At 52.7% G+C, this 87,630-nt stretch carries 99 protein-coding genes; 89 read left to right on the forward strand and 10 right to left on the reverse strand.

The window, feature by feature from the left end:
- Positions 1–209: 209 nt before the first annotated feature.
- The 17 genes from M3G15_RS08315 (at position 210) to M3G15_RS08395 (ending at position 20,807) form a co-directional block, all read left to right on the forward strand.
- Positions 210–2,402: a stalk domain-containing protein gene (locus M3G15_RS08315; RefSeq protein WP_260070606.1), complete on the forward strand. Its 2,193-nt coding sequence runs from the start codon at positions 210–212 to the stop codon at positions 2,400–2,402.
- 153 nt (positions 2,403–2,555) lie between these two features.
- Complete coding sequence (locus tag M3G15_RS08320; RefSeq protein WP_260070607.1) at positions 2,556–4,148, forward strand: response regulator transcription factor; 1,593 nt, start codon at positions 2,556–2,558, stop codon at positions 4,146–4,148.
- Positions 4,141–5,904: a sensor histidine kinase gene (locus M3G15_RS08325; RefSeq protein ID WP_260070608.1), complete on the forward strand. Its 1,764-nt coding sequence runs from the start codon at positions 4,141–4,143 to the stop codon at positions 5,902–5,904. Before M3G15_RS08320 ends, M3G15_RS08325 begins: the two co-directional genes overlap by 8 nt.
- A gap of 75 nt (positions 5,905–5,979) precedes the next feature.
- On the forward strand, positions 5,980–7,374 hold the full coding sequence (locus tag M3G15_RS08330; RefSeq protein ID WP_009225320.1) for an ABC transporter substrate-binding protein: 1,395 nt from the start codon (positions 5,980–5,982) through the stop codon (positions 7,372–7,374).
- Between the two features lie 69 nt (positions 7,375–7,443).
- On the forward strand, positions 7,444–8,382 hold the full coding sequence (locus M3G15_RS08335) for a carbohydrate ABC transporter permease (protein ID WP_260070609.1): 939 nt from the start codon (positions 7,444–7,446) through the stop codon (positions 8,380–8,382).
- Positions 8,379–9,182: a carbohydrate ABC transporter permease gene (locus M3G15_RS08340; protein ID WP_009225322.1), complete on the forward strand. Its 804-nt coding sequence runs from the start codon at positions 8,379–8,381 to the stop codon at positions 9,180–9,182. The genes M3G15_RS08335 and M3G15_RS08340 overlap by 4 nt, the downstream gene beginning before the upstream one ends.
- Positions 9,183–9,234: 52 nt before the next feature.
- Positions 9,235–10,518: a cellulase-like family protein gene (locus M3G15_RS08345; protein WP_036645275.1), complete on the forward strand. Its 1,284-nt coding sequence runs from the start codon at positions 9,235–9,237 to the stop codon at positions 10,516–10,518.
- Positions 10,519–10,669: 151 nt separating this feature from the next.
- Complete coding sequence (locus M3G15_RS08350; protein WP_016311681.1) at positions 10,670–11,131, forward strand: Fur family transcriptional regulator; 462 nt, start codon at positions 10,670–10,672, stop codon at positions 11,129–11,131.
- A 1-nt stretch (position 11,132) separates the two neighbouring features.
- Positions 11,133–11,414 (forward strand): membrane protein insertion efficiency factor YidD, encoded by a 282-nt coding sequence (gene yidD, locus M3G15_RS08355; protein WP_028538267.1) that lies wholly within the window; start codon positions 11,133–11,135, stop codon positions 11,412–11,414.
- A 413-nt stretch (positions 11,415–11,827) separates the two neighbouring features.
- Positions 11,828–13,849 (forward strand): methionine--tRNA ligase, encoded by a 2,022-nt coding sequence (gene metG / locus M3G15_RS08360; RefSeq protein ID WP_260070610.1) that lies wholly within the window; start codon positions 11,828–11,830, stop codon positions 13,847–13,849.
- 183 nt (positions 13,850–14,032) lie between these two features.
- Positions 14,033–15,031: a metal ABC transporter substrate-binding protein gene (locus tag M3G15_RS08365; protein WP_260070611.1), complete on the forward strand. Its 999-nt coding sequence runs from the start codon at positions 14,033–14,035 to the stop codon at positions 15,029–15,031.
- 35 nt (positions 15,032–15,066) lie between these two features.
- A complete protein-coding gene (locus M3G15_RS08370) occupies positions 15,067–15,828 on the forward strand; it encodes a metal ABC transporter ATP-binding protein (protein ID WP_260070612.1) in 762 nt (253 codons plus the stop codon).
- A gap of 12 nt (positions 15,829–15,840) precedes the next feature.
- On the forward strand, positions 15,841–16,644 hold the full coding sequence (locus tag M3G15_RS08375; protein WP_260070613.1) for a metal ABC transporter permease: 804 nt from the start codon (positions 15,841–15,843) through the stop codon (positions 16,642–16,644).
- Between the two features lie 26 nt (positions 16,645–16,670).
- Positions 16,671–17,384, forward strand: a complete 714-nt coding sequence (locus M3G15_RS08380) for a cytochrome c biogenesis CcdA family protein (protein ID WP_009225760.1) — start codon at positions 16,671–16,673, stop codon at positions 17,382–17,384.
- Between the two features lie 130 nt (positions 17,385–17,514).
- On the forward strand, positions 17,515–17,940 hold the full coding sequence (mntR, locus tag M3G15_RS08385) for a transcriptional regulator MntR (protein WP_009225761.1): 426 nt from the start codon (positions 17,515–17,517) through the stop codon (positions 17,938–17,940).
- A 133-nt stretch (positions 17,941–18,073) separates the two neighbouring features.
- Complete coding sequence (locus M3G15_RS08390) at positions 18,074–19,711, forward strand: family 10 glycosylhydrolase (RefSeq protein WP_260070614.1); 1,638 nt, start codon at positions 18,074–18,076, stop codon at positions 19,709–19,711.
- Between the two features lie 124 nt (positions 19,712–19,835).
- Positions 19,836–20,807, forward strand: coding sequence for a patatin-like phospholipase family protein (locus tag M3G15_RS08395; RefSeq protein ID WP_260070615.1), 972 nt, complete (start codon positions 19,836–19,838; stop codon positions 20,805–20,807).
- 44 nt (positions 20,808–20,851) lie between these two features.
- On the opposite strand, the gene M3G15_RS08400 is transcribed toward M3G15_RS08395, so the two are convergent.
- On the reverse strand, positions 20,852–21,178 hold the full coding sequence (locus M3G15_RS08400) for a hypothetical protein (protein ID WP_036645769.1): 327 nt from the start codon (positions 21,176–21,178) through the stop codon (positions 20,852–20,854).
- A 5-nt stretch (positions 21,179–21,183) separates the two neighbouring features.
- Positions 21,184–22,182 carry a DUF1385 domain-containing protein gene (locus M3G15_RS08405; protein ID WP_009225766.1) on the reverse strand — a complete coding sequence of 333 codons (999 nt, stop codon included), beginning with the start codon at positions 22,180–22,182 and terminating at the stop codon, positions 21,184–21,186.
- Between the two features lie 184 nt (positions 22,183–22,366).
- On the opposite strand from M3G15_RS08405, the gene M3G15_RS08410 reads away from it, so the two are divergent.
- From M3G15_RS08410 to M3G15_RS08605, 40 genes are all read left to right on the forward strand, one after another.
- Positions 22,367–22,927 (forward strand): YqhR family membrane protein, encoded by a 561-nt coding sequence (locus tag M3G15_RS08410; RefSeq protein ID WP_009225767.1) that lies wholly within the window; start codon positions 22,367–22,369, stop codon positions 22,925–22,927.
- Between the two features lie 68 nt (positions 22,928–22,995).
- The gene (gene aroQ, locus M3G15_RS08415) at positions 22,996–23,439 is read left to right on the forward strand and encodes a type II 3-dehydroquinate dehydratase (RefSeq protein ID WP_036645771.1); all 444 of its coding nucleotides are present in this window, start codon (positions 22,996–22,998) and stop codon (positions 23,437–23,439) included.
- 52 nt (positions 23,440–23,491) lie between these two features.
- Entirely contained in the window at positions 23,492–24,565 is a 1,074-nt protein-coding gene (locus M3G15_RS08420) for a M24 family metallopeptidase (RefSeq protein WP_036645773.1), read from the forward strand.
- A 164-nt stretch (positions 24,566–24,729) separates the two neighbouring features.
- Complete coding sequence (gene efp / locus M3G15_RS08425) at positions 24,730–25,287, forward strand: elongation factor P (RefSeq protein ID WP_260070616.1); 558 nt, start codon at positions 24,730–24,732, stop codon at positions 25,285–25,287.
- Between the two features lie 200 nt (positions 25,288–25,487).
- Complete coding sequence (locus M3G15_RS08430) at positions 25,488–26,741, forward strand: aspartate kinase (protein ID WP_260070617.1); 1,254 nt, start codon at positions 25,488–25,490, stop codon at positions 26,739–26,741.
- Between the two features lie 135 nt (positions 26,742–26,876).
- The gene (locus M3G15_RS08435; RefSeq protein ID WP_260070618.1) at positions 26,877–27,143 is read left to right on the forward strand and encodes a YqhV family protein; all 267 of its coding nucleotides are present in this window, start codon (positions 26,877–26,879) and stop codon (positions 27,141–27,143) included.
- Positions 27,144–27,271: 128 nt separating this feature from the next.
- Positions 27,272–28,270: a stage III sporulation protein AA gene (gene spoIIIAA, locus M3G15_RS08440; RefSeq protein WP_036645775.1), complete on the forward strand. Its 999-nt coding sequence runs from the start codon at positions 27,272–27,274 to the stop codon at positions 28,268–28,270.
- A complete protein-coding gene (spoIIIAB, locus tag M3G15_RS08445; protein WP_009225774.1) occupies positions 28,263–28,781 on the forward strand; it encodes a stage III sporulation protein SpoIIIAB in 519 nt (172 codons plus the stop codon). Before spoIIIAA ends, spoIIIAB begins: the two co-directional genes overlap by 8 nt.
- Before the next feature lie 60 nt (positions 28,782–28,841).
- Positions 28,842–29,045 (forward strand): stage III sporulation protein AC, encoded by a 204-nt coding sequence (gene spoIIIAC, locus M3G15_RS08450; protein ID WP_009225775.1) that lies wholly within the window; start codon positions 28,842–28,844, stop codon positions 29,043–29,045.
- Between the two features lie 11 nt (positions 29,046–29,056).
- Positions 29,057–29,446, forward strand: coding sequence for a stage III sporulation protein AD (gene spoIIIAD / locus M3G15_RS08455; protein ID WP_009225776.1), 390 nt, complete (start codon positions 29,057–29,059; stop codon positions 29,444–29,446).
- 34 nt (positions 29,447–29,480) lie between these two features.
- A complete protein-coding gene (spoIIIAE, locus tag M3G15_RS08460) occupies positions 29,481–30,677 on the forward strand; it encodes a stage III sporulation protein AE (RefSeq protein WP_009225777.1) in 1,197 nt (398 codons plus the stop codon).
- 47 nt (positions 30,678–30,724) lie between these two features.
- A complete protein-coding gene (gene spoIIIAF / locus M3G15_RS08465) occupies positions 30,725–31,564 on the forward strand; it encodes a stage III sporulation protein AF (protein WP_009225778.1) in 840 nt (279 codons plus the stop codon).
- 20 nt (positions 31,565–31,584) lie between these two features.
- Entirely contained in the window at positions 31,585–32,232 is a 648-nt protein-coding gene (gene spoIIIAG / locus M3G15_RS08470; protein WP_009225779.1) for a stage III sporulation protein AG, read from the forward strand.
- Positions 32,233–32,294: 62 nt separating this feature from the next.
- Positions 32,295–33,086 (forward strand): SpoIIIAH-like family protein, encoded by a 792-nt coding sequence (locus M3G15_RS08475; RefSeq protein ID WP_009225780.1) that lies wholly within the window; start codon positions 32,295–32,297, stop codon positions 33,084–33,086.
- 164 nt (positions 33,087–33,250) lie between these two features.
- Entirely contained in the window at positions 33,251–33,748 is a 498-nt protein-coding gene (gene accB / locus M3G15_RS08480) for an acetyl-CoA carboxylase biotin carboxyl carrier protein (RefSeq protein WP_016311706.1), read from the forward strand.
- A gap of 87 nt (positions 33,749–33,835) precedes the next feature.
- Entirely contained in the window at positions 33,836–35,179 is a 1,344-nt protein-coding gene (gene accC, locus M3G15_RS08485) for an acetyl-CoA carboxylase biotin carboxylase subunit (protein ID WP_009225782.1), read from the forward strand.
- Positions 35,180–35,291: 112 nt separating this feature from the next.
- Positions 35,292–35,699: an Asp23/Gls24 family envelope stress response protein gene (locus M3G15_RS08490; RefSeq protein WP_009225783.1), complete on the forward strand. Its 408-nt coding sequence runs from the start codon at positions 35,292–35,294 to the stop codon at positions 35,697–35,699.
- A 105-nt stretch (positions 35,700–35,804) separates the two neighbouring features.
- Positions 35,805–36,344, forward strand: a complete 540-nt coding sequence (gene amaP / locus M3G15_RS08495; protein WP_009225784.1) for an alkaline shock response membrane anchor protein AmaP — start codon at positions 35,805–35,807, stop codon at positions 36,342–36,344.
- Positions 36,345–36,358: 14 nt separating this feature from the next.
- Positions 36,359–36,592, forward strand: a complete 234-nt coding sequence (locus M3G15_RS08500) for a DUF2273 domain-containing protein (protein WP_009225785.1) — start codon at positions 36,359–36,361, stop codon at positions 36,590–36,592.
- Between the two features lie 269 nt (positions 36,593–36,861).
- A complete protein-coding gene (gene nusB / locus M3G15_RS08505) occupies positions 36,862–37,311 on the forward strand; it encodes a transcription antitermination factor NusB (RefSeq protein ID WP_260070619.1) in 450 nt (149 codons plus the stop codon).
- A 42-nt stretch (positions 37,312–37,353) separates the two neighbouring features.
- The gene (gene folD, locus M3G15_RS08510; protein ID WP_009225787.1) at positions 37,354–38,211 is read left to right on the forward strand and encodes a bifunctional methylenetetrahydrofolate dehydrogenase/methenyltetrahydrofolate cyclohydrolase FolD; all 858 of its coding nucleotides are present in this window, start codon (positions 37,354–37,356) and stop codon (positions 38,209–38,211) included.
- 247 nt (positions 38,212–38,458) lie between these two features.
- Entirely contained in the window at positions 38,459–39,841 is a 1,383-nt protein-coding gene (gene xseA, locus M3G15_RS08515) for an exodeoxyribonuclease VII large subunit (protein ID WP_260070657.1), read from the forward strand.
- Complete coding sequence (xseB, locus tag M3G15_RS08520) at positions 39,816–40,097, forward strand: exodeoxyribonuclease VII small subunit (RefSeq protein ID WP_009225790.1); 282 nt, start codon at positions 39,816–39,818, stop codon at positions 40,095–40,097. The genes xseA and xseB overlap by 26 nt, the downstream gene beginning before the upstream one ends.
- Before the next feature lie 47 nt (positions 40,098–40,144).
- Positions 40,145–41,020 (forward strand): polyprenyl synthetase family protein, encoded by an 876-nt coding sequence (locus tag M3G15_RS08525; RefSeq protein ID WP_036645822.1) that lies wholly within the window; start codon positions 40,145–40,147, stop codon positions 41,018–41,020.
- 176 nt (positions 41,021–41,196) lie between these two features.
- Positions 41,197–43,107, forward strand: coding sequence for a 1-deoxy-D-xylulose-5-phosphate synthase (dxs, locus tag M3G15_RS08530; protein ID WP_397376600.1), 1,911 nt, complete (start codon positions 41,197–41,199; stop codon positions 43,105–43,107).
- Positions 43,108–43,119: 12 nt separating this feature from the next.
- Positions 43,120–43,983: a TlyA family RNA methyltransferase gene (locus tag M3G15_RS08535; RefSeq protein ID WP_028538373.1), complete on the forward strand. Its 864-nt coding sequence runs from the start codon at positions 43,120–43,122 to the stop codon at positions 43,981–43,983.
- A 156-nt stretch (positions 43,984–44,139) separates the two neighbouring features.
- Complete coding sequence (locus M3G15_RS08540; RefSeq protein ID WP_009225794.1) at positions 44,140–44,619, forward strand: hypothetical protein; 480 nt, start codon at positions 44,140–44,142, stop codon at positions 44,617–44,619.
- 59 nt (positions 44,620–44,678) lie between these two features.
- Positions 44,679–45,128 (forward strand): transcriptional regulator AhrC/ArgR, encoded by a 450-nt coding sequence (ahrC, locus tag M3G15_RS08545; RefSeq protein WP_009225795.1) that lies wholly within the window; start codon positions 44,679–44,681, stop codon positions 45,126–45,128.
- A 30-nt stretch (positions 45,129–45,158) separates the two neighbouring features.
- Positions 45,159–46,898 (forward strand): DNA repair protein RecN, encoded by a 1,740-nt coding sequence (gene recN, locus M3G15_RS08550; protein ID WP_260070620.1) that lies wholly within the window; start codon positions 45,159–45,161, stop codon positions 46,896–46,898.
- A gap of 99 nt (positions 46,899–46,997) precedes the next feature.
- Complete coding sequence (gene spoIVB, locus M3G15_RS08555; RefSeq protein WP_009225797.1) at positions 46,998–48,329, forward strand: SpoIVB peptidase; 1,332 nt, start codon at positions 46,998–47,000, stop codon at positions 48,327–48,329.
- A gap of 380 nt (positions 48,330–48,709) precedes the next feature.
- A complete protein-coding gene (gene spo0A, locus M3G15_RS08560) occupies positions 48,710–49,513 on the forward strand; it encodes a sporulation transcription factor Spo0A (protein ID WP_009225798.1) in 804 nt (267 codons plus the stop codon).
- A gap of 313 nt (positions 49,514–49,826) precedes the next feature.
- Positions 49,827–50,252 carry a helix-turn-helix domain-containing protein gene (locus tag M3G15_RS08565; protein WP_260070621.1) on the forward strand — a complete coding sequence of 142 codons (426 nt, stop codon included), beginning with the start codon at positions 49,827–49,829 and terminating at the stop codon, positions 50,250–50,252.
- A 305-nt stretch (positions 50,253–50,557) separates the two neighbouring features.
- On the forward strand, positions 50,558–50,923 hold the full coding sequence (locus tag M3G15_RS08570; RefSeq protein ID WP_260070622.1) for a hypothetical protein: 366 nt from the start codon (positions 50,558–50,560) through the stop codon (positions 50,921–50,923).
- Positions 50,924–51,404: 481 nt separating this feature from the next.
- On the forward strand, positions 51,405–51,788 hold the full coding sequence (locus M3G15_RS08575; RefSeq protein WP_260070623.1) for a BC1872 family protein: 384 nt from the start codon (positions 51,405–51,407) through the stop codon (positions 51,786–51,788).
- A gap of 463 nt (positions 51,789–52,251) precedes the next feature.
- Positions 52,252–52,626, forward strand: coding sequence for a hypothetical protein (locus M3G15_RS08580; protein ID WP_260070624.1), 375 nt, complete (start codon positions 52,252–52,254; stop codon positions 52,624–52,626).
- Positions 52,627–52,906: 280 nt separating this feature from the next.
- Positions 52,907–53,299: a hypothetical protein gene (locus M3G15_RS08585; RefSeq protein WP_260070625.1), complete on the forward strand. Its 393-nt coding sequence runs from the start codon at positions 52,907–52,909 to the stop codon at positions 53,297–53,299.
- Positions 53,277–53,687, forward strand: a complete 411-nt coding sequence (locus M3G15_RS08590) for a hypothetical protein (protein WP_260070627.1) — start codon at positions 53,277–53,279, stop codon at positions 53,685–53,687. The genes M3G15_RS08585 and M3G15_RS08590 overlap by 23 nt, the downstream gene beginning before the upstream one ends.
- A 56-nt stretch (positions 53,688–53,743) precedes the next feature.
- The gene (locus tag M3G15_RS08595) at positions 53,744–53,959 is read left to right on the forward strand and encodes a hypothetical protein (protein WP_260070628.1); all 216 of its coding nucleotides are present in this window, start codon (positions 53,744–53,746) and stop codon (positions 53,957–53,959) included.
- A 231-nt stretch (positions 53,960–54,190) separates the two neighbouring features.
- Complete coding sequence (locus M3G15_RS08600; RefSeq protein WP_260070629.1) at positions 54,191–54,949, forward strand: P-loop NTPase family protein; 759 nt, start codon at positions 54,191–54,193, stop codon at positions 54,947–54,949.
- A 15-nt stretch (positions 54,950–54,964) separates the two neighbouring features.
- Positions 54,965–55,624 carry a hypothetical protein gene (locus M3G15_RS08605; RefSeq protein WP_260070630.1) on the forward strand — a complete coding sequence of 220 codons (660 nt, stop codon included), beginning with the start codon at positions 54,965–54,967 and terminating at the stop codon, positions 55,622–55,624.
- A 380-nt stretch (positions 55,625–56,004) separates the two neighbouring features.
- Here M3G15_RS08605 and M3G15_RS08610 read toward each other — a convergent pair whose 3' ends face one another.
- Together M3G15_RS08610 and M3G15_RS08615 are read right to left on the reverse strand one after the other, a co-directional pair.
- Positions 56,005–56,502 carry a helix-turn-helix domain-containing protein gene (locus tag M3G15_RS08610; RefSeq protein ID WP_260070631.1) on the reverse strand — a complete coding sequence of 166 codons (498 nt, stop codon included), beginning with the start codon at positions 56,500–56,502 and terminating at the stop codon, positions 56,005–56,007.
- A 128-nt stretch (positions 56,503–56,630) separates the two neighbouring features.
- A complete protein-coding gene (locus tag M3G15_RS08615) occupies positions 56,631–57,368 on the reverse strand; it encodes an AAA family ATPase (protein WP_260070632.1) in 738 nt (245 codons plus the stop codon).
- A gap of 51 nt (positions 57,369–57,419) precedes the next feature.
- Here M3G15_RS08615 and M3G15_RS21650 point away from each other — a divergent pair, with 51 nt between their 5' ends.
- From M3G15_RS21650 to M3G15_RS08650, 8 genes are all read left to right on the forward strand, one after another.
- Entirely contained in the window at positions 57,420–57,839 is a 420-nt protein-coding gene (locus tag M3G15_RS21650) for a right-handed parallel beta-helix repeat-containing protein (protein WP_397376602.1), read from the forward strand.
- Between the two features lie 60 nt (positions 57,840–57,899).
- Positions 57,900–58,946, forward strand: coding sequence for an acyltransferase family protein (locus tag M3G15_RS08620; RefSeq protein ID WP_260070633.1), 1,047 nt, complete (start codon positions 57,900–57,902; stop codon positions 58,944–58,946).
- A 77-nt stretch (positions 58,947–59,023) separates the two neighbouring features.
- Positions 59,024–61,063, forward strand: coding sequence for a phage tail protein (locus M3G15_RS08625; protein WP_260070659.1), 2,040 nt, complete (start codon positions 59,024–59,026; stop codon positions 61,061–61,063).
- A 72-nt stretch (positions 61,064–61,135) separates the two neighbouring features.
- On the forward strand, positions 61,136–61,714 hold the full coding sequence (locus M3G15_RS08630) for a DUF4315 family protein (protein WP_260070634.1): 579 nt from the start codon (positions 61,136–61,138) through the stop codon (positions 61,712–61,714).
- A gap of 70 nt (positions 61,715–61,784) precedes the next feature.
- Positions 61,785–61,979, forward strand: coding sequence for a hypothetical protein (locus M3G15_RS08635; protein ID WP_260070635.1), 195 nt, complete (start codon positions 61,785–61,787; stop codon positions 61,977–61,979).
- Positions 61,979–62,293: a hypothetical protein gene (locus tag M3G15_RS08640; protein WP_260070636.1), complete on the forward strand. Its 315-nt coding sequence runs from the start codon at positions 61,979–61,981 to the stop codon at positions 62,291–62,293. Before M3G15_RS08635 ends, M3G15_RS08640 begins: the two co-directional genes overlap by 1 nt.
- Positions 62,294–62,295: 2 nt before the next feature.
- Positions 62,296–63,054: a M15 family metallopeptidase gene (locus M3G15_RS08645; RefSeq protein ID WP_260070637.1), complete on the forward strand. Its 759-nt coding sequence runs from the start codon at positions 62,296–62,298 to the stop codon at positions 63,052–63,054.
- Positions 63,055–63,056: 2 nt separating this feature from the next.
- On the forward strand, positions 63,057–63,269 hold the full coding sequence (locus M3G15_RS08650; protein ID WP_260070638.1) for a phage holin family protein: 213 nt from the start codon (positions 63,057–63,059) through the stop codon (positions 63,267–63,269).
- 63 nt (positions 63,270–63,332) lie between these two features.
- Here M3G15_RS08650 and M3G15_RS21655 read toward each other — a convergent pair whose 3' ends face one another.
- A complete protein-coding gene (locus M3G15_RS21655) occupies positions 63,333–63,530 on the reverse strand; it encodes a DUF2614 family zinc ribbon-containing protein (RefSeq protein ID WP_397376601.1) in 198 nt (65 codons plus the stop codon).
- 532 nt (positions 63,531–64,062) lie between these two features.
- Here M3G15_RS21655 and M3G15_RS08655 point away from each other — a divergent pair.
- The 5 genes from M3G15_RS08655 (at position 64,063) to M3G15_RS08675 (ending at position 67,763) form a co-directional block, all read left to right on the forward strand.
- The gene (locus M3G15_RS08655) at positions 64,063–64,359 is read left to right on the forward strand and encodes a hypothetical protein (RefSeq protein ID WP_260070639.1); all 297 of its coding nucleotides are present in this window, start codon (positions 64,063–64,065) and stop codon (positions 64,357–64,359) included.
- Complete coding sequence (locus M3G15_RS08660) at positions 64,343–64,540, forward strand: hypothetical protein (RefSeq protein ID WP_260070640.1); 198 nt, start codon at positions 64,343–64,345, stop codon at positions 64,538–64,540. Before M3G15_RS08655 ends, M3G15_RS08660 begins: the two co-directional genes overlap by 17 nt.
- 82 nt (positions 64,541–64,622) lie before the next feature.
- Positions 64,623–64,982, forward strand: a complete 360-nt coding sequence (locus M3G15_RS08665) for a hypothetical protein (protein WP_260070641.1) — start codon at positions 64,623–64,625, stop codon at positions 64,980–64,982.
- 13 nt (positions 64,983–64,995) lie between these two features.
- The gene (locus M3G15_RS08670) at positions 64,996–65,274 is read left to right on the forward strand and encodes a hypothetical protein (RefSeq protein WP_260070642.1); all 279 of its coding nucleotides are present in this window, start codon (positions 64,996–64,998) and stop codon (positions 65,272–65,274) included.
- Positions 65,275–65,387: 113 nt separating this feature from the next.
- Positions 65,388–67,763: a hypothetical protein gene (locus M3G15_RS08675; RefSeq protein WP_260070643.1), complete on the forward strand. Its 2,376-nt coding sequence runs from the start codon at positions 65,388–65,390 to the stop codon at positions 67,761–67,763.
- A gap of 12 nt (positions 67,764–67,775) precedes the next feature.
- Here the strand turns inward: M3G15_RS08675 and M3G15_RS08680 are convergent, their stop codons facing one another.
- Positions 67,776–68,804, reverse strand: a complete 1,029-nt coding sequence (locus M3G15_RS08680; RefSeq protein ID WP_260070644.1) for a tyrosine-type recombinase/integrase — start codon at positions 68,802–68,804, stop codon at positions 67,776–67,778.
- A gap of 213 nt (positions 68,805–69,017) precedes the next feature.
- Here M3G15_RS08680 and M3G15_RS08685 point away from each other — a divergent pair, with 213 nt between their 5' ends.
- From M3G15_RS08685 to M3G15_RS08700, 4 genes are all read left to right on the forward strand, one after another.
- Positions 69,018–69,167, forward strand: coding sequence for a hypothetical protein (locus M3G15_RS08685; RefSeq protein WP_157273473.1), 150 nt, complete (start codon positions 69,018–69,020; stop codon positions 69,165–69,167).
- A gap of 75 nt (positions 69,168–69,242) precedes the next feature.
- A complete protein-coding gene (locus M3G15_RS08690) occupies positions 69,243–69,551 on the forward strand; it encodes an ArsR/SmtB family transcription factor (RefSeq protein ID WP_009225799.1) in 309 nt (102 codons plus the stop codon).
- An 11-nt stretch (positions 69,552–69,562) separates the two neighbouring features.
- Entirely contained in the window at positions 69,563–70,510 is a 948-nt protein-coding gene (locus M3G15_RS08695; RefSeq protein ID WP_260070646.1) for a cation diffusion facilitator family transporter, read from the forward strand.
- 28 nt (positions 70,511–70,538) lie between these two features.
- Entirely contained in the window at positions 70,539–70,748 is a 210-nt protein-coding gene (locus tag M3G15_RS08700; protein WP_009225801.1) for a hypothetical protein, read from the forward strand.
- A gap of 61 nt (positions 70,749–70,809) precedes the next feature.
- Here the strand turns inward: M3G15_RS08700 and M3G15_RS08705 are convergent, their stop codons facing one another.
- Complete coding sequence (locus M3G15_RS08705) at positions 70,810–71,136, reverse strand: DUF2627 domain-containing protein (protein WP_009225802.1); 327 nt, start codon at positions 71,134–71,136, stop codon at positions 70,810–70,812.
- A gap of 162 nt (positions 71,137–71,298) precedes the next feature.
- On the opposite strand from M3G15_RS08705, the gene lpdA reads away from it, so the two are divergent.
- The 5 genes from lpdA to lipB all read left to right on the forward strand — a co-directional run bounded on the left by lpdA (position 71,299) and on the right by lipB (position 76,995).
- A complete protein-coding gene (lpdA, locus tag M3G15_RS08710) occupies positions 71,299–72,720 on the forward strand; it encodes a dihydrolipoyl dehydrogenase (RefSeq protein ID WP_260070647.1) in 1,422 nt (473 codons plus the stop codon).
- Positions 72,721–72,847: 127 nt separating this feature from the next.
- Positions 72,848–73,873, forward strand: coding sequence for a thiamine pyrophosphate-dependent dehydrogenase E1 component subunit alpha (locus M3G15_RS08715; protein ID WP_036645781.1), 1,026 nt, complete (start codon positions 72,848–72,850; stop codon positions 73,871–73,873).
- 2 nt (positions 73,874–73,875) lie between these two features.
- On the forward strand, positions 73,876–74,862 hold the full coding sequence (locus M3G15_RS08720) for an alpha-ketoacid dehydrogenase subunit beta (RefSeq protein ID WP_260070648.1): 987 nt from the start codon (positions 73,876–73,878) through the stop codon (positions 74,860–74,862).
- An 18-nt stretch (positions 74,863–74,880) separates the two neighbouring features.
- Complete coding sequence (locus M3G15_RS08725) at positions 74,881–76,278, forward strand: dihydrolipoamide acetyltransferase family protein (protein ID WP_009225806.1); 1,398 nt, start codon at positions 74,881–74,883, stop codon at positions 76,276–76,278.
- A gap of 30 nt (positions 76,279–76,308) precedes the next feature.
- Entirely contained in the window at positions 76,309–76,995 is a 687-nt protein-coding gene (lipB, locus tag M3G15_RS08730) for a lipoyl(octanoyl) transferase LipB (RefSeq protein ID WP_260070649.1), read from the forward strand.
- 21 nt (positions 76,996–77,016) lie between these two features.
- On the opposite strand, the gene prli42 is transcribed toward lipB, so the two are convergent.
- The gene (prli42, locus tag M3G15_RS08735) at positions 77,017–77,115 is read right to left on the reverse strand and encodes a stressosome-associated protein Prli42 (protein ID WP_085982549.1); all 99 of its coding nucleotides are present in this window, start codon (positions 77,113–77,115) and stop codon (positions 77,017–77,019) included.
- A 75-nt stretch (positions 77,116–77,190) separates the two neighbouring features.
- On the opposite strand from prli42, the gene M3G15_RS08740 reads away from it, so the two are divergent.
- Positions 77,191–78,321 carry a M20/M25/M40 family metallo-hydrolase gene (locus M3G15_RS08740; RefSeq protein ID WP_260070650.1) on the forward strand — a complete coding sequence of 377 codons (1,131 nt, stop codon included), beginning with the start codon at positions 77,191–77,193 and terminating at the stop codon, positions 78,319–78,321.
- Positions 78,322–78,409: 88 nt separating this feature from the next.
- Here M3G15_RS08740 and M3G15_RS08745 read toward each other — a convergent pair whose 3' ends face one another.
- Positions 78,410–78,973, reverse strand: coding sequence for a tetratricopeptide repeat protein (locus M3G15_RS08745; protein WP_260070652.1), 564 nt, complete (start codon positions 78,971–78,973; stop codon positions 78,410–78,412).
- Positions 78,974–78,976: 3 nt separating this feature from the next.
- Complete coding sequence (mciZ, locus tag M3G15_RS08750; protein WP_009225810.1) at positions 78,977–79,156, reverse strand: Z-ring formation inhibitor MciZ; 180 nt, start codon at positions 79,154–79,156, stop codon at positions 78,977–78,979.
- Between the two features lie 108 nt (positions 79,157–79,264).
- On the opposite strand from mciZ, the gene M3G15_RS08755 reads away from it, so the two are divergent.
- From M3G15_RS08755 to M3G15_RS08795, 9 genes are all read left to right on the forward strand, one after another.
- A complete protein-coding gene (locus tag M3G15_RS08755) occupies positions 79,265–79,831 on the forward strand; it encodes an NUDIX hydrolase (RefSeq protein WP_260070653.1) in 567 nt (188 codons plus the stop codon).
- Complete coding sequence (locus M3G15_RS08760; RefSeq protein WP_009225812.1) at positions 79,828–81,036, forward strand: endonuclease Q family protein; 1,209 nt, start codon at positions 79,828–79,830, stop codon at positions 81,034–81,036. The genes M3G15_RS08755 and M3G15_RS08760 overlap by 4 nt, the downstream gene beginning before the upstream one ends.
- Before the next feature lie 99 nt (positions 81,037–81,135).
- Positions 81,136–81,762 carry a stage II sporulation protein M gene (spoIIM, locus tag M3G15_RS08765; RefSeq protein ID WP_260070654.1) on the forward strand — a complete coding sequence of 209 codons (627 nt, stop codon included), beginning with the start codon at positions 81,136–81,138 and terminating at the stop codon, positions 81,760–81,762.
- Between the two features lie 227 nt (positions 81,763–81,989).
- Positions 81,990–82,463, forward strand: coding sequence for a ferric iron uptake transcriptional regulator (gene fur / locus M3G15_RS08770; RefSeq protein ID WP_009225814.1), 474 nt, complete (start codon positions 81,990–81,992; stop codon positions 82,461–82,463).
- 198 nt (positions 82,464–82,661) lie between these two features.
- Positions 82,662–82,898 (forward strand): DUF4227 family protein, encoded by a 237-nt coding sequence (locus M3G15_RS08775; RefSeq protein WP_036645787.1) that lies wholly within the window; start codon positions 82,662–82,664, stop codon positions 82,896–82,898.
- 106 nt (positions 82,899–83,004) lie between these two features.
- Positions 83,005–83,976 carry a site-specific tyrosine recombinase XerD gene (gene xerD / locus M3G15_RS08780; protein ID WP_260070655.1) on the forward strand — a complete coding sequence of 324 codons (972 nt, stop codon included), beginning with the start codon at positions 83,005–83,007 and terminating at the stop codon, positions 83,974–83,976.
- A gap of 33 nt (positions 83,977–84,009) precedes the next feature.
- The gene (gene deoB, locus M3G15_RS08785) at positions 84,010–85,197 is read left to right on the forward strand and encodes a phosphopentomutase (RefSeq protein ID WP_260070656.1); all 1,188 of its coding nucleotides are present in this window, start codon (positions 84,010–84,012) and stop codon (positions 85,195–85,197) included.
- A gap of 51 nt (positions 85,198–85,248) precedes the next feature.
- The gene (locus M3G15_RS08790) at positions 85,249–86,085 is read left to right on the forward strand and encodes a purine-nucleoside phosphorylase (protein WP_009225818.1); all 837 of its coding nucleotides are present in this window, start codon (positions 85,249–85,251) and stop codon (positions 86,083–86,085) included.
- Positions 86,086–86,106: 21 nt separating this feature from the next.
- Complete coding sequence (locus M3G15_RS08795) at positions 86,107–87,438, forward strand: pyrimidine-nucleoside phosphorylase (RefSeq protein WP_009225819.1); 1,332 nt, start codon at positions 86,107–86,109, stop codon at positions 87,436–87,438.
- Positions 87,439–87,630 lie beyond the last annotated feature (192 nt).

An 87,630-nucleotide genomic window follows, 5' to 3' on the forward strand; every position in this document is an offset into this window, starting at 1 on the left:
CGCTAAACGCGGTCTGTCTACTTTGAATGTACGTCGACAGACGTTTTTCTTACGGAGATTTGTCAAAAAATAAGAAAAATCGGGCAACGAACGACGGAGTTTGCTAATATATTGTTTTGATTTGTCAGCAACTTTTCTTTTATCCATGCGTTTAATACAGTGTGAGTTAAAGGGAGTAACACAAAATGGGAGAGTAAGGGAGTTAAGGCATGAAATTTAAGAGATTGTTGATCACCACGATGTTGGTCGCATCGCAAGTGGCTATGGTGCTTCCAGCCAGCGCGGAGGAAATCGGGCAAGGAAACGGTCTGGAACCACAGACCGGAACACAACAGTTAGAAGTGAACGGGACAACAACCGATGTGGTGCAGCCTGGCGATCTGCCTGCAGATCAAGGAACAAACGATGGAACGACAGGAGAGACGGTTCCAGAAGAGGGTCAGGAAGGGACGGAAACCGGAGATGAAACGGTACCGCCAACAAGTCCGGTGACGACGCCTGCAGACCCAAGCATGCAGAGCCAAAGCAACTCCGGCCAACTGATTCTGATGGTGAACAGCAAGAAGATGTATCAGAACGGGAAGGAATACCTTGCCGGTTATCCGATGGAAGTGAAAGACGGCGTATCTTACATATCTATCCGGGCCATTGTGGAGCGTGCAGGATTCCAGCTGTCTTTTGACAATACAACGAAAGAAACGATCATTAAACGAGGCAACGACGAGCTGCGGTTTAAGCTGAATACGACTTATTATAAGGTTAACGGTGTGACGCAGACGATGCGGGGGAAATCCTATTCTGCGCAAAACAACTTCATGGTGCCGTTAACGGCGATCACGAAGGCGTTAAACATCTCGTATTCCTATGATGCGGTTGGCAAACGGGTGATCGTGAATTTGAACACGCTGCCGGTCGCTTCGTTTAGCATCGGCAACAAAGAAGTCATCGCCGGGGAAACACAGGTTCAATATATCACCAATGCGACTTCGCCAATCGGGCTACCGATCGTGAACGAGGAATGGATTGGACGCCAGGATGTCTTCATGACGCCGGGGGATTACACCGTAACTTACCGGGTGCAGGATTCCAGCGGCCAGTGGAGTAATCCGTTTACGCTGACGATTCATGTAGACAAGCCGCATACACCGCCGGTGGCGAATTTTACGACAGACAAAGACACCTACAAAATGGGTGAATTGATCACGTATACCGACCTCAGTACGGATGAAGTGGGCATCACCGAGCGCATTTGGGAAAATAAAGAGATGGCGTTCTTCACCCCGGGCCAGATGACGATCCGCCTGAAGGTTGTCAATAAATTTGGATTGTACTCGACCGTGGAGAAGACGATTACGATTACGAACGAGACGCTCTACACGCGGGACGAATTTAATAAGCTGTTTATTCCGGTCGGGGAAGAATATACGTTTGACGGGACCCAGGTGCCAAGCTGGGAGCGAATCCGATACGCCTTCACTTCCGATGCGGTCACGTTGATCCGCAGCAACAGCCCGGAAACGGTGTATTCCAAAGGGATTCTGTATAAGGAATCGGCGATTGGGAATACGCGCTTCATGATCCACCACGCCAATTCGACCGGGAAACCGGTGAAAATGTACGTCATCGCCACGAACAACAATAGCGAAACGACGCGTTTGACTCAAAGCAACCTTGGATTTGGCGGTCCAAGCAGTTATGCAACAGCTGCGGGGAAGGCTTCGGTCATGCGCTATTACGAATCGATGCAAACCGGTAGCAAATATAAGGATACTTGGTTTGCTCCTGGAGAAAGCAAGATTATCCTGAATGAGCTGAGCGCTACGGCGATGAAGCAAGGGGATGTCATCTCCCTGTTTGCGGATTTGTATAGCGATCATACCTTAAATTATACCGTCATGATGGTTGATCAGGATCAAGATCCATTTAAGACGTTGCCTTATCTCAGTGTCTTAAAGCCTGATATCCATAACCGCGGCACTTATATGGAAGCCACTCGCAATATTGAAGTGACCGAGCTGATCGGCAATACGCCGTCCCGGTTGCTCATCGGCGACAACTCCAGCGATCCATTCCTGATCGGATACGATGGTCCAACCGGAGAGTATCGCATGAATGCCGGAAACTTCGGCGTTCTCTACAAGGTGAAGCTGTATCGGGTTGCGCCTAACACGCTGATCACGTTTAACCCGCGCGGCGGCCATTATATGGGCGGAATTATGGTCAACGGAAATATTGTCAGCTTACCATCCTCCGGCTCACTTAGTGCGCCTAACGAGAACGCGGTATTGTTCCGCACCGGTGAGCGCGAGCAAACTGTAGATCTGGTCTTCACGGCAGCTCCGGGCAGCAACTTGTCCGTCAACCTGCTGTTCCAGCAATTGCCGGAGAAGAAGAGCGAATAAACAGAAATGTACTTTAAAGCACGGCGCGAGAGCGCCGTGCTTTTTTTGCGTCCAAAATCAGTAGATCCTCCATCAAGTTGCGCATGAAATCAATTGTGCGAATTCGCTTTCTCCTGTAAGTTGAAAGAAAGCAAGGAAAAGGAGGGGGTAATTATGAACCACCTGAAGGTGATGATTGTCGACGATGAGATTTTGGCCATCGAGCACTTGAAGCGTTTGGTCCATTGGGAAGACCTAGGGTTTACCGTAGCCGGAGAAACCGTTCATCCGCGGAAAGGGTTGGAATTGGCGGCCAAGCTGAAACCGGATCTGATTTTTGTGGATATTCGGATGCCTGGCATGGATGGCTTGATCCTGAGCGAGAGGCTGGCGGAAGCCGGGAGTCAAGCCAAGATCGTGATTCTTACCTCCTATAAGGAATTCGAATACGTAAAACGGTCACTGCGGATTGGCGTACATGATTACTGGGTCAAGCACGAATTAACGCCGGAGACCTTAACGCTGGAACTGGAGAAGCTCCGGGATACCATCGATAAGGATAAGGCAATCCAAAGAAAAATGAGCAAGACATTGCTTGAGCAGGCGAAGGCAGGAAAAGAACTTTCAAACGAAGAATTGAAAGCGCTTGCTAACTATATGGCCTCGTTTGGATCCCAGTATGTGTACATCGCTTTAGAGTTCGATACCCCTTATCCGGCTGTGGGTCGACCTATGGTCACACGAGATACGGGGATTCAGATGCCATGGGAGGCCGAGGACGGAACGAAATATCGTTGGATTGAGACGTTTACCATTGCGGCGGAGGGAACCCGGATCGGCGTTTTGCTTGGATTTGACGGCATGGTCAGCCGAAGGCAGCTGCATGAGGAACTTTTTCAGTGGAGCGCGCATTTGAAACAAGCGTATTCCGAGCATGTTTCTTCTATAGGGGGAACGGTATCCGTCGCGTGCTCGTCCGTGTTTCAGGAGGCAACGGGGCTGTTCGCTGCCGCGGCGTGGGCGGATAGGGCGCTGGATCTGCGTATTTTTACTGGGATGGACAGCGTGCTGATGTATTCCGAAGAAAAGGAAGGCACCATCTCAGCAGCGGATAGCCAAGAGACAGATTGGGAAGCGTGGATCCACCGACTACGTCATTATACGGAGGAGCATCGCCTTGCCGAAGTCGAAGAGGAGATCGACGCCATGTTTACCCTCGTCAAGAAAATGGCCCGACTTGAGGAATTGCGGATGCTCTGTAATGAATTGTCCAAGGAGCTGGATCGGCTTCGCATGAGCAAGGGAAGGTCTGCTTTTCGCGATGAACCGTATAGGGATATTGAGGGTTCTGATGATTGGACTTCGGTGTCCGGCATTGCGCGTTGGTTTAAAAAACAGTTCCGAGCCGCGATGGAGGACGAGCACAGGGACGTCTATTCAGCGAAGGTCAGGAAAGCGATCCAATACATTAACGGGCATTATGCCAAAGATTTAAGCACCGAACAAATTGCCGCGCATCTCGCAATCAGCGGCGATCATTTGCGGCATTGCTTCAAAAACGAAACCGGCCGTACGATCCTGGACTATTTAACGGAGGTTCGCATGGAGAAAGCCAAGCGTTACTTGGCGACAGGGCAATACAAGTTGTATGAGGTGGCGGAAAAAGTGGGTTACCGCAATAGCCATTATTTCAGTAAAGTGTTTCAACGTGTGACCGGACAGCATCCTCTGGAGTATTCGGAAAGGAAGCAATATCACGATGAGTAACTTATCCGGATTTAAAATGCGTGCTCGGATCCGCACCAAAATTATTGCCGTATGCGCTCTGATCCTATCCTCGTCACTATTGGCCAGCAGTTGGGTCACTTATTCGTATGTCAAGGATATTATGCGGGAACAAGCCGTCCGAGACAATACGACGAAACTGGAACAGACATCTTCTTTCATCAATCGTATGCAGGAGCAATTACGTGAAACCGCGGAATATATCATCAGCGATTCCGAGGTGAATGCGTTGATGGTCAAAGATCCAAACGATACGTACGAGCAGAGCTACTTCAAGAAAAATAAGGTTAGAGAGAAGCTGAAGCTGTTTCCCGTGATGAACTCTAGCTTGTTAAACGTGATGATTATCCGGCCGGACGGCGAGGTGTTTTCCAATTACCAAGGGTATGACAGCTACTACAAAGACTATCTGAATCAGGCTTGGTTTGTCGATTACCGGATGGGACGCAGCGAATCGCGTTTTTCGGATCCGCATGATTTTATTTTTCTCAACCGTCGGCAACAGGTGATCAGTTATGTCGTAAATTACAGGAACTTTAAGGACGATGGCGACGAGCGGTATTACCTCGTGCTGGATTTCAATCAAAAAGATCTGGCGAGCTTATTTGAACAGAGCAATAAGGATTTCGAACGTCTGCTTCTACTAAATCAGGACGGCGTTCCATTGTTCGACAGCAACCCCGGAGAGACTCGTTGGACCGATACCGATTCGGAAGGGGGAAAATATATCGAAATTGTTGATGATTCCGTGGAGGAGGACTGGAGACAAGTTGCGGTGATCTCCAAATCACGCTTGTACGAGCGGGTTAACAAGCTGTTGCTCTTTTACACGCTGATTGTGGCCGTAAGCCTCATCGTGGTGATGATGATCCTGCTTCCTCTGCTCGTGCAACTGACCCGGCCGATCTCGAAGCTGGTCCGAGCGATGAAACGGGTGTCCGCAGGCGATTTGAATATCGAATTGCAGATCCGAAGCGGAGACGAAATGGAGCTGCTGGGGCTTGGATTTAACCGGATGATGAAGGATTTGAAATCGCTGATCGAATCGCTCGTGCAAGAACAGAAGGAAAAACGCAACATGCAGATCCAGCTCTTGTTGTCGCAGATGAACCCTCATTTTATTTATAACACGTTAAATACCGTAATTTATTTAGCACATGCAGGGCGGACGAAGGAGGTGGCCGACATGACCGCCTCGTTGATCCATCTCTTGCAAAACACGATCAAAATCGGCGATGATGCCTGGTTTACGACCCTGGAGGATGAAATAGAACTGGTGAATAAATACGCTGCCATCCAGGACTGCCGTTATCCCGGACGTTTTCGAATCGAATGGGACATTCAGGAAGAGCTTTTGCCCTGCATGGTCCTAAGGATGATGCTGCAGCCGCTTATTGAAAACGCGCTTTATCATGGGATATTCCCATCCGAACGGCAAGGTTGGATTGGGATCTCTGCACGGAGATCGGATCGGTTTATCGAGGTGTCCGTCCGCGACAACGGCATCGGTATCAGCACATCCCAAACGGTACCGCCAATCCAGAATGCCTCCACGGGAATCGGACTTACAAATATTCGCGAACGCCTGAATTTTCACTATGGTGTGCAGGCAGGCCTCGAGATCAAGAGCTTTCCGGGCGAGGGAACGGAAGTAAGGATTCGCCTCCCTTTGACCATCGAGGACGGGGACTCCACCGCGGAAGACAGCCGATTTATGCGTAAAATAACCGGGTTGTGAGATTTTAACCCCATCGCTAGCGATGATAAGATCACGGTGTAAGCGGATACAAACGGACTGTGGGAGGGGTTAAATATGAAGAACAAGCGTCTGAAAAAGAGTTGGGTGACGCTCTTGGTGTTGGCGATGATGATCGCGGCGGTATTGGCTGGTTGCGCGAAGAATGATTCTGCCGCCAATCGGAACACAAGTGAGCCACCGTCGAATTCGGGTGGGACTTCGTCCAACGCCGAAGGGGAAGCTCCTTCACTCGGCGGGATTCCCACAAACATTGAAGGAGAAATCGTCGTATGGGATTGGGATGAAGCCTTCCTGACCACGATGGTGCCGGAATTCAACAAAGTCTTCCCGAATATCAAAGTGAAATACACCGTCGTCAACAATAACGATTATATGCAAAAGCTGCAAAGCGGGATTGCATCCGGCTCTGAGGTGCCTGATGTCATATTGGGCGAAATGAACTTCCGCGGGCAGTTGTTTGATCTCGATGTGCTCGACAATCTGGAGCAAGCTCCTTATCACTTCTCCAAGGACCAGCTGCTGGATTATTTGCCGCCGCTTCTCTCGAACACCAAAGGCGAGCTGGTTGGCGTCGATCAATCGATTACACCGGCTGGACTCGGGTACCGGAGAGACCTGGCCAAGGAATACCTGGGCACCGACGATCCAAACGAATTGTCCAAGCTGTTGCCGGATTGGAATGCCTTCATCCAAAAAGGGATCGAAGTCAAACAAAAAAGCGGCGGTGCGGTTACGATGATCGCCAGTTTCGACGACGCCTACCGCGTGTTGAAAGGGCAAACCGAACAGCCATACATTAATGGATCCACGATTGAGCTGACGGAGCGAATGAAGGCGCCGTTCGAGAAGCTGTTCGCCATGCGGGACGCCGGGATTCTTGGCAAATATGAGGGGTATACCCCGGGATGGAACGCGTCGTTTGCGAAAGGTGATAATATTTTCTACCCGATGGCGCCGTGGAGTCCCAAATGGAATGTGCAGGCTAATGATCCGGACGGCATCGGGCGTTGGGGCTTGATGGCCGCGCCTGAAGGCGGCTTCACGTACGGAGGAACCTCTGTCAGTGTCTATAAGAACAGCAAGAACAAGGAAGCGGCCTGGGCTTACATTTACTTCTGTTATTTGTCCACCGAAGGAATGGAAACGAACTACAAGAAGCTGGGGAATATGCCAGGGATCAAGAGCTTCTTCGAAGAGCATCGCGATTGGCTTGAGGCAGGAACCGAGCTGGATCAGTTCTTTAATCAAAACCTGAGCTTGACGTTCTACGACGACATCGTGCCAGAAGTGACGGGATCGACCCAAACGAAATACGATTCGATTGTGCAGACGGCGTTTAATTCGCTATTCCCGCTGTGGATGAAGGATACGAGCATCGGTGTGGACGGCGCTCTGGAGCAATTCAAGGAAGCTGTCAAAAATCAGGCCCCTGAGGCAACGATTAACTAATCGGGAGGATTGCCGGGGTGAGAGCGTCTCGTTTCTCACCCCAACTGATTCCTGAAAGGGGGACCAACCATGATGAATGCCCAAACGGTCGTCAACAGCAAGCCGAGGAAGCGGCTTGGACTTCGGCTGTGGCCATACTTGTTTTCGCTTCCGTTCGTGCTTCTGTATTTGGCGTTTCAGTTTTATCCGGTCGTATATTCGTTTTTCCTCAGTTTTCACGAGTGGAACGGTGTCAGCGAGAAACGGTTTGTCGGATTCAGCAATTATGTGACGCTGTTTACAAAAGATCCGTTGTTTTACAAATCGATTTACAACACGGTCGTCATCATGCTGATGTCGTTACCGGCCCTGATCTTATCCGGCATGCTTCTGGCTTATCTCATTTTTAACATGGTCAACGGGCGTATGTTTTTTCAAACGGCGAATTTTCTGCCTTATATTACTACGCCTGTCGCCATAGGCTTCATTTTCTCCTTTATGTTTGACTGGCAGACAGGGATCATCAACGCCTTATTCGTAAAGATGGGCTTGCTTAAGGACGGGATCTACTGGTTACAGGACCCCTGGCTGTCCCGGATCATCATCGCAATTATGATCGTGTGGCGGAATTTGGGTTACTTTATCGCAATCTATTTAGCGGGGATGACGGCCATTTCCCAAGATGTCTACGAGGCAGCGAAGGTGGATGGAGCAACAGCGCTTCATACCTTCACCCGCATCACGCTGCCGCTGCTTAGAAATATCTCCGTGTTCCTCATTGTTACTTCAATCATCGGAAGCCTGCAGTTGTTTGACGAGCCGAAGCTGTTGTACGGCGGCTGGACGGCTAGCCAGGTTGGCGGACCGGACAATGCGGCGCTGACGATCATCTGGAAGTTCGTCAACGATTCGTTTATGAATGTTCGTTTTGGGTATGGTGCGACGATCGCTTATGCCTTGTTCATGCTGATCGTTGTTTTCTCAATCGCCAGCTATAAGCTCTCCATGGGGAAGGGGGATCAGGAATGAAGATCGTAAAATGGGCGTTTCTCAGCCTAGTTACCCTCGCTTCGCTGTTCCCTTTTTATGTGATGTTGATGATGTCGACGTATTATTCTGAAGACATTTTCAAAGGCCTGCCGTTGATTCCTTCCGATTATTTGCTGGAAAACTTGAAAACCGTGTTTAAGACCAACTTCGTACAGGTTTACTTGAACAGTATGATCGTTTCGGTATCCGCAGTTTTTATCGGCGTTTTCACCGCTACGATGATCGGTTATGCGGTAGCTAAATACCAATTTAAGCTGAGGAGCTTTCTTCGCTATTTCATTATCATTACGATGATGGTCCCCAGCCAGGTTGGCTTGATTGGCTACGTCATCGAGATGAGAACGCTGGGGTTCGGCAATACGCTTCTCTCCGTCATTCTGGTTTGGAGCGCGTGGTCGTTTGGCGCTTTTTTCATGGTGCAGTTTATCAAGGACACGGTGCCAAATGAAGTCATCGAATGCGCGAGGATCGACGGGGCATCGGAGCCGCGAATCTTCTTTAACATCGTTATCCCGTTAATTAAGCCGGGGCTGGCCACGTTGGCGACGCTGGTGTTTCTCTGGTCATGGAACAACTACTTGCTGCCGTTAGTTACGATCAATAACAGCGATAACTATACGATCCCGCTGTTTGTTTCAACGCTGGGGTTTGTCCACCGGACCGATTATGGTGCCCGAATGGCGGCGCTGGGGTTGTCGACACTGCCTGTTCTGATCATCTTCCTGTTTGGCAGCCGCTCATTCATTAAAGGGATTACCTCAGGGGCCGTGAAGGGATAAGGGGCAAAGCGGAACCGTCGGAATCAAGCTTCTAATCTAAGAGGTGAATCGAATGTACAAGATCAGCACGCATCTTCCCCGCAAACTGACCATAACGATGTGGGATTTCTCCTGGTATACGATGACGATGCCGGGTGAGCCGTTTCACGATTTGGAGCAATGCTTCAAGGAGGCGGTGGAAAGGGGCTACAATACGATTCGCATCTGCGCGATGCCCTGCCTGTTGTTTAAGGCGGACGGCCCGCGCCATGGGCGATTGGCCTTCTCCAATCTTGGCTCAGTGGGAGTCAGGACACGCTGGTATAATTGCAAGGGTGGTGCGGAAATCGATGGTCACCAGCATTTATTAAATCTGTTCACGCTGGCAAAGCAATATGACATGTTCATCATCCTATCTTCTTGGGAGTATCAACAGAGCCCAAGCTTCCTGAAAACTCCGGAGCTATTCGAAGCGCTGCAGGCGATTCCGCCGCAGGAACGATTTATGGCTTTGGCCTTGTCGATGGATCAGTTGATCCGCTTCGTCAAAGCGGCTGGGCTTGGGGACCGCATCGCTTACGTGGAATTGCATAATGAGATCGAGTTTGGGCGGTTGAGTCAGATGGCGTTGGAGGCGGGTATCCCGTCCCGGCAGCTTGGCAAGCTGATCCGGTATACGAAGTCTTATGTGGAGGAGGCGCTTGCCTATTTACAAGAGCAGCATGCCGATCTTCGGATCACCGGCTGCTACACGCTGAACGAACCCTATTCCAAAGACAGTGTGCCGGGTAACGAGGAGGTCGCCCATTTTCATATGTATATTAACGGCGTATTGCAGCAGTTGATGGAGGAGACAGGGATCCGTAATCCGAATATTAAATTTCCTAATGCTTTGGTACGATCTCTACTAAGAGATGATGCTCCGCCGTTTGAGGACTACCGGCTGCCCGTCGGCGAGGAATGGCGAATGCATGAAAATCCGGTCGGACTAAAGCTGATGTACGTCCATGACTGGTGCGACCCGGTGAAATGGGATTTATACTTGTATGAGCATTACGGCGCACATAAGCAGGCGATGCTGCAGAAGGTGGACGAACGGTTTCAGGAAACCGCGGATTGGGCAGAGAAGCACGACATTCCGGTTGTTATAGGCGAAGGATATGTCGGCTATACGCCGCTGTTCGCCCAATTTGAGGAAGGTCCGATCGGCAAAGCTATTGCGGAATACGCCATACGAAAAGGGATGGAGCACGGCTTTTGGGGCATGGTGCTCTGCTCCAATTGCGCTCCTCATCATCCCTTTTGGTCCGACGTCGCTTGGCAGCAGAAGTGGAACCGGTTTATTTTGAACAGTTGAGATAGATGCTAACGCTCTTTTGCCTTCTTTAAGGCAAAGGGGCTTTTTTACGTTTCGCGGAGTTGGATCCCGTCGAATTGACGCTGCTGTGAATTTGGGGCATTATTAGAAGAGACGCATGGAACGAAGGTGCAGACGGGAGGAATGTCACATGCTGTCGACCGAGGAGATTATAAAAGTGATGTCCAGCCGGGGACTGCGGATTACCGACCAACGCAAAAGCTTGGCCAAACTGTTCGCTGAGCGGGACGGGTATTTGACCCCTAAGGACGTCTATGAATATATGGGTAAGGAATACAGCGGCCTTAGCTTTGATACCGTGTACCGGAACCTCCGGGTGATGGAGGAGCTGGGGGTGTTGGAGCAGGTCGTATTTGAGGACGGTTTGAAGTTCCGAGCCAGCTGCAGCAGTGAAGGGCATCATCACCATCATATGATCTGCTTGCAATGTGAGAAGACGTATCCGATTCATTTCTGCCCGATGCCGCTGACCGATGCGCCGGAGCAGTTCCAGGTTGTGAAGCATAAGTTTGAGGTATTTGGGTATTGCAAAAATTGCCGGCCGGACGGCAAGCCGCAGGATGCCGCGCCGGAGCAACACGAGGTGCACTGAGATGGGGCTCGTCCGCAAAACGTTTCAGGCGCCGATCCACGTGTACCGCAAGTTTATTTCGCCGCTCAAGCCGCCAACCTGCAGGTTTTATCCGACCTGCTCGGCATATGCTTTGGAGGCGATTGAGGTCCATGGCCCGCTGAAAGGGTCTTGGCTGGCGGCCAAACGGATCGTGAAATGCCAGCCGTTTCATCCGGGCGGTTATGATCCGGTTCCCCCTAAGGTAGAGAAGAAGCGCGGGGGAGAGCAAGGCACGCCTCCGCTGAGCGGCGGACAAGCCTAATCGCATTTGTGCGAGACCAACTCCAGCGCGGCTTGACACGGTTTGGAAATTTTTTTAATATAAAGTTTGAAATGAACAACCTCAACCTCAATACTTTCCAGTGAACGGATGAGTACAAGGATTGGATCCAGCCACAGAGAGCCGGGGGAGCTGCAAACCGGTCTGGAGCGTCTTTGGAATATGGTCCGGGAGGAACCGTCTTTGAGCCGAGCAGCGTGCGCTTTATGCGCAGCGCTTCGGTAAGGAGATGGCGTAGAGTCCGGCGTTAACGGACGGTCGAATTTCGACCAACGGAGCCCGCAGCCTGTGAAGGAGCGGGGAAATTGGGTGGTAACGCGTGAGAACTCTCCCGCCCCATATGGGGCGGGAGTTTTTTTGTTGTATTGTCATGAAATAAAAGGAGATGAATCGCGATGTCCAACAAACCAACATTTTACATTACGTCGCCGATCTATTATCCAAGCGATAAGCTGCATATCGGCCATGCCTATACGACGGTGGCGGGGGATGCCATGGCGCGGTACAAGCGGCTGCGCGGCTTTGATGTCCGCTATTTGACGGGGACGGATGAGCACGGACAGAAGATCGAGCAGAAAGCGAAGGAAAAAGGCCAAACCCCGCAGCAGTTCGTAGACGGGATCGTGGCGGGGATCAAGCAGCTGTGGGAGAAGCTGGACATTTCCTACGATGACTTTATCCGCACAACGGAGCCGCGGCATAAGCAGGTCGTGGAGGCGATTTTTGACCGTTTGCTGAAGCAAGGGGATATTTACAAAGGGGAATATGAAGGCTGGTACAGCATTCCTGACGAGACGTATTATACGGAATCGCAGCTGGTGGATGTCATCCGCAATGAAAAAGGCGAAGTGATCGGCGGGAAAAGCCCGGAGAGCGGCCATGCGGTAGAGCTGGTGAAGGAAGAGTGTTATTTCTTCCGGATGAGCAAGTATGTGGATCGTTTGCTGAAGTTCTATGAGGAAAACCCGGACTTCATTCAGCCGGAGTCCCGCAAGAATGAGATGATCAACAACTTCATCAAGCCGGGGCTGGAGGATTTGGCCGTCTCGCGCACAACGTTCGACTGGGGCGTGAAGGTCAAAGGCGATCCGAAGCATGTCGTGTACGTGTGGATCGATGCGTTGTCCAACTACATCACGGCCCTTGGTTACGGTACGGACAATCAAGAGCTGTTTGAGCGGTATTGGCCGGCAGACGTTCATCTCGTGGGGAAAGAAATCGTGCGCTTCCATACGATTTACTGGCCGATTATGCTGATGGCGCTGGGGCTGCCGCTGCCGAAGAAGGTGTTTGGCCATGGCTGGCTCTTGATGAAGGGCGGGAAAATGTCCAAATCCAAGGGCAACGTCGTGGATCCAAACGTGCTGATCGACCGTTACGGGCTTGATGCTACCCGGTATTATTTGCTGCGTGAGGTGCCGTTCGGTTCGGACGGTTCGTTTACGCCGGAAAGCTTCGTACAGCGGGTGAACTCCGATCTAGCCAACGACCTTGGCAACCTGCTGAACCGTACGGTGGCGATGATGGAGAAATATTTTGGCGGCGAGGTGCCGGCTTATGAGCCAAACGCCACGGCGTTTGATGCGGAGCTGGAGCAAGCGGCGCTGGATACGGTCCGCAAGGTAGAGGAGGTTATGGAGAACATGGGGTTCTCCGTGGCGCTCACCCATATTGGGGCGTTTATCAGCCGAACGAACAAATACATCGATGAGACGCAGCCGTGGGTGCTGGCCAAAGATGAAGCGAAGAAAGGCGAGCTCGCTTCGGTCATGGCGCATCTGGCCGAGTCGCTGCGCATCGCCTCGATCCTGTTGCAGCCGTTCCTGACACAGGCGCCGGCGAAGATCTGGGCGCAGCTCGGCATCGCTCCCGGGGAGCTGACGACCTGGGAGAGCGCCAAGACGTTTGGCCTGATCCCGGCCGGAACGAAGCTCGTCAAAGGCGAGCCGATCTTCCCGCGGCTCGACGCAGAGCAGGAAATCGAGTTTATTTCGAACTCGATGACCGGGGGTACGCCGGCGGCTGAGGCTGCCGCCCCGGCTGCCGCTTCGGCGTCGACGCCGGCACCGGCAGTGGAGAAGCCGGAGCCGAAGGACGAAATCGGCATCGACGATTTCGCCAAGGTAGAGCTGCGGGTCGCGCAGGTGCTCGCCTGCGAGCCGGTGCCGAAGGCCGACAAGCTGCTGAAGCTGCAGCTGGATCTAGGCTATGAGCAGCGCCAGGTCGTGTCGGGCATCGCCAAGTTCTACAAGCCGGAGGAGCTGGTTGGACGCAAAGTGATTTGCGTGACGAACCTGAAGCCGGTGAAGCTGCGCGGCGAGCTGTCGCAAGGCATGATCCTCGCCGCTTCGCAAGGCGATCAGCTGACGCTGGCGACGGTGCCGGATACGATGCCAAATGGCGCCATCGTGAAATAAGCAAAACGGATAAGCATGAATTGTGCAGCACGCGCAATCGATCTAGGCCGCCAGAGGAACCTTCCTCTGGCGGTTTTGTTTGTTGTGCACGACTTCAAGGAAGAATAATAGAGGTTGACATTCCAAGAGGAGGGTCCTATAATCCTTGTTGGTAATCATTACGATTAAGAGAGGGAGTTATTGATGTTTATACATAGATTTAAGCGAGGGTTCGTCTTAGCAGCCGCGGGGCTTACGTTACTGTTCGTTCTAGCAGGCTGCGGGAAGAACGCAAGCAGCGGAACGATCGTAGAAGGCAAAGTGAACGTGATCACCAGCTTTTATCCGATCTATGAATTTGCCAAGACGATTGGCGGCGAAGAAGCGAACGTCATCAATTTGCTGCCGACCGGCGTTGAGCCGCATGATTGGACACCGCGCAGCCAGGATATTTTAAATGCGTCCAAAGCTCAGCTGTTTTTGTATAACGGCGCTGGGCTGGAGGGATGGGTTCCGAACTTTCTGAAGGGCCTAGGTGCAGATGCCAAAGTCAAAACCGTGGAAGTCAGCCAAGGGATCGATTTGATCGAAGCGGAAGGCGATGACGGTCACGGGCATGGCGAAGAAGCCGGGCATGAAGCGGAAACAGACTTGGACCATGAGGAGGAAACGGCGGCCAATCAAGTGGACCCGCACACCTGGGTTAGCCCGAAATCCGCGATCATCATGGCGGAGAATATCAAGAACAGCTATATCGAGGTAGATCCGGAGCACAAGGAGGCTTATGAAGCCCGGTATCAGGAACTGCTGGGTCAACTGCAGGCATTGGATGCCAAGTTCACCGAGCGATTATCCTCGCTGCCTAAGAAGGAAATTGTGGTTTCCCACCAAGCATTTGGCTACTTGTGCCGGGATTACGGACTAACCCAACATGCGATTATGGGGCTGTCACCGGAGGCTGAGCCGCGGGCTCAGGACTTGGTGGCATTGTCGAAGCTGGTGAAGGAGAAGGGCATTCGTTATGTATTTTTCGAAGAGCTCGTTTCGGATAAACTAGCCAAGACGCTGGCTTCCGAAGCTGGTGTGGATACGCTGGTGCTCAATCCCGTGGAAGGACTGACGAAAGCCCAAGCCCAAGCTGGCGATAATTACTTTACGTTGATGGAGAAAAATTTGCAAAATCTGATCCAAGCTCTACAATAAGAAGAAACTATATGTACCGGAAGGACGCTAAGTAAATGAAATCCGACGCAACTACGGCACAGGATGCCGTTTGTCATGACAGTGTAATCGAGCTTGACCACGTTTCCTTCGCGTATCAGGAACAACAAGTGATCTCCGACTTCAGCTTTGTCGTCCGCGAGCGGGATTTTATAGGCGTGATCGGTTCCAATGGCGCGGGGAAAACCACGCTGCTGCGGATGATGGTCGGTCTGCTGCAGCCAACCGAAGGGGAAATTCGCTTGTTCGGCGAGCCGATCCGGCGCTTCCGCGATTGGGAGCGGATCGGCTACGTGCCGCAGAAGAACGCCTTTAATCCCCTGTTTCCGGCGACGGTCCGCGAAGTGGTGTTGTCCGGCCTATACAATAACAAGAAGCTGTTCCGCCGGATCGGCCGTGAGGAACAGCGCAAGTGTGATGATGCGCTGGAAGTGATGCGGATCGGTGATATCCAACATAAGCGCATCGGCCAGCTTTCCGGCGGCCAACAGCAGCGGGTATTTTTGGCGCGGGCGCTCGTGAACAAACCCGATTTGCTCGTTTTGGACGAACCCACCGTCGGCATTGATGCTCAGACGCAAGCCGATTTTTTTGAATTGATTTTTCATATGCACGCCCATCATCACATGACGTTTCTGATGGTCTCCCATGATATCGGTATGATCGAAGGGAAGCTGGGCCAGGAACCCCGCAAGCAGTGTGGGGCGATCAAATTTTACGTGCGCCACTCGCACGAGCAGGACTGCGCGATCCCGGATCTGCAGCATTCGTTGGTTTAGGAGTTGTTTATTTTGGAGATATTATCCGCTGATTTTTTTCAAAGAGCGCTGGCTGGCGGCCTGTTGATCGGATTGACCGCACCCTTGATCGGGATCTTTCTGGTGCTGCGTCGTCTCTCGATGATCGGTGATACGCTGGCCCATGTTACTATCGCCGGGGTGGCTTTAGGTTTCTTGCTTGGGGTCTATCCCGTTGGGGTTGGCCTCGCTTTTGCCGTCGTCGCCTCGTTTGCCATCGAGAAGCTGCGTAAAGCGTATCGAGGCTACGCCGAGCTGTCGATTGCCATTATCATGTCCGGGGGCGTTGCGCTGGCCTCCCTGTTCTTTACGCTGGGGATGGGTTACAATACGGATGTGGTCAGCTATCTGTTTGGCAGCATTTATACGCTGGATACAACAGATTTATATGTAGCTTTTGGCGTCACCCTGGTGGTGGTGATCGTTGTCGTTGCCTTCTTCAAGGAATTTTTCCTGCTAACCTTTGAGGAAGATGCCGCTTCGGTAAGCGGGATTCCGGTGAAGCTGCTGAACCTGCTGCTGACGGTTATGACGGCATTGGTGATCAGCACCGCCATCAAAATCGTTGGCGCCTTGCTCGTTTCGGCGTTGCTGACGATTCCTGCTGGCTGTAGCCTGCTCATCGCCCGAAGCTTTAAAATGTCCGTGGTATTCTCCGTGATCATTGCGGAAATCGCGGTCATAGCCGGATTGATTGTGGCGGGTGTCTGGAATTTGGCTCCGGGCGCGACGATTGTGCTGCTGCTGATCTGCATGCTGATACTTACTTTGCTGGGCAAACGGGGATTCTCTGCCTAGCCCGCAAGGGTACATAGGGGGTACTTATGGCTGACATCCATCTCGGGATTGCCTTCGGCGCGGGGGTCGCTTCCTTTATTTCGCCTTGCTGCCTGCCTTTATATCCGTCTTACCTGTCATATATTACCGGGATGTCCGTGCAGCAATTAAAGACGGAGCAAAGCAAACGGGACGTTCGCTTCCGGACGATGACGCATACGCTGGCGTTTATCCTCGGCTTCTCCGTTGTGTTCTATACGCTGGGTTTCGGCGCCGGTCTGTTTGGTGAATTTTTTAATCAATATCGCGGATTGATCCGGCAATTATCCGCCATTTTGATCATTTGTATGGGTTTGTTTCTCATGGGGATCTTCCAGCCGCAGTTTCTGCTAAAGGAACGGAAAATGAATTTGAAATTCAAGCCGGCCGGATACATCGGTTCGTTTATTTTTGGCATTGGCTTCTCCGCGGGCTGGTCGCCTTGCGTTGGCCCGATTCTGGCGGCGATTATCGCATTAGCCGTAACGGAGCCGGGAACCTGGATTGGACTGATCACCGCCTATACGCTTGGGTTTGCCTTGCCTTTTTTTGTCCTGGCTTTCTTTATCGGTTCGACAAAATGGATTCTCCGCTATTCCGCCATCATGATGAAAATCGGCGGCGCGCTGATGCTGCTGATGGGCGTGCTGCTGTTTACGAACCGTATGGCCCAAATCACGATTTGGCTGCAGCAAATTACGCCTGAATGGTTGAAGTTCTAGGGGAGACGAAGGAAAGTGTGCCGATGTGCACTTGCCAACGGACAATCAGAACATGTATCATTAACAGAGTAATGTTTAACATGCGTACAGGTTTGTCCGCGTCAACTCATGGAAAAGAGGGAATCGATAGATGCCAACGCCCAGTATGGAAGATTATTTGGAGCGTATTTACAAACTGATCGACGAGAAAGGATACGCACGCGTGTCCGATATCGCGGAAGGTTTGGAGGTTCATCCTTCCTCCGTTACGAAGATGATTCAGAAATTGGACAAGGATGAATACTTGATCTACGAGAAATATCGGGGCCTTGTTTTGACCAATAAAGGGAAAAAAATCGGCAAACGGCTCGTAGACCGGCATCAGTTGCTGGAGGAGTTTCTTGGGATGATCGGCGTCGATCACGAGAATATCTATAAAGACGTCGAAGGAATTGAACATCATTTGAGCTGGGATTCCATCACGCGAATTGCGACGCTTGTGGAATATTTCAAACGGGACAGCAACCGGATACGCGACCTGGAAAAGGTCCATCAGGAACTGATCAACGAATCGTAGAAGAAGCATCTGTCTTTCGGTGAAGGCAGATGCTTCTTCTTTTTGTCCTGAAGAGCGCAACTCTTGACCTCCGCGTGACGTTTAAGGAAGTAGCACGGTTCGTCCGTACATAACGATGATGTGGAGGATACTGATGAAATTTCGCAAATGGTTTATTCCTATTCTAGTGTTGCTCTTCCTATGGCCTTATACCGGGAATACGCCGGTGGCCGCAGCCGCAACCGATATTCGGATTATTTTCGACGGTGAGGTGTTGTCCACCGATGCTTCGCCGTACATTAAGCCCGGGGCGAATGTCACCATGGTCCCGCTTCGGGCCATCAGCGAGAACCTGGGAGCCCGGGTAGCCTGGTCCCAAGCCGATAAAACCGCAACGATTCAAAAAGATGGCAGTACCATCGTTCTGACGTTAGGTTCTTCTGCAGTTCAAGTCGGCGGAAGTACGATCAACCTGGAAGCTTCCGTGGAAATTAACTCCGGCCGGACGATGGTGCCGCTGCGCTTTGTCAGCGAGCAACTTGGTATTGCCGTCAATTGGAACGGGCAGACCCGTACGATCACCCTGTTGAGTGGCTCCGGAGCAACTCAGCCGGAACCAGGCGTAGGTGGGGAGGACCCGCAAAGCGATGTGCCTCAGCCGCCGGCAGTTGATACGTCGAACGGGCTGCGCGGTGTTTGGGTATCCACGGTTTCTAATCTCGACTGGCCGAGCAAGAGCTCGTACGGCAAGGTAGAGGCCCAGAAAGCCGAATACGTACAGCTGCTGGACGAAGTGCAGGCGATGGGAATGAACGCAGTGTTCGTTCAGGTGCGCCCGTCAGCGGACGCGATTTATCCGTCGTCCCAGGTGCCGTGGTCCTCTTATTTGACGGGAACCGCCGGCAAGGATCCGGGATACGACCCGCTGCAGTTCCTGATCGAAGAGACGCACCGCCGCGGCATGGAATTCCACGCCTGGTTTAATCCGTTCCGCGCCAGCACAGGCAGCGATGCGAGCAAGCTTCCGGCCAATCATGTCGCAAACCAACATCCGGAATGGATCGTGAAGTTCGACGGCAAGCTGTATATTAATCCGGGGATTCCGGAAGCGCGCGATCACGTCATCAGTGCGATTATGGAAGTCGTGAACGGGTACGATATTGACGGAGTTCATTTGGACGATTATTTCTATCCGACCGGAGAAACGACTTCAAAGAAATTCGCGGATGACGCTACGTTTAAGTCTTATAACTCCAAGAAGATTGCAACGAAAGGCGACTGGCGCCGGGATAATATCAATCAGTTCGTGCAAAAATTAGGCCAACGGATTGAAGCGTCTAAGCCTTATGTTTCTTTTGGCATCAGCCCGTATGGAGTTTGGCGGAACAAGTCAAACGATTTGACCGGCTCCGATACGAAAGCTAGTGTTACGGCGTACGATAGCACTTATGCCGACGTTCGGACGTGGATTAAGAACGAGTGGATTAATTACGTCGCTCCACAACTGTATTGGAGCATGACGCGCAAGGAAGTCCGTTATGACCTGCTGGCCGACTGGTGGGCCCAAGAGGTAAGAGGGACTAACGTGAAGCTGTACATCGGCCATGCGCCGTATAAGCTAGGGACGCCGGAGATCGGCTGGTCCAGCGCACAGGAAATCATCAATCAGCTCGAATACAACCGTCAGATTCCCGAGATCAGCGGCAGCATCTTCTTTAGCGCCAAGGACCTGCGCAAGAACCCGCTGGGACTGATCCCGCTGCTGCAGTCTTATTATGGAGTGCAGCCTTGACAGGATTAGGTGTACACGACACATTCGTCTCTTGACGGATGTGTCTTTTTGTTTAGTCATACGTACAGCCTCTCCCAACATACATAAGCAGTAAGCTGAATGTGGGTTGGGAGGAAGGCGCCGGATGCTGATTAACGGAGTGTTTGAGGGCGGCGGGGTCAAAGGAATTTCGTTGGCTGGTGCGGTCCGGGCAGCAGAAAAGCACGGAGCGCAGTTTCATCGGGTGGCCGGAACCTCATCCGGTTCGATCATCGCTTCGATGATTGCTGCAGGCTACACCGCAGACGAAATGAAAGAACTGATTATGACGACGTCCTTCACGAAATTTCTGAAGAGAGCGCCCCTTTTTAATTTGGCATTGATTGGTCCGGCCCTCCGGGTCCTGCTGAAAAAAGGCTTGTATGCCGGGGAAACGTTGGAGGAGTGGATCCGCCAAATTTTACTTGCGAAGGGCATCCGGACGTTTGGCGACTTGGCGCCGGGGAAGCTGACCATTATCGCCTCGGATATCACCAGCGGTAAAATCATGGTATTGCCGGACGACTTGGAAAAGATCGGCATCGACCCGGCGATGTTTGAGGTCGCCCGGGCGGTTCGCATGAGCTGCAGCATTCCGTATTTCTTTGATCCGGTGCTGCTGCGGTTGCCGCCGAAGCTGGCCAGAGGGAAGCCGTTCACCGAGCAATTTCTGCATATTGTGGATGGCGGCTTGCTCAGCAATTTTCCGCTATGGTTGTTTGATCGGGAAGAGCCGCGGCAAGGCGGGCGTCTCATTCCAACGGTCGGCTTTCAAATGGTCGGCAAAAATACGAATAAACCGCATCGAATCACCGGACCGTTTACGATGCTGCAGGCGATCGTGGAGACGATGTTGTCCGCCCATGATGAACGGTACATCGAGCAATCCAACCGCTATCGTACCGTGAAGATTCCGACGCTGGGCATCGGCACAACGCAATTTGATATCAGCGAGGAAGAAAGCCGGCTGCTGTTTGAATCCGGGTTTCTGGCGGGAGACCGGTTTTTCGCCAATTGGAATCTGCAGCTTTACGAGGAGCAGTTTAAGAAGTACCAACAAGCGAATAGTGCGTTCTAATAAAAGCAAAGGACGGAACCGCAGCGGTTCCGTCCTTTTGCAATTTAATGATATTTAGTCAAATCGTCGTCGTTTTTGCCTTTGTTGCCTTCGATAACTTGAAACGGATAAGTCTTGCGCTTCTCCGTTCGGGTTGGCTTCCGTTCTGCGGCCACTTTGGCCATCGTACGTGCGGAAGGCTTGATTTTGGGCTGCTGTGCCTTCCGGTATTTCCGCGGCGGGTATTTATAAAGCAGGAAGACGATGCCAAAGACAGCCACCGGAACAATGATACTGCTCCACTCGATTTGATGTCTGATAAACAAACCATCAATAATGTAGAACGCGACTAGAAGGACGATGATCCAAAACATGATGCCTTGTTTTCTCATGTTACTCATCCTTTCAAGGGATCCAAAGATGTACCCACCGGCGTCTCAATAACGCCGACCTGTTCCAATTGCGCATCCAGCTCGCGCATGCGGTTAAAGGAAGCGATCGATACTTCGACCATATCGTCGGTCGGTTCCTTTGTTGTCAACAACTGCAGCCAAAGCCCCGGATATCCAAGGAACCGCAGCACCGGAATGTCGCGAACCGCGTTAGTGAACCGCAGCATTTCGAAGGAAAGTCCGATCACAAGCGGGAGCAACAGGATCCGGATGTAGATCCGTTCCCAAACCGTGTCCCAACTGAATATCGGCAGGGAATAAATGATAACGCCAACGATCACCGTTAAGATGATAAAGCTGCTGCCGCACCGGTAATGCAGGCGAGAGTATTTTTGCACATTGGCCGGGGTTAATTCTTCTCCCGCTTCATACGCGGAGATCACTTTATGTTCAGCTCCGTGGTATTGGAACAACCGTTTGATGACAGGGGTCTGGGACATGAGCCACAGATACCCGAGCAGCAGAACGATCTTAATGACACCTTCAATAAGCGAGTGCAGCGTCTGGCTGGCAAAAGCGTGCTGGAACAAGTACTGCTCCAAGAGCGCAGGCACCAATGTAAAAATGAGCTTTCCTACGATAAAGGACAAAATCCCCACGACTGCAACCCCAAGCAGCATGGTGAGAGAAAAGCCGGATTCTTCTTTTTCCTTCTGTTTGGCGCGTTCTTCGGGGTCCATCTCGTCATCGGCCATCGCCTCTGCCGAATAGTTCAGGTGTTTGGAGCCTTTGGCGCTTGCGTCAACGATGCTGACGATGCCGCGGATCAGCGGGATTTTGCGCAGCTTCTTGACCCATTCCTTATCTTCCTTGGGGACTTCCAAGAAGCTGATTTCCCCGTTTTTTCGGCGTACGGCGGTGACATTGACATATTTCCCGCCAAACATAACGCCTTCTATAACGGCTTGGCCGCCGTAAATCGTCGGTGTTGATTGTTCAGGCAAAGCTTTCACCTTCCTAATATATATAAGTTTGGTTTGGCATTAGCGGCAAGACATCAAGATTTGTAATGATTCCATTGTAACGGACTTTGCGGGCAAATTCTAGTTGGATTAGTCGTTTTGGAAATGTGCATACTAATCTTCAAAAAAACGCATGAAAATATTCCTTTGGAAAGGAAGGATGCGAATGAAAGCGGACAAGGAGAAGATGCAAAGCCGGGTTCAACCGTGGCGTCAGCAACGCCGGGAACGCACCAACATCTGGCTGTACTCGCTGGAGATCGGTTTGTTTGCCGGATTAATTTGGGGCGGCGTGAAGGGGGTATTCTTTTATATGAGCTTTACCTCGGTGCTGCCCGGCTATCTGCTGGAGCCGTTCTTCAAAAACTCGTTCTTGCATAGTCAGGCCGGGTATTACTTGGGCTGGCTGTCGTTTATCGGATTATCCATTCTGGCGACGCTGATTTATGTGCTGGCGTTCCGCAAGCTAAAGGGGCCAAGTCCGGGGATTTTATACGGCATCGTATGGTGGGGCATTTTATTTGGGGTGCTGGGTCCGTTGCTCGACCTGATTCCCCCGCTGCGCGAATTGTCGCGGACGACGATCATTAGCGAGTTTTGTTTGTATTTGCTGTGGGGACTGTTCATCGGTTATACCACGGCCGAGGAATACACGGACGAGCGCGCACGTGAACCCCAAAAAGCCCGCGAGCAGGCACTTTCTATGGAGGGCGGATCAAAAAGTTAAAGCTTCTCAAGCGACTCCTTCCTATGTTAAAATTGTTTTTGGTTATTTTTCGGAAAGGGGGAGCCGCCATGTACCGCATCTTGGTGATGAACGGACCGAATTTAAACATGCTTGGCGTGCGCGAGCCCGGCGTCTATGGTTCCGAGAAACTGGTTGATATCGAAGACAATCTGAAGGAACTGGCTGCGCCAAACGGGCTGGAGTTATCCTTCTTTCAGTCCAACCACGAGGGCGAGCTGATCGACCGGATTCATGCCGCCTACGGAAATACGGATGGAATTCTGTTGAATCCAGGTGCACTCACGCATTATAGTTATGCGCTTCGGGATGCCTTGACTTCTGTGAATATCCCCGTGATTGAAGTCCATTTGTCCAATATCCACGCCCGTGAGGCGTTCCGACACCATTCGGTCATCGCGCCGATCGCTGTCGGTCAAATCTCTGGATTCGGATCCTACGGATATGAAATGGGACTACTGGCCTTAAAACGCCACTTGGAGCGGGCAAAATAAACGGAGAGATCATAAAGAAGGTTACTACCTCTATAATAAGGGAGAGTTGGTTATGGCGAGTACACGTGTAGCCCGGCTCCGCGAGGCGATGACATCGCAGCAAATCGAAGCCGTACTCATCACCGGAGAAGTGAACCGCTGCTATTTGACGGGATTTACGGGAAGTTCCGGCTATGTCCTGATTACCCATCAGAAGGCCTGGTTGCTCACAGACTTCCGCTATTTAACCCAAGCTGCGGAACAGGCGCCCGGGTTCGAAATTGTGGATCACGGGGCTTCGGTTACCGGAACCATTCAAAGCTTGCTAAAGCAAGAGGGTATTGAACGGCTTGGTTTTGAAGAAGATCAGTTGGTGTATGCCACCTACCGGACGTATGAAAGCGAGCTGAAGCCGGTGAAGCTGGTTCCGCTCAGCGGGTTGGTCGAAGAACTGCGGATCTTCAAGGATGCCGAAGAATTGGCTATCCTGAAGGAAGCGGCTGAGTTGGCGGACCGGACCTTCTTGCATATGCTCGACGTTCTGAAGCCGGGAATGAGTGAGTGGGATGCCGCTCTGGAACTGGAAACGTTCATGAAGAAGAACGGCGCCACCGGTCCTTCGTTTGATACGATTATGGCTTCGGGAGAACGCTCCGCATTACCGCACGGGAGAGCCAGCGAACGCATTATGCAGGCGAACGAACTGGTCACGATGGATTTCGGCGCTTTGTATAAGGGGTATTGCTCTGATATTACGCGGACGGTAGCCTTGGGAACGCCAAGCGCCAAGCTGCGTGAAATTTACGATATCGTCCTGGAAGCCCAGCTGCATACGCTGGAATTCCTTCGTCCAGGGATGACCGGACGGGAAGCTGATGCTTTGGCGCGCGACGTGATTACCCGTTACGGCTACGGCGAACAGTTCGGACACAGCACCGGACACGGCCTCGGAATGGAAGTGCATGAGGCACCGCGCGTCTCCAAAGCGAGCGACACGGTGCTAAAACCGGGGATGGTCGTTACCGTTGAACCGGGGATCTATTTGCCGGGAATCGGCGGCGTCCGCATCGAGGACGATGTCGTCATCACGGAAACCGGAATCCGCCGGTTGACGGAATCGACGAAGGATTTTATTTCTCTAGGCTAAAATAGGGTTGCCGCCGGTCTTTCAGAAAGGCCGGATGCCCGGCTGTAGTAAGTGGTTTCGCAAGGACTCCAATCGTGGGGGAACAGCAGCTTACGTGAACAGCTTGAATTTTGGGTATTTTTCAATTTTAATATAGGTGTTAACCCACTTGAGGAGGTACTTTTGTGATTTCAGTAAACGATTTTAAAACAGGCTTGACCGTCGAGGTGGACGGCGACATTTATACGGTGCTGGAGTTCCAACACGTAAAACCGGGTAAAGGCGCAGCGTTCGTCCGCTCCAAGCTGAAAAATCTGCGGAACGGCAACATTGTAGAGAAAACGTTCCGTGCCGGCGAAACGATCAGCCGGGCTATGATTGAAAACCGCGACGTGTCATATCTGTATGCCAGCGGCCAAGAGCATACGTTCATGGATAATGAAACCTACGATCAATTTACGTTGACGTCGGATCAACTGAAATGGGAACTGAATTTCCTGAAAGAAAATATGAACGTAAAAATCGTCAGCTACCAAGGCGAAATTATCGGGATCAACCTGCCGAACAGCGTCGAGCTGAAGGTAATTGAAACGGAACCCGGAATCAAAGGGAACACGGCTACCGGCGCAACCAAAAACGCCAAGGTCGAAACCGGCTTGAACGTTCAAGTACCGCTCTTCATTAATGAAGGCGACGTACTCTTGATCGATACACGCGATGGTAAATATATTTCGCGGGCTTAATCTCTCAGTAGTCAAGGCTCCGCTCCAGGCGGAGTCTTGTACCAACGGGCATCCTCCACCTACCTGGGTGGAGGAATTTTTGTTAATATCGGCAAAACCATTGACGAACTTCGGGTCTTTCGTATTATACTGGTTTAAAGCGTTACTGGATTCAATGGGTTGAACGCTCCGACTTGGAGCACCATTAGGGAGGGTCTGACTTGGCTTTATACGTGATGAAATTTGGAGGCAGTTCCGTAGGCGATACGGAGCGCATACAACGCGTCGCCCGGCGTGTTGTGAACAAACAGCAGGAAGGGCATCAGGTGATGGTGGTCGTCTCCGCGATGGGCGATACGACGGACGATTTGATCGATCAGGCGAAGCTGATCAATCCAGACCCACCTTTGCGGGAAATGGATATGCTGATGACGACCGGCGAGCAAATCTCGATCGCGTTGATGGCGATGGCTATCGATGCGCTGGGCGCCAAGGCCGTTTCTTATACCGGTTGGCAAGCGGGCTTCCGCACGGAGGCGGAGCATGGCAAAGCACGCATTACCGATATTAAGCCGGAGCGGGTGCTCAAGTCGTTGGAAGAGGGATATATCGTTATCGTTGCCGGCTTCCAGGGCTTGACTGAGGACGGGGAGATTACGACGTTCGGGCGCGGCGGTTCGGATACGACGGCCGTTGCCTTGGCTGCGGCGACAAAGGCGGATTATTGCGAGATTTATACCGATGTGGACGGCGTGTATTCTACCGACCCGCGGATCGTAAAGAATGCCCGCAAACTGAACGAAATCTCATACGACGAGATGCTTGAGCTCGCGAACTTAGGCGCGGCGGTCCTGCATCCCCGTGCGGTGGAATATGCGAAGCACAATAATGTACGGCTCGTCGTCCGCTCCAGCTTTAACAATCATGAAGGTACGGTCGTGAAGGAGGAAGTCAATATGGAACAAGGTGTGGTAGTCAGCGGGATCGCGTATGATAAGAACGTGGCCCGAATCAGCATATTGGGCGTATCGCACGTGCCCGGCGTACTGGCGAAGGTGTTTGGCTCTCTGGCTGAGGCCAAGATCGACGTGGACATCATCGTCCAAAGCGGCGTAACGGATGGTAAAGCGGATTTCTCCTTTACAGTAGCTCTGTCCGATTGCGACAAGGCGGTGAAGGTGTTGGAAGGGATCCGTAACGAGCTGCCTTACGAGAAGGTCACCTCTCAGGAAGGGCTTGTGAAGGTTTCGATCGTAGGCGCAGGGATGGTCAGCCATCCGGGCGTTGCGGCACAAATGTTTGAAGTGATCTCCAAGCAAGGCGTCAATATCGAGATGGTCAGCACCTCCGAAATTAAGGTGTCCTGCGTGATTGAAGGAAGCAAGCTGAACGATGTCGTGAAGGCCTTGCATACGGCATATGGTCTGGATGCGGAGACCACCGCATTTGTTGGCGGTCCGCAGGAGCGGCGTTAATCCGCATAACAAGCAACTTAAGAACGGGAAAAAAGGAATCCCTCGAAGCGAATTGCTTCGGGGGATTTTTTTTTAATAAATAGAGATTTTCAGGCATATCGTTAAGAGAACAGATGGGACAAGAAGGAGGTATATATGCTTGATAAATTCGTGACAAGCATGGCGGCCTTGCGAATTTTTTCGGGTACGATCGAAATTCTAGCAGCGCTGCTTATGCTGAAGCTGGGCAGGGTAGATAAGGCGCTGGCCGTAAATTCGGCGTTGGCGTTCGTCGGCCCGACCATTCTGCTTGTCACCACGTCCATTGGACTTGTCGGGATGGCCGACAAATTGTCGTGGGGAAAGATGGCATGGATCGGGTGCGGGGTGACTTGTCTCTTAATCGGCATTTTGAAGAAATGATAGAGTTCCCTAGCATATTGATCAAGTACAAGCATACACATGTGATATAGCAAAAAACAATCCAAATAAGAGAAAGCAAACCAGGCGGTATGGACATGCATGAAAGTAAGAGTTTTGGGGGTACGCCTATGAACCCGAGTTGGTTGACCGTATTTCCCGACAATCTCCGGGACTTGCTGCTGAAGCTTCCGCCTTCTATCTTTCCGGCTTTGGAAGAAATCCGCATACGCGAGGAACGACCGCTGGAGATTAATACGGGCGGCCGCTACTATTTTCTAACGCCGGACGGGGAGATGACGCGGAATCCGGACGCCGCTTACAAACCGGGCAAGCAGGACGGCAAACGGCTGCTTGACCTGATCACCAATCATTCGCTGTATACGATGGAGGAAGAGCTCCGCAAAGGGTTTATCACGATCGCCGGCGGCCATCGTATCGGACTAGCCGGGAGAACCTTGCTCAGCGGAGGAAGGGTGGAGCACTTGCGGGACATCAGCGGGTTTAACGTGCGGATTGCCCGAGAAATTAGAGGCATTGCCGATCCGATCCTGCCGAGGCTGCTCGATTTCAGGCACAAAACGGTGTATCACACCTTAATCCTGTCTCCTCCCCAGCAAGGAAAAACGACGCTGATTCGCGATTTAGCGCGCCAGATTAGCAGCGGAACCTGGGGGCATCCCGAGGCCTCCTGGCCGGGGCTAAAGGTTGCGGTCATCGACGAGCGCTCCGAAATCGCCGGCAGCAAGCGGGGAGTGCCCGGCTTTGACATGGGTCCGCGAACCGATGTGATGGACGGCTGCCCGAAGGCAGAAGGAATCATGATGATGATTCGCTCCATGTCGCCAGATGTCATCATCGTCGATGAAATCGGTCGACCGGAGGATGCCGAGGCTTTGGCTGAAGCGCTGCACGCCGGCGTCCGGGTCATCGCCACGGCGCATGGTTCAAGCGTGGACGATTTGGCTGCGCGCCCGGCATTGTCCCGGCTGGCGGAAAGCTCCTTCTTCCAAATGTATGCGGTGATCGCGCGGACGGATAAGGGACTTGCCTTTAAGCTGTGGGACGGCAAACGCCGCGGCATCCCGGCGGCCGCCCCCGGATGGAGAGGCAGGGAAGAGCATGCTTAAGATGTTTGGAGCTGCACTCGTCCTGCTGACTGCCACCATGGCAGGCTGGCTGCAAGCCAGGCAATTCGCGGCACGGCCAAGCCAAATCCGGAGGCTGATCCTCGCATTAAAGCGGCTCGAGACGGAGATCATGTACGGCTTTACACCGCTTCCGGACGCCCTCCGAAGAATCGGCGAGCAAAGCGGCGAGCCGATCCGAGCGATCTTCGTTCGTGCGGCGGACCATATGAGTTCCGCTCACCCGCTAACCGCCCAGGAGAGTCTGGAACAAGCCGTAACGAAGCTGTGGAGCTATACCGCGATGAAGGCGCCCGAGCAAGAGGTCATAAGGCAGCTTAGCTTAACGCTCGGGACAAGCGACCGGAAGGATCAACTCGGTCATATCGCCACAGCCGTACGGCAGCTGGAGAGCGAGGAATCCGCAGCACGGGAAGAACAGGCCCGCTATGAGAAAATGTATCGAAGCTTGGGGCTTTTGTGCGGAGCGTTCATCGTCATTTTGTTCTACTGAATACCATTTCCCTCCACGGCTGATTGACGCCTGTGAAATCGTTAGTGAGGTGCCAAATCAATGAACATAGAAGTGAACGCCATCTTTCAGATTGCAGGCATCGGTATCATCATTGCCATGATCCATACGGTATTGAAGCAGATGGGCAAAGAGGACATGGCGCATTGGGTGACGCTGATCGGGTTTGTGGTCGTCCTGTTCATGGTCATCCGGTTGCTTGACAGTCTGTTTCAGGAAATCAAATCAATCTTTTTATTCCAGTAGGTGAGCGCTCCGTGGAAATTATCCAAGTTGTAGGGCTCGGGCTCATCGCAACCGTGCTGGTTCTGGTCGTCAAGGAACAAAAGCCGATGTTTGCTTTCCTGATTGCCGCAAGCACGGGCGTTCTGATCTTCCTGTACCTGATCGGAAAAATCGGCGGGATCATCGAGGTGCTGGAGGATCTGGCCAACAAGTCCGGCGTCCAGATGATCTATCTGAAGACGATCCTGAAAATTATCGGGATCGCCTACATCGCCGAGTTTGGAGCACAGATTGTCCGGGATGCCGGTCAGGAGAGCATCGCCAGCAAAATCGAAATGGCGGGCAAAGTGCTCATCATGGTGCTTGCCATTCCGATTATCAGCATTATTATCGAAACGGTCATCAAGCTGCTGCCGGCTTAGCAGGCGCATTGCATCAGATTGGGGAGAAAGACTTATGCCAGCAACGATTGAACGATGGCGCGCTTCTACGCTGCTCTTGATCGTCTTAGGGGTCTTGCTGTTTGGGTACATGCCCGTCATCGCCTCCGCCGAAGGGGAAGGGGACAACTGGATCCAACGCCAAGCCAAGGAGCTTCCCACCGATCAGGTCGAAACGTATTGGCAGCAGCTGATGAAGGAGTACGGCGGGTTTTTCCCGGATCAGAAGCTTCCTTCCTTTATGGATATGCTTCTGCAGCAGGACCAGAGCTTTAGTCTGAAGGCGGGGCTAAGCGGCCTGATGCGATATATGTGGCACGAGGTGCTGTATAACGGACACATCTTAGTGACCATCGTGCTGCTCTCCATATTCAGTATGATTCTGGAAACCTTGCAGACCGCATTCGAGCGCAAGCAGGTCAGTAAAGTTGCCTACTCCATCTGCTATATGGTGATTTTGGTGCTTGCAATCAACAGCTTTCATGTGGCGATCACCTATGCGACGAATGCGATTAGCGGAATGATCGACTTTATGATGGCGATGGTGCCGCTGCTGTTCACGCTGCTGGCTTCCTTAGGCAATGCGGTAACGGTAACGGTGACCCACCCTTTGGTTGTATTTATGGTCCATGCGGTGGGGACGGCGGTGCATACGGTCATATTCCCGCTATTGTTCTTCTCGGCGGTGCTGCACATCGTTAGCTCGTTGTCCGACAAGTATAAGCTCACCCAGCTGGCCAATTTACTGCGTACCGTGAGCATGGCTTTGCTTGGGATCCTGCTCACCGTCTTTCTCGGCGTCATCTCGGTCAAAGGGATCGCCGGATCCGTGGCGGACGGGGTCACCCTGCGAGCGGCCAAATATCTGACCGGTAACTTCGTCCCGGTTGTCGGCAAAGTGTTCGCCGATGCAACGGACACGGTCATCTCCGCTTCCCTGCTCGTCAAGAATTCGATCGGTCTGGTCGGGGTGATCATTCTGCTGTTTCTGTGCGCCTTTCCGGCGATCAAGATCATTACGCTGGCACTAATCTTCAACTTGGCTGCGGCGGTGATGCAGCCGCTTGGCGATTCGCCGGTCATCGCATGCCTGGAGACGATCGGCAAGAGCATGTTGTATGTCTTCGCAGCGCTGGCCGCGGTGGGCATGATGTTCTTCCTGGCGATAACGATCATGCTGACCGCCGGGAACATCACCGTGATGATGAGGTGAGACGTCCTAAAGGGGCCCAAACGAATTACAAGGGGTGGTGATCATGCGTGGACTGGCTGGCGGAGTGGCTGAGAGAAATCATCTTCATCGTGTTAATCGCCGTGTTTATCGATTTGCTGCTGCCCAACCGCGCGATGGAGCGTTACGTCAGATTCGTGGTCAGCCTGCTGATCCTGCTAACGTTGATATCCCCAGTCATGCGTTTCTTCTCAGCCGATGCCAAAGACCAGCTGGAGGCAGCATTCTCGACGAGCTGGGACGGACTAGAGAGTCATTCCCAGGTTCAAAGCACGGAAGCGATCCTACAGCAGGGCGAGAAGCTGAGGGAAAAGCAGGAGTCCGAAGCGTTGGCCTGGGCAGGCGAGGAGGCGGCAAGGCAAATGAAGCAACAAATCGAGCGCTCGACAGGACGGCAAGTTGAACGGGTAACCGTCAAGCTGAAAACCAAACCCGCGGAAAAATCCGAAGCCGGCGGAATCCGTCCGCTGGCCGCAGAGCCGGTTATTTCCTCGGTAGAGGTCGTCATGGCGCAGGTGAAGTCGGAAGAGCAAACAGCAAAAGCCGATGCAGCCGGAAGAGGGCCGGAGGTATCGATCGCACCGGTAGAAAAAATAAAAATCAGCGTAAACACAAGCAATTCCGGCAAGACCGGGGACGCTGAGGAGGAATCCGAAGCGCAGAGCCAAGCGGCGATGGCCAGTTCCCCTGAAGAGTCGTTGGACGGGAACCCTTCAGGGGAAGATGGCAAAATCGGCGGCACGTCCGCAGGCGATGCCGAGCCGGCGGCAGACCGGCTGGTCTCGCAAATCGAAGAGCTGCTCCAGGAGAACTGGGGCGTTGATCGAGAGGCAATCACGGTCCTTAGGGCCGAGCATCTAAATGATTAACACGCCGGGAGGTGAAGAAAGTGCCGGGATGGCTGAAGAAACTGGAGCAATGGCTAGGCAAGGGTACGGATGGCAAAAAAACCGCAAGTACGTTTCGTTGGCTGTTGATCCTCGGGTTGGTTGGGATCGCCATCATGTTGTTTAACTCCTTCGTTAACGTGAAGCAGCTGGATAACAACGGCGAAGGGAGCCGCGAACCGCCGATGATGCAGGACCTTTCCGGATCGACCGGATCTGCGGGCGTCACGGGCGACGATGAATTCAGCAGCATCGAAACGGCGCTCGAAGGCAAAACCAAGGAGATTTTGGAGAAAATCGTGGGCGTCGGTGCGGTGGATGTGCTGGTCACCATCGATTCGACCGAGGAAATCGTGGTCCAACGAAACATCAAAGATTCGCAGGAGCTAACGGAAGAAAGCGATGCGGGTGGGGGAAAACGCCATATCACCCAATATACCCGTGACGGACAGATCGTCACCTACGAGGCTTCCGGCAGCGAGCAGCCGATCGTCACCAAGAAGATCAAGCCTAAGGTTCGTGGCGTGCTGGTCGTCGCCCGGGGAGCTGAGAACAAAACGGTGAAAAGCTTGATCGTCGATGCGGTTGAGAAGGGCTTAAACGTACCGGCTTACCGGATCTCCGTCGTCCCGCGCAAGCAATCTCAATAAGGAAGCAATCAAAATTTAAGGAAACGTTTCGTTCGAATACATTTTTGAGGAGGAAATCCAATATGAAATCCAAAAGACAAACGATTTGGCTGGTTTCCATGCTGAGCTTGATGGTGATTTTATCCGCTTACTACTTATTTACGGAAGAAGGACCGCAACCTGCGACAACCGCTGACGGACAACAGGTGACTGCGACAAATAACGGCATGAATGGAAGCACAGACGGCGATGATGTCATCCTTTCGGAAGTGACAACGGACGGCAGTGAAAACAGCAGCACAATCACGGACGATACAGCGATTGACGATCAAACCGAGCAATCCGCCGAAGAGGGCAAGAGCGAAAATACGGATGTGGCCAAAGACGGCGATACCGCAACCTCCACGGATACGCAAACGGCCGATGCTGGCAAGGCGTCGGAAGATACCGCAGCTGCGGACAACGGCCAGAAGGAAGCCACAACGGATGAAGATGTGCTGAGTCAGCTGGAAGCTCAAGGCGTCTCTTCTTCGGACACGCTGAACGCTTACCAATTCGCTCGTGCACAGGATAACGTGAAGAAGCAAGAAGAGCTGATGAAAACGATCAACGAAAACGAATCCCTTGAAGAAGCTGCAATGGCTCAACAAGAATTAAGCGCTTTGGAAGAGAAAGAAGCGAAAATCTATGACATCGAAGAAAGATTGAAACAGCAATATGCCAATGCCGTCGTACAAGAAGCGGACGACAAATATAAAGTCGTGGTGATCAGCGAGAAGATGGAAGCGAAAGAAGCCGTCAGCATCATGGACCTCGTGATCAAGGAACTGGGCGTATCCCAGGATAAAGTCAGCGTGCAATACGTAAAACAATAAGGTTATAGCACAGTCGAATAGCAACCGAGGAGGGAAGGGTCCGAGGCAACTTGGACTCTTTCCATTTTGATCGATTATGATATAATACATAAAGTTATGAGCCGAGAAGGCTTATGGTTGAAGGCCAAGGCTTTTCCTACAAAGCTGAAGGAGAGAGTGAAGATATGTTTAAGCTGAGTGAAATTAAAGAATTGATCGAGCTGCTGGACCAAACGTCCGTGCATGAACTAGAAATCGAAAATGAAGGCGCTCGCTTGTCCATTCGCAAGAACGGCGCGAGTGAAGTTGTTCACGTGCAGCCGCAGGTTGTTGCCGCTGTACCGCAAAATGTCCAAGCTGCCGCATCGGCTCCGGCTCCGCAAGAAACGGTATCGGCTCCTCAAGCGACAGACTCGGCCCCATCGGCTGCACCTGCTGCGAACTTACATACCATTGTTTCGCCGATGGTCGGGACGTTTTATCGTGCCTCGTCGCCGGAAGCTCAGCCTTACGTAAATATCGGCGACAAAGTCGGCGAGAAGACGACGGTCTGCATCATTGAAGCGATGAAGCTGATGAACGAGCTGGAGGCGGAAGTGAAAGGCGAAATCATCGACATCCTGGTGGAGAACGGGCAGATGGTCGAATACGGTCAGCCTCTCTTTTTGGTGAAGCCGGAGTAAACCAAGGAATACGCCCTTAACGCATCACGCATGTTGCAGCTTCAAGGGCCGTTACCCTAGCTTTCCAAAGGAGGATACGAGTATCTCATGAAATTTCATAAAATATTGATTGCTAACCGCGGCGAGATTGCTGTGCGGATCATTCGTGCTTGCCGTGAACTCGGGATTTCTACCGTAGCGGTCTATTCCGAAGCGGACAAGGATTCGCTGCACGTCCGTTTGGCCGACGAAGCTTATTGCATCGGACCTACGCCGTCCAAGGACAGCTATTTGAATCTGACCAATTTGATGAGTGTAGCGACGTTGACGGAGTGCGACGCGATTCATCCAGGGTATGGGTTCCTGGCCGAAAATGCCGACTTCGCGGAAATCTGCGGCTCCTGCAATATTACGTTTATCGGCCCTTCCCCGGAAGCGATTACCCGCATGGGGGACAAGGCGATGGCGAAGCAAACGATGAAAGAGGCCAACGTGCCCGTCATTCCGGGCTCGGACGGATTGATTGAGGACCTCGAAGAAGCCGTGATGGTTGCTCGGGACATCGGTTATCCGGTCATCATCAAAGCGACCGCCGGCGGCGGAGGCAAAGGGATTCGGATTGCCGAGGACGAGGAATCGCTGATTAAGCAAATTACAACGGCGCAGCAAGAAGCGCAAAAAGCGTTTGGGAACGCCGGTGTCTATCTCGAAAAATACTTGACCGGCATGAAGCATGTGGAGATCCAAATCATCGCCGACAAACACGGTAACGCTGTATACTTGGGTGAACGCGATTGCTCAGTTCAGCGCCGTCGGCAGAAGCTGCTCGAGGAAGCGCCATGCCCGGTGCTCTCGCCAGAGAAGCGGCAAGAGATGGGAGAAGCGGCGGTTCGGGCCGCGCTGGCGGTGAACTACTCCGGTGCGGGAACGCTGGAGTTCCTACTGGGTCCGGACGGACAGTTTTATTTCATGGAAATGAACACGCGGATTCAGGTTGAGCATCCGGTTACCGAGATGGTCACCGGCGTTGATTTGATTCAAGAGATGATCTCTGTGGCCGAAGGTAATCCGCTATCCTTCACCCAAGAGGACATTAAGCTGAACGGTTGGTCGATCGAATGCCGGATTAATGCGGAGGATCCTACCCGCAACTTTATGCCGTCTCCGGGGAAAATCGGTTTCTATCTGCCTCCGGGCGGACCGGGTGTTCGCGTCGACAGCGGAGCTTATCCAGGGTACATGATCTCGCCCCATTACGATTCGATGATCGCGAAACTGATCGTTTGGGGACCGACACGGGAGGAAGCGATCGCGAAGATGAAACGGGCATTGTCCGAATTCGTCATCGAAGGAATTCATACCACGATTCCTTTCCATCAGAAGCTGCTGGAGCATCCGACCTTTATTAAAGGTGACTTTGATATCAAATTTTTGGAAGAAAACGAGATATAGAAAGCCGCCTCGCGTTTGTCATAATGAACCCAAAATGATATAGTATGTATAATAAGTGCGCGGTATCTATCGTTAGAGCAGCGTCATACTTATTGAGAGGTGGATGAATAGAATGAGCACATTGCCAACGGAATTCGAACGTACGGATATTGGTGAAATTCAAATTGCCCCCGAAGTCATCGAAGTGATTGCTGGACTGGCTACCGTCGAGGTGAAGGGGGTTGCCGGAATGAGCGGTGGATTTGCCGGCGGGATCGCCGAACTATTGGGAAGAAAGAACCTTTCCAAGGGTGTGAAGGTGGAAGTCGGTCAACGTGAAGCTGCGGTGGACGTATCCGTTATCGTCGAATACGGCAACCGTCTCCCGGAAGTCGCCTCGGAAATCCAGCGTAATGTGAAACGCTCCATCGAAAACATGACGGGACTGAATGTCGTTGAAGTGAACGTACATATTCACGACGTCATTTTCAAAGCAGCCGAACGTGTGGAAGAAGTGGAAGCGACCCATCGCGTGAAATAACGATTTGTCATGAACCCCTTGACCGCTTCCTTGGTCAGGGGTTTACTGTAATTTTCAGCTGAGACAAGCTGAAGCAACCCTCTTTTTAAGGAGGCAATACCTGTCGTGGCCAAAATTTTAGATCGAATTTTGATGTTTATTTACAGCTTAAGCATTGCCATCCTATCCGTATTCGTTATTCTCGTGCTCACGGACGCCGTTCCTCTGGAATTGAAGGTCCTGGAGCAGCAACCGATCTATATCGGCACTTGGGTAGCGGCAATCCTGCTGCTCTTGATCAGCATTCGTGTGTTTTACATATCCGTCAGCAGAGACCGCAGCTCGGCGACCTCGATTGACCAACGCAATGAATACGGCGATATCCAGATCTCGGTGGACACCATCGAGAACTTGGCTTACAAAGCCGCTTCCCGCGTGCGTGGCATCAAGGAAGTGAAGACGCGGATTCGGATTACGGAATCCGGACTTGAAATCGTTGTGCGTGCGCTTGTGGACGGGGAGACGTCGATCCCTGCGTTGACGGAAGAAGTTCAGAAACAAGTCCATGACCGCGTCGAGGAAATTACCGGGATTCCTGTTTCCTACGTATCGGTGTACATTGCCAATCTGGTCCATTCCCCGGTTCTCAAAGGCCGGGTTGAATAGGGGTGAGCAGCGGGGTGTTCTGGAAACAATTGTGGGAGAGTCACAAAGGACGCCTGCTCGGGATAGCGGCGGCCGTGTTTTTATGCCCGATCTATCTGTTTTTCGGATTCTGGAATATGTTGTTCTGCGCCTTGCTGCTATTTATCGGGTATACGATTGGTAAGCAGAAGGACTTGGAGGGAGGCCCGCTCTTACCTTGGGGCACGATTTGGGAATGGCTGTCCACGCGTTGGCGTCCCTTTAAATGAGATTTTGAATTCCTCATTACCGCTTCCTGTGATATGCTTACTCCGGAAAAGAGCTAGGAACGTGTTCTTGCCCCTTTTGTGGAGTAAGCCTATTACGGGTCTTTTTTTGTGTTAAAGAGAGTCGTGAATTGTTAAATGTCCGGTGATGTTTGAGCCGGTTTTGGTCTATGCTTATGGGTAAGAACTGAAAGATAGGATTTGAAGCATAGCAACTTAAAGGTAAGCCATGATGGAAGAGTAAAGCGTAGAAATTGGTTAGGAGGAAGCAGATGAAACGGCGTTTGGCGAGAGAGATTGCGGTGCAGAGCATGTACCAGATGGAAATGAACGAGGTGGACGCGAACGAAGCGGTAACGATGCTGCTGACGGAAGCGATGGAAGAGAACGAAGGTGAGGTCGAGCTGTCGGATGTAGATGCGACACGGGCTTTCGCGCTGGAGCTGGTCAACGGCACCTGGAGCCGGAAGGATGCGATCGATAGCTTGCTGGAGGATTATTTGAAGGGATGGCAAATCAGCCGCTTGTCCAAGGTGGACCGGCAGGTGTTGCGTCTGGCAACCTATGAAATGATCTTCCGCGATGACGTGCCGGGGAAAGTCGCTGTAAATGAAGCGATCGAGCTGGCCAAGCACTTTGGATCCCCGGAATCCGGCAAGTTCGTCAACGGCGTACTTGGAAAGATGATTCAAGACATCGATCAGCTGAAGAGCAAACGATAATTCCATTTTCAATTTTAATTTAAGGAAGAGGAGCGGACGAGCATGACAGCACCAATCATTAACGGTAAACAAATTTCGGAGGATATCCGCAAGGATTTGCGCGCAGAGGTAGAACAGCTGGCGAAGCAAGGCTTTACGCCGGGACTGGCGGTCGTGCTCGTCGGGGAAGATCCGGCTTCGCAGGTATATGTGCGGAACAAGGAGAAAGCCTGCCATGAGCTGGGCTACTATTCGGAGGTTCATCGCCTCCCGGCGGAAACGCCGCAAGAGGACCTGCTCGCTTTGGTGGACAAGCTGAACCATCAGGCGAATATCCATGGGATTCTGGTGCAACTGCCGTTGCCCAAGCATATTGATGAGAAAGCGGTCATCGATGCCATTTCGCCGGAGAAAGACGTTGACGGATTCCATCCGATGAATGTCGGGAATCTGATGATCGGCGACGACAGCTTGCTGCCGTGTACGCCGGCGGGGGTGATTGAACTCATCAAACGCACAGGCGTGGAGATCGCCGGGAAGCATGCGGTTGTCATTGGCCGCAGCAACATCGTCGGCAAGCCGGTTTCCTTGCTCCTGCAACGGGAGAACGCCACAGTAACGATGTGTCATTCGCGTACGGCGAACATGAAAGAGTTGACTCGCCTCGCGGATATTCTTGTGGTTGCAATCGGGCGCGCGAACTTTGTGGATGCTTCTTACGTGAAGCCAGGCGCCGTGGTCATTGATGTCGGGATGAACCGACTGGTAAACGGCAAGCTGGCCGGGGACGTGGATTTTGAGAACGTTAAAGAGATTTCCGGACCGATCACACCCGTACCTGGCGGCGTTGGCCCGATGACGATTACGATGCTGATGCAAAATACGCTGATTGCAGCCAAACGCCTGCAAGGGCTGGCTTAAGCTAAAGTTGTCGAATAACTGGGTTCAAATAAGGGAACAAAACGTTCTTATTTCGCTCTGATGATGGCATTTTGGGAAAATAGAGGACTTTTTTGGCCTTATTGCTGGGCGATAGGTGGAAAACCCCGCATATAGGGGCAACAGCGATAAAATAACGGAAAAAAGTTCCCTTATCTTCATCAGCAGCGACAACGAGAAGCAAATAAGGGTATACATTGCCCTTATTCTCGGAAAGGAGGCGGCACCTTTGGATCAGCAACGGATTTTGACGGTCAAGGAATTAAACCGCTACATCCGGATGAAGCTGGAATCGGATCAGGTGCTCACCGACGTCTGGATTCGCGGTGAAATTTCCAATTTCACGCATCATTCCAGCGGGCATATGTATTTCACGCTGAAGGATGCGGACAGCCGGATCAAAAGCATTATGTTCGCATCGTATAACCAGCGGCTGCCGTTCCGACCTAAAGAAGGCACGCGCGTGATTGCACGCGGTAATGTTTCCGTCTACGAGCGGGATGGCCAGTATCAATTCTACGTGACGCATATGCAGCCGGACGGCGTAGGCAGCCTGTATCTGGCCTTTGAGCAGCTGAAGCAGAAGCTCGAAGCGGAGGGCTTGTTCGCGCCGGGACGCAAACGGCCGTTGCCGCGGTTCCCGAAGACGATCGGCGTGGTGACCTCGCCAACCGGAGCGGCGGTCCGCGACATCTTAACGACGCTGGGGCGGCGTTATCCGCAGGCAGCAGTGATCCTGTACCCCGTGCTTGTCCAGGGCAAGGGGGCAGCGCCGTCGATCGTGAAAGCGATCCGAACGCTGAACGCGATGGGCGAGGCCGACGTGCTCATCGTCGGCCGCGGCGGCGGCTCGCTCGAGGAGCTGTGGGCGTTCAACGAGGAGCAGGTCGCGCGGGCGATCTATGAATCGGCGATTCCCGTCATCTCGGCCGTGGGCCATGAGACGGACTTCACTATCGCCGATTTCGTCGCCGACCTGCGAGCTGCCACGCCCACAGCGGCCGCCGAGCTGGCCGTGCCGCACACGGCCGAGCTGCGCGCGCTCTTGCGCCAGCGAGAACAGGTGCTGCAGCAGAGCTTGCAGCACCGCCTGCAGCAGGCGCGCGAACGGCTGCGCCGGCTGCATCGCTCGCCGGCGCTGACGCAGCCGCGGCGCAGCCTGCTCCAGCACGCGGAGCGGCTGGACCGGCTGTCCTCGCGGCTGACGGGCCACATGCAGACGCGCCTGCAATTGGCCGGCGCGGCGCAAGACCGCCTGCACCAGCGTCTGCTGCGCTTCCATCCACGGGATGCGCTGCAGTTCGCGGGACGCCGGCGGCGGGAGGCGGATCGCCTGCTGCGGCAAGCGATGCAGGGCATCCTGCGGGAGAAGTCCAGCCAGCTGGCCTCGGGCATTCGCCATCTGGATGCGCTAAGCCCGCTTAAAGTCATGGCGCGGGGCTATAGCCTCGTCTACGATGAACGAGGAGAACGGATCATCAAGTCGTTATCGGACGTCGAACTGGGCGACCGGATAACGGTGAAGGTGACGGACGGAGAACTAGATTGTCAAGTTTGGGGCATGAGGCCGGAAGGAGCGGGGGAAGATGAAGGAACAGGAAACCAAGCTTAATGCAGAGGCGCAGCAAGCGGAACTAAATTTCGAAGATGCGATGAACCAGCTGGAGGACATCGTGTCTCAGCTGGAACGCGGAGACGTGCCGTTGGAGAAAGCGATTGATCTGTTTCAGCAGGGCATGCGGCTCTCGCAAATCTGCGGTCAAAAGCTGGCACAGGTGGAACGTAAGATCGAAATGATTGTTGAAGAAGACGGGGCGGTAGAGAAGCAGCCGTTTCAGCCGCCGTTAAGCGATAGTTTGGACTTCTGAGGAGAGCGGTGATCTTGTTGCAGCAGCAATTATCGATAGAGGCATACATGAAGGAGATTGCTGAAGCCGTGTCCACACGCTTGTCCTCCAGCCTTCCGGCGGCATGGCAGGTGCCGGAAACGCTAAGCCGGGCGATGGATTATTCGCTGATGGCGGGTGGGAAACGGCTTCGGCCGCTGCTCGTCGTGGCTGCGGCGGAGGCGCTCGGCGGCAGCCGGGATGCGGCAATGCCCGTCGCCTGCGCCGTGGAAATGGTACATACGTACTCGCTGATCCATGACGATCTCCCGGCCTTGGACAACGATGACTTCCGTCGCGGGAAACCAACGAATCATAAAGTGTTTGGAGAAGCGATGGCCATCTTGGCCGGGGATGGGCTGTTGACGCATGCTTTTTACAGCGTGGTTCAAGCGAGCCGCAAGCAAGGGGTGCCGGCCGAGGCTTCCTTAGCGATCGTGGAGGAATTGTCGCGGTTTGCCGGGCCGGGCGGCATGGTGGGCGGCCAGGTGGCCGACATGCAAGGCGAGCAGGGAGTGACCGATCTCGACCAGCTGCGCTACATTCATGAGCACAAAACCGGAGATCTGATCGTATTTTCGGTCAGAGCGGGCGGACATATCGCTTCGGGAAATGCAGAGCAGCTTGAGGCTTTGGAGCGGTACGGACGGGCGCTGGGGCATGCGTTTCAAATTCAGGACGACATCCTGGATCTGATCGGGGATGAAAGCAAGCTCGGCAAAAAAACGCAAAGCGATGTCATCCAACAGAAGGTGACTTATCCTTACTTTATCGGCATCGAGGCTTCCCGGGCGGAAGTCGAACGGCTGACGAGTGAGGCGAAGCAGGCGTTACAAAACGGAGCGATTCCGAACCCGCAGCGGCTGCTGGAAATTGCCGATCTGCTGCTTCGCCGCGATCACTAGTCACTTTCCCATCGAAGGCGTTGGTCGAAATCAGGGAAAAATGACTTACCTATCCGCCGCAAGTGATTTCGACATCATGATGACATATGGTATAATGAAGGCTATTATCAACATGTGCAAGAAAAGGCCGGACTTAGATGCCGGCTTTTTGAACCATACATTTAGGAAAGCGGGGAATGGCTGTGCTGCTTTCGCAAATACATGAGCCTGCCGATCTGAAAAACTTGTCCCTGGAGCAATTGACGCCGCTCGCTGAGGAAATCCGCCAGTTCTTGATCGAGAAGCTGTCGGTTACCGGCGGGCATTTGGCTTCGAATTTGGGCGTGGTGGAATTGACGATCGCCCTGCACTATTGCTACAACAGTCCGCAGGATAAACTCATCTTTGACGTAGGACACCAAGCCTATGTACATAAAATACTAACCGGGCGGAAGGACCAGTTCGACACGCTTCGTAAACATCATGGATTATGCGGGTTCGTCAAACGGAGCGAGAGCGTGCATGACGTGTGGGAAGCAGGGCACAGCAGCACCTCCCTCTCAGCGGCTATGGGGATGGCGCTGGCCCGGGATATGAAGGGCGAATCGAACCGCGTGATTGCGATCATCGGGGACGGTGCGTTAACCGGCGGGATGGCGTTTGAAGCGCTGAACCATATCGGCCATGAGAAGAAAGATTTGATGGTGGTCTTGAACGACAATGAGATGTCGATCGCGCCAAATGTCGGAGCTTTGCATAACTACTTGACCAAAATCCGCTCAGACCGCAATTACCTGCGGGCCAAAGACGAAGTGGAGCAGCTGCTGAAGAAAATCCCGGCCATTGGCGGCAAAGTCGCCAAAACCGTGGAGCGGGTGAAGGACAGCCTGAAGTATTTGATGGTATCCGGCGTCTTATTTGAAGAGCTCGGATTCAAATACCTGGGACCGGTTGACGGCCATGACTTGTTGGGCCTTATCGATGCCTTCAAGCAGGCCAATAACGTCAGCGGACCAGTTTTGGTGCACGTTCTGACCACCAAGGGCAAAGGCTATACCCCGGCAGAACAGGATTCGCATAAATGGCATGGCATCACGCCGTACAAAATCGAATCCGGCCAAGTGCTGAAGGCTGTTGGGAATCCGATGTACACGGAGGTGTTCGGACAGACCTTGATCGAGCTGGCCGAACAGGACGAACGGATTGTGGCGGTGACTCCGGCGATGCCGGGCGGTTCCGGATTGGTGAAATTCGGCGAACGTTTTCCTGGACGCATGATTGACGTCGGTATCGCCGAGCAGCATGCCGCGACGATGTGCGCCGCCATGGCGATGGAAGGCTTGAAGCCGGTCTATGCGGTGTATTCCACGTTCATGCAGCGGGCTTACGACCAGATCGTGCATGATATTTGCCGCCAGAACGCCAACGTGATGTTCGCTATCGACCGGGCTGGATTCGTAGGAGCGGACGGGGAGACCCACCAAGGGGTTTACGATATCGCTTTTATGCGTCATATTCCAAATATCGTATTAATGATGCCGAAGGATGAAAATGAATTGCGCCACATGATGAAGACGGCGCTGGAATATAACGACGGGCCGATTGCTTACCGCTATCCGCGGATCAACGTACCGGGGGTTCCGCTGGACAAAGAGCTGGTGCCCATTCCGATCGGAACGTGGGAGCTGCTGCGGGAAGGCGACAACCTGACGATCGTTGCGGTTGGCCCGATGGTGCAGGTTGCCGAAGAAGCGGCGGAAAGGCTGAAGCGGGAAGGCGTGTCCGCTGCGGTGGTGAACGCCAGATTCTTAAAACCGCTGGACGGAGAGATGCTGGTTCAACTCGCGCAAAGCAGCGGGACCATGATCGTGCTGGAGGAAGCTTCGCAGGCGGGAAGCTTGGGTAGTGCGATCTTGGAGTTCTATGCAGAGCAAGGAATCACGGGTCTGGACATCCGATTGATGGGCGTGCCCGACCGGTTTATCGAGCACGGCAGCATCAAGGAGCAATTGGAAGAAGTCGGCTTGACCGCCGAGAACGTCGTTCGTGAGGTACACAAACTACGGAGCGAACCACATTTAACGCTAGGCAAGAAAGTAAATTATTGACGGGAGATTGGCATGTCGGTTTCCAAGGAACGCGTAGACGTCCTGCTCGTCGAGCAGGGGTATTTTGACAGCAGAGAAAAGGCGAAAGCCGCGATCATGGCCGGACTGGTGTTTGGCGGACAGGAACGGATCGAGAAGGCGGGGACGAAGATTCCCCGGGATACCGTGTTGTCGGTCAAGGGAGCGATCCATCCTTATGTCAGCCGGGGCGGACTTAAGCTGGAAAAAGCGATCAAGCAGTTTAACCTGGATCTGACCGGTCGTACGATGCTAGATATCGGATCTTCGACCGGCGGATTTACGGATTGCGCCTTACAGCATGGTGCTGAGTATGTATACGCGATTGACGTCGGATACAATCAGCTGGATTGGTCGCTACGCAACGATCCGCGGGTGAACGTCAAGGAACGCACCAACTTCCGTTATATGACGCCGCAGGATTTGGACGGTCCTCCGCCGGATTTTGCCAGTATCGACGTTTCCTTCATTTCGCTAAAAATCATTTTGCCGCCGCTTCTTGCATTGTTGAAACGGCCGGCGGACATCGCTGCGCTCATTAAGCCGCAGTTTGAGGCTGGTCGTGAAAAGGTTGGTAAATCGGGGGTCGTCCGCGATCCCAAAGTACACCAGGAAGTGTTGGAGACCGTGCTGAGCTTTGCGGTGGAGCAAGGCTATGAGGTGGCCGGGTTGACCTTCTCTCCGATTACCGGCGGGGAAGGGAACATCGAATTTTTAGCTCATCTCAGATTGGAAGAAGAAGCTGCGGCTGGTACGGCAGAGGAGCAGGATGTGGATCAGCTTACACGGATCCGCGAGCTGGCGGCCAGCGTCGTTCATGAAGCATCAAACACCTTTACAGGAGGCCCATCCAAGTGATGGGTCTTTTTTCATTGCAGCATCTTGCAAATCGAACGCTTGTTCCCTATAATGGAATCAAAACCTTGATGTTGTCCTCATTCCCTTCTAAATTTTGTGCTTCTCTAGACAGGAGCTAATCGCGGAAGCGTCGAAATAAGGGATGAGGTGATATCGGTGGGAGCTTATTCGGACGGTCTTCTGATGGTAGTGATCGCGGGAATCGGCGTGTATTTGCTATACCGCGGTTTTCGTTCCTGGGTCCGCAAGCCGTTTTCTTTACGATCCGGCATCGGATTTGAGATGAATGAGGAGATTATAGAGCACCCTGCGGTGGACATGCTGGAAGAAGCAGGGTACGAAGTCGTCAGCGATAAACTGAAAGTTCCGCTCACCTTCCGTGTGGACGGAGAACTTCTGCACAGCCGTCTCTTTATTGACTATATTGCAGTCAAGAATGGGGAATTCTATCTTGTTAGAACTGCGCGGGAACGCCGCCCGGTGGAATGGACGGGTAGCGGTTTGCGCCGGGACCTGTTGCCGTTCCTGCTGTTATATCCGGAATGCGCTGGCGTGTTATACGTAGATCCGGAGCAACGGGAACTGAAGGTCATATCCCTAACGACGGACGATAATGAAGAAGATGAATCCGCCTAAACCGATAAATACTGATAAATACGACTAAATACGACCATATAAGGCTAATGGAGGGCAGAATGAAGGGGCATAGACATATCAAGATAAGGGAAATCATTTCGGCCAGGGAAATCGAAACCCAGGATGAGCTGGTAGAAGCATTACGCGAGGCGGGGTATCAAGTCACTCAAGCGACGGTCTCCCGCGACATTAAGGAATTAATGCTGATTAAGGTGCCTACGGACGACGGCAGGTACAAGTACTCCATGCCGACGGCTCAGCGTTATAATCCGGTGCAGAAGCTGCAACGGGCGCTGGTCGACAGTTTCGTGCATATCGACTATACCGGCAATTTGGTTGTCATGAAGTGTCTTCCGGGGACCGCGAATTCGGTAGCCGTGCTGCTGGACAATATGGAATGGCCGGATCTGCTTGGCACAATTTGCGGTGACGACACGATCTTACTGATTTGCCGCAACGAGGACTATAGCCGGTATCTGATTGATCAGATCATGGGATACATATCTTAATTGAGTTGGGAGTAGGGGAGGATTGCCCGGATGTTGGTTCATTTATCCATTCGTAATCTGGCAGTGGTTGAAGCGGTCGATGTATCGTTTGGTTCCGGCTTTCATGTCCTGACAGGGGAGACCGGGGCGGGCAAATCAATCATCATTGATGCCCTGAGCTTGATTGCCGGCGGCAGGGGGTCAGCCGATTTAATCCGTTATGGTTGTGATAAAGCCGAGATGGAGGCTTCCTTCGATCTGCCAGCAGGACATCCGGTTTGGACAACCCTGGAAGGATTCGGCATCGCGGGAGATCCCGGAGAGCTTCTGATTATTCGCCGGGAAATCAGTGTCCAAGGCAAGAGCTCAGCCCGCATTAACGGACAGCTCGTGAATTTATCCATGCTGCGTGAGGTTGGGGAGAAGCTGATTAACCTGCATGGCCAACATGAGCACCAAACCCTGCTTCGACCGGAACGCCATTTAGAGTTGCTGGACGCCTACGGGGCAGAGGCGGTTGATCCGGTGAAGGCGGCTTACCAAGCGACCTACGCCGAATTCGTACGGATCGACAAGGAATATCACGAGCTGCGCAATACAAGCCAACAGGCGCTGCAAATGCTTGATTTATACCGTTTTCAGCTGAGTGAAATTTCTGCAGCCGAGTTAAAACCGGGTGAAGATGAATTACTCGCGGAGGAAAAGGTCAAGCTATCCCATAGCGAGAAAATGATGGAGTCCATTTCGAAAGCCTATGATTTGCTGTATGGCCCTCAGGGACTGGATGCGATTGCGAAGGCTGTCTCGAAGCTAAGTGAAGTATCCGCATATGACAGCAAAGGAATATCTCCACTCCTGGAGCAGCTTCAATCCGCTTATTATCAACTGGAGGATGCGTCCTTTAGCCTGCGGAACTATCGCGAACGGATCGAGTTTAATCCTGAACGGCTGGAAGAAGTCGAGGAACGCCTGGACCTGATCTCGACGCTCCGCCGTAAATACGGTGATGACATTCAAGGGATCCTTGCGTATTATGAGAAGATTCGCCAGGAAGTGGATGCCTTGGAGAATAAGGATGAACGCCTGGAGCAGCTGCAGGTGCAACGGGAGAAATTAACCGAGCGGCTGATGAAGCAGGCTTTCGAGCTAAGTGCAGTACGGCAGCAGAAGGCCATTGAACTCGCGGCCCAGATCGAGGCGGAGCTTAAAGACCTGCAAATGGGTCGGACCTCTCTGGAAGTGAAGTTAAGCCTCATGGAGGATGCCAACGGATTGGAATGGGAAGGAAAGAAGATCCGTCCCGGCAAACACGGTATCGACAATGCTGAATTCCTCATTTCGCCAAATCCCGGAGAACCGCTCCGACCGCTTAGCAAGATCGCATCCGGCGGTGAGCTGTCCCGCATGATGCTGGCACTAAAGAGCATATTTGCCCGGCATGAACAGGTTCCTGTACTGATTTTCGACGAAGTTGATACTGGCGTCAGCGGACGAGCGGCTCAGTCGATTGCCGATAAGTTGTCGCGATTGTCTGCGATGTGCCAAGTCTTCGCCATCACTCATCTGCCGCAAGTGGCTTGCATGGCGGATCGGCAGTACCTCATCGAGAAAGTCGTTGAAGACGGCCGCACCATGACACGCGTTGCTTCCTTAGATGAAGCGGGACGGGTAAATGAACTGGCCCGCATGCTCGGCGGGGTAGAAATCACGGAAAAGACCCAGCATCATGCCCAAGAAATGCTGAAGCTGGCGCAGGCACAAAAGGATGTTTTACTAAGTCTGGCACAATGATTGACAGTAATAAAACACCTGACCCGGGGTATCTTATAGGTACGCAATTGGCGACCACCGTTTCGTCAAGCGAAAGAAGCTAAGGGAGCGTGACAGCCATTGAACCCGAACCTCAGGAATCGAATGCTCGGTCTTTTTCTTGCCTTCTTCTTTTGTTTTCTCGGCACGTCTGCCGCTGAAGGGCGGCTTCCCGTACTGCCGGACGAGTTACGCCTGTTTCAGGGTCAGGGAACACAAATTTCATTTGCTTTGCCCGTACAGGCTGAAGTCAGTGTGGATCGGCCTGATGTAGTGATGGTCAACGGGCAGGCGAACCCATCCATGAAAGTATCATTAGGACATCCGCTCAAGCTTTCGTCGCTTCGGAGTGGAGAAGCCAACCTCCGCATGAAATTATTCGGTCAAATTCCTCTAAAGACCGTCAAGGTCAATGTCATTCCGGACCTTAAAGTGATTCCCGGCGGACAAACCATCGGTGTCAAGGTGAAATCCGCCGGGATCTTAGTGGTCGGGCATCATCAAGTTGTAACAGATACCAGCAAAGTTTCACCCGGCGAAGCGGCCGGAATTCAAGCCGGTGATTTGATCACCCACATTAACGGAATGAAGCTCCACGATGTCCGCGAAGTAGCTGAAATTGCCGCCGAAGCGGGCAAACATCAACGGCCCCTTAAGATCACCTATATGCGGAACGATAGGGAACTCACAACGTCCTTAAAGCCGGCATATGATCAGCAGGATCGGGCTTGGAGACTCGGTTTGTATATCCGTGATTCTGCTGCAGGGGTAGGGACCTTGACGTTTTATGCCCCGGATCACGGCGTTTATGGAGCCCTCGGCCACATCATTACCGATATGAATACCCAAACGCCGATCGTAGTCGGCAGCGGGCAAATCCTGCAATCCAGCGTCACATCCATCTCCAAGAGCGAGAGCGGTGAACCCGGGGAGAAGCGTGCTCACTTTCTAAAAGAAGGGAAAACCCTAGGCAATATCGAACGCAATACGAATTTTGGGATCTTCGGGAAGATGTCGCAAAACCCGGAGCATAGCCTCTATGAGAAACCGATTCCCGTCGCTTTTGCAGAAGAAGTGAAGGAAGGACCAGCAGAAATTCTGACCGTTGTCGAAGGTCAACGCATAGAGCGGTTTAAAGTCGAGATCGTCCATGTTTCCAAGCAGAGTGTACCGGAAACCAAAGGATTAGTTATCCGCATTACCGACCCGCGTCTCGTGGAGAAGACCGGCGGCATCGTTCAAGGCATGAGCGGTAGTCCGATTCTTCAGAACGGCAAGCTCATCGGCGCTGTGACTCATGTATTCGTCAACGACCCGAAATCAGGATATGGTTGCTTTATCGAATGGATGCTGCAGGATGCCGGTATTTTACAAAGCCCGAAAGACACGATGCAAAATCTTAAGGCGAGCTAAACGCTGCCTTAAGATTTTTTTAGATATCAGAAAGTATAAACTACGGGGATTGGCATCCTGATATCGCAAGAAAAACTTCGGCTAAACGCGGTCTGTCTACATTGAATGTACGTCGATTGACGTTTTTCTTATCTTGAGGAAGTGAAACTCCTCAAGCAAAGGTCGACAAACCCGGCTTGGAATCTGTATGCATTTGTCGAATGAATCCGAACGAGATCGTTTTATGTAAATAAATAATTTATTATATATCAATCATGCAAAAAAATAAATAAAAATAATTTTCGACAGAAGGAATTTACTTTTGCATGTCGAATCCTTATTCTGGTAAGAAGAGAAGCAATGAATAAACCTATCCAATTACCTGAAGGAGGAAGTAGGCAGTGCAGAAAATCGAAGTGTTGTTGGCAGATGATAATCGTGAATTTACGAATTTGCTCGCGGAATACATTTCGGAGCAAGACGATATGGTCGTCTCAGGAATCGCCTATAACGGGGAAGAAGTACTGGAGATGATTGATCAAGCAGCAAGAGTTCCCGATGTGTTGATCCTGGACATTATTATGCCCCATCTGGACGGACTCGGTGTGCTTGAGCGCATTCGCGACCTCAACCTGACCCCTCAGCCTAAAATCATCATGCTGACCGCCTTTGGTCAAGAGAACATCACGCAGCGTGCCGTTCAGCTTGGAGCTTCTTACTACATCTTGAAACCCTTTGACATGGAAGTGTTGGCGAACCGCATCCGTCAGCTCGTGGGTGTCCAAACCTTAAGCAACAGTGCACCTTCTACTTCGTTTGCCAAATCGAATGTGGTGCCTCTGGGCAAAGGGAAGAACCTCGATGCGAACATCACATCGATCATACATGAAATCGGAGTTCCGGCGCATATTAAAGGATATCAATATCTGCGCGAAGCGATCACGATGGTGTACAACAACATCGAAATCTTAGGCGCCATTACGAAAACACTGTATCCGGCGATCGCGGAGAAATTCAAAACGACGCCATCCCGCGTAGAGCGTGCGATTCGTCATGCGATTGAAGTCGCTTGGACCCGAGGCAACATCGATTCCATCAGCCATCTTTTTGGTTATACGATCAATATCTCCAAATCCAAACCGACCAATAGTGAGTTCATCGCAATGGTAGCGGATAAACTGCGGATCGAGCATAAGGTGTCTTGAATCCCCGCTATTACGCGCAAAGATGACGATAAGTAGAACGCATGTTCACGTCAATTTACACGTTCGTTGTGCGGAGATTCCGATAAACTGTTCGCGGATTATTCCGAAGAACTTTCGGAAGTTTTACGCAGACTATTTTAACGCATCAATACGAACATAACAATAAGGCCGATCGCTAATAGCGCGGTCTTATTGTTTTTATGCGCCCATCTCTTCGGAAACGACCGGAGGGGTGGGCGTTATTTTTTTTTTTGCGTAAATGTGCAGTGAAATCGAGCGTGTCGTTTTTATAGGCAAAGGAGGCGACCGCAGCATGACGGACCAACGCCTAGTCAGCGTCGAGTCACAAACGGAATACTCCGTCACGTCCGGCGCGACCGAAACGCGAATATTCGTAAAAATGTACGTTGACGCCGCCAAGGCCGGATTAATTGCGGACATGGGTGCGCAGAACTGGACGACACTTTGCGTGATTGCTTCGTTTATGGACGCGGAGGGAAATTGTTATCCGACGCAGGAACAGATCGCGAAGTATCTCGGAGTTAATCGCCAAACTGCGAACAAGTACGTTCGCAATCTCGTTGATTATCGTTGGCGAGGGCACCCGGTTATACGCGCTTTACGTAAACGCGATGAAAATAACGGAAGGTGGGAGAGCACGCGGTACACCGTTTTGCCAATCAGTCAACTCGCGATATTCGACGCAGTTGCCGAGCCATTAAAGGAGGATTCTGCATGATTCAAATTGAGTTACCGGAAATGGATTTTGACATTTCTATAACAGGCGAGAGTGATCCGGCTGGCGCGGATAAGAGATTGTAATGATAAACATCTTTATGCGCGTAGATCAAGAAGTTAACTCGAAGAAGTAACTCAAGAAGGCAAAGCAACCTGTTGGCCGCGCGTCGCACGAAGGAGGTTTCGCTATGTCCGAATCAACGCCGACTGAACGCCTGTCGCAAGCACTCGCGGAAATGCGCCTAATCCGCGAAGGTAAGTTACCTGCTAAAACTTGGCGCAAATATCAAACGGAGGTGCACACGCATGAACAACGGAATCAACGTATCACTCACGCCAGACTATCGCCTGACAACGGACGGTACGCAATTTATCGTAAAGGAGCGCAAGCTCGTAGACCCGACGCTCGCCCCGAACTGGAAGGCGCGGAAAGCGGCGAAGCCGGACCTTGACCCTACGCCGCGCGAAACGTGGATCGACGCCGGTTACTACGGACTCACAACGAACGGACTAGCGGCGGCTCTCGATAGTGTACGCGTCAAACAGGCGGTACGGAGCAACGCGGAAACACTTGCGGAATTTGCCTCCGAGCTGGCCGCCGAGTCCGAGCGCATAGTTGAGGCGTTATCATCGGGCGCGTTGCGTGATTTTCGCGTGGAATTAGCGTCGTAAGGCGGCGCGGAGGGGAAACGGTAGGGTGGCGCATAGGGTCGCTAATATAACGGAAAAGGAGCGGTAAGTTTATGCGTAGAGTTTCGAGGATTGATCTCGTGCTTGAGAATTGCGAAGTGATCTGCGTGCCGGAGGAAAAAATCCGCAGGTTTCATGTAACCGGGATATCCCGCACAGTCGAACGAATCGCGGTAAACAGTATTAGAGAAAACACCCGCTGCGAAGAACTATTCGTTGAGTTACTACCGGGTGCGAATGTTGCTACCGCGTTTCAAACAGCTCTTGGTGACGTCCTACCTTTTGACAGACTTGTCCGACATCGCGACATTTGCGCCATTGACGTAATTTACGAGGACGGAACGAATGAATATATCTACGTTCCGTGGGGCGGAGATAGCGACTATACGAACGAAAGCCAGCGTAGTGAACTTACGGAGGAAGGTCGGTTGCAGATTACGGTAGGGGAAACGGAGGGTACCGAATGACACGCGACGAAATCATCGCAAAGTGGGACGGGATGGCCCCGCGCGAACGTGACGCTTGGGTTGCGGAAGTTGTGTTCGGCAGCAAAATCGTATCGGTCGCGGATGACGACGATTTTCACGTTGAGTTGCCGTCCGTTGGCGGCATTACAGCATGTATTATACTTCCGCGTTACACAACGGACATTTCCGCAGCGTGGACGGTCGTTGACGCGAGTAAGACGGAATTTCTCGTACGGCGCAGAACTTGCGGACTTGGATACCGCGCTTGGGTTTCGCTGTCCCGATATGATGCGAGCGCTGGCGTAAGTATCAACAGCCCGTCCGCGTCGGAAGCGATATGTCTCGCGGCGATTATCGCGAAATTAAGGCCGGCCGTGTGATTTCGCACCTCTTTCAAATAATTAATATATAGGAGGTTTTCGCAAGATGAGCAAAACGCTAGAAACGGTCGATGATATTCTCGAATACTACGGAAAGGGTGATTGCGATGTGTGCACCCGGAAATACCGTAAACGTCTACGTCAATGACAAGCACCGCGAGGTTCCGGTTGATTCGTGTATAGCAGATGAGATTCGTGCGCTAAACGAACTGGGAGTTATTACACTCGGCTCATGTTGCGGACACGAACAGGCTGGGCGGATCGTTACGTACGACAACGCATATGGACGTTGGAAAGAGCACACACAGCCGCCGCATGTTCTTATCGCGGAAAATTCTGTCCAATTAATGCGCGAACTTGGTTATCGGCCTTATCCGTACTACTACGCAGACGGTTCGTACGATGGTGTTTGGCAGGCGCAGTTAATGACCGGCGACATAATGATTGAGGAGGGTGATTGCAAATGAGCGAATTTGTTAAACCGACGATTCCGGCTGAAACTGCGGATGCAATCGAAGCGGCGCGAAGAGCAGGAGTCAATAACGCAACAATTATTGACGTAAGAAACGAAGATTTTATTGTCGAAGGCGTAGACCGAAGGTCCCTTCAAATTATCCCGTTTGATACGCTCCTTGCCGCGCTGATCAACGGTTATGAGCGCGAGATGACGGACGAGGAGCTGGCACACGTGAATATTCGCGCCCACTATGACGACGCGATGCGGGACGTTACACAATTCGCCGGTAGACTAGCGGCCCTCACTAGAGCCACATACGCTGACGGTATCCGTTTCGTTTTAAACGAGCTCGGCGTAAAAATCGAAGGGGTGAACGCATGACCACGGACTATTACCGTCATTTTACCGTGATAATAGGCGATGTAGACGCGCTGGCATGTTGCACTACCCTCCGGACGGACGAGCGCTATCTGCCGCGAATATTGCGCGAGATTGGTGCGGCGCAACCGGCCGGACTTGATGCGCGAGGTTAGCGGCAATGAGCGCGTACGGATCGGACGTAAGGTGATCGATATAATTACCGATTCGGTAACATATTGCCAAAATGGAAATACGGATGTATAATAGGAACAGTTGTTCGTATAATGGAGGTGTAGACGGAATGACAACGAAAGCAAAACGTGATTTGGCCGCAGATTTGGCGCTGTGTGAGGCGGCGACGCCGGGGCCTTGGCGGAGTAAAACGAATCGACATCCAGAGTTAGGAGGCAGTCCTTGGGGGTGGTACGAAGCGGGCGGACGTCAAATCGGAACGTGGTCAGGAAGTAGAAACAGGAATTATTCCGAGGACAATCGTTTTATAGAAGTCGCACGCGAAGGCTGGCCGCACGCAATCCGCCGAGCGATCGCAGCCGAAACGGAGGTTATACGGTTAATAAAAGCGCTTGATAAGGTACGTAAATGCCTTATCAACAATGCACACATATCCGCGGAGATCGTCGTAGATCGCGCGCTGCTGGGGGTGTCGGACGATGCCACGGAAACCAGCGAATAAAATCACCGCAGAGCAACGCGCAGATTGGCGCAACCTCCCGCTCGAACATTGGAATACGCGCACGATCCACGCAATGATTATCGACCTTAACGCGGAAAAGTTTGGCGTAGATAAATACGTCCCTCTCCGCGGATACGGTTTTGAGCAAGGCGTAATCAAGCGCGCGCTCACGGAATATGGTGCCGAGGATTTGCGCGAAACAATCGAACGAGCCTTCGCGGAGTACCGGCCGACCGCAAAGTATCCGCAACTTACCGCCGGCTTTTTGATCGCGTATATGTTGCCGCGCATTATGCCGCAGGTGTTGGCGGAGCAGAAGCGTAGAGCCGTCGCGGAGGAGGCGGTGGCGGGTGCGATGAGTGCGGATGAGTTGGCGGCGTGGTTGTAGCGCAAAAGACACATTTAGCGCAACTAATCAATAAGGAGAGATGGAGGATGCTAGACATGAGAGGTTTGGAAGAAAAGTTTTTTGTAGTCAAGCATAGCGATATTCAGGGGCGCGAGGCAGTTCGGGCATATATGAAGCTAGTTGAATATGTCAGTAACAAACGATTGGCAGAGGGCAAGAGCAACTGTAATCGGTATTTAGTCATCAACGCAGATGAACCATATGCCAGTGAAGTTGCAGAGATCATGAAACGTCACGGTCATTGGGGTTGATGCACATAACGAAAAAAAAGATCGAAATAAGGAAGGGTGTAATATTGGACATTAAAGTTAAGATACGATTTATGATCGATTTTGTTTATGACAATACACATCACACGCAACTAGAAGAACTTGTCTTGTCTCTTAGTGATGCAAAAGAGTTGGTAAATCACAACATAGCGGTAATTGATTATATCTATGATTAATGCGCAGAACCGAAAAATTTAGCGAAGGAGGAACCGCATGTCACACGCAGATAACTGCATATTAGCCGCACATTGCACGCTCGCAGGCGGCGAAAAGTGTAACGCAATCTGTCCGTCATATGTCGCAATTCACGGCGCAGACGGGCTCGGCGGACGTATTGGCGCGGCAGGTGTACCGGCGGAGTACCGGCGTTTAACACTCGCGAATAGTCCGGCGCGCCAGGCGCAAGTTGAGGCGTATAAGACCGCAGCGGCCTACGTTGGGACATTCGCGCGGCAGTTTACGGGGGAGCGCATCAAATCACTATATCTGTTTAGCACGGAGCCGGGCACCGGTAAAACGACGACCGCGGCGGCGCTGCTTAACGAATATATCATTCGTCACTATATCGGAACGATTCAACGGAACGGGCAACCGCTGAATCTTCCGGCGTACTTTCTCGACGTTAACGCATGGCAGACGGATTATAACGCATTTAACCGGCCGCGCGTACCGGACCATATCGCAGAGCCGGCCGCCGCACGCTACTATAGCGCACTTACTGCCGCACAGTCCGCTCCCTTTGCGGTGCTTGACGATATTGGCGTACGCGATGCGAGTGAACCATTTCGCGCGGACTTGCACGCGATTATCAACGCACGCGTAACGGAGGGGCTTCCGACTGTGTATACGAGTAACGTTTCGATCGGGGAGTTGGCGCAAGTGTTTGACGCGCGTCTGGCGGATCGCGTACGGGATTTGTGCGGAGTGGTTCCGTTTGTCGGCGGGAGTAAGCGCGGACTTCGCGCATCATAGGACGGAGGTGACAAAATGGCAGTACACGGCGAACAATTAATTTCCAAAATCGTAGACGCTGGCGACATATCCGCGTTAGTAAAATACGGTATCACGCGCGATGACTTTGAAACGCCGGGCGAGCGCCAGGCCTACGATTTTGTCGTTAAATACGCGCAAGAAAACGGAGGCCGCGCGCCATCCTACGCAACCCTGACCGCCGAGTGCCCGGACATCACGTACATTCCGGACGTGACGGATTCGTTCGAATATTTAGCGCAGCAGATCAAGGCCGACGCAGCCAAACGCGAAGTCCTGCGCAAAATCAACGGCTATACGGACGATGAGAGCGGCAAACGCGTACCGTCGGAATTGGCCGATAAATTTGCGCAACTTGCTCCGGCGGATTTTGGGCGATACTTGCGCGAACTCGGCGAATCCATCGAAACCAAGGCGACGGTCAAGCGGGATATTGGCGCAGGCTTGGCGGAATTGGCCAGCGCGTTTAGGGCGGAATACGAAAAGCGTAAGGCCGGCGAAAGTTACACGTTGTGGAAAACGCCGTTTCCGACGCTGAACGAAGAGATCGGCGGCCTCTATTCCGGCGACGTCTACGGCATCATGGCGGAGAGCGGCCGCGGCAAAACGTATCTGTCCGCGGTATTTGTGGGGTCAGGTAGTCGGATGTGTGCGTGAAATAGCGGTCGAGTAGCGAAATATCGAGCGGCTTCGGCGGCGTCTTCGCGGTATGTTCAGGTAGTCTAAGATGTATGTATCCGCCTGTGTCCTCGCCCTTTTCCTCCGCAAGTAGTCGGCGTGCTTCGTCTTCGCTTATACCGCGCAACATGGCGAATAACTGGACGGGGCCGCCGCGCCTATAACGCGGATCGGTTGCGCCCATATCGACCCAGCAGCCGAAATTTGGCGAGTCTGGATCGGTTATGACGCGGAATGACGGGCGGTCATCGCCGGGGCGTGCCGGTGAACTCGCTTCGAGCTTGTCCGGGTGCCAGCGCGCGTTGCGCCAAGGATAACGATCGATCTCGGACTGTAATATAAGCACAGGGTAATCTCCTTTAATTGTTAGATTTTCTAGACTTTAGCCTTTTCACGCTAAGTTTAAACGCAGACTCCAACTCTTTTGCGATGAATAATATTTCATCTGCGCTCAATTCCTTAGTTTCATCAGATGTAGCAGCCACCTCAGCAAATTGCTCAAGGAGTGAGGAGTGTGCTAGGTAGGTGTTAGACTCTTCGGAAACCACCATCGACCTGTCAATTAATCGAGTAAGATGTTCATAAAAATTATCTTCCTCGGATACAGCTACCAGTTGGGTAATGTCCCCTAAGTCAGGCGGTATGCGTCCTGCCAAAGTGTAAATTCTGTCTTTGTCCACATTAAGTGCATACGCCACTTTGTTTAACGTTTCGTCGCTAGGATCTTTCACCTTCCCCCTCTCAAGTTTACTCCACTGAGAAAAGCTGATTTCGGCTTTTTCAGCGATTTCACGGACGGAAAAGCCAAGCTCTATTCTCTTCTCGCGAATAAACTCACCTAATTGGTTTTCGAACACCGTAACGTCAGTCCTTCCAAAAATTAGTTGGAATATTTTCCATGGGTTTAGGATACACTATTAAGTTTCCACAGTCAACACATTTTGTTTCCTTTAAGACAAAATATTTGTTTCTTTTAAGTAAACGATTAAAATCCGCTCACAAATTGCCCCGCAATCTCCGCGCCTTTCGGCAACTCCCGCAGCACCCCGTAATCCATAAGCGCAATCAACTCAATAACAAAGTCCTCGCCGCCGTTACGCCCTTTCTCGACGCCAAGCGCCCCGTTACCATTCGCGGCGTCAAACGAAAATAGATTCGTCGCAATTTCGAGTACGGCTTTCGTCGTTTTCACTTGGTCACGCTTCGGTAATTTAATCGCACGGTGCTCGCCTTCTTCCGTTTCCTGACGCTCGGTATGCGCCTGAATCGTATACATCCCGACGACATCATGCGCGCCGATTATCGTTTCCAAGCGCCGGGCCGCCATCTCTGCCGCACCGCCAGCGGTCTTATTTGCGTTGCGCCCGTACGCATCCGCCAAGCTGTAAAACGGATCGATAACAACGACGTCGATATCCGGTCGCATGTGCAGTTCGCGGTCCAAATCGTTAAGCGTGCGCGTCAAATTTGCGCCGCCTTTCGCCTGCAGGATGAGCTCGCCCGGATAATATTCGTTCAGGCGCGCAACGGTTTCGAGCATAAACGGTTCCAGTTCCGCATTCATTTTTCCGGCCAGCATCGCCTTATTTGGTAATCCAACTTCGCCGAGGCCCTCCGCCTTAACCGCGCCATCCCGCGCCGTCAATATCGATATGAGCCGCGACAGCCACGGATACCACTTGACTTCGTACGACTTGATGCAACAACTTGCCTTAATCTCCAAATAGTTAATAACACGTTCAGGAATGTAAATAAATCAGCAGGTGGAAGGGCTATCCAAATTGGCGCGGGTTATAATAATGGCCAAATAAAAGGGAATACGATCGATACATGTGGATCTCATGGGATCGGCGTTGATATGTGTAGCGATTGGGCTATCGATGGGAATTTCGTTACAAAGTGCGGGCAAGCGGGAATTTGGGTTTACGGTACTTCTAATGTGATTGTTGCGAATAACAACTCAACGGGGAACAACACAACGGCTACCGATGGCAGATTTGACATCATGGTCGGGTATGTGCTAACTAGCAAATCTCTTAATTGTAAAGTCTACGCTAATCAGATGGGCACATTTGGAATATCTGATGCCGAAAACACAATAGTAACGAATAACACAATCGGATCAATAGGACACAATTTCGGTACTAATACCAAAAGTTTTAATAATTTTATCAATGGAACATGGACTGCGTAAAAGGTGTTTAATAAACGTTGTCGAATTTTAGTACTATACTTTTTTAAAGGAGACAGAAAATTGACAGAAAGAGACTATTATTTCGACAACGTTAAATTACTGCTGATCATTCTTGTTGTAGTAGGCCATATTATTATACCTCTGAATTCAGGTGTTACATTCAAGCCACTTTTCACTCTGATTTATTCGTTTCACATGCCTCTATTCATTTTTATATCGGGTTATTTCTCAAAGAATATAGGTTCGGATAATTATGGCAAAAGGATCATTGCTAATCTCTTGATCCCTTATTTAATTTTTGAAACGTTATATTCTTTATTTGATTATTATTTAATAACAGATAATCAAGAAAAGTTAACGTTCACTTATTTAACTCCTTATTGGATCATGTGGTTTCTTGTTAGTATGATCTGCTGGAAACTAGTTCTGCCGTATACGGCAAAGATCAAACCTTGGATTTCCTTAACGCTTACGATAATAGCTGGAATAGCAATAGGTTATGCAGGCGATGTTGCTTATTATGGAAGTATTTCTAGAACAATCGCCTTCTTCCCGTTTTTTATCTCTGGTTTTTATTTCGATAAAAAGTGGTTGCTTAAATTTAGTCATTGGGTATATAAGTTCATATCTATAGCCATTTTAATAGTTGCATTTATAGTTTTTTACCAACTTCAAAACGTGATTAAATTTGAATTCTTTTATCATGTTATTCCGTATGCGAGTTTTGATCTACACGGTTGGCGAGGTGGGATTTACCGGTTATTTAGTTATCTAGTTGCAGTTATATTGGGCCTATGTGTATTGGTTCTTGTCCCAAAGGAACGTATTCCGTTTTTAAGTGGATTAGGGAAAAACACGTTATATGCTTACTTGCTGCATGGATTTATAGTTAAATACTTACACACTTCTACATTGTATTCTCAGTTAGATGGATCACTGGATAAATTTTTAGTAGTGATGTTAGGTTGTCTTATCGCAGTCGTATTATCAACGAATATTATTAGAAGTATCTTCAAGTGGGTCGCAGAACCCAAGATTGATTTTCTTTTTAAAGACAATGTTCCACGAGATAGAATTGAGGAAAAAAAGAATACAGTATCAACATAATAGGACGAAACTGCGCAACAAGCCTCGCTAATACAGCGGGGCTTTTTCTTTTACGGAGGTGACGCGCAATCTTACGCATATTTGATAAAGCACGCACGCCGATCGGAGTCCTCCCGCAGGCCTACGACATCAAACGCACGCGACGCATCAACTCGGACGACGTGCTGACGTTTAATGTTCCGATGACGTCCGCTGACTACGATTTGATCACGCTGAAAAATTACGTTATGGACGAGCGCGGCCAATACTATGTAATCAACTCGCGCCAACGCAAACGGGACGGACGTAAATTAATCGCAGAAATATCGTGTTCGCACGTCATGTTCAAACTCGCGGATTTTAAAGTGCCGTATGCGTCGTACATCAAAGAGTCGTACGGTACGCACATATCGCAACTCACCGATAAATTAGCGGCTGCCACCGGTGGGCGCTATTCGTTTATCATCCATGACACATTCCCGCTATACGACGTCAAGGACTGGGGCCGCACGAACTGTCTGGCCGCGCTCAATGACGTCATCAAAATGTACGGCGCGGAAGTCGAGGCGGACAACTTTACGATCCATTTGCGCAAGCGTATCGGCACGGACTCCGGCCACCAATACCGCATCGGCAAAAACGTAATTAGCTCCGCGTTTAAGGACGACGGCTCTGCGCTCACGACCCGTTTATTCGCGCAGATGAAAGATGGGCGCACGTGGATCGGCGAGCCTGCGTCGATTCTTACAGCGGACGAGCGCGCCCGCCTTGAAGCGATTCCCGGCGCGATTGTTGACGGCAAGCTCGCGGTCAACTATCTCGTATCGCAATATGCCGCCGCTTGGGCCACGCCGGACACTCCGTTTTACGACGCGGAGATTATCGATCAGAATATCACGTCGGTGGACGAATTACTACGTCAGGCGCGTAAAGCCCTCGCGGAGAACGAAGTGCCGGCGCTTGAAATTAGCGTAGACGCGGCGGACATTTTTAAGATTGACGCAAGTGAGACGCGGCCGGGACTCGGCGACACCGTCTATTGCGTCGACCCCGAGATGGAGATGCCGAATATTACCGCGCGCATCGTGGAGATTACGGAGTATCCGTTTGATCGCGATAAGCATACGCAGGTGACGGTATCTAACGTAATGGGGCGCGACTATGCTGACATCTTGGCGGACTTAGACCGGGCCAAGCGCATTGTTTACGATATTGTGAGCGGCGGTACCGTACGTACGGAAGTATTCGAGGCTTTCGCGCGGCAGGCGGTCATTGACGTTAACAATTCGAAATCCGAAGTCAAGTACGATACGCGCGGAATCATCCTCGAAGATAAAACGAATGCCGCGAACCAAGTCGTATTAACCGCGAACGGCATTATGCTGACGACCGACGGCGGAAATACTGCGCGGGCCGCAATTACGGCGAATGGGATTGTCGCGGAGAGAATTGTCGGCCAACTCGGTAACTTCGTATCGCTGCTGATCGGCTCCGGGAATAACGTAACGCAAATCAACAATAACGGGATCGCGGCTGGCCATGCGAATTTTAGTAGCGCGCCGTTTCGCGTCTATATGAACGGCGATGTCGTAGCGCGGTCGATTACGTTGACGGGGAAGATCGAGCAGTCTACGATGGAGTCTTCGACGATTACCGGCGGATTAATACGGACGGCCGCGTCGGGCGCGCGCGTAGAGATGGACTATCGAGGCTGGCGGACTTACGACGCATCGGGTCGCGAGCGTATCTCGATTGACGCGAATGATGCGTACGGGTTGAGCGGTATCACGTTTATGCGATCAGTAAGCGGGGCGTCCGGTACGATCAACGGGGGCGACTCCTTCTTTCAAATTACGTCGCTCGTTGATATGTTTTTGGCCGCGCCAGGGCGTCGGGTTTACTTTAACGGTACGGTTGACTTTTCAACTGCAAGCGGCGTAGTAGGACTTGATACGTCAATGATTAACGGGCTGTCCGCGGCTCTGGCGCAGAAAGTACCGTACGGTGCTCCAACGGGATATACGTTAGTCGCGGCGCATAACCACGGCATTCCTGACGGAACCGTTTTGCGAACTGCGGATGGGGGAACCGTAACGTACATGGCTTACGCCGGAGACTCGCACAGACATGTGATATAAATAAGTTGAAACTTCTGGCCCTTCCGTACGATAATATATAATAGGAAGTATTTTCTAAGGGAGGGCTAGAATATGAGAAATAGATTTTTGGTGGGAGCGCTGTCAGGCTTACTTGTTGGCGCGATAATCTTTGGTGGAAGCTCCGCAATAGCTGCGGTAAAATCACTCGTAGGCTCTAAAGTTACCGGTGTTTATACGATTAATAAAGCGGATGGGACGAAAGTGGCAGACGGCGCGGTTATTAACGGAGCGGCTTACGTTCCGGTCCGGGATGTGTCGGAGGCTGTAGGTATCCCGCTTCGAGTGGAGGGGAAAACAATAACGATTGGAACAATAAAGGAGTCAGAAGTTATCGGCGCGAATGATGCGATGAGTCCGGAGGTTATGGAGTTAGCCAACGCGATAAGTCGATATGAGCGCGACATACTCTCATGGAAAGGCCTTATTGAGACGGAGAACGCGACACTAACCTCGCTAAACGAAAGCCGCGCTGCCGCAGAAAAAGGCGCAGCCGAAGCGCCATTCCTAGTCGAAGGTATCGACGCAAATATCGAAAAGACAAAGGCGCGGATCGCCGAATACCAGGCGAAAATCGACGCAGCCAACGCGGAGATCGCGGAGCTGCAGGCGAAGATCGACGCGAATAAATAAACGAATATAGAGCGCAAGGCGTGGCCTTAATGGTCGCGCCTTTTTGCGTACAGAGAAACGGAGGAACACGATGAAAGTACGCCAATTACTCGAATGCACTGTAGACCTAGCGCAACCACTGCCGGAGCTATCAGCGGTCGTTTCCGCAGTTTTAGCCGCGCTCCCGGACGTTGAGCAACGCGCGGAAATCCTGCGTCAGCTCGACGATCAAATCACGGAGGCGCTTCTTGCGCTTGATAACGCGGATGAGGAGGCGGCCGCATAATGGAGCAAACGATTTGGGCGGAGATCGCCAAGAACGGAATATTCGCGATTGCCGCCGCCGTTCTGTTTTATCTGCTCTGGCGCGAGATGCAGCGGATGGCGACGGAAGCGCGCGAACGAGAAGAGCGGATCAGTGCGGAGGCAAAGGTGCAGAACGAACGGATGCATGCGGAGGCCGTTGCGCGCGAAGATCGCTTGATGCGACTGACCGAAAATTTGACGGATCGCTTCGAAACTCTTGCGCGCCAATACGACGGACTCGCTTCGGACGTACACGAAATTAAAGCGATTATCAACGGAAAGGATGCGGCGTAGTTATGGCGGCGTTAACGCCTTTGACAATCGAATACGTACGATCGAAGTCCGCGTCGAAATTGAGCGGGCTTCTTCCCGTTGTTGCGGCGGCGACTTCCGCGCTGATCGACCGGTGTTATGCGCGCGGGGTTCCGATCGTCATCACGCAAGGGCTTCGGACGATCGCGGAGCAGGACGCTTTATATGCGCAAGGCCGCACGAAGCCGGGAAAGATCGTAACCAACGCGCGCGGCGGCTATTCGTATCACAACTTCGGCGTTGCGGTTGATTTTGCATTGCTATTACCGGACGGCAAATCGGTGTCTTGGGATATGGCGCGGGACGGCGACGGCGATAAGGTCGCAGATTGGAACGAGGTGGTTGTGGTCGCGAAGGAACTCGGCTTTGCGTGGGGCGGCGATTGGACTTCGTTTAAAGATTATCCGCATTTCGAAATGACATTCGGATTATCGACGGCTCAGTACCGCGCCGGCAAGCGTCCGACGCAGGCGCAAATCGACGCGGCCTATGCGCGGATCAAAGAAACGGAAGGGGATGACGCAATGACAGCGGAAGAGAAGGCGCGAGTGGAGGCGCTGGAGAAGCGCTTGGCCGCGCTCGAAAATAACGCGAAGATGGCGGCGGTTCCGGCATGGGCGCTGACCGCGTGCGAAAATGCGAAGAAGGCGGGCGTGCTGGATACGATCGCGAACGGCAGCTACGACTTTTACCGGATGGTTACGATTTTGGATCGCGCGGGAATCTTTAAGGGGGCGAAATAACGATGAAAATCGATTGGAAACGGAAATTATCTTCGCGCAAATTCTGGGCGCTGTTGGCCGCGCTTGCTACGTCAATCCTGACGGCGGCTGGCGCGGGTGAGTCCGTAACGTTGCAAGTAACGGGAGTTATTGGCGCGGTGGGTGCGTGTGTTGCGTATATGTTATCCGAGAGTTACGCAGACGCGAACGGGAGCGGAGATAAGACGGAGGAATAACGAAAAAAGGGGCGCGAGCCGGCGGAGTAAAAATCCGTTTGGCTTGCGCCCCTTTTTTGCGTTTTACGACGAGATCAAACGCCCGTCGGATGTGCGCGTTACTCGCGTGCGGCATTTCGGGCATTTGTGGCTTCCGTTCATCAACTTGAACGACCGTCCACAATTCGGACATATTACGGTTTCAGCGCGCATTTGCTTAACCGCGACGACAACGATCGCAATCGGAATCGCGAGGATAAAGCATGCGATAATAAATATCATCGACGAAAACCTCCGTTCCTTGCCGTTTTCCACATCGTACCATATCGCTAGATTCCGCGCTACGTGTCTGGCATAAAATACAAGCCCGCGTGCATACGCTAGGGTAAAGCGGTCGCCTACGCGATCCGCGCTTTGGGAGCGACGGTAGATAACCGCGCTCTTTTTGCGTTTACATCGGCCAAAAATCGTCTTGTCTTACGTTCTCCCCGGTCAACCTCCGCACGGCCCCGATTAACTTCCGCATGGTACTTCCGCTCGGATAATAATCCGGATAGCTACATACTCGCGTTAAAGTGTCTCGACTCACCCCCGAAACCTCGCGTATTCTCTCCTGTTCAATTCCGCGCCGATCCAAATAGGCCCCGAATTTGCTACGTTTCTTTCCTAATCCAAACATTTCGTATCATCTCCCGTCCCTATCATTTTGGACGAGTCTATCAAAATTTATACGTCTCTATCCGCATTTTTGCGGAAAGAGGAGCAAGCCGTCGCGCATAACATCAAACATACGTAAAACGTAGGAGGCGATGAAATGGCGACGTTAAACAAAGCGCTATTAAAACGGATGGCCGGCGAAGTGTCCGTCGGAACACTCGCGGAAATGGTCGTGGATTATGCGCAAGGAATTACGGACGCGGAGGACGTAGACGACGGCGTGCTCGAAACGATCGGCGCGATTGAAACGCTGGTTGCGGAGATTAAAGCGCGGAGTGGAGCGGCGGCGAAACCTAAGCGGAGTCGGCGCGAATCGAAACCGCAAGAAAAGGCGGAAGAAACACCGCCCGTTCCCGTACAGTTAGGCGGAGGTATCCGTGAGCAAGTTCGTTAGGCGCGGCGTCAACTTTAACGTAGAGAACGAACACCAGTGGAAGTTAGTCGAATGGGTAACGCGAAAAAGTCCGAGGAATTTCAGCGGATTTGTTAAGTCCGTTCTCTACGCGGCAATGATTACGGAGGAAGCGGCGCTAGAACAAAAGCGAAAGACCGCCGACGACTCCGCCGACAATTAATCCGATAACAAACGTCATTTTTACGCAGCTCCTTTCGCAAGGTTTACGATTATTATCTCCGCAAAGAGAGGGTGTATACGCGATGAGTAAAACCGTAGCGCTCGATTGGGCGGCGTTCCATTCTGGCGCGATTGTTCCGAAAGCAACAACGCAATTACCGGCCGCGATAGCGAAGACGGCGGCCACCGTTCACCTCGCATTGATCCCGAAAACCGCGCTCGCGGCTTCCGCTACTGTGTCCGGTGCGCAAACGTGGGCGACCGTATTTTCAACGGTACTCGGGATCACCGATTGGCTCTGCGTTGGCATTATCGTCTACGCCGGAATAACGTGGATGTTCGGCAACCGGACGAAGGCGATCGAGTTTTTGATGGGCGGCAGCATCGGTTATATTATCGTCCGGCACGCGGTCGATATCCGTAACTGGCTGCGGATGTTATGAGGAGGTGGCGCGGATGATCTTGCGGATAAACGGCGCAGTTATTCCGGACGTTGGCGGCGGTGCGCTCGATAATTTCGTCGAGGCTGGCGCGGAGGCCTTCGGCAATGCGCTCGTGCATTACGCACAGATTGCGGTGGTTGCGCTCAATACGTGGTCGCCGGAAATCATTACGCTAGGCATCGTAACGTGTGCGGTCGGCATGATGGTCGGGCCGCTCGTAGGCAGCACGAAATGGCTCGGGCGGCTGTTCGCGACGTTTTGGATCGGCGTTATCTGGCGCGTATTAATTTAGAGGAGGGCGATTAACATGCGATTTTTTATTCGCTGGTATAACGCATATTGCGGAAATTGTGGCACAACAACGGAGCATAGCGGCACGTGGTGTTCTCGCTGCGGGAGGTAGCGATGCACACCGTATTCCGTATCATTCCGCACACAACCGTACTCAACTCCGCGAATCGCAATCTCCAACGCGCACTCTACGAATTACTCGCTGTACGTGCGAAGCCTGCGCCGGATCTTTGGTGGATTACGCAAATGGCCGCGGACTCCATCGCATTTTACTGCGCGGTGCCTACGGAGTTTGCGGAGGCGTTCCGCGTGAAGTTCCGCAACCACGAACAATGGCGCAAATCGACGCTTGAGCTCGCGGAGGACTTCCGATTACCGTCCGCCAACTTTGCGCTCAAATATCGGCGGCACGACATGTTTTCGCTGGATTTCCGCTATAATGAGCAGACTACGCCAATCCGCGAACTGCTCGGAGTAACGCGCGAGTTATCGGACGGCGAGGCGGTTGCGCTAATGTTGCGTATGGAACCGGTCAGCCGTTCGAAATGGAAGCAGCTCGCGGACTACGCGTGGGAAACGTGGGAGCGCGGGGCAGTCCCGTATCGGCCCGGCGTTGATCCTGCGAGATTACTGCGCACGCTTGGCGGCGTCGCGGCGTACGTATTTTACGAAGTACGATCGTTAATCGAGGACGTATTGGCTGGCGTCGAATCGGCGCTATATCACGGCGCGAAGAAGGCGGAGAAAAGCGCACGGCCCACGCTCCCCAATCCGGAACGCGCGGAGCTACTCGTCAACGGCGACTTATCCGCGACGACGAAAAATAAGCGCAACCTTCCCGTATTCAAAACGTCGATTCGATGCGCGGTAACTTCGCCTGACCCGGTCAAACGCGAAATGCTGGCGCGGTCAGTCGCGGGAGCTTACGGGGCGCTTGCGGGCGACAACCGGCTGGAACTCGTTAAGATTAACGTTCGGCCGCGAAAGGATGATCCGTGGAAGATCCGCGAGTTTGCACCGAACTTGATGAGCGTTGACGAAATCGGAAAGCTTGCGCAGTTGCCGACCGCTGACCTGCAGGCGGAATATGCCGATATCCTCGCGTCGAATCGGCGCGTTGAAATCGAGTTGCCGCGCGTATTTCTTGATGATCGCGGGATATTGGCGGGCACAGCAACGGATCGGGGCGCGACCCATAACGTTTACATTCCGACGGATCAGCCCGATAAGCTGTTTATGCCGCGCGCTGTTAACGGATCGCCGCGTATGGGGAAGGATCAACACGTAATCAATCTCGTTGTGGAAGCGCATCGCAAGCACGGAATCGGCGCGGTCATACCGGACTTTATCGACGAGCACAACCGGGACCGGGGCGGCAGTCAGCGCGGCATGGCGGATGCGGTGCGTGACCACCTTCCGGCTGCCGACGTCATCGACATTAATCTCGCGGACACAGATTACGCGCCCTACTTCGGACTGCAGGCGGTCATCAATAACGCGAAGGATAAGCGGATCGCATCCGATGTGATTGCGGAGTACCTGACGGACTTTTTACTCGCGGACGGAGACGAGGATAAGTTTCAGACCGCGGAATTTACGCGAGACGCCGCGAAGGTGTGTGCGGGCGATTTAACGGGCATGAAAGCGATGTTTACGGATACCGCGTTTCGGAAGCGGAAGATTGCGGAGCTCGGCGACATTTTCGATATGGATGCGTGGCGCGATTACGACCGGATGAGCGATGGCAAACAGGGGCAAATCTACGGGCCTGTCCTGCGCCGGATATCGCAAATCACGAGTAGCGAGTTTTTGAAGCCGATGTTTTGCCAAGCGCACAACCCTGCGTTTGATTTATACCGGTGGGTCGCGGATGGTAAAGTCGTGATTATCCGCTGTAAGATGCCGGATGGGATTCCGATGCCGGAGCGCGTTAAACAGACGCTCGGCTATTGGATCGTCATGCTAACGTTTCTTATTAAACTTGCGCAGGAAGGGCGCGGCCCCGGAACGTTTCTCGTATTAAATGAACCGCATCAATTCATGTCGCGCGGCCTCGTCCATTTCGCGAAACGGATGCTGCGGGAGGGCCCGAAGTATAAATGCGCGCCGATTATCGTATTCCACGATTTCAGCGCGTTCCACGAGTTCCCCGGCTTTACCGATACGCTGTTATCCGCGTCAATTAACTGGCATTTATTCCGCAACACGCACATAGATACGTATAAGCGGTTGATGCCGTACCTATCGCGTACGTTCGCCGATCCGCAGGCCGCGTTCGAGGCTACGCGCCAATACCAGTTTATTGCGTGCTGGTTAAATCGCGGAGAATACGAAGCGCCGTTCGTCGCTGATGCGTTGCCTCTCGTCGGCAAGCGGTATGCGACGGAAAATAACGCCCGGCTGACGCAGGAACATGCGCGAAAATATGGGCGGCCGATTGCGGAAGTGCTGGCGGGGATACGGACGAAAAATAACCGTGGCCTGGCGTGACCACGGTTTTGTTTAGTATATTCGCTTACCTCGTTTTTTCGCATTTCCTTCATCTAATAGGTGCGTCACCGGAGAAGCCTTATCGTGCTGTTCGCGTAAGTCGGTCCCGGTGTACTTAACGTACACTTGCGTCATATTCAACGACGTGTGACCGAGGATTCGCGCCAGGGCAATCGGGTCGCCACCTTCGCGCAGAAACTTCACAGCGAAGTAGTGTCGAAATGTGTGCGGGGATACCCGCGGTCCTGTAACTCCCGCGCGTTTGGCGTAGTTTTTGAGCATCTTCGAAAAGGTGTCGCCATAGTAGCGCTCTCCGAACTGAGTTAACCATAAAGGGTCGTCCTCGTCTACGTCCATGTACGATATCAGTTTTTCAAGCTCTTTTAGTGTTTTTCGAGAAACAGGCACTACGCGCGTCGTCCGTGTTTTCGCGATTTCGGCGCGCACGACGATCTGCTGGAGTTTGAAGTCTATGTCAGACACGCGGAGATTAGTCAGTTCTTTGATGCGTAAACCACAATCACAAAGAACGAGCATCATGCAGTAATCGCGCCGACCGGTATACACACGGAGGTTTGGCGCGGCGAGCAGTTTCTTAACGTCCTCATCCGTAAATACGTCGAAGGTATCCTTATTCTCCGTTTGGTACTCTACCGCATCCATCGGTGAGTGCGAGATTATACGCTCCCTAACGAGGTAGTTAAAGAAAATCCGCATGATCCGAATTACGTTGTTGATTGTGCGCGGGGATAGCCCGACCTCTCCGTTAGGACTCGTTGGGTGATCGTCCCACTGCGTTTTCTTGAACGTCAGATACTCGATATATTCGCGCAGTAACTCCGTAGTGATCTCGGTACGGCCGCAGTCTTCGTACCACTTGCGGAATTGATCGAGGACTTGCGAATAGGCTGTTATCGTTGCGTTCGACCTCCGGGCCGCCTTCTTCGCGCTAATAAACCGGTCGATTTGCGTTGTGAGATTGAATTTTACCGGCTTGTCCCGTTTCGAAACAAATCCGTATTTTGGCGTAATTCTTGCCATAAAATGTCCGCCTCCTTAGCGATAAAGTTTTCGTAAAACGTTCCGATAAATTGCGCGAAAGTTTATCGGAATAACGCCTCGTTCGCGTCCAATTTTCCGCGCCGTTGTGCGATTTTCTAGCGCTGCAAAAACCGACCAATAGTGAGTTCATCGCAATGGTAGCGGATAAACTGCGGATCGAGCATAAGGTGTCTTGAAAGTCTGAGGACACGAATGGTGATAACGACGGGAGAAATTAAGCCGTTGGTCGTTCACTTATGCAGTGATCCAGAAGGGTTAAATGAAGGGCGGTCCCTCTCGGTGTATGCCGGGATGCGGCCGTTTTTTATTTTGCCTGAGATGGTATCCGCACTTGCCGATTGACAATAAAGTCCCTTTAGGATTATCCTGTATATGAGCATATGTTCATATACTGTTATTCGAGAGGGGAACGACCAGGTGGAAAAAAAGTTACACATCGATCTGAGCCCGGATACACTGGAAAAGGTTTCTACGATATTTAAAGCATTGTCCGATCCGACCCGAATCAAACTTCTTCATTTGCTGTCGGAAGAAGAATGTTCCGTGACGCATATGTCGGAAGTGTTGAATTTATCGCAGTCGGCGGTTTCCCACCAACTGAGTCTGCTGCGAAATTTGCGGCTGGTGAAGTTCCGTCGGGAGGCCAATACGGTGTACTACAGCTGTGACGACGAGCATGTGATTTCGCTCTTGAAACAGGCGATTCAACACGCTTGTTGCGAATAGGAGGGAGATCCATGGGACATCATCACGCTCACCATCACCACGATCATGACCATAGCCATGCCGGCCATTTCCACGATCATCATGCGGCACGTTCGGGGAATAAGAAGGGGCTGTGGATCGCTCTACTCATTACGGCTTCGATCGCCGTTCTTGAATTTTGCGGCGGTTTGATTACAGACAGCCTCGCTTTATTGTCCGATTCCGGTCATATGCTAAGTGACGCCAGCTCGCTGCTGCTCAGCCTGATTGCCTTTTGGTTTGCCGCTCGCCCCGCCTCAAAGCGGAATACGTACGGGTACCACCGTATGGAGATCCTGGCCGCGTTGCTCAATGGGGCAGCCTTGTTCGTGATCGCCGGGTTTATCTTTTGGGAAGCCTACGGGCGTTTGCTTGATCCGCCGACCGTGTCCAGTAATACGATGATCGTGATTGCGGTGATCGGTTTGTTTGCGAATTTAGCAAGCGCGGCGGTATTGCTGAAGAAAGGCGACGTCACAGGCAACTTAAACCTGAAAAGCGCCTACCTGCATGTGCTTGGAGACGCTTTGGGGTCGATTGGCGCTATTTTCGCGGGGATATTGATGTCGTTGTTTGGTTGGTATATTTTCGACCCGATCATCAGTGTTCTCGTCGCTCTGTTGATCCTGCGCGGAGCCTGGGGCGTCATCACCCAATCGGTGCACATTTTGATGGAGGGCTCGCCGGCGTCGATCGATCAAAGTCAGGTGAAGCAGTGTCTCGAAGGGATTTCGGGGGTTGTTGAAGTCCATGATTTGCATATTTGGACCATTACTTCGGGGATGGATGCGTTAAGCTGTCATTTGACGATTGAGGATGGCAGCCAGAGCCAAATCGTGTTGCAGGAAGCGATTACCGCTTTGGAGAAGACGTTCCACATCGGCCACACCACCATTCAGGTGGAAACCTCGCACATCCGGCACCGGGAGCTTATGGTATAATTCCATCAGAAGAAAGGATGAGCGTCATATGACTAACGATCTTGAGCCGGCGGCTTACCGGGAATTGCTGGAGGGCACGGATTTGGAAGAAGATAAACGGCAGGCCCTTCTGGAGCTAATTCAACGTTATGAACAACTTCGTGCAGAAAACGTCAGATTACGCAAGGCATTGCTTCGCGCGAATTCCCAGCAAAGCTCGCGGATGTCGACCAAACTGAAGGAAGCGTTATACGAATAAGCTAAAAAACCTCTTTACGCCGAGACAAGGCAAAAGAGGTTTTTTCATAAGAACCTTGAGGTTAGTCATGCTGTACCACGGCGGGTTCTGGTTCTTTAACGGCGGCTTTGGCGGCATCGTCCTTTTTGCGAAATCTTGGCCCTACGTAATTCCGCTTGCGGTCCCGGAAGAAGATCCACCCGCCCAAAAATCCGGCGCCGGCTGCAAACAAAACAACGCCTAGCCCGAAGTTTAACCAATCAAACGTGACGCGAGTTAACGAATCGTCGCCGTGTGCTGACATATAATCAAATAAGGTGTCTTTGATCTTTATAAATCCGATCATCGCTGCAATGCCGGGGATCACCAGCAAAATAATCGCGATAAACCGGGACAGCTTGAGCTTCATGAGCTAGATCTTCCTTTCCCTCTCGAAATGGCTATGTATTGTTAAAAATATCATACCTTTTTCCTGAGGGGATGTCTATTTACGGCTTTGATTTGTAATAACGGAAAAACAAGGTAAAATAGGGGAAAGTGACTGAATTGATAGAATGGGTGGAGATCGATTATGGCAATTACTTGTGATGTAGCAGTGTTGGGCGGAGGGACTGGCGGATATATCGCAGCCATTCGCGCCGCGCAACTGGGGAAAGACGTTGTAATTATTGAGCGGGACAAGTTGGGAGGGACCTGTCTGCATCGAGGTTGTATCCCAAGCAAAGCGCTGCTGCGCAGTGCGGAGCTCTACGCGCAAATGAAGGATAGCGCAAGCTACGGCATCGAGACTAACGGCGTGACGCTGGTATTCCCGAAAGTGCAGGAAAGAAAGCAAAGCATCGTGGATCAACTGCATAAAGGGGTCCTATATTTGATGCGTAAACATAAAATCCGTGTCATCCAAGGGAATGGGCGGGTGATTGGGCCGTCGATTTTCTCTCCAAAAAGCGGAGCTGTTGCGGTGGAACTTCCGGATGGTGAAATGGAGACGGTCGTGCCAACCAACTTGATCATCGCCACAGGATCTCGACCACGGATGCTGCCGGGGCTTGAGCCGGACGGGAATTATATTCTTAGCAGCGATGAAGCGCTGCAGCTATCCGAGCTTCCCGGCTCGATGCTGATTGTGGGAGGCGGCGTCATCGGGGTTGAATGGGCGTCGCTACTAAACGATTTTGGCGTGCAGGTGACCGTGGTGGAAGCAGCGGATCAGCTGCTGCCGGCGGAAGACGAGGACGTTGCCCGCGAATTGCAGAAACAGCTGCAACGCCGCGGCATTCAAGTGATCACAGGGGTTTCGGTCGATCCCGGTTCCTTAGAAATCGGCAATAACCGGGTACAAATATCTGCGAAGCGAGGGGACGAATCGATCCGCCTCGAAGCAGACAAGCTGCTGGTATCGATCGGACGCCAGGCCAACGTGGAGAATATAGGACTCGAAAATACCGACATCGGGTTAGAACGCGGCTTCATTCGGGTAAATGAATTTATGCAAACCACGGAACCGCATATTTACGCCATTGGCGACTGCATCGGCGGTCTTCAACTGGCGCATGCTGCCAGCCATGAGGGGTTAACTGCCGTCCATCATTTAGCCGGGGAGGCTTCGCACGGTTATCAAGAAAGCCATATTCCGCGCTGTGTGTACACCCGCCCCGAGGTTGCTTCGGTTGGAATCACCGCCAAAGAAGCGAAGGCCAAAGGGCTGGAGGTTAAAATCGGCAAGGTTCCGTTCTCGGCGATCGGGAAGGCGCTGGTGCATGGCGAAACCGAAGGATTTGTGAAGATGGTGGCCGATGCCCGCACCAATGATATTCTCGGCATGCAGATGATCGGGCCGCATGTGACGGAGCTGATCAGCCAAGCGGCACTGGCCCAGGTGCTGGATGCGACGCCTTGGGAAGTTGGACAAGTGACCTTCGCTCATCCGACGCTGGCGGAAATTATCGGGGAAGCGGCACTGGCCGTGGACGGGAACTCCTTAAACGCTTGAGGCAACGGGCGAAAAGATGAATGTTTTCTTTTTCACTGTAAAACGATTATAATAAACTTATTCCAAGTCTTAGTACCTGGTGTTAATATTAAGCTATGTAATGCCCCAATCAAAGGAGGTAACTCCCATGAATGCCAAAAGTGTAGTTCAAACCGAGCCAAAACATAAGCAACTCGGACTAACGGATGCAGAAGTCATTGAGATGTACAGATATATGGTGACCGCACGCAAATTCGACGAGCGCAACCTGTTGCTGCAGCGGGCCGGGAAAATCAATTTCCACGTTTCTGGGATCGGTCAGGAGACCACGCAGGTTGCTGCGGCCTTTGCGCTGGATCGCGAGCGCGACTATTTCCTGCCTTACTACCGGGACTACGGCTTTGTGCTGGCCGTTGGCATGTCGCTGACAGAATTGATGCTTTCGACATTTGCCAAAGCGGGTGACCCGAACAGCGGCGGCCGTCAGATGCCGGGACATTTCGGCAGCAAACGGCTGCGTATCGTGACCGGTTCCAGTCCGGTAACCACTCAAGTTCCCCATGCCGTCGGCGTCGCCTTGGCGGCGAAAATGCAAAAGAAGGACATCGTTTCTTACGTCACGTTTGGCGAAGGCTCCAGCAATCAGGGCGATTTTCACGAAGGTTTAAACTTTGCTGGGGTTCAGAAGCTGCCGGTTATCTTCCTGTGCGAAAATAACCAATATGCCATTTCCGTACCGGTGAAGAAGCAGTTAGGCGGCCGCGTGGTGGATCGGGCTCAAGGCTATGGATTCCCGGGGGTTCGCGTAGATGGCAACGATGCGCTGGAGGTATACCGAGTTGTGAAGGAAGCGCGGGAACGCGCAGTTCGCGGCGAAGGGCCAACGCTGATCGAAGCGATGATGTACCGCCTGTCTCCGCACTCGACGTCGGACAATGATCTGGCGTACCGGACGAAGGAAGAAGTGGAAGAGAATTGGAAAAAAGACGGTATCCCCAAAATGAAGTCGTACCTGATCGAAACCGGCATATGGAGCGAGGAGCAGGACGAAGCGCTGTTGCGGGATATCCAACAACAGCTGAAGGAAGCGGTGGAAGCGGCTGACAACGCGCCGTTCCCGCGGCCGGAAGACACGCTGCTGCATGTATATGCCAGCGAAGGGGAGGAGCAATAATCATGCCGGTGATGGAGTATATCGACGCGATTCGTCTGGCCATGAAGGAAGAAATGGAGCGGGACGAAAGCGTGTTTGTTCTGGGGGAAGACGTCGGCGTCAAGGGCGGCGTGTTCACGACAACGAAAGGGCTGCAGGAGCAGTTCGGTGAAATGCGCGTCATCGATACGCCGCTTGCGGAATCGGCGATCGCCGGCGTTGCGATTGGCGCAGCTATGTACGGGATGAAGCCGATCGCAGAAATGCAGTATTCGGACTTTATGCTGCCTGCAACGAACCAGATTATCAACGAAGCGGCGAAAATCCGCTATCGTTCCAACAACGACTGGAACTGCCCGGTTGTAGTCCGCGCTCCAATCGGCGGCGGGATCTTTGGGGGACTTTACCATTCCCAATGTCCGGAATCGATATTCTTTGGAACACCGGGGCTGAAGATCGTTGCGCCTTATTCGGCTTATGACGCCAAGGGCTTGTTGAAAGCAGCGATTCGCGACCCTGATCCGGTGTTGTTCTTTGAGAACAAGAAATGCTACAAGCTGATCAAGGAAGACGTGCCGGAGGACGATTATATCGTCCCTATCGGCAAAGCGAAGGTGCTGCGGGAAGGCGATGACATTACGATCATCGGTTACAGCTTGCCGCTGCATTTTGCCATGCAGGCTGCGGAAGAGCTGGCGGCAGAGAAAGGGATCAGCTCCCACATTCTTGATTTGCGCACGCTGCAGCCTCTGGACCGCGAAGCCATTATTGAAGCGGCCCGCAAGACGGGCAAGGTTCTGATTATCCATGAGGATAATAAAACCGGCGGTATTGGTGCAGAAGTTTCGGCTATTATTTCTGAAGAGTGCCTGTTCGAGTTGGATGCTCCTATTGCAAGACTGTGCGGACCGGACGTTCCGGCGATGCCGATTAGCCCTCCGATGGAGAAGTTCTTTATGCTTAGCAAAGATAAAGTCAAAGAAGCGATGCTTCAATTGGCGCTTTATTGATTGGGAGTGAGGATACTAATGTCATCCAATAAAACATTGATAGACGTGCAATTACCCCAGCTCGCCGAATCGCTCGTCTCGGCTACGATCGGGAAATGGCTGAAGAAGCCGGGGGATCCAGTCGAGCAATACGAGCCGATTCTTGAGGTCATTACGGACAAAGTAAATGCGGAAATCCCTTCGACGGTCGAAGGTGTGATGGGCGAGCTGCTGGCGGAGGAAGGGCAAGAGGTTCAGGTTGGCGCGGTGATCTGCCGGATCGAGACGGCGAATGCGACTGATACGCCAGCAGGCGACCCAGCGGTAAACGAAGCTGCCCGTCCGGCTGCCGGTGCGGCAAGCGCGGGGGAACAGTCCGATCACTCGCAGCGCCACCGGTATTCGCCGGCCGTGCAGACGCTGGCCGCTCAACACGGAATTGATCTACGGCAAATTACGGGTACAGGGCTTGGCGGACGGATTACGCGGAAGGATGTGCTGGCTTACATCGAGCAAGGCGGTCGCGGGGGTGTTGCCACACCCGCAGCACCGGCAACGACGCCAGCAGCAGCACCGTCCGTGCCATCGCAGACAGCGCAAGCAGCGCCTTCGGCTGCGCCGGCGCCGCAACGCGTCATCCCGGCCGTAATCAACGATGCTCCGGGACCGGTACGCCATTCCGGCTTGCACTTGACGGAGAACCCGCCGATCCCAACCATCGAAGTGGAAGGGGGCGACCGTTCCGAGTATTTTATCGACGTAACCCCGATCCGCAACACGATCGCAACCCGGATGCGCCAAAGCGTATCGGAAATTCCGCATGGCTGGATGATGATCGAGGTCGACGTGACCAACCTGGTGCAGCTGCGCAACAAGATCAAGCAGGAATTTATGCAGAAGGAAGGCGTCAACCTGACCTACCTGGCTTTCCTGCTGAAGGCGGTTGTGGGAGCGATCAAGGATTATCCGATCATGAACTCGGTGTGGGCGGTGGACAAGATCATCGTCAAACGCGATATCAACATCTCCTTGGCGGTTGGAACCGAGGATTCGGTGCTGACGCCGGTCATCAAGAAGGCCGATCAGAAAAATATCGCCGGCCTGGCGCGGGAAATCGAGGAGCTGGCAACGAAGGTCCGCTCCGGCAAGCTGAAGCTGGATGATATGCAGGGCGGGACGTTTACGGTGAATAATACCGGTTCCTTTGGTTCGATTTTGACGCAGCCGATTATCAATTATCCGCAAGCCGCGATCCTGACGTTTGAATCGATCGTGAAGCGGCCGGTTGTGATCAACGATATGATCGCCGTCCGTTCGATGGCCAATCTCTGCTTGTCCTTGGACCACCGGATTTTGGACGGAGTGATTTGCGGCCGCTTTATGCAGCGGGTGAAGGAAAATATGGAAAGCTACAATTTGGACACGCAGGTGTATTGAACGTAACGAGAGAATCGAGGCGACAATGCGATGAACGAAGGCTTGACAGTACGCTATTATCCGATGATGGAATATGGGGAAGCCTGGGATTTGCAGAAACGGCTCATTAAAGAGATGGATGCGCAGCAGCAGGGAGAACACCTGCTGCTGTTGCAGCATCCGCCGACCTATACGATTGGCTCCCAGAACCATCCTGAGCATTTGCTTCTTAGCCCTGAGCAGCTGCAGGAGCGGGGCATTGCCGTGTTTGAAATCGATCGCGGGGGAGATATTACATATCATGGCCCCGGGCAGCTTGTTGGCTATCCGCTGCTTCGGTTAGAGGCCGGGCGTGGGCTGGATTTGCATGGTTACCTGCGCCAGCTGGAGCAGGTGATCATCGATTATTTGGCGGAGTTTGGCATCGAAGGCTCACGTAAACCGGAGTACACCGGGGTGTGGGTTGGCGACGTGAAAATTTGCGCGATTGGCGTAAAGTTCAACAAATGCAGGCATCATCGAGGTTTTATTACCAGTCACGGGTTTGCTTTTAATGTGAAGTCCGGCATTCAAGAGGAAGGCTTTCGCGGAATCATTCCTTGCGGGATTCAAGAATACGGGGTGACCTCGTTGGAAGACGTGACCGGCCGCTCATTTACGGTTGAGCAAGTCGCGAAGGAGATCGTACCGAAGTTTAACGCGGTATTTGGGCGTTTGGGGGCTTGGGTCGAGGCCTAATCCGCCCCCAAAGCGGGCTGATTATCGAATGAAGAAGGGCTCAAGGAAAGCGATCAGCGTTGAAGCCAGCATGGCAAACAACATCAAATATACGACGAATCTCATCCGATTTTTACGCATAGTGGTAACTCCTTTGACTTAAACGTATATTATTCTCACTCTTATTATCGTATCGAAGAAAGCGGGGAAAGTCCAATGATTAACGAGGAACGCCTCATCGGACAATTTCTGGAGCTGGTGCAGATTGACAGCGAAACGAAGCATGAGCGCCAAATTGCCGATGTGTTAAAACGGAAATTCAGCGAATTGGGACTGGACGTTGTGGAGGACGGTTCGCAGGCAGTGACGGGACATGGCGCCGGGAACCTGATCGCCACGTTAAAAGCCAGTGAAGGCGTGTTCGCTGAACCCTTCCTGTTCACCTGCCACATGGATACCGTCACCCCAGGCAAGGGGATTAAACCGGTTGTTGGGGAGGACGGATGGATTCGCAGCGACGGCACGACGATCCTCGGAGCGGACGACAAAGCGGGTGTGGCGGTGCTGCTGGAGCTGATTCAAGTCCTGCAGGAGAAGCAAATTCCGCACGGTCAAATCCAGTTTGTCATCTCGGCTGGCGAGGAATCGAGCCTGCGCGGAGCGCGGGCGCTGGAGGCGCAGTATGTCGATTCGAAGTTCGGGTTCGCGATTGACACCGGCGGTGAAGTGGGCACGATTTGTGTTGGCGCACCCACGCAGGCACGGGTTGAAATCGAGATCTACGGCAAAGCGGCCCATGCCGGGGTCAATCCGGAAGACGGCATCAGTGCCATTCAGGTAGCCGGCAAGGCGCTGGCTCGTATGAAGCTCGGGCGTATTGACTCGGAGACAACCGCCAACATCGGCAAGTTTGAAGGTGGCGGCGCGACGAACATCGTTCCGGATCACGTCATTTTATATGGCGAAGCGCGTAGCATGTCCCAAGAGAAGGTCGATAAGCAGCTGCAGGACATGAAAGAAGCGGTGGAATCCGCATGCCGCGACTTTGGAGCCAAGGGGGAATTCCGCAGTGAGGTGCTGTACCGAGCGTTCCGGATCCCGGAGGAGGCTCCCGTTCTGCGGATCGCTAAGCAAGCGGCGGCTGCGCTCGGACTTGCGGGAACGACGTTTACGACGGGCGGCGGCAGCGACGCGAACATCTTTAACAGCCTGGGGATTCCAACGGTGAATCTGGCGATCGGCTATGAGGACATCCATACAACCAATGAAAGAATCAAGAAGGACGATCTCGTCAAAACTGCGCAGTTTGCGCTGGAGATCGTTCGTCAATCGGTATCCTCTTCTTGATCCCTTAAGGATGTCAGAATGCCCGGTGCGCCATTTCGCACCGGGCTTTTTTTTGCAGGATGACGGCTGTTCCCCGGATTGGTTCGCATTAATGCAGTCGAGTAGACGGTTTGGCCGGGAAGTGACGAACCTGCGCAGGACTCCACTCGGTATGCCAGCCTGTAGCTTGAATTAAGTTCAGAGCTTGGTGGAAGTCGTCTAAATATTTGCAAATTTTCTCCTGCTCCGATTTAGGCGGGTGATACAGTTGGATTCGTCGCTCCAGATTGGCGATCGCCTGCTGCAAGTAACAGGAGGCTGCGCCGAAACGAGCCGCTGCGAAATCGGGATTCCGCTCGGCAAGCGCTTCAAAGATGGGAGCGGCTTCTTCGTATTGTCTCTCATCGTAGCAAATTTCCGCCCAAATCAGGCTTAGCTCCAAAAAGGGGGGAGTGGGCTCGCGAAGCAACCGAGGTTCGATCTGCAGTAGCCGTTCTTTGGCTAGTGCGACATAACCTTCTTTATATAAAGATTGGATCAGCTCGCTAAGCAAATAATTGTCCATCTGCCCCGCCAGCTGTTCAGCAACGTCAATCTGACCTGTGGATACGGCGTTCTGGATCATTTCTACGAGTTTTCCCATATTTTTAGGCTGTCCGGTAGGACTGCGCATAATTCACCCCCTCCTTTTATTAACCGGATTTCCCTTAATTGAATAACTATTTTGATAGGAATGAATCAAATCGGTGATTTTTACGTCACGTCCTGATTCTTTTTTCCATTGGGACAGCAGAAGGCGAATCTGCCAAGCTTTGCCCTGAGCGCGTACACGGTCTTCCGTGAAATAGCTTTTCATAAGGGGGCTCCTTTCCGAACGGTTTGGTATAATAACACCATATGTCCGGTGCGGACAAGTTATGTATGGTTGGAACGGTTGATGACTCGATTAAGGGAGGAAAAAGAAATGGCAGCCAACGATAAATTAAAGGAAACCACGGTTTCGACAGAGCCGGTCTTTCAGGGGAGAGTGATCTCCCTGCAAATTGATACCGTCAAGCTGCCGGACGGAACGACGGCAACCCGTGAAATTGTGAAGCATCCGGGTGCGGTCGCCGTGCTGGCGGTGCATGAGGGACGATTGCTGCTGGTGGACCAATATCGCCAGGCGATGGGCCGGTGTGAATTGGAGATTCCTGCGGGCAAATTGGAACCAGGGGAAGATCCTGCGGAAGCGGCGGTCCGTGAGCTGCAGGAGGAGACCGGGTATCGCTGCGATAAATTGACGCATTTGCACTCATTCTATACTTCGCCGGGGTTCGCAGATGAGATTATCCATCTCTATTTGGCCGAGCAGTTGAGTCCAGGAGAAATGTCGCCGGATGTTGACGAATTCCTTGAGGTTCAGGAAGTGACGCTGGAGGAGGCACTTGGCCTGATTGCGGAAGGGCGGATTGCGGATGCCAAAACGATTATGGCGGTGTATATTTGGCAGCTTAAGGATGCTCGCGCACAGGCAGAGGCAAGACCATGAGTTCGAGCTCCACAACAACCTCGGCCGCGCTTACGACCGTTTTCGCCGATTTGCATATTCACATCGGACGAACCGGGCGGGGGGAGCCGGTGAAGATTAGCGGCAGCCGTGATCTGACCTTCGCTGGAATCGCCAGGGAGGCTTCGCAACGCAAGGGCATCGGGCTTGTTGGCATCATTGACTGTCATGCCCCCGGGGTACAGGAGGATATCGACCGGTGCCTGGAGCAGGGGGAGATGCAGGAACTGAAGGATGGCGGCATCACCTATCAGGGGACGACGATTTTGCTGGGCTGCGAGCTGGAAATCCGTGAACCGGGGATGGGGCCGGCGCATTTGCTTGCTTTTTTCCCGCACCTGGAGACGATTCGTGGCTTTACGGATTGGCTGAAGCCAAGGATGAAGAATGTTGGGCTAAGCTCGCAGCGCGTGTACGCTCCGGCGGTCACGCTGCAGGAGGAGGTGTATGCCCGCGGTGGTATGATCATTCCCGCCCATATTTTCACGCCGCATCGCAGCATTTACGGAAGCTGTGCCCCCCGGATGTCGGATGTTTTGGATCTTTCTCTAATTAGCGCGGTGGAGCTGGGGCTCAGCGCCGATACGGAGATGGCTGGATTGATCAGCGAGCTCGATCCTTTTCCGATCTTAACCAATTCCGACGCTCACTCGCTGGGCAAAATCGGGCGGGAATACAATGAGCTGCGGCTGAAGGAAGCGAGCTATCTTGAATTCGCTAAGGCGCTGCGGCGCGAGGAGGGGCGCCTAGTGGCCGGGAATTACGGGCTGAACCCCCGCCTTGGCAAATACCACCGGACCTACTGCAGCAACTGCAACTATATCATCGATGAGGCAGAAGCCAACGTGGAGCGATGTCCTTATTGCGGCAGCCCGAAGCTGGTGCGGGGTGTGCTTGACCGCATCCGCTCAATCGCAGATCGATCTGAGCCCAGCGTACCGCTTCATCGTCCGCCGTATCATTACCAGGTTCCCCTGGAGTTTATCCCCGGCCTTGGGCCGGCGAAATTAGAGCTGCTGCTGGAGCGGTTCGGCACGGAGATGAACATCCTGCATCATGTGCCGGAGGCGGAGCTGGCTGAAGCGGTGGGAGCGGAACTGGCCCAACTTATTGGCATGGCCCGCAGCGGTAGGCTCGAACTTAGCGCCGGAGGCGGCGGAATCTATGGCAAAGTGAAAAAGTCTTAATCTGCAGGTGGTGGTCCGGCAAGCGGCAGGCATAAGCGAGCAGGCTTGTTCATAGGGATAGGATAAGACCCTATAGAACAAGCTAGGAGGCAAAATTCGATGCTGCACCCCATTCGTCATGCACTCAAAGACCAAACGCCGCTATATGTTTTTGTTTCCGTGCTGTTTTTAATGGGCGTCGTATTCGGCGCGCTGATGGTCAACGCATTAACGTTGGAACAACAACAGGATATCTCCCGGTATTTGGGTGATTTCTTTCTATCGATCAATGAAGGCGGGTTCGAGTTTCAGCCGATGATGTTCTGGCAAGTCGCTGCCTTGCATTTAAAATGGCTTGGCTTGATCTGGCTATTGGGATTATCCGTGATCGGACTCCCAGGGATCTTAATTCTCGATTTTCTAAAAGGAGTATTGATCGGCTTTACAGTTGGCTATCTGGTTGGCCAATATACCTGGAAGGGGCTGCTATTCGCCCTCGTGTCCGTAGCGCCGCACAATCTGATCGTGATTCCGGCCCTGCTGATCGCCAGCGTCGCAGCGGTGAGCTTCTCGCTCAACATCATTCGCTCGCGTGTGTTAATGAGCCGTCCCGGCCAAGCCACCCGGCCTTTCCTGTCGTATACAGGGCTGACGCTGGCCATGGCTGCGGTGCTACTCGCCATCTCTTCCTTCGAAACGTGGGTGACTCCGGTGATGATGAGCTGGGTTACGCCATTGATTGCTTGAATTCATGCTTGTGTAGGAAAATAAATCCCCCGCACCTGGCTGCTGGCCTAGTCGGGGGATATTCGTTTTTCCTAGCACGTTCTATTAAATTGTGACATCCTGGTGATGTGCCATCCTCAAGATTTTGCAATCTACCAAAATGTTTGACTTTGTTGAATATCTCCCCCTATAATGAAAGAAGTGGTCATGAACTTATTGGATGTGCGGCAAGGCTGGGGAGGGATAACATGGAAGCAAAGATCGAAAAAATCAAACAGCAGTTACAATCCCACGGTTACAAATTGACGCCCCAGCGGGAAGCCACGGTACGCGTTTTGCTCGAAAATGAAGACGATCATCTTAGTGCGGAAGATGTTTTCATGCTCGTCAAAGACAAGGCGCCGGAGATCGGCCTGGCCACGGTCTATCGAACATTGGAATTGCTCAGCGAGCTTCACGTTGTGGAGAAGATCAACTTCGGCGACGGTGTAGCCCGGTACGACTTGCGTACCGATACGACCAAACATCATCACCACCATTTGATCTGTGTTCAGTGTGGGGCAATGGATGAAATCCGCGAGGATTGGCTTGGACCGCTCGAGGAACGCTTGGAGAAGGAATTCAATTTTACGGTGCTGGATCACCGGTTGGATTTTCAAGGCATTTGTTACCGATGCAAGGACAAGAACAACGATTCGCCTGGAACAGACAATAAGAAATAACTTCGTTAAGCCGAGCTCTTTACGGCCCTGCCGTAGGGAGCTTTTTACGTTGCCTCGCACGAGGGGAAACGCGGCATAAGCCGCATAACCTATGAAGTCATTTCCGCATACTCCCTAGTCTCTCTCTATATACTTAATACATAGGGCGTCCTAGCAGATAATCGGGCGCCTCCACAAATGATAGAGAGGGTGGGGCTCATGGTCATCTCGCTTCGAAAATGGCTCAGAACAGGGAAATATTTGATCCTGTTTGTCGCACTTGCGTATACTTTTTATAAGGCGCTAGGACTGCTGGACGATTACCTATTTCGTGAGGACAAGTACCGCGTTCCCGAAGGCTCTGCGGTGAAAGTATTTTATGAAGGCGTACCCGGAAATAACATGATGGAGACCATGACGGAGAGGCTGAAATTATTTTTCTGGTATGGAGAGTAGTTCATTGTCAGGGGGAGCAGGGAAATTTCGCAGGGATGTGGAAATAGTAATCAAGGCGGATGGCTGAAGATATTGCATTTGATAACCAAGAAAGGAGGCGCAGCGCATGGAACGGGATGCGGCCTCTTTTATTTCGTTTTTGGCCGGGCAACGGGGATTAAGTGAAGCAACGCGGGAGTCCTATGCGCGGGATCTCAAGCAGTACATAAGCTATTTGCAATCGAAGCAGATCAGCGATTATCGCCAAGTGACCCGTGCGGGCATCTTGCTCTATTTCGCTTACTTGAAAGATCTCGGCAAGGCGCCGGCAACGATTCAACGCGTGTCTGTCACCCTTCGCGCTTTCTTTCGGTATTTACTGCAGGAACGACGGATTGAGCAGGATCCCTTCATCATGCTGGAAATGCCCAAAGTCGAAAAAAAACCGCCGCAAACCCTCACCGTGGAGGAAACTGAACGGCTGCTGGAAGCCCCAAAGCCCGACACGCCGTTAGGTTTAAGGGACAAGGCCATGCTTGAGCTGCTCTATGCAACCGGCATCCGCGTATCCGAGCTGATCTCGCTGAACAAGGACGACGTGAACCTGGAGCTTCATTTTCTCCGCTGCACCGGGGAGCGGGGGAAGGAACGCATTCTTCCGTTTGGAGGAGTGACGGCGGAATGGCTTGATTTGTATTTAAGGGAAGGACGCAGCCATTTGATTCTGGATGAGAGGGAGAACCCGGCTCTTTTCCCGAACCGTCGGGGCGGGCGGATTAGCCGCCAAGGCTTCTGGAAGCTGATGAAGAAGTATGGCCAGGAAGCAGGGATTACGTCCGATATTACGCCGCATACGCTGCGCCATTCCTTCGCCGTTCATCTGCTGGAGCGGGGGGCGGACGTGAGATCGGTACAGGAGCTGCTGGGGCATTCTGATGCTTCCACGATTCAAATGTATGTAAGCCGTTCAAGGTCCAATCTGAAGACGGTCTACGACGCTTTTCATCCGCGGGCGATGCGGGAGTCTATGGCGCCGGAAGCCACACAAGAAGGGGACCCGAAGGATCGTCAGAATGGTTTTCCTTCTGGGAAGGGATAACTATAGCTGCATAGATTAAAGGAGTGATAGAAGATGGAAAATGGAAATCGTTTTAGAAAAATGACCGTCATCGTCCTCGACAGCGTGGGGATCGGCGAACTGCCAGACGCCAAAAAATTCGGTGACGAAGGTGCGCATACGCTGGGGCATATTTTGCAAACCGTACCGGGTACTAAGCTGCCTAACCTGCAAAAATTAGGACTGGGGAATATCGCGGAGCTGCCGAATCTGGATCCAGTGGACGAGCCGTTGGCTTACTTCGGTAAAATGGCTGAGATCTCTGCGGGCAAGGATACGATGACCGGCCACTGGGAGCTGATGGGTCTGAAGATCGAGACTCCGTTCCAAACATATCCCAATGGCTTCCCGCGTGATTTGATCGCTCGCTTCGAGCAGGAAACGGGGCGTAAAATCATCGGCAACAAGCCGGCTTCCGGTACGGAAATTTTGGTGGAGCTCGGGGAAGAGCATATGAAAACCGGAAGCTGGATCGTGTACACCTCGGCGGACAGCGTATTTCAAATTGCGGCCCATGAAGAGATTATCCCGCTGCCGGAGCTGTACCGGGCTTGCGAAATCGCTCGTCGGCTGACGCTTGAGCCGGAGCATTCCGTTGGGCGCGTAATCGCCCGTCCGTTTATCGGTCAACCGGGCAACTTCCAGCGCACGCCAAACCGCCACGATTATGCGGTAAAACCGCCGGAACCAACAGTACTAAACGCGTTGAAAAATGCCGGCAAGGAAGTGGTAGCCATCGGGAAGATTGGCGATATTTTCTCCGGGGAAGGGATTACCGCTTCGTATCCAACGAAGAGCAACCAGCATGGGATCGAAGAAACGCTGCAGCGGATCGGCCAGGATTTCACCGGCATGCTGTTCACGAACCTGGTGGATTTCGACTCCTTGTACGGCCATCGTCGCGACCCGCAGGGCTACGCCCGTGCGTTGGAGGAGTTTGATGCGGCGGTACCGGATTTGTTGAAAAATGTGGGTGAGAACGACTTGCTGATCATTACGGCCGACCACGGCAACGATCCGATTCATGCCGGAACGGACCATACCCGCGAATACGTGCCGTTGCTTGTTTACGGGCCAAGCCTGAAAAAGCCGGGCAGCCTGGGCATCCGGGCAACGTATGCCGATTTGGCCGCGACGATCGCCGACAATTTCGGGGTGCATGCAACCGAGCACGGAAAGAGCTTCTTACATGAACTCGTTTAAGAGTAGAAGTTCAACTGTCATCTATAGCTTGTGAACCAGGAGGATTTTGATATGACGACGACATTAAACATTGGCATGATCCGGGAGGCAGCGGATTATATCCGTTCCCGGTCGACGCTTACGCCAAAGGTAGGATTAATTCTGGGCTCTGGATTGGGCGTATTGGCTGATCATATTGAGGAGCCGGTCAGCATCAGCTACCGCGATATCCCGTTCTTTCCGCAGTCGACGGTAGAAGGCCACGCGGGTGAACTGTTGATCGGGACGGTGCAAGGCACGCCGGTCGTGCTGATGAAAGGCCGCTTCCACATGTACGAAGGATACGGGCCGGAAATGACTGCTTTCCCGGTACGGGTCATGAAGGAGCTGGGTGTTACAACGCTGCTGGTCACGAACGCGGCTGGTGGGGTGAACACGTCCTATGAGCCAGGGGATCTCATGCTGATCTCCGACCATCTGAATCTCACAGGCCGTAATCCGTTGGTAGGTCCAAACGACGAGGAGCTGGGACCGCGCTTCCCGGACATGTCCCAAGCGTACAGCCGCCGTCTGCGTGAGATCGCACGGAAGGTCGCTGCAAACAAAGGAGTGCCTCTGCAAGAGGGCGTCTATGCCGGCTTGCTGGGCCCAACCTATGAGACGCCTGCGGAAATCCGCATGCTGCGGACGCTTGGTGCTGACGCGGTAGGGATGTCCACCGTTTCGGAAACGATCGTCGCCCGCCATGCCGGCATCGAGGTGCTGGGGATTTCCTGCATCAGCAATATGGCGGCAGGTATTTTGGACCAGCCGTTGTCCCACCAGGAGGTTATGGAGACGACCGAGCGCGTGCGCGAGAAGTTTCTAAGCCTTGTATTGTCCATTATCCCGGAAATTGGCGAAGCTTAAGAAGAACGGAGGCAGGGAGCGATGAGAGCGGTAGATCTGATCCGTAAAAAAAGGGACGGCCAGGAGCTGACGAGCGAGGAAATTGGCTTTTTGGTCAAAGGGTACAGCGAGGGGCAGATCCCCGACTACCAAATGTCCGCATGGGCGATGGCCGTTTATTATCAAGGGATGAGCGCCCGGGAGACGGCCGACCTGACGATGGCGATGGCCGGTTCCGGGGATACGATTGACCTCGGCTCCATCCGTGGCATTAAGGTCGACAAGCATTCGACTGGCGGGGTTGGCGATAAAACAACCGTCGTATTGGGCCCGCTCGTGGCGGCTGCCGGCGTGCCGGTCGCGAAGATGTCCGGCCGGGGGCTGGGGCATACCGGCGGGACGATCGACAAGCTGGAAGCGATCTCGGGATTCTCTGTAGAGCTTACGAAGGAGCAATTTTTCCGCCAGGTGAACGAAATTGGCCTCGCGGTCGTCGGCCAAAGCGGCAATATGACACCAGCCGACAAGAAGCTGTATGCGCTGCGGGATGTCACCGCGACGGTGGATTCCATCCCGCTGATCGCCAGCAGCGTCATGAGCAAGAAGATCGCCGCCGGCGCAGATGCCATTGTGCTGGACGTCAAGACCGGCAGCGGCGCGTTCATGAAGACGCTGGAGGACTCGATCCGTCTGGCCAAGGCCATGGTTGATATCGGCACGCAGGTTGGCCGCCGCACGGTTGCCGTGATCAGCGACATGGACCAACCGCTCGGTCACGCGATCGGCAATGCGCTGGAGATCAAGGAAGCCGTCGCAACGCTGCGGGGGGAAGGCCCGGCCGATCTCGAGGAGGTCTGCCTGATCCTGGCGTCGCACATGCTGATTCTCGGCGGCAAGGCGTCGAGCGAGGAAGAGGCTAAAGCCATGCTGGTCGAACAGATCAACAGCGGGCAAGCGCTGGAGAAGCTGAAGCAAATGGTTGCGGCGCAAGGCGGAAACACGGAGCAGATCGACCATCCAGAGCTGCTGCCGGAAGCGGAGCTGAAGGTGGACGTGAAGGCGACCGCGGGCGGATTTGTTGAATCGATTCAGGCTGAGGAGATCGGCCTCGCCGCCATGATGCTTGGGGCGGGCCGGGAAACGAAGGAATCCGTCATCGACTTGGCTGCCGGCGTAGAGCTGCGCAAGAAAATCGGCGATCCGGTTGAGGCGGGCGAAACGCTGGCGGTGCTGCATCTGAACCGCAGCCATGAAGCAGGCCTCGCGGAGGCGGAGCGGCGCATTCTAAACGCTTACGGCATTTCCAGCACGAAGGTGCCGCGCCGGCCGCTGGTTTTTGCGCTGGTGACGCCGGACGGGATCAAGCGGTTCTGAGCGGTTCGGAATTTGCACCGGACAGCCGAAAGTTGCATGACGAAATAGCGGTATAAAATGGCCTTATTTTCGCTGAACGAAGGATTTATGGAGAAATAGAGGAATGGAATGGCCTTATTTTGGGCTGCAGACGATCAAACGGGGATATTTCCGCTTCCATCCGAAGAATAAGGGTAAAAAGTTCCTCTATTT

It is taken from the genome of Paenibacillus sp. p3-SID1389 (genome assembly GCF_025151705.1).
Taxonomy (GTDB): domain Bacteria; phylum Bacillota; class Bacilli; order Paenibacillales; family Paenibacillaceae; genus Fontibacillus; species Fontibacillus phoenicis.

Coding starts and splice junctions, on each gene's coding strand:
- M3G15_RS08315 (WP_260070606.1), top strand. CDS start 210: ATGAAATTTAAGAGATTGTTGATCACCACGATGTTGGTCGCATCGCAA.
- M3G15_RS08320 (WP_260070607.1), top strand. CDS start 2,556: ATGAACCACCTGAAGGTGATGATTGTCGACGATGAGATTTTGGCCATC.
- M3G15_RS08325 (WP_260070608.1), top strand. CDS start 4,141: ATGAGTAACTTATCCGGATTTAAAATGCGTGCTCGGATCCGCACCAAA.
- M3G15_RS08330 (WP_009225320.1), top strand. CDS start 5,980: ATGAAGAACAAGCGTCTGAAAAAGAGTTGGGTGACGCTCTTGGTGTTG.
- M3G15_RS08335 (WP_260070609.1), top strand. CDS start 7,444: ATGATGAATGCCCAAACGGTCGTCAACAGCAAGCCGAGGAAGCGGCTT.
- M3G15_RS08340 (WP_009225322.1), top strand. CDS start 8,379: ATGAAGATCGTAAAATGGGCGTTTCTCAGCCTAGTTACCCTCGCTTCG.
- M3G15_RS08345 (WP_036645275.1), top strand. CDS start 9,235: ATGTACAAGATCAGCACGCATCTTCCCCGCAAACTGACCATAACGATG.
- M3G15_RS08350 (WP_016311681.1), top strand. CDS start 10,670: ATGCTGTCGACCGAGGAGATTATAAAAGTGATGTCCAGCCGGGGACTG.
- yidD (WP_028538267.1), top strand. CDS start 11,133: ATGGGGCTCGTCCGCAAAACGTTTCAGGCGCCGATCCACGTGTACCGC.
- metG (WP_260070610.1), top strand. CDS start 11,828: ATGTCCAACAAACCAACATTTTACATTACGTCGCCGATCTATTATCCA.
- M3G15_RS08365 (WP_260070611.1), top strand. CDS start 14,033: ATGTTTATACATAGATTTAAGCGAGGGTTCGTCTTAGCAGCCGCGGGG.
- M3G15_RS08370 (WP_260070612.1), top strand. CDS start 15,067: ATGAAATCCGACGCAACTACGGCACAGGATGCCGTTTGTCATGACAGT.
- M3G15_RS08380 (WP_009225760.1), top strand. CDS start 16,671: ATGGCTGACATCCATCTCGGGATTGCCTTCGGCGCGGGGGTCGCTTCC.
- mntR (WP_009225761.1), top strand. CDS start 17,515: ATGCCAACGCCCAGTATGGAAGATTATTTGGAGCGTATTTACAAACTG.
- M3G15_RS08390 (WP_260070614.1), top strand. CDS start 18,074: ATGAAATTTCGCAAATGGTTTATTCCTATTCTAGTGTTGCTCTTCCTA.
- M3G15_RS08395 (WP_260070615.1), top strand. CDS start 19,836: ATGCTGATTAACGGAGTGTTTGAGGGCGGCGGGGTCAAAGGAATTTCG.
- M3G15_RS08400 (WP_036645769.1), bottom strand. CDS start 21,178: ATGAGAAAACAAGGCATCATGTTTTGGATCATCGTCCTTCTAGTCGCG.
- M3G15_RS08410 (WP_009225767.1), top strand. CDS start 22,367: ATGAAAGCGGACAAGGAGAAGATGCAAAGCCGGGTTCAACCGTGGCGT.
- aroQ (WP_036645771.1), top strand. CDS start 22,996: ATGTACCGCATCTTGGTGATGAACGGACCGAATTTAAACATGCTTGGC.
- M3G15_RS08420 (WP_036645773.1), top strand. CDS start 23,492: ATGGCGAGTACACGTGTAGCCCGGCTCCGCGAGGCGATGACATCGCAG.
- M3G15_RS08435 (WP_260070618.1), top strand. CDS start 26,877: ATGCTTGATAAATTCGTGACAAGCATGGCGGCCTTGCGAATTTTTTCG.
- spoIIIAA (WP_036645775.1), top strand. CDS start 27,272: ATGAACCCGAGTTGGTTGACCGTATTTCCCGACAATCTCCGGGACTTG.
- spoIIIAB (WP_009225774.1), top strand. CDS start 28,263: ATGCTTAAGATGTTTGGAGCTGCACTCGTCCTGCTGACTGCCACCATG.
- spoIIIAC (WP_009225775.1), top strand. CDS start 28,842: ATGAACATAGAAGTGAACGCCATCTTTCAGATTGCAGGCATCGGTATC.
- spoIIIAE (WP_009225777.1), top strand. CDS start 29,481: ATGCCAGCAACGATTGAACGATGGCGCGCTTCTACGCTGCTCTTGATC.
- M3G15_RS08475 (WP_009225780.1), top strand. CDS start 32,295: ATGAAATCCAAAAGACAAACGATTTGGCTGGTTTCCATGCTGAGCTTG.
- accB (WP_016311706.1), top strand. CDS start 33,251: ATGTTTAAGCTGAGTGAAATTAAAGAATTGATCGAGCTGCTGGACCAA.
- accC (WP_009225782.1), top strand. CDS start 33,836: ATGAAATTTCATAAAATATTGATTGCTAACCGCGGCGAGATTGCTGTG.
- M3G15_RS08490 (WP_009225783.1), top strand. CDS start 35,292: ATGAGCACATTGCCAACGGAATTCGAACGTACGGATATTGGTGAAATT.
- nusB (WP_260070619.1), top strand. CDS start 36,862: ATGAAACGGCGTTTGGCGAGAGAGATTGCGGTGCAGAGCATGTACCAG.
- folD (WP_009225787.1), top strand. CDS start 37,354: ATGACAGCACCAATCATTAACGGTAAACAAATTTCGGAGGATATCCGC.
- xseB (WP_009225790.1), top strand. CDS start 39,816: ATGAAGGAACAGGAAACCAAGCTTAATGCAGAGGCGCAGCAAGCGGAA.
- M3G15_RS08525 (WP_036645822.1), top strand. CDS start 40,145: ATGAAGGAGATTGCTGAAGCCGTGTCCACACGCTTGTCCTCCAGCCTT.
- dxs (WP_397376600.1), top strand. CDS start 41,197: ATGGCTGTGCTGCTTTCGCAAATACATGAGCCTGCCGATCTGAAAAAC.
- M3G15_RS08535 (WP_028538373.1), top strand. CDS start 43,120: ATGTCGGTTTCCAAGGAACGCGTAGACGTCCTGCTCGTCGAGCAGGGG.
- ahrC (WP_009225795.1), top strand. CDS start 44,679: ATGAAGGGGCATAGACATATCAAGATAAGGGAAATCATTTCGGCCAGG.
- recN (WP_260070620.1), top strand. CDS start 45,159: ATGTTGGTTCATTTATCCATTCGTAATCTGGCAGTGGTTGAAGCGGTC.
- M3G15_RS08565 (WP_260070621.1), top strand. CDS start 49,827: ATGACGGACCAACGCCTAGTCAGCGTCGAGTCACAAACGGAATACTCC.
- M3G15_RS08570 (WP_260070622.1), top strand. CDS start 50,558: ATGAACAACGGAATCAACGTATCACTCACGCCAGACTATCGCCTGACA.
- M3G15_RS08575 (WP_260070623.1), top strand. CDS start 51,405: ATGACACGCGACGAAATCATCGCAAAGTGGGACGGGATGGCCCCGCGC.
- M3G15_RS08580 (WP_260070624.1), top strand. CDS start 52,252: ATGAGCGAATTTGTTAAACCGACGATTCCGGCTGAAACTGCGGATGCA.
- M3G15_RS08585 (WP_260070625.1), top strand. CDS start 52,907: ATGACAACGAAAGCAAAACGTGATTTGGCCGCAGATTTGGCGCTGTGT.
- M3G15_RS08590 (WP_260070627.1), top strand. CDS start 53,277: ATGCCACGGAAACCAGCGAATAAAATCACCGCAGAGCAACGCGCAGAT.
- M3G15_RS08595 (WP_260070628.1), top strand. CDS start 53,744: ATGAGAGGTTTGGAAGAAAAGTTTTTTGTAGTCAAGCATAGCGATATT.
- M3G15_RS08600 (WP_260070629.1), top strand. CDS start 54,191: ATGTCACACGCAGATAACTGCATATTAGCCGCACATTGCACGCTCGCA.
- M3G15_RS08605 (WP_260070630.1), top strand. CDS start 54,965: ATGGCAGTACACGGCGAACAATTAATTTCCAAAATCGTAGACGCTGGC.
- M3G15_RS08630 (WP_260070634.1), top strand. CDS start 61,136: ATGAGAAATAGATTTTTGGTGGGAGCGCTGTCAGGCTTACTTGTTGGC.
- M3G15_RS08635 (WP_260070635.1), top strand. CDS start 61,785: ATGAAAGTACGCCAATTACTCGAATGCACTGTAGACCTAGCGCAACCA.
- M3G15_RS08640 (WP_260070636.1), top strand. CDS start 61,979: ATGGAGCAAACGATTTGGGCGGAGATCGCCAAGAACGGAATATTCGCG.
- M3G15_RS08645 (WP_260070637.1), top strand. CDS start 62,296: ATGGCGGCGTTAACGCCTTTGACAATCGAATACGTACGATCGAAGTCC.
- M3G15_RS08650 (WP_260070638.1), top strand. CDS start 63,057: ATGAAAATCGATTGGAAACGGAAATTATCTTCGCGCAAATTCTGGGCG.
- M3G15_RS21655 (WP_397376601.1), bottom strand. CDS start 63,530: ATGATATTTATTATCGCATGCTTTATCCTCGCGATTCCGATTGCGATC.
- M3G15_RS08655 (WP_260070639.1), top strand. CDS start 64,063: ATGGCGACGTTAAACAAAGCGCTATTAAAACGGATGGCCGGCGAAGTG.
- M3G15_RS08665 (WP_260070641.1), top strand. CDS start 64,623: ATGAGTAAAACCGTAGCGCTCGATTGGGCGGCGTTCCATTCTGGCGCG.
- M3G15_RS08670 (WP_260070642.1), top strand. CDS start 64,996: ATGATCTTGCGGATAAACGGCGCAGTTATTCCGGACGTTGGCGGCGGT.
- M3G15_RS08675 (WP_260070643.1), top strand. CDS start 65,388: ATGCACACCGTATTCCGTATCATTCCGCACACAACCGTACTCAACTCC.
- M3G15_RS08680 (WP_260070644.1), bottom strand. CDS start 68,804: ATGGCAAGAATTACGCCAAAATACGGATTTGTTTCGAAACGGGACAAG.
- M3G15_RS08685 (WP_157273473.1), top strand. CDS start 69,018: ATGGTGATAACGACGGGAGAAATTAAGCCGTTGGTCGTTCACTTATGC.
- M3G15_RS08695 (WP_260070646.1), top strand. CDS start 69,563: ATGGGACATCATCACGCTCACCATCACCACGATCATGACCATAGCCAT.
- M3G15_RS08700 (WP_009225801.1), top strand. CDS start 70,539: ATGACTAACGATCTTGAGCCGGCGGCTTACCGGGAATTGCTGGAGGGC.
- M3G15_RS08705 (WP_009225802.1), bottom strand. CDS start 71,136: ATGAAGCTCAAGCTGTCCCGGTTTATCGCGATTATTTTGCTGGTGATC.
- lpdA (WP_260070647.1), top strand. CDS start 71,299: ATGGCAATTACTTGTGATGTAGCAGTGTTGGGCGGAGGGACTGGCGGA.
- M3G15_RS08715 (WP_036645781.1), top strand. CDS start 72,848: ATGAATGCCAAAAGTGTAGTTCAAACCGAGCCAAAACATAAGCAACTC.
- M3G15_RS08720 (WP_260070648.1), top strand. CDS start 73,876: ATGCCGGTGATGGAGTATATCGACGCGATTCGTCTGGCCATGAAGGAA.
- M3G15_RS08725 (WP_009225806.1), top strand. CDS start 74,881: ATGTCATCCAATAAAACATTGATAGACGTGCAATTACCCCAGCTCGCC.
- lipB (WP_260070649.1), top strand. CDS start 76,309: ATGAACGAAGGCTTGACAGTACGCTATTATCCGATGATGGAATATGGG.
- prli42 (WP_085982549.1), bottom strand. CDS start 77,115: ATGCGTAAAAATCGGATGAGATTCGTCGTATATTTGATGTTGTTTGCC.
- M3G15_RS08740 (WP_260070650.1), top strand. CDS start 77,191: ATGATTAACGAGGAACGCCTCATCGGACAATTTCTGGAGCTGGTGCAG.
- M3G15_RS08745 (WP_260070652.1), bottom strand. CDS start 78,973: ATGCGCAGTCCTACCGGACAGCCTAAAAATATGGGAAAACTCGTAGAA.
- mciZ (WP_009225810.1), bottom strand. CDS start 79,156: ATGAAAAGCTATTTCACGGAAGACCGTGTACGCGCTCAGGGCAAAGCT.
- M3G15_RS08755 (WP_260070653.1), top strand. CDS start 79,265: ATGGCAGCCAACGATAAATTAAAGGAAACCACGGTTTCGACAGAGCCG.
- M3G15_RS08760 (WP_009225812.1), top strand. CDS start 79,828: ATGAGTTCGAGCTCCACAACAACCTCGGCCGCGCTTACGACCGTTTTC.
- spoIIM (WP_260070654.1), top strand. CDS start 81,136: ATGCTGCACCCCATTCGTCATGCACTCAAAGACCAAACGCCGCTATAT.
- fur (WP_009225814.1), top strand. CDS start 81,990: ATGGAAGCAAAGATCGAAAAAATCAAACAGCAGTTACAATCCCACGGT.
- M3G15_RS08775 (WP_036645787.1), top strand. CDS start 82,662: ATGGTCATCTCGCTTCGAAAATGGCTCAGAACAGGGAAATATTTGATC.
- xerD (WP_260070655.1), top strand. CDS start 83,005: ATGGAACGGGATGCGGCCTCTTTTATTTCGTTTTTGGCCGGGCAACGG.
- deoB (WP_260070656.1), top strand. CDS start 84,010: ATGGAAAATGGAAATCGTTTTAGAAAAATGACCGTCATCGTCCTCGAC.
- M3G15_RS08790 (WP_009225818.1), top strand. CDS start 85,249: ATGACGACGACATTAAACATTGGCATGATCCGGGAGGCAGCGGATTAT.
- M3G15_RS08795 (WP_009225819.1), top strand. CDS start 86,107: ATGAGAGCGGTAGATCTGATCCGTAAAAAAAGGGACGGCCAGGAGCTG.